Raw genomic sequence first — 115,343 nt, forward strand, 5'->3', positions numbered from 1 at the left:
ATTCCCTGAGTAGCGACGAGCGAACGGGGACTAGCCCTTAAGCTGGAATGGTTCTAGAAAAACAGCCTGGAACGGCTGGCCATAGAAGGTGATAGCCCTGTATTTAAAAGGGCCACTCCAGTGAAGACGAGTAGGGCGGGGCACGTGAAACCCTGTCTGAACATGGGGGGACCATCCTCCAAGGCTAAATACTACTGACCGACCGATAGTGAACCAGTACCGTGAGGGAAAGGCGAAAAGAACCCCGGAGAGGGGAGTGAAATAGATCCTGAAACCGTGTGCGTACAAGCAGTAGGAGCTCAAAAGAGTGACTGCGTACCTTTTGTATAATGGGTCAGCGACTTACTGTTCGTGGCAAGCTTAACCGTATAGGGGAGGCGAAGGGAAACCGAGTCTGATAAGGGCGCATAGTCGCGGGCAGTAGACCCGAAACCGGGTGATCTAGTCATGGCCAGGGTGAAGGTGCCGTAACAGGTACTGGAGGCCCGAACCCACGTCTGTTGCAAAAGACGGGGATGAGCTGTGATTAGGAGTGAAAAGCTAATCGAACCCGGAGATAGCTGGTTCTCCTCGAAAGCTATTTAGGTAGCGCCTCATATGTATCCTCTCGGGGGTAGAGCACTGTTATGGCTAGGGGGTCATCGCGACTTACCAAACCATTGCAAACTCCGAATACCGAGACGGACTGTATGGGAGACACACGGCGGGTGCTAACGTCCGTCGTGAAAAGGGAAACAACCCAGACCCACAGCTAAGGTCCCAAATTCACTGCTAAGTGGAAAACCATGTGGAAAGGCACAGACAGCCAGGAGGTTGGCTTAGAAGCAGCCACCCTTTAAAGAAAGCGTAATAGCTCACTGGTCGAGTCGGTCTGCGGGGAAGATTTAACGGGGCTAAGCAGTGAACCGAAGCTTGGGGTGTGCATATTTATATGTACGCGGTAGAGGAGCGTTCCGTAAGCCGTTGAAGGTGGATTGAGAAGTCTGCTGGAGGTATCGGAAGTGCGAATGCTGACATGAGTAACGATAATGCGGGTGAAAAACCCGCACGCCGAAAGCCCAAGGTTTCCTTGCGCAACGTTAATCGGCGCAGGGTGAGTCGGCCCCTAAGGCGAGGACGAAAGTCGTAGTCGATGGGAAGCAGGTTAATATTCCTGCACCTCGCGTAAGTGCGATGGAGGGACGGAGAAGGTTAGGTGTACCCGGCGTTGGTTGTCCGGGGGAAAGGCGGTAGGTTTGGATCTTTGGCAAATCCGGGATCCTTCAAGACCGAGCACCGAGACGAGTCTTTAAGACAAAGTCACTGATACCACGCTTCCAGGAAAAGCTCCTAAGCTTCAGCTTACGCAGACCGTACCGTAAACCGACACAGGTGGGTAGGATGAGAATTCTCAGGCGCTTGAGAGAACTCGGGTGAAGGAACTAGGCAACATGGCACCGTAACTTCGGGAGAAGGTGCGCCCTTTTTGGTGGCTCATGCGAGCTATAGCTGAAGAGGGCCGCAGAAACCAGGCCGCTGCGACTGTTTATCAAAAACACAGCACTCTGCAAACACGAAAGTGGACGTATAGGGTGTGACGCCTGCCCGGTGCTGGAAGGTTAATTGATGGGGTCAGCCGCAAGGCGAAGCTCTTGATCGAAGCCCCAGTAAACGGCGGCCGTAACTATAACGGTCCTAAGGTAGCGAAATTCCTTGTCGGGTAAGTTCCGACCTGCACGAATGGCGTAACGACAGCGGCGCTGTCTCCACCCGAGACTCAGTGAAATTGAAATCGCTGTGAAGATGCAGCGTTCCCGTGGCAAGACGGAAAGACCCCGTGAACCTTTACTATAGCTTTACACTGAACGTTGAGTTCGTCTGTGTAGGATAGGTGGGAGGCTATGAAACTGTGGCGCTAGCTGCAGTGGAGCCATCCTTGAAATACCACCCTGTCGTGCTTGACGTTCTAACCTGGGCCCATTATCTGGGTCGGGGACCGTGTATGGTGGGTAGTTTGACTGGGGCGGTCTCCTCCTAAAGAGTAACGGAGGAGCTCGAAGGTACGCTCAGCGCGGTCGGACATCGCGCACTGTGTGCAAAGGCATAAGCGTGCTTGACTGCAAGATCGACGGATCAAGCAGGTAGGAAACTAGGACTTAGTGATCCGGTGGTTCTGTATGGAAGGGCCATCGCTCAACGGATAAAAGGTACTCCGGGGATAACAGGCTGATACCGCCCAAGAGTTCATATCGACGGCGGTGTTTGGCACCTCGATGTCGGCTCATCACATCCTGGGGCTGTAGTCGGTCCCAAGGGTATGGCTGTTCGCCATTTAAAGTGGTACGCGAGCTGGGTTCAGAACGTCGTGAGACAGTTCGGTCCCTATCTGCCATGGGCGTTGGAGATTTGAGAGGGGCTGCTCCTAGTACGAGAGGACCGGAGTGGACGAACCTCTGGTGTTCCGGTTGTCACGCCAGTGGCATTGCCGGGTAGCTATGTTCGGAAGCGATAACCGCTGAAAGCATCTAAGCGGGAAGCGCGCCTCAAGATGAGATCTCCCGGGGCACAAGCCCCCTGAAGGAACCATATAGACTATGTGGTTGATAGGTCAGGTGTGTAAGTACAGCAATGTATTGAGCTAACTGATACTAATGATCCGTGTGGCTTGACCATATAACCTCAAGTTGCCTTGGCCGACATGACATGTCGATAGAGCCCAAGTGCACGCTACGTCACAAGAACTATGAGAGGCAGGCGCAGTATGGCCGTGCTTTTCCCCCAAGGGAAAACCACGAACATCGCGACGCTCCAACCGTCTCCCTGGTGAAATTAGCGCTGTGGAACCACCCGATCCCATCCCGAACTCGGAAGTGAAACGCAGCTGCGCCGATGGTAGTGTGGCTCAAGCCATGCGAGAGTAGGTCATCGCCAGGGTTTACACCCGAGAACCCCGCTGCATGCGCAGCGGGGTTTTCCTTTTTTTGCAAGCACATGCTTTTTACATGCACTTGCAGCAACAACTTCAAGAAGAACTTCAAGTTCCCCTCACAAGTTGTTGACAGATTCGAAAAGCCTGACATAATAGGCGGCTCGCAACGACGAAAGGCCCTCGGGTCTTCCGGGCATCACGACCAACGGTCGTGATCTACCACCAGGTAGGTATCGACGGTCAGTCGATACGCAAAACACCTCGAAAAAAGGTGTTGACGAAGCGGAAAAGCCAGCTATAATGGGCGGCTCGCAACGACGGAAACGTCGGGGCACACGGAGAAAGGCGCTGAGGCCGACTCCCAAGTTCTTTGACAGTATGCGCAGGTATCTTGTGAAGGCGCCTGCAGGAAGGATGATTTGTCCATCTTGCAGACGTTTGATCAAGCAACATATCAATTGTTTTAAAGCAAGCGAAACGTTGCCAGCGGTCAAGCATCTGCAGCTTTAAATTTTTAGTCCTCGGACTATGCGTTTTTAAGTGAAGAGTTTGATCCTGGCTCAGAGTGAACGCTGGCGGTAGGCCTAACACATGCAAGTCGAACGGCAGCACAGTAAGAGCTTGCTCTTATGGGTGGCGAGTGGCGGACGGGTGAGGAATACATCGGAATCTACCTTTTCGTGGGGGATAACGTAGGGAAACTTACGCTAATACCGCATACGACCTTCGGGTGAAAGCAGGGGACCTTCGGGCCTTGCGCGGATAGATGAGCCGATGTCGGATTAGCTAGTTGGCGGGGTAAAGGCCCACCAAGGCGACGATCCGTAGCTGGTCTGAGAGGATGATCAGCCACACTGGAACTGAGACACGGTCCAGACTCCTACGGGAGGCAGCAGTGGGGAATATTGGACAATGGGCGCAAGCCTGATCCAGCCATACCGCGTGGGTGAAGAAGGCCTTCGGGTTGTAAAGCCCTTTTGTTGGGAAAGAAAAGCAATCGGCTAATACCCGGTTGTTCTGACGGTACCCAAAGAATAAGCACCGGCTAACTTCGTGCCAGCAGCCGCGGTAATACGAAGGGTGCAAGCGTTACTCGGAATTACTGGGCGTAAAGCGTGCGTAGGTGGTTGTTTAAGTCTGTTGTGAAAGCCCTGGGCTCAACCTGGGAATTGCAGTGGATACTGGGCGACTAGAGTGTGGTAGAGGGTAGTGGAATTCCCGGTGTAGCAGTGAAATGCGTAGAGATCGGGAGGAACATCCATGGCGAAGGCAGCTACCTGGACCAACACTGACACTGAGGCACGAAAGCGTGGGGAGCAAACAGGATTAGATACCCTGGTAGTCCACGCCCTAAACGATGCGAACTGGATGTTGGGTGCAATTTGGCACGCAGTATCGAAGCTAACGCGTTAAGTTCGCCGCCTGGGGAGTACGGTCGCAAGACTGAAACTCAAAGGAATTGACGGGGGCCCGCACAAGCGGTGGAGTATGTGGTTTAATTCGATGCAACGCGAAGAACCTTACCTGGTCTTGACATGTCGAGAACTTTCCAGAGATGGATTGGTGCCTTCGGGAACTCGAACACAGGTGCTGCATGGCTGTCGTCAGCTCGTGTCGTGAGATGTTGGGTTAAGTCCCGCAACGAGCGCAACCCTTGTCCTTAGTTGCCAGCACGTAATGGTGGGAACTCTAAGGAGACCGCCGGTGACAAACCGGAGGAAGGTGGGGATGACGTCAAGTCATCATGGCCCTTACGACCAGGGCTACACACGTACTACAATGGTAGGGACAGAGGGCTGCAAACCCGCGAGGGCAAGCCAATCCCAGAAACCCTATCTCAGTCCGGATTGGAGTCTGCAACTCGACTCCATGAAGTCGGAATCGCTAGTAATCGCAGATCAGCATTGCTGCGGTGAATACGTTCCCGGGCCTTGTACACACCGCCCGTCACACCATGGGAGTTTGTTGCACCAGAAGCAGGTAGCTTAACCTTCGGGAGGGCGCTTGCCACGGTGTGGCCGATGACTGGGGTGAAGTCGTAACAAGGTAGCCGTATCGGAAGGTGCGGCTGGATCACCTCCTTTTGAGCAAAGACAACATCGTCCTGTCGGGCGTCTTCACAAAGTACCTGCATTCAGAGTTTCAAATCGGCCAGGCCGGTTTGAAAAGTCCCGTATATGGGGCCTTAGCTCAGCTGGGAGAGCACCTGCTTTGCAAGCAGGGGGTCGTCGGTTCGATCCCGACAGGCTCCACCACACGTAGCGCCTTTATCAGCGCCAACGGCAATGAGCTAAACGGACATTGGGTCTGTAGCTCAGGTGGTTAGAGCGCACCCCTGATAAGGGTGAGGTCGGTAGTTCGAGTCTACCCAGACCCACCAACTCTGAATGACCAGCGCATACAAAGAATTTATTACGGATCGGCATTGTGGCCGGTACGTGTTCTTTTAAAACTTGTGACGTAGCGAGCGTTTGAGATTCTATCTTGACGTGTCGTGAGGCTAAGGCGGAAGACTTAAATGTCTTCTTATTAATTGAGTCGTTATATTTCGTATCCGGGCTTTGTACCCCCGGGTCATATATATAACCCAAGGCAACTTGCGGTTATATGGTCAAGCGAATAAGCGCACACGGTGGATGCCTTGGCGGTCAGAGGCGATGAAGGACGTGGCAGCCTGCGAAAAGTATCGGGGAGCTGGCAACAAGCTTTGATCCGGTAATGTCCGAATGGGGAAACCCACCCGCTTGCGGGTATCCTGCAGTGAATACATAGCTGCTGGAAGCGAACCTGGTGAACTGAAATATCTAAGTAACCAGAGGAAAAGAAATCAACCGAGATTCCCTGAGTAGCGACGAGCGAACGGGGACTAGCCCTTAAGCTGGAATGGTTCTAGAAAAACAGCCTGGAACGGCTGGCCATAGAAGGTGATAGCCCTGTATTTAAAAGGGCCACTCCAGTGAAGACGAGTAGGGCGGGGCACGTGAAACCCTGTCTGAACATGGGGGGACCATCCTCCAAGGCTAAATACTACTGACCGACCGATAGTGAACCAGTACCGTGAGGGAAAGGCGAAAAGAACCCCGGAGAGGGGAGTGAAATAGATCCTGAAACCGTGTGCGTACAAGCAGTAGGAGCTCGAAAGAGTGACTGCGTACCTTTTGTATAATGGGTCAGCGACTTACTGTTCGTGGCAAGCTTAACCGTATAGGGGAGGCGAAGGGAAACCGAGTCTGATAAGGGCGCATAGTCGCGGGCAGTAGACCCGAAACCGGGTGATCTAGTCATGGCCAGGGTGAAGGTGCCGTAACAGGTACTGGAGGCCCGAACCCACGTCTGTTGCAAAAGACGGGGATGAGCTGTGATTAGGAGTGAAAAGCTAATCGAACCCGGAGATAGCTGGTTCTCCTCGAAAGCTATTTAGGTAGCGCCTCATATGTATCCTCTCGGGGGTAGAGCACTGTTATGGCTAGGGGGTCATCGCGACTTACCAAACCATTGCAAACTCCGAATACCGAGACGGACTGTATGGGAGACACACGGCGGGTGCTAACGTCCGTCGTGAAAAGGGAAACAACCCAGACCCACAGCTAAGGTCCCAAATTCACTGCTAAGTGGAAAACCATGTGGAAAGGCACAGACAGCCAGGAGGTTGGCTTAGAAGCAGCCACCCTTTAAAGAAAGCGTAATAGCTCACTGGTCGAGTCGGTCTGCGGGGAAGATTTAACGGGGCTAAGCAGTGAACCGAAGCTTGGGGTGTGCATATTTATATGTACGCGGTAGAGGAGCGTTCCGTAAGCCGTTGAAGGTGGATTGAGAAGTCTGCTGGAGGTATCGGAAGTGCGAATGCTGACATGAGTAACGATAATGCGGGTGAAAAACCCGCACGCCGAAAGCCCAAGGTTTCCTTGCGCAACGTTAATCGGCGCAGGGTGAGTCGGCCCCTAAGGCGAGGACGAAAGTCGTAGTCGATGGGAAGCAGGTTAATATTCCTGCACCTCGCGTAAGTGCGATGGAGGGACGGAGAAGGTTAGGTGTACCCGGCGTTGGTTGTCCGGGGGAAAGGCGGTAGGTTTGGATCTTTGGCAAATCCGGGATCCTTCAAGACCGAGCACCGAGACGAGTCTTTAAGACAAAGTCACTGATACCACGCTTCCAGGAAAAGCTCCTAAGCTTCAGCTTACGCAGACCGTACCGTAAACCGACACAGGTGGGTAGGATGAGAATTCTCAGGCGCTTGAGAGAACTCGGGTGAAGGAACTAGGCAACATGGCACCGTAACTTCGGGAGAAGGTGCGCCCTTTTTGGTGGCTCATGCGAGCTATAGCTGAAGAGGGCCGCAGAAACCAGGCCGCTGCGACTGTTTATCAAAAACACAGCACTCTGCAAACACGAAAGTGGACGTATAGGGTGTGACGCCTGCCCGGTGCTGGAAGGTTAATTGATGGGGTCAGCCGCAAGGCGAAGCTCTTGATCGAAGCCCCAGTAAACGGCGGCCGTAACTATAACGGTCCTAAGGTAGCGAAATTCCTTGTCGGGTAAGTTCCGACCTGCACGAATGGCGTAACGACAGCGGCGCTGTCTCCACCCGAGACTCAGTGAAATTGAAATCGCTGTGAAGATGCAGCGTTCCCGTGGCAAGACGGAAAGACCCCGTGAACCTTTACTATAGCTTTACACTGAACGTTGAGTTCGTCTGTGTAGGATAGGTGGGAGGCTATGAAACCATGGCGCTAGCTGTGGTGGAGCCATCCTTGAAATACCACCCTGTCGTGCTTGACGTTCTAACCTGGGCCCATTATCTGGGTCGGGGACCGTGTATGGTGGGTAGTTTGACTGGGGCGGTCTCCTCCTAAAGAGTAACGGAGGAGCTCGAAGGTACGCTCAGCGCGGTCGGACATCGCGCACTGTGTGCAAAGGCATAAGCGTGCTTGACTGCAAGATCGACGGATCAAGCAGGTAGGAAACTAGGACTTAGTGATCCGGTGGTTCTGTATGGAAGGGCCATCGCTCAACGGATAAAAGGTACTCCGGGGATAACAGGCTGATACCGCCCAAGAGTTCATATCGACGGCGGTGTTTGGCACCTCGATGTCGGCTCATCACATCCTGGGGCTGTAGTCGGTCCCAAGGGTATGGCTGTTCGCCATTTAAAGTGGTACGCGAGCTGGGTTCAGAACGTCGTGAGACAGTTCGGTCCCTATCTGCCATGGGCGTTGGAGATTTGAGAGGGGCTGCTCCTAGTACGAGAGGACCGGAGTGGACGAACCTCTGGTGTTCCGGTTGTCACGCCAGTGGCATTGCCGGGTAGCTATGTTCGGAAGCGATAACCGCTGAAAGCATCTAAGCGGGAAGCGCGCCTCAAGATGAGATCTCCCGGGGCACAAGCCCCCTGAAGGAACCATATAGACTATGTGGTTGATAGGTCAGGTGTGTAAGTACAGCAATGTATTGAGCTAACTGATACTAATGATCCGTGTGGCTTGACCATATAACCTCAAGTTGCCTTGGCCGACATGACATGTCGATAGATCCAAGTGCACGCTACGTCACAAGAACTATGAGAGGCAGGCGCCTAAATCCGTTGTTTGGATGGCGACGCTCCAACCGTCTCCCTGGTGAAATTAGCGCTGTGGAACCACCCGATCCCATCCCGAACTCGGAAGTGAAACGCAGCTGCGCCGATGGTAGTGTGGCTCAAGCCATGCGAGAGTAGGTCATCGCCAGGGTTTACACCCAAAAACCCCGCTGCAGACGCAGCGGGGTTTTTTCTTTGCGTCAAAGCGTGCCGACCAACAGTGGCACCCGCCCAACGCATGAAAAAGGCGCCCCGCAGGGCGCCTTTCGCGCATCACGACCAACGGTCGTGATCTACCAGGTCGGTATCGACTGTCAGTCGATACGCACAACCCCTCAACGGAACGCTGCAACGGCCTCGGTCAGGCCTGCTGCCTGCTGCTCCAGCTCGCGCGCGGCGGCGCTGGCTTCTTCGACCAGCGCGGCGTTCTGCTGGGTAGCCTCGTCCATCTGCACAACCGTCTGGTTGATCTGGTCGATGCCGGCGGCCTGCTCCTGCGAGGCCGACGCAATGCTCGCCATGATCTCGCTGACCCCAGCCACGCTGCCCACGATTTCCTGCATGGTGTGGCCGGCGTCCTGCGCCAACCGGGCGCCATCGGCGACCTCGCTGACCGATGCATCGATCAACTGCCGGATCTCACGCGCCGCCTCGGCCGAACGTTGTGCCAGGCTGCGTACCTCGCTGGCCACCACCGCGAAGCCACGGCCCTGGTCACCGGCGCGCGCCGCTTCCACCGCCGCATTGAGGGCAAGGATGTTGGTCTGGAAGGCGATCCCATCGATGACGCCGGTGATCTCGCCAATCCGCTTGGATGCGCCGTGGATGCTGTCCATGGTGCTGACCACGCGCCCCACCACCGCGCTGCCACGGTCGGCCACGTCCTGCGCCCCACGCGCGAGCGTGCTGGCCTTGTGTGCATGCTCGGCGTTCTGTCGAACCGTGGCCGTAAGCTCTTCCATCGAACAGGCCGTTTCCTCGAGATGTGCTGCCTGCCGCTCCGTACGGGTGGAGAGGTCATGGTTGCCACTTGCGATTTCCTCAGCGCCCAGCGCGATGGCGCCGGCACTGCGCCGGATGCGTTCGACCATGCTGCCCAGCTGAATCGCCGTCGCATTCGCATCGCGCTGCATGGCGGCGAACGATCCCTCGTAGTCGCCCTCCATGCGCTGGCCCAGATCACCCTCAGCCAAGGCCGACAACACGCGGCGAAGATCGCCGACGGTGCTGCCCACCCGCTCGAGCAGTTGGTTGATGCCGGTGGTGAGGCCATCCATGAAGGCGGCACCGCCGTCCGCCCGCGGCAGGCGCCGGTCCAGATCGCCGCGCGTCGCGGCATCCACGATCTCGGCCACGGCCGTCTCCAGCACCAGCTCCTGGGTACGGTCGTGCCATTCCACGGCGAAGCCGACGCGCGCCCCGGCCGCATCGAACATCGGGCTCACCACCTGGGCAAAGTGCACGGGACCGATCCGCACGCGCCCATGGTGGGTGGCCTGAAGGGTGTCCAGGATGGCGCGGATGCGATCCGGGTTGGCGTGGAAGCGATGGATGCTGGTGCCCACGAGGCTGTCGGCGTCGAAATCCGGAAACGCCTCGCGCAGGGTGGCCTGCTGGTTGCGAAGCAGACGCACCACGGCGGGGTTTACATACCGGATCACGTGGGACGCATCGGCAATCATCACCGCCGTGTGCGAGACCTCCAATGCCAGGCGCAGGGTGGCGTCGGCCGCAGCGCCGGCATGCTGGCGGGTGCAATGCGCCTGCAGCTGCGCATGACCTGCTGATACGCGCGCCAGCTCGGCGCGCAGCGCGTCCCTGCTGCGCCGCACCCGCGGCGCCAGCACCACCAGCGCGCCGGTCGCCATCGCGATGCCAAGCACGGTGACGGACTGTTGTTGCCAGAGGGCGCCGGCAAGGCCGCAAACCAGCCCGGTGGAGAGCAACCCCGCGAGGATGCGCTGCCCGCGCGGGTGCGGGTGCAACGCAGGTGACAGCAGCATGGCGTCGGGTGGACGTGAGGAGGGGTGGGGAATGGCAGACATGACAACTCCAGAAGCAATTCGGTACGGAACGTCATCCGCTGAAACGCGGACAAACGGATGCGAGGCCGGGCGACCCAGCGGCGGAAGACCTTGCACAGACGGGATTGGGGGAGAGCACTCCTTCCGTGGAAGCCGGATGACACGCGGCTTCGCAGACGGCGGAGCAAGCGACGACACAGGCACGCTGCGCGTGCCTGCTGCATCGGTATCGGTTGGCGTCGCTGGAAGTTGAGTGCGACAGGGTGTCGCAGCGGTCAGCCGGCGAGGAAGCGCGTGATCACGTCGGCCACCAGTGCCGGGTGCTCCATGTGCAGGTGATGGGTGCCGGGGAATACATCCAGGCGGCCGTCTCGAAGCAGCTTGATGCGCTCACTGCGCAGTGGCTCGGGGTAGTACGACTGTGCCGGCGTCGCGTAGATCACCTGGGTGGGGCACTCGATGGCCGCAAGCAGGTCGTCGATCTGCGCTTCGCTCAACCGCATCGCGGTGGGCAGCATCAGGCGCTGGTCGCTGCACCAGCTGTAGCCGCCTTCCACCGGCATGACGCCGCGTTCAACCAGCAGCCGCGCGCAGGGCTCGCTGAGCTGGTTGGCCATCATGCGCGCGCGCACCGGCGCGGCCAGATCGGAAAACACGCGCAGCTTCTTCGATGGCAACGCGCGCACGGCGCGCACATGCTCGCGAAGGCGCTGCGCGGTTTCATCTTCCGGCCCACGCAGGCCGCCGAGCGCTTCAATGGCGATCAACCGCTCCACGCGCTCGGGCGCGGCGGCAGCGGTGAGGCTGGCAATGCCGGCGCCCATTGAATGGCCGAGCAGCGTAAAGCGCTCCCAGCCCAATGCATCGGCTACGTCGAGCACATGGCAGATCGCGCCCGGCGTGTTGTACTGCGTGCCCGGCGGCATATGCGAGCTGTGGCCGTGGCCGGGCAGGTCGATGGCCACCAGGTCCAGCCCGGGCAGTGCTGCGGCCAGCGGCACGAAGCTGGCGGCGTTGTCGAGCCAGCCGTGCAGCGCCAGCACGCGCGTGCCTGCCGCCGGCGTCGAACGCAGGCCCGCCACGCGGGTGCCCGCCACCGGCAGTACAAAGGGTTCGAGCGTCATGCCAACGCCGTGATGCTCAGCCGCGACAACGCCAGCGCGTGCGCGGGATCGGCGTTGAGGCAAGGGATGTAACGCATCTGCGCACCGCGCGCGGCGACGGTTTCGGTGAAGCCCATCGCTACTTCTTCCAGCGTTTCCAGGCAGTCGGTGGCGAAGCCCGGGCAGACCACGTCGATCTGTTTGACGCCGCGTTCGGCCATCGCCCACAGCGTGGGTTCGGCATAGGGCTGCAGCCACTTCTCGCGACCGAAGCGCGACTGGTAGGTGAGCTTCCACTCGCCATCCGCCAGGCCCAGTGCCTGCGCGATCGCCTGCGCACTGGCTTCGCAGCGCTGCGGATAGGGGTCGCCGGCATCGGCGAGGCGCTGCGGAATGCCATGGAAGGAAAACACCAGCTGCTCGCCGCGGCCGTGCTGCTCCCACCATTGCCGGATGCTGCCGGCCACTGCCGCTACCCAGTCCGGGTCCACCGCGTAATCGCGTACCAGGGTGACGGTGACGCCCGGATGGCGGGGCTGCCAGTCACGCACCTGGTCTTCGATGGAGGCGGTGGTGGTGGTCGAATACTGCGGGTACAACGGCAGCACCACGATCCGGCGCATGCCTTCGGCAGCCAGCCGGTCCAGCTCGGCGGTGAGCGCGGGCGCGCCGTAACGCATGGCGTGGCGTACGCGCACATTGGGCATCAGCTGCTGCATGGCTTCGGCCAGGCGGCGCGTGTAGACCATCAAGGGAGAGCCGTCGGGCAGCCAGACCTGGGCGTACTTGGCTGCCGAGCGGCCACTGCGCAGCGGCAGGATCAGCCCGAACAGCAGGGGCTTCCACAGCAGCGGCGGAATCGCGACCACGCGCCGATCGCTGAGGAACTCAGCCAGGTAACGCCGCACCGCCGGGGCGGTGGGCGTCTCGGGTGTGCCTAGATTGACCGCCAGCACGGCGGTATCGGGTGCGTCGAGCATGGGACCATTCTCGCAGGTCTGCGCGACGGCCGGGATCGAATCGCGCCATCACCGCTATCGAGCGGCTCGATTGAACCGAACATACTCATTGCGGATTCATCAGAACCCCACTAATTTCGGGGAAAGCGTATCGACGCTGTCCGTATTTCCCCTTTCTGGAGCACCCATGCGCCGCTTGAGCCTTGTACTGCTGATCTCCGCCAGCCTGTTGTCGACCCAGGCGATGGCCGGGCCGGAGGAGGACCAGCGCGCCCGCAACGCGGTGCGCGTGTTGAATGACATCCAGGATATTCCCGAGCAGGGCATTCCGGACAAATTGCTGGACGAAGGCCGTGCGATCGTGGTCATTCCCGACACGATCAAGGCAGGCCTGGTGATCGGCGGCCGCCGTGGCCACGGTCTGATGTCGGTCAAGAACTCCGATGGCAGCTGGTCCAACCCGGTGTTCATGAAGCTCACCGGCGGCAGCATCGGCTTCCAGGCCGGTGTGCAGTCTTCGGACGTGGTGCTGGTGTTCCGCAACGACCGCAGCCTGGACAATCTCGTCAACGGCAAATTCACGCTGGGCGCCGATGCCGGCGTGGCGGCCGGTCCCGTGGGCCGCAATGCCGCTGCGGCCACCGACGGCCAGCTGAAGGCCGAGATCTGGTCGTGGTCGCGCGCGCGCGGCCTGTTTGCCGGCGTGGCGCTGGATGGTGCGGTGCTGCAGATCGACGATAAGGCGAACCTGGACGCGTACGGCAGCAACACCACGCCGCGCATGGTGTTCGAGGGCCGCATGGGCGAAGCGCCGTCGATGGACGTGGTGGCCTTCCGCGACCGTCTGGAAGAGGCGACGTATTCGGCACGTGAAAAGCGCGGCACCGCTGGCAGTGCACCGGCCCCACGTGCGGCGGCCCCGCAGCCCCAGGCAGCGCCGGTCGTAACTGAACAGGCCAATGCCGGTGCCACCACCGCGCCGTTGCAGGCCGTTCCGGCGCAGCCGGCACCGCAGCAGGGCTTCCAGCCGGTGGGCGAAGGCGAAGTGCGTACCGAATCGCTGGACGGCAACTGACTTTCGTCACGCGCGCCGCCCTACCGGCGGTGCGCTATGCTCAGGTCCTTGTAACCGGGTAATGCGAGCAGAACATCATGGGCAGTATGAGCTTGTGGCATTGGGTGGTGGTACTGGTCATCGTTCTGCTGGTGTTCGGCACCAAGAAGCTGACCAGTGGCGCCAAGGACCTTGGCAGTGCCGTGAAGGAATTCAAGAAGGGCATGCGCGACGAGGACAAGCCGACCGCGCACCTGAGCGATGAGTCGCGTCCGCAGGATCCGACGACGACATCGCAGAACGAGCACGACCGCGACCGGCGTTGATCTGGGCGGCATGGCGTGTTCGACATCGGTTTCAGTGAACTGCTGGTCATCGCGGTAGTAGCGTTGGTCGTGCTGGGTCCCGAGCGTCTGCCCAAGGCAGCCCGCTTCGCGGGGCTGTGGGTGCGGCGCGCGCGCAACCAGTGGGATTCGGTGAAGCAGGAGCTGGAACGCGAGCTGCACGCAGACGAGATCAAGCGCCAGTTCCGCGATGCGCAGGATTCGGTGCGCGATACCGAGGCGCAGCTGCGTGCGAGTGGTGAGGCGGTACGCCGCGAAGCCGAGCAGGTGCGCAACCAGGTGCAGCGCGATGGCGATACGCCAGCCAGCACCGACGAGCCGGTCATGACCGGGCCCGCGCCGGGTTCGCCGGCGAGCGTGGCCCAGCACGTGGTGGCACCCGAGCCTGAGGCCGTGCCTGAAGAGCCGCGTGATGCGATGGCACCGCCGGGCATCGACGGGCAGGCGCCGCGCGATCCGCCGCCTGCGACGACGGAGGCCCCGCGATGAGCGGTAACGAGTCGCCGGAAAGCGGGTTGATCGAACACCTGATCGAACTGCGCGCGCGCCTGATGCGGGCGCTGATCGGGCTGGGCGTGGTGCTGCTGGGGCTGATGCCGTTCTCGCGGCAGATCTACACGTGGTTGGCGCAGCCGTTGATCTCTCAGCTGCCCAACGGGCAGTCGATGATCGCGACCAACCCGGCCGGTGCATTCTTCGCGCCGCTCAAGCTGACCTTCTTCGTGGCCGTGTTCATCGCGGTGCCGTGGTTGCTGTACCAGCTGTGGGCGTTCGTGGCGCCGGGCCTGTATGCGCGCGAAAAGCGCCTGGCGGTGCCGTTGCTGGCAACCTCGGTGTTGCTGTTCTACATCGGCTGCGCGTTCGCATACTTCCTGGTGCTGCCGGCGGTCTTCCACTTCCTGACCACGTTCCGCCCGGAAGTGATTGCGATCACCCCGGATGCGAATGCATACCTGGATTTCGTGCTGGCGATCTTCTTCGCGTTCGGCAGCAGTTTCGAACTGCCGGTGGCGATGGTGATCCTGACTCTGCTGGGGTGGATTACGCCGCAGCAGTTCAAGGACGGCCGTGGGTACGCGATCGTGGGCATCTTCGTGTTGGCTGCGGTGCTGACGCCGCCGGATGTGGTTTCCCAGTTGATGCTGGCGATTCCCATGTGCCTGCTTTATGAGCTTGGGATACATGCTTCGCGGTGGTTGGTGCCCGCGAAGAGCGATGAGCCTCAGGCTTCTTAAGCTTCAACAGCAGCGTTTCGGTTGCTACGTGCTGGGGAGGCCGACGGGCAGCCCCTTACGGGACACGCCGTAAACCCATCCATGGGGGCTTGGCAAAAACATCCATGTTTTTGACAGTCCCTACAGGGGCTGCCCGCCGGCCTCCCCTCTCGTGCATTGCGGGTGCGGATACGAAAGCAGAGCAAAAACAAAGCAAAGCAGCGACGCAGGGCGTCGCTCTACGTCTTTGATTCTTTCAATGCATTACCGGATACGCACGCGCACGGTAGAGCGACGCCATGCGACGCTGCTCTTCCCTCCGCACAGCGCGATGCATGACGGGGCCGGGCGGCGGGTAGCCCCCGGAGGGACTGTCAAAAACATGGATGTTTTTGACAAGCCTCCAGGGATGGATTCACGGCGTGTCCCGGAGGGGGCTGCCCGTCGCCCGGCCCCAGCCCGCAGCAACTGAAACGCTGCTGTTGCTGTCGCTGTTGCTCTCAATCAAGCAGCGAAAATATTCCCAGGCCCGTTCGACGGCGGTACCGGCGGTGGGGCGGCGCGGCCGCGGTGGGCGAACATCTGGTTCCAGGCGGCGTATACCGCACCTACGTACAGCGGCATGATCACCGCGGTGTTGGTCAGCTGCATCACGAACGCGGCTGCACCGGCGCCGCCGGCCATCAGCGCCAGCTGCATCACGATGATCATCACGAAGTAGATGCACATCGCCGCGATCAGGCCCAGCAGCATGAACACCGCCATCGCGCCGAAATTGCGGATGCAGCCCTGCAGGCTCATGCGCAGCGCGTGCATGCCGCTCTGGTGGTCGAACACCACCAGCGCCGGCTGGGTGAACATCGCCATGCTCAGCGCCACGAACGTGCCGAATGCAATCAGCAGCCACAGCAGGATGCGCACCACCGGTACGCCGGCCATCAGCGCCATGGTCTGCTCATTGCTCGGCGTGGCGCCGGACTGCTGCAGCTCCTGCATTTTGCGGAACATCTCGGCCGTGGCAGTCAGGCCGTCGGGGCCCATCATCACGTACAACAGCGTACCCAGCGCAATCACCGCGATCAGCTGGATCGCCAGCGGCACCAGCAGGTGGCTCACGCGGCGGTCGCGGATCGGCTGCAGCAGGTGGGTCGGCATGGCGCGGTGGCCCTGGGCCACTTCGCTCACCGCCACCAGCATGCCGCCGAACACCAGCGGGCCTACCGCCACCGACACCAGCTGCAGCAACACGCCGAGCCAGCTCGGCAATGCCTGCGCCAGCACCAGGATCAGCGAACTGACCAGCATGCCGATCACGCCAAGGACCGCCAGCTGCAGCGGTGCGCGGCGATACAGGGTGAACGCGTCCAGCAGCCATTGGGCGCCCGCCGAGGCGGGCAGCTTGCGAATTTCGCTCATACCATTCCGGAACAGGGGGAAGGGCGCGTACGCCCCGAATACCAACGATTATCCCTGTTTTCCGTGCCCATCACCTGAAGGAAAGGTCGCTCCCGGCGGTCTTTCAGTTGTTGCGCGCCTGGCGGACGAACCGGCGCAGCAGCTGGCGGGCCAGCGGGGCCGCACTGACCCCGCGCGCCACGCTGCGCGCGCAGCCGCCGTGGCGACCGATGCACTCGGCACGCGCCCGCACGTAGCCGCGCATGTGGTGGGTGGCGAACTCCGGGTGGAACTGCACGCCCCAGGCCTGCTGGCCCCAGCGGAAGGCGTGGCAGTTGTCCTGCGCCGAGCGCGCCAGGATGGCCGCGCCCTCCGGCGCGCGCAGCACCGTCTGCAGGTGGGTGGCATGGGCCGGGAAGCGCGCCGGCAGGCCCGCGAATAGCGGGTCGTCCACCGCCGAGGGCTCCAGCGCCAGCTCGATCGTGCCCGACTCGCGCCCCGCCGGGTTGTAGGCCACCTCACCGCCCAGCGCATGTGCAAGCAGCTGGTGGCCGTAGCAGATGCCGAACACCGGGCGGTTGTCATGCGCGGCGGTGCGCAGCCACTGCGCGCTGCGCTCGCTCCAGTCGGCGCGGTCGGTCACGTAGGCGGCCGAGCCGCTGATGATCACCCCGGCGAAATCGCGGTGGTCGGGCAGCTCGCCGCCGTGCTCCACGTCCACCACCACCGTCTCGTCCGCATCCAGCCCCGCCGCGACCCGGATCCAGTGCGGAAAACGGCCGTACCGGCGCAGCGAAGCGACCGGTTGGCCGGTTTCAAGAATCAGGAAAGGCGAGCGGTTCATCGGGGGGAGGCAGCACGCTGAGGACTTCCTCGATTGTAGTCAGCCCTGCCGCCACCTTTTCAAGCCCCGCGCGGCGAAGGGTTCGTACTCCTTCAGCACGTGCGGCCCGGTTGAAACCGGCCAGATCCATGTCCGCCCGGATCAGCCCGCGCAGCCGCGAACTCAATGGCAGCAACTCATACAGGCCTACCCGGCCCATGTAGCCGGTGCGCCGGCAGTCGAGGCAACCGGCCGGCGCATATGGCGTGGGTGACTCTGGTAATGCCTCATCGGCATCAGCCAGCACCGCCCATTGGGCCGCGCTGAGCGGCTTGGGCACCTTGCAGTGCGGGCACAACGTGCGGACCAGGCGCTGGGCCAGGACCCCGTTGATGGTGCTGGCCAACAGGTAATGCGGCACGCCCAGGTCGAGCAGCCGGGTGATCGCCGAAGGCGCATCGTTGGTGTGCAGCGTGGACAGCACCAGATGGCCGGTCAGCGACGCCTGCACGGCCATCTGGGCCGTTTCCAGGTCGCGGATTTCGCCGATCATGATGATGTCCGGATCCTGCCGCAGCAGGGTGCGTACGCCGGCGGCGAAGTCCAGGTCGATGTTGGTCTGCACCTGCATCTGGTTGAATTCCGGCGCGATCATCTCGATCGGATCCTCCACCGTGCACACGTTCACGTCCGGGGTTGCCAGCCGCTTCAGGGTGGAATACAGGGTGGTGGTCTTGCCCGAACCGGTCGGGCCGGTGACCAGCACGATGCCGTGCGGGCGCTCCACCAGCGCGGTCCAGCCAGCCGCTTCCTGTGGGCTGAAACCGAGCTGGTCGATGCTCTTGAAGGCCGCATCCGGGTCGAAGATGCGCATCACGCACTTCTCGCCAAAGGCGGTGGGCATGGTCGACAGGCGCATTTCCACCTCGCGCCCACCCGGCGAGCGGGTCTTGATGCGGCCATCCTGCGGCCGTCGACGCTCGGCCAGGTCCATGCGGCCCAGCACTTTGATCCGGCTGACCATGGCGGTCATCACCGCCGGCGGCACCTCGAACACCTTGTGCAGCACGCCGTCGATGCGGAAACGCATGCGCCCCATGTCACGGCGCGGTTCCAGGTGGATGTCCGAGGCGCGCTGCTCGAAGGCGTACTGCAGCAGCCAGTCCACGATGTGCACCACGTGCTGGTCATCGGCGTTCACATCGCCGGAGCGGCCCAGCTCCACCAGCTGCTCGAAGCTGGGCAGGATGCCGCTGGCCTCGCCGCGCACATCGCCGCGCGCCCCGCGCACCGACCGGGTCACCCCGTAGAACTCCATCGTGTAGCGGTGCAGGTCCAGCGGGTTGACCATGGCCAGCTCGATCCGGCGCCGGGCCAGGTGCTGCAGGTCGAGCAGCCACTCCTGGGCCAGCGGCTCGCTGGTGGCCACCAGCAGCCGCTCGCTGTCCACCGCCAGCGGCAGGAACCGATGGCGGCGGGCATAGGCATGGGAGACCAGCGCGGTCACCGCCGCCACGTCCACCCGGGTGGGATCGATGCGCAGGTAGCGGGTGCCGGTTCGGGTGGCCAGCCAATCGGTCAGCCGTTCCAGGCCCAGCTCTCCGCCGGAGGCGGCCGCCAGCTTCAGGTTGGCCAGCAGCACCAGCGGGTGCACCTCGCTGGCATTGCGGGCGCCTTGACCGGAAAAGCGGATGCGCTCCACATCACTGGCCGCGACCAGCCCGTCGGCCACCATGGCGGCCGCCACCTGATCGAAATCCAGCCGGCCCGGCGGCAGGGGCCCCGGAGCAGGAACGGGGGCGAGCGTTGCCGGTGAGCGGTGTTCCATGGCGCCAGAATCCTCGGAGCGGGGCCTGCACGGCGTGATGGCAGCTTGCCTGGAATGCCGGCGGGCGGTCCGTCGCTATACTAGCGCACCCCCTGAGCAGGCAAGACTCCGCCGCATGTCCGCGACCCAGAACGTTCCGATCACTTTCCAGGGCCTGATCCAGACCCTCAACCAGTATTGGGCGCAGCAGGGCTGCGTGCTGATCCAGCCGCTGGACCTGGAGGTCGGTGCCGGCACCTTCCACCCGGCCACCTTCCTGCGCTCGATCGGCCCGGAAAGCTGGAATGCCGCGTACGTGCAGCCCTCGCGCCGCCCGACCGATGGCCGCTACGGCGAAAACCCCAACCGCCTGCAGCGCTACTACCAGTACCAGGTGGCGATGAAGCCCAGCCCGGACAACATCCAGCAGCTGTACCTGGATTCGCTGAAGGCACTGGGCATCGACCCGCTGGTGCACGACCTGCGTTTCGTCGAGGACAACTGGGAATCGCCGACCCTGGGCGCCTGGGGCCTGGGCTGGGAAGTCTGGCTCAACGGCATGGAGGTGACCCAGTTCACCTACTTCCAGCAGGCCGGTGGCCTGGAGTGCAAGCCGGTGCTGGGCGAGATCACCTACGGTCTTGAACGCCTGTGCATGTACCTGCAGAACTGCGACAACGTGTATGACCTGGTCTGGACCTACGGGCCCGACGGCACGCCGGTGACCTACGGCGATGTGTACCTGCAGAACGAAGTGGAGCAGAGCACCTACAACTTCGAGTACGCCGACGTGGAAGAACTGTTCCACCGCTTCGACGCGTGCGAGAAGGAAGCGCAGAAGCTGGTGGAGGTGGGCCTGCCGCTGCCGGCCTACGAGCAGGTGTGCAAGGCCAGCCATTCGTTCAACCTGCTGGATGCGCGCCGCGCGATCAGCGTGACCGAGCGCCAGCGCTACATCCTGCGCGTGCGCGCGCTGGCCCAGGCGGTGGCGAAACTGTATGAAGCCAAGCGCCTCGAAGCGGTGGCGGCCAAGGAGGTGCGGGCATGAGCACGATGCTGCCGCTGCTGATTGAACTGGGTACCGAAGAACTGCCCGTGAAGGCGCTGCCGGGCCTGGCCCAGGCATTCTTCGATGGCGTGGTGGACGGCCTGGCCAAGCGTGGCGTGGAAGTGGAACGCGGCGACGCCAAGCCGCTGTCCACCCCGCGCCGGCTGGCGGTGCTGCTGCCCGGCGTGGCCGTGGAGCAGCCGGAACAGCGCGGTGAAGTGCTGGGCCCGTACCTGAACATCGCGCTGGACGCCGATGGCCAGCCGACCAAGGCGCTGCAGGGTTTCGCGGCCAAGGCCGGGATCGACTGGACCGCGCTGGAGCGCACCAGCGATGCCAAGGGCGAGCGTTTCGTGCACCGTTCGGTGACCCCAGGTGCGCGCACCGCGGCGCTGCTGCCGGAGATCCTGGCCGAAGCGATTGCCGCCATGCCCATTCCCAAGCCGATGCGCTGGGGCAGGCACGCCTACGGCTTCGCTCGCCCGGTGCATTGGCTGGTGCTGCTGCACGGCAAGGACGTGATCGAGGCCGAAGTGCTGGGCCTGAAGTCCGACCGCATGAGCCGCGGCCATCGTTTCATGCACGACAAGACCGTGTGGCTGTCCTCGCCGGACGACTACGTCAGTTCGCTGCAGGCCGCTTATGTGCTGGTGGACGCCGACGCGCGCCGCAGCCGCATCGTGGAGGCGGTAAATGCCCAAGCCACCGCCGCCGGTGGCCAGGCGCGCATCACCGATGACAACCTGGAACAGGTGGTCAACCTGGTTGAATGGCCGGCGCCGGTGCTGTGCAGTTTCGAACGCGATTTCCTGGCGGTCCCGCAGGAAGCGCTGATCGAGACGATGGAAATCAACCAGAAGTTCTTCCCGGTACTGGACAACAGCGGCAAGCTGACCGAGAAGTTCATCGGCATCGCCAACATCGAATCGAAGAACGTGGCCGAAGTGGCCAAGGGCTACGAGCGGGTGATCCGCCCGCGCTTTGCCGATGCCAAGTTCTTCTTCGACGAAGACCTCAAGCAGGGCCTGGAATCCATGGGCGAGGGTCTCAAGACCGTCACCTACCAGGCCAAGCTCGGCTCGGTGGCCGACAAGGTGCAGCGCGTGGTGGCACTGGCCGGGCTTATTGCACCGCAGGTGGGCGCGGATCCGGTACTGGCCAGGCGCGCCGCCGTGCTCGCCAAGAACGACCTGCAGTCGCGCATGGTCAACGAGTTCCCCGAGCTGCAGGGCATTGCCGGGCGCCATTACGCAGTGACCGGTGGCGAATCGCCCGACGTCGCGCTGGCGATCGATGAGGCCTACCAGCCGCGCTTCGGTGGCGATGACATCGCGCTGTCGGACCTGGGCAAGGTGCTGGCCATCGCCGAGCGTGCCGACACCCTGGCCGGTGGTTTTGCCGCAGGCCTGAAGCCGACCGGCAACAAGGACCCGTTCGCGCTGCGCCGCAACGCGCTGGGCCTGGCGCGCACGATCATTGAATCCGGCTTCGAGCTGGACCTGCGCGCGCTGCTGGAAACGGCCTTTGCCGGCCTGCCGGCGGCGGTGCAGCCCAGTGCCGAGCGCAACACCGACGCACTGCCGCACGAGCTGTACGACTTCATCATCGACCGCCTGCGCGGCTACTACGCCGACAAGGGTGTGCCGGCCACGCACTTCAACGCCGTGGCCGAACTGAAGCCCGCCTCGCTGTATGACTTCGACCGCCGCATCGACGCCATCGGCATCTTCGCCGCGCTGCCGGAAGCCGAAGCGCTGGCCGCCGCCAACAAGCGCATCCGCAACATCCTGCGCAAGGCCGAGGGGGCGATTCCCGGCATGGTCGATCCGGCCCTGCTGGCCGAACCGGCCGAGAGCGAACTGGCTGAAGCCGTCGAAGCGGCCATCGACGACAGCAATGCCAGCCTGCACCAGAAGGACTACGTCAGCGTGCTGGCGCGCCTGGCCCGCCTGCGCCCGCAGGTGGATGCGTTCTTCGATGCGGTGATGGTCAACGCGGAAGATCCCGCGCTGCGCGGCAACCGTCTGGCGCTGCTCAAGCGCTTGGGCGACCGCCTGGGCAGCGTGGCGGCGATCGAGCATCTGTCCAGCTGACGGCAACAGCCTTATCGCGTCTCACCCTTGAAAGCGCCCGACTGGTTCGGGCGCTTTCTTTTTATGCGCATTTGCTCGAATGCGACGAAAACTGCAATCAATCTGAATATTGATTGAGCGTTTCTTAGGAAAAATCAGAAAACGATAAATTCGTGCAATCGGTATTTCCCAGCGCCGCGTGATCATCCGGCGCCGCACTTCCACGCGGCACCGACACGTCGCGTGCGTCCTGCGCGGCTCGCCCCCGCTTTGCACGGAAGTACCGCCGCATGCCCAAGCTGCCCCACGTCGTTCCCGCCGTTTCTACCCTCAACCGCTTCGCCGCGCTGGCCGATACCGATGCGGAGAAGGACGTGCACAACACACATACACCCACCAGGGTCGGCAATGCGACGGCGCCGAAGAGACCGGCGGTTTCCTCGCGGGCGGTACCGCTGAGTCCGCGCGAAGCCGCGGTGAGGGATGCAATCCTCGCCACCGGCGCGCCTGAAAGCCGCGCGCTGGTACGCATGCTGGAAACGCACCTCGCTGCTGCCAACACCGTGGAAGCGCGCGACGTGGTGACCGAGCGTATGGAGCAGGCACTTGCCGCGCGTGGCCATGACGTGGCCGTCCTGCGCGACCTCGGCATCAACCTGCTGGATGGCGTGCTGGGTCGCGCGGCCTGGGGCACCCTGTTGGCCGAACTGCCCAGCTGGGCCGGCAATGCGTTGACGGCGGGACAGCTCGCCCGCGCCGCCATCAACGGCAGCTGGAGCAGCCTCGCGGCGGTTCTGCCATCGTTGGCAGCGGCATTGCCGTCGCTGCGCACACATGACCAGTTCGACGCACTGGTGCAGTCGCTGCCGGAGGCGATCCGGACCGGGTTGTGGAACCTGCATGAGCAGATTGGCCAAGCCGACGCGCAGCTGCGCCCCAACCTCGGCGGCGGACACCTGGTGTCGGCGCTGGCGGTGGCCGCGCTGCTCTGGCAGGTGCAACGCTCGCTGCCAAAGCCGGCGGGGAAGCTGCAGGGGATCGGTCGCTTCATCGCCGAACTGCCGTTGCATTGGCAACGCATCGCCGTGCTCAACGGCGTGGGCGGGGCGCTGCTTGCACCGGGCGCGGTGGCCGCCAATGGGGAAACAGACGCGCCGGTCGAACGCGACCAACGCGCACTGCGTCCAGGCCCGGAGGAAAAGGCACAACGGATCGAGTTCCAGCGCTGGGCGGACCGGGGCATGCGGTCGGGCCCGCCACGAATCCGCCCGACCATCGACAGCCTTGAGCCGGTGACGTTTGAAGCGTCACGCGCGCCCGGCACCCTGCAGGCAGGGGGGCCGACCCGCGAACCTGCCGCCGCGCTTGCCGCACCGCAGCCGGCCGATGCGGCGACGTCACCGGGCAGCCGCCCGCAGAGCGGTTGGCTTGCGTGGCTGGGCGCCGGCATTGCCACCTTGGGCCATGCGGCACGGGGTGGCTTCCAGTCGGTGCCACAGGCCGCACCCTCAGTGGAAATGACCTTGATGGGTGGCTCGGCACTGCGCGAGGTGGTCACCGAGCCGCTGATGTCGCCCGAAACAGTTGAAGTGGCGACGGGAGCGGCTACCACCGCGCGCATGTTCCCCAATCTGCGACGGACGCCGCTGGCGCTGGCAGCGGCAGCGACGGTAACCGGTGCGGGTGCGGCAGTGATTGGCTTGAAGCGCTATTTCTGGCCCGACACCTCCGCCGCCACGCCGATCGCGCTCGCCGAACAGCTGGCCGGCGAGGTGGTTGGGTTGCGGGACGGCCACTGGGGTACCGGGCTGGACCTGTTGCTGGGCGAACTGGAGCCCACTCAGCGTAGCGGTCGCGCGCGGCGCGCGGCACCCGCCGCCACCGCCTACAGCGCAGGCGAACAGGAAACCGACCTGCAGCGGCACGGTGTGTCGACCGCGCAGCTGGATGCACTGCGCGCCGATCCCGCCCTGATGCAGCAGCTGCAGTCGATGCGTCTGTGGTCGGTAGCGGTAGCGCGCGACATCGCCACGCAGCCCGGCTGGGAATGGGTGGCGCGATTGTCGGCCTCGGAACAGGAACTGCTGGTCGGCCACTGGCATGCGCTTCGCAGGATCGCCCCCACCCTGGACGCGGTGGACAACGCGGCTGATGCGGTGATGGAAGAACTGCTGCAGAAAGCGGGGTGGCAGGGAAACTGGATGGACATCGAAGTGCGTCTGCCGCACAAGGACGTGGCCGGGATGCAGGTGGACGACCGCCTGCCGCTGCTCGCGTACTGCCTGTCGCGGCCGCGCGCCGGTGAGGCGTCGTTCCTGCGCGATGACCTGCCGGTCACCCCGCGTGAGTGGGCCCAGCTCAGGCAGGCGCTGGCCAGTGCCGACGCCAGCCGCCTGCGCGTGGACATCGCCGCCCGAGTCGAACAGGCGCGGCCGGCGCTCAGTGCAGCCGTGCAGGCGCAGCTGGTGCTGGACGCGCTCAAGGCCAAGGCGCTGGGCCGGCTGGGCAGCGGCGACGCGCATCGGCGCGGTGCGGAGGTGGTGCTGGGCTTCCTGCAGGGCACCGGCGCGGTCGAACGCGCCACGTTGACCTATGTGGACCGGCTGCCCGACGGCAGCGCGATTACGGTGCCGGTGCCGAACTACCTGGTGCTGCGCAGCGCCGCCAAGGACGAGGGGGCTGCGCGGCCAGGTGGTGCTGTACCGCTCGGACCTGTCGCGTTTCCAGGCATTCGGCGACGAAGACGCGTTCCGCGAGTTCCTGGATACCCAGCGCGCCCGCAGCGGTGCCTTCGCCGCCGAAGGCGGGGTGCAACGCAGCCTGGGCGACGACATCGTGCAGGCCGCGCCGCCGGAGCACCGTCGCGAACTGCTGAAACTGGTCGATGACTGGGAAAAGCGCCTCGCGCTTTACCAGAGCGGCCAGCGCGGGCCGCAGGCATGGAACCCGGCCGCAAGCTTCACCCTTGCCTTCACTCCGGTCGACCACGCCGACGGGGCGCGCCAGCAGTGGGCCGACACGCTGGTCAATCACGGGCAGGCGCTGGCGCAGCAACAGCTGGGCCGCAACCTGCTGCGCTGGAGCCCGCTGGGCATTGCCAACGTAGCGGCGGACGCCGCCTACGAGCAGCGCCGCGACAGCGCCCTGCAGACCCTGGACACGCACGCGCAGCCCAGCGTTACCGACGCCATGGTGGGCGCGCTGCGGATGGCCGGTTTCGAAGGCTCGCTGGCGGGCTTCGATCCGAGCCGGGTCCGCCTGCAGCTGGGCGAGCAGCACATGGACCTGACCCGTTGGGCGACCCGCGGCTGGCAGCAGCACGGGCTGCCCCGGCCGCCGGTACCGCTGAATGCCCCGGACTGGGCGCCCGACGCGGCCGGCATGCCCAATGCCCGGCTGCCGCAAGCCACCTGGCTGGACGATGCGACGCTGGACGCGATGCAGCTAGTGGCGTGGCGCGGTGACGCGCAGGGCGGGGTGGACACCGAGCTCACCGCGCGGCTGGCCGACCCGGCGCTGCGCCGGGCGATCTGTGGCGAGCTGGAGAGCTTCGCCACCAGCAACCGGCTGGCCACGGCCTACATTGAGCACCTGCGCGCGCTGCCGCGCACCGGGGAGGGCAGGGCCTTCGCCGCTGCGCTGGGCAACCAGATCCGCGCGCGTACCGCGTGGATGATCGAGGTGGCCCGACAGGACGGCCTGCTGGACGCCGCCACCCACGCCGCGCTGCAAACGGCGCACGCGCAGCTCGACCCGGTCGGCACGAGGACCTCGACCCTGCAGATAGTGACGCTCAATGGTCACCCGCTGGTGGGGCTGTGGGCGATCCTGACGCCTGTCGGACTCCAAGTGTTCCTGCCCGATACCCCCCATGGCGACCAGGTGCTGGACTGGCATGCTTTCGCCGCCTGGCTGCGCCGACCCGAGGCCGAAGCCTACGTACGCGCCCGCGCGCAGTATCGCTACCACCCGGACCTGGCCGGGGCGTTCGAGCATACCGCCAGCTCGCGCGGCATCCCGTTCGGCTTCGCGGCCACGCGTGGGCCGCAGGCGGCGGCGGCCACGCTGATCGCCGCGCGTATCGACGATGTGGACGAGCTTACGGTGAGCCCGCACGAGCAGCTGGTCGAGACGCTCAGGATGATCGGCACGATCGGCGTGGGCGCGTTGTGTTCTCTCGCCAGTGGCGGCACCGGCACGCTGCTGTGCCTGGCCGGCACGCTGGGGGTGGTGGTCGATAGTTTCCACCGGGGCCTGGTTTACCTGGAGCGCGGCCTGGTCGATGACGGCATCCTCGAGATCGGCGGGGGGGTGGTCGACCTGCTCGACCCGGCCCAGATCACCGCGATCCCAGGCCTGCTGTACCAGCTCGGCAAGCGCAGCCTGGGCAGCATCGCCGAGGCGACCGCTGCAGTGCGCCAGCTGCGCCTGCAGCGGCGGGGGTTCAGCGCCGACGGACTGGTCAACCAGGGCTTCGCGGTGTCGGACAACGCATTGGCGACCGCAGCGCTGCCCATGCTGGAACAACCGCTCGCCGGTGGCGGCCTGCTGTACCGGCAGCGGGACCGTACATATATCCGGCAGGAAGGTCTTTTCGTCGAAGCGGTGACCGATGGCCGCGATGTGCGCCTGCGCATGCCTGATGCATCCGAGGCGCCAGGTCCGCCGGTGGAATTCAGGAACAACGCCTGGTACCGGCAGGAGCGCCCGCCGACGCACCGCGGCACCACCACGCTGTCGCCGGTGGGCGGGCGCGGGTGGGTGAGCCGCCTGCCGGAGGCGGAAAACCTGCCGCCGGAGAAGCTGGACGAGCTGGAGGCGGTGTTCGGCGTGCGTTCGCGTGATTCCTCACCCAGTGCCGACCTGCGCCACGTGGTGCAGGAGCTCACCATCGACCAGCGTGTGCAGCGCATTCTCGGCGACCCTGAATCGCTGGGCATGCCCGGCGACGAGGCGATCATCATGCGCGCCTGGGCCGACAGCCCTGTACTGGGCAACGGCAAGGGTGTGGAAACCTATGTCGACACCATCGGCGAGTGGACCCGAGGCGCACGTTTCGGCCGCGGTCCCGTCGGGCTGATGGTGGAAGTGGCCGACACGCGCACCTTGCCCGGCATCGAGGCCCTGGTCGACGCTGCCGACGCAACCGCCCTGGCCACGCGGCTGAAACTACCGGCGGACACCGGCCGCGACGCGCTGCTGCAGGCGGTGCGCAGCGAGCTGGGCAGGGTGATCAAGGCCGACCCGGCGCAGAGCCGCCTCACCTGGCAACGCTGGATCGCCGCCCAGCACCGCCTGCCAACGGCAGCGGACAACCTGGTCAAACACTTCCCCGATCTCACCAAGGCCGAGGCGGAAGAGATCATCACCCGCTCCAACGGCCTGCAGAAGCGCGAGGTGGAATCGTGGATATTCTCCACGGACATCCGCGCGATCGTGGCCGACACGCTCACCAGCCGGACGCAGCGGCAGCAACGCCAGGCGGTGGTGAACGACGCCTTCGGAACACTTGCCGATGTGCAGCAACTGGGCACCCACCTGCAGTCGGCACTGCCGGGCCGCACCATCAAGGTGCGTGACGATGGCCCGGGCGGTTCTGTGCTGCTGGTCGGCTCGGCAACGCCCGGGGTTGCCGAAGCACGGCTGGTCTTCAGCCCTGGCACGGGCGGCGCACTGATCGTGTCGGATGCGCAGCACAAGGCACATACGCACTGGCAGGACGCGTTGTTCGAACAGCTTGCCGCACCCGAAAAACGACGGTTGGGCGACGCAACCACGCTGCGGCGCGAAGTGGTCGAGCAGATGAAGCAGATGCCGATCGCGCAGCGCTGCAGCCTGAGGGGACCGCTCAAGCCGGTGCCCGACAGCAGCCCCAACAGTGAGGCACGGCCCCACGAACGCACCCGCCGTTCGGCGGACTGCGATCCCCCGGACAGCATCTCGCTGGGTCCGGACATGATTGCACTGCGTGACGACATGCAGCGCAGCCTGGGCGCGATGCGGCACGAACTGGACCGGACCTACACCGGCCTGCGCGCGGAAGAACGCGAACTGAAGGCGCTGACCAGCCGCATGATGCAGCTCAAGCTGGAGAAGCAATCCCTGCCAGCGGTCGACGCCGCACGCATGAAGGAGCTGCAGAAGAAGAACTTCCGCACCTTGAACGGCTACGACCTGATGAACGCGGCCTACTACCGTCTGGACGACATCGCGTACGACGGGGTGCCGCTGGGTCCATCACCGGACTTCCCGGACAGTGGTTTCGCCTTGAGTACCGTGCCGCGGGCATGGATGCACCCGGAAAACTTCGTCAAGCCGGTGCCGGTGCGCCGCGTGTTCCTGCCCGCTGCACAGGCCGAGGGCAAGCCGATGCAGAGTGACCTGTTCCGTGCGGACTATCCGCTGGGTGCAGACCTGATGCCGTCGGTAGGCAAGCTGGCCGAACCGGGGCAGGCGTCGAAGAAGATTACCCTGACCGAGCGCGACCTGCAGGTGACGGTGCCGGGCGGGAAGCAGGCCCGGTCGTTCGCCGAGCTGACCGACGCGGAGTTCGACGCACTGGATGGCAAGTCGCTCTCGGAGGCAATGCGGCAGTACGTTGGCGAGGGAAGTCTGCTGGCAAGCAATGCAAAATCCCTGACTCCCGGCGACTACTACCTGTATCAGATCCGCTCATGCAGCGAGAGCAAGATCCTGAAGGGCTGGTTTGACGCATTGAAGAAGGCGGTGCCTGCGATCGCGGACCTTCTCGATGGAAGGGGCCCGATACCGAAGGTCAAGGGAAAGGTCGGCATCCTGTCCGACAGCAACCCCTGTTCCTACAGCTGTGATCGCCGCCTGGCCGAGTTGGAGGAGATGCTGCCCGGTGTCAAACTTACCCTGTTCTATCACTTCGACACGCCGACCGAGGCTCTGGAGTGGCGGTCGGAGCAGGCCATGCTGCGGGTGATGGAGAAGCACCGCGTCGCATGGGAGGGTGCAGGCCATTCCGAAAACGACATTCGGCAGATGGCCGCCGCCGAGTTGAAGAAGCCCGATGTCCGCCAATGGGCGGAGGAGCAGCTGCTGGCATCGCCGCCGCCGCGGCCGGTGCCGCGGCTCTGGACGCGGACGGAGTATGAAGCCGAGGGATTCTGAGGCGCGCCGCATGCGGATGCGGCACCATGTCAAGGTGCGACGGCCGGGGTGCGAGCCCCGGCCGCCGCTGGACCACCGATTCCGGGAGCACTTGCAATGATCATCAACGGCGCCGGCCGTCCTGCCGCACTTTCCAGCACACCGGGCCTCACCGCAGCGGACGCCTCCGTTCTCGGGGCCGACCGCGAGCAGGCCCTGGGCACGCGCGAGCACGATTTCCTGCTGTTCGGCAGCCAGGCCACCGCGTTCGCCCGCGACCTGTTCCGCAGCGGGATCGCCGACGACCTGCGCGCCTATCTCGAACAGGGGTTCCTGCACGACGCTGATGCCAGCGGGCCGGTGCAACGGAACCTGGCGCCCGGGGACCGCGATCACGGGCTCGATGCCTGCGGCGGGAATCTGACCCTGCGCGACGGGGTGCTGATCTTCGGCCGCTACAACAACCACGGTAACGGCGACTGCTATTACGCCTGCGTGCCGGGCAGGGGGGCGCCTGCGTTCTTCAGCATCTGCATCGAGTCCGGCGTGGACAGCGGTGAGGCCTACGAAATCTCCGTGTCCCCCTCGATGGACTGGCCACAATTTCTGGCTCACCTTCCGCCTGCGTGAATATGGCGTGATGCTCGAGGCCGCATGCACCGCAGCGACGGGCTTCGTTTTTGGCACGATCCCGCTATCCTGTGCCCATGCCGCCTTTGAAATATTTCCTGCCGCTGTTGTTCCTGTCGCTGGCCATCGCCTCGACCGCGCATGCGCGCGGCACCATCGAGAAGGTGGACATCACCGGCCTGGACAGGGACGACGATGCCGAGATGATCGAGAACATCGAAGTCTCGCTGTCGCTGTACGACACCATTGGCAAGGAACAGGGCGAGTCGCGGCTGGAATACCTGCTGTCGCAGGCCGAGCGCCAGACCCGGCGCGCGCTGGAACCATTCGGCTACTACAACCCGGTGATCACGGTGGAAAGCCCGCGCGAAGGCGAGAACGTGCGCGTGGTGATCCACGTCGATCGTGGTCCGCCCACCCTGGTGCGCGCGCGAGAACATCGATATCACCGGCCCGGCACAGCTGGACCAGTACCTGCAGGAAGACCTGGAGAACTTCCGGCCGCGCAAGGGCCAGCGCTTCGAGCACACGCTGTACGACGCCAGCCGCGTGACCATCACCCGGCGCCTGGCCGAACGTGGCTACTTCGATGCCGATTTCACCCAGCGCCGGGTAGAGATCACCCGCGCCGAGAATGCCGCCGACATCGATCTCACCTGGGACAGCGGCCGCCGCTACAACATGGGCGATATCCGCTTCCACCAGGATTACTTCGTGGAGCGCCTGTTCGACCCGCTGGTGTACTGGGAAAAGGGCAGTTACTTCCACGAAGGCAAGCTGGACCGCCTGCGCGAATCGCTGACCAAGCTGGATTACTTCAGCGTCATCGACATCCAGCCGCAGCCGGACCAGGCCGACGAGAACGGCAACGTGCCGGTGGATGTCACCCTGACCCGGGCCAAGCGCAGCATCTATACGGCCGGTATCAGCTACGGCAGCGAAAGCGGCGCCGGTGTGCGCGGCGGCCTGGAGCGGCGCTTCCTCAACAGCCGCGGCCACAAGATGAACACCCAGCTGGACTACGCGCAGAAGCGCAAGAGTCTTGTCACCACCTACCGGATCCCGGCGTTCAAGTGGCTGGACGGGTGGTACGGGCTCACTGCCAGCGCGTATGACGAGCAGACCGACTACATCGACCTTCGCAACTTCAAGCTGATCGGCAGCCGCAGCGGCGAGATCAACGAGAACTGGACGGCCATCGCCTCGATCAACGCCCTGCGCGAGCGCTGGCGCTATGCCTCGGGCACCGAATTCACCAACGCGATCTACAACACCTCCACGCTGGTGTATCCGCAGCTGGTGGCCGACTACGTGAATGTCGACGACCGCCTGGCCCCGCGCAAGGGCATCAGTGGCAGCGCGACCATGCGTGGCGGCATCGAAGGCGCAGGTTCGGATACCAGCTTCGTGCAGGCCAGTGTGATGCTGCGCTGGTTCATCCCGGTCGGCGATGCCGACCGCCTGATCCTGCGCGGCGAAGGTGGTACCACCTGGACCAGCGACCTGGTGGCGATGCCGCCCAGCCTGCGCTTCTTCGCCGGTGGCGACCGCAGCATCCGAGGTTACGCGTTCCGTGAAGTAGGCCCGCGCACGCCTCCGCCGGATAAATTCGCACTGGGTGCCAAGAACCTGGTGACCGCCTCGGCCGAGTACGAGCACTACTTCAAGGGCGGGCCGTGGGGCGGCGCGGTGTTCGTCGATACCGGCAGCGCGTTCGACAACACCATCGACCTGCATACCGGCGTGGGCTTCGGCGTGCGCTGGAAATCACCGGTTGGCCCGGTGCGCGTGGACATCGCGCACGGTCTGAACAATCCGGATTCGAAGTTCCAGCTGTACCTGAGCGTGGGAGCGGACCTGTGAGCACGCCGACCCCGACCACGCCAACCCCGCCGCCGCCGCGCGTGCGCTTCTACCGCAAGCGCCGGTTCTGGGCGTGGTCCGGCTTCACCGTGCTGGGGCTGGTGCTGCTGGCGCTGCTGCTGGTGTACTGGCTGCTGCAGACCGTGGCCGGGCGCGATGTGCTGCTGGCCCAGGTGGTGGCGCGGCTGCCGGTGGGCGCCACGCTGACCTGGAGCAAGGTGGATGGCCCGGTGGCCGGGCCGCTGGTGCTGCACAACCTGGATTTCCGCTACGACGACATCCACTTCACCGCCGAGCGCGCGTATCTGGATCCGGATATCCGCCCGCTGCTGGGCCGCAAGCTGCAGCTGGATGCGCTGCAGATCAAGAACGCCACGTTGAACCTGGCCAAGAGCGATGAACCGTTCGAAATGCCCTCGTGGCCCGGTTCGCTGCCGCAGATCGAAATGCCGCTGGCGATCCAGGCCGACACCATCATCATCGATGGCTTCCGCATCACCCAGGCGCAGGAGCCGTTGATCGACATCACCAGGCTGCGCGGTGGGCTGGAAATCGCCAACGGCGAATTCCGCGCGCGCCAGCTCAAGGTGGACAGCGACCTGGGCGACTTCCGTGTGGACGGCCGCTATGTGCCGCGCAACGACTACTCCACCGACATCACCATTGGCGCGGTGCTGCCGGCACCACGTGGTCGCACCCCGGCGCGGCTCGGGCTGGTGGCCCGTGGCAACCTGGACCGCATGGAAATCGCGCTGGCCGGGCATGCCCCCGCGCCGCTGCAGGCCAGCCTGGTCTTCGACGGCCGCGACGAACCGGTGTGGAAGGCCAGTGCGCGCAGCAAGGAACTGGACCTGGCACTGCTGGTGCCGGGCATGGATGCCAGTACCAGCACGCCGCTGTCGCTGGATTTCCAGGCCACCGGCAAGGGCGGGCAGGCCAACCTGCAGGGCCGCATCCAGCAGGGCGACCTGGCGGTGGAGCTGGCGCCATCCAATGTCGGCCTGGCCGACCAGGTACTGACCGTCTCACCGCTGGTGGTGAAGGGCTTCGGTGGCCAGGCCCGGCTGCAGGGCACCGCCGATTTCCGTGACCGCGAAAATGCCAGCCTGCGCTTTGCGATCGTCGCCAACGACCTGACCTTCGTGCCCGAGGCCGATCCCACCACGCCGGGCGCCGCCAAGCCGGTGCCGGTGACGCTCAACGAAGCGCGCATGGGCCTGGCCGGCACGCTCAAGAACTGGGCGGCGATCGGCACGGCCTCGGTGGAGCGCGAACAGCAATCGGCCGACCTGACGTTCGATGTGCGCGGCAGCGACACCGCCGCCCGGATCAAGCAGCTGCAGGCCAAGACCCCCGGCGGCGCGCTCGACGTGACCGGCCAGGTGGCGTGGGCGCCGCAGCTGGATTGGGACGTGGCCGCCAAGCTGGCTGCATTCGATCCCGGCTACTTCGTGCCCGGGTGGGATGGCCGCCTGTCCGGCAACGTGGCCTCCAAGGGCCGCCAGCTGCCGCCGCCGGCGGGCAGCCCGGCCGGTACCGCCGGGATCTACGAAGCCACCGTGGACGTGCCCGGCATCAACGGCATGCTGCGCAACCGCCGCGTGGATGCGCAGGGCCGCTTCGCGCTGCGCGGGCAGCAGGGCGAAGGCAACGTGCGCCTGGCGGTGGGCAACAGCCGCCTGACCGCGCGCGGCAGCGTCGGCGACCGCCTCGATGTGCAGGCGCAGCTGGAACCGGTGCAACTGGATGACCTGATGCCCGGCAGCACCGGCACGCTGCGTGGCCAGGTGCAGGTGCGCGGACCGCGCACCGCGCCGGACATCACCGCCGACCTGGTCGGCAGCGGGCTGCGCTATGCCGATTACAGCGCTGAAGCGCTGAGCATCCGTGGCCGCCTGCCTTGGCAGGGCAGCAACGGAACCCTGGCGCTGCAGGGCACCAAGGTGCAGGCCGGCATGCTGCTGGACACGATCAACGTGGACGCGCGCGGCAGTGTGTCCAACCTGCGGCTGGATGCGCAGGCGAAGAACGAACTGGGTGCGGTGGCGCTGGAGGGCGGGGTACGCCAGCAGGGCAATTCATGGCGGGGCGATATCGCCGCGCTGCGGATCGCACCGATCAAGGGCGATGCATGGGCGTTGCGCGCACCGGCCACCTTCGGTATCCAGGGCAGCACCTTCACCCTGACCGACACCTGCCTGGGCGCGGCCACCGGCGGCGCGCTGTGCGCCAGCGCCAACTGGCCGCGTGATGGGTTGAAGGTGCGCGGCGATGCGCTGCCGCTAGCCCTGGTGCAGCCGTGGCTGCCGCCGCAATCCGGGCGCCGCCTGCACCTGCGCGGCGAAATCACCCTGGATGGGCAGATCCGCCCGCGCGGCAACGCGTGGGAAGGCAGCGCCAGGATCGCCTCGCTGGAAGGCGGCATCCGCCTGGGCGACAACGCGCGCGGCGAGCTGGTGCGCTACGACCAGTTCTCGGCCACGCTGGAAATGACCCCGGCGCAGATCAACGCCAAGCTCGGTGTCGGCTTCCAGGGCAACGGCTTCGTCGATGCCAAGGTGCAGACCGGCTGGGATGCCAACGCGCCACTCAACGGCGAGCTGTACCTCAACATGTCGCGGCTCTACTGGATCGAGCTGTTTTCGCCGGACATCGTGCGCCCCACCGGCCTGATCGAAGGCCACGTCAGCCTGCGCGGTACGCGCGGCACGCCGTCGCTGGGCGGCGACGCCAAGCTGAGCAACTTCAAGGCTGAATTCCCGGCGCTGGGGCTGACCTTCGACCAGGGCAGCGGCAGCTTCACCGCGCAGCCGGATGGTTCGGCGAAGATCACCGCACAGGCGAACTCGGGCAAGGGCACGCTGTACGTCGACGGCGGGCTGTCGTGGTTCGGCGATGCACAGCCGCTGCAGCTGCATATCCACGGCGAAAACGTGCTGCTGTCCAACACGCCGGAACTGCGCATCGTGGCCAACCCCAACCTCGACTTCACCCTGGCCAAGGCGGCCATGCAGCTGCGCGGCACCGTGCACGTGCCCGAAGCCGACCTGGACCTGGAGCGGCTGGATCGCGGCACCTCGGTGTCCGAAGACGTGGTGGTGCTGGACCCGGCCGATCCGGAAGAAGGCCCGAGCCTGCCGCTGGACATGGACCTGACCGTGAGCCTGGGCGACAAGGTCCGCATGGCCGGCTTCGGCCTCAAGGGCGGGCTGGGCGGCAAGATGCAGGTGTGGGCGCGGCCCGGTCGCGAGATGACCGCCAACGGTGCGCTGGAAGTGAGTGGCCGCTACAAGGCCTATGGCCAGGACCTGACCATCACCCGCGGCAACCTCAACTGGAACTTCAACGCGGTGTCCGACCCGCGCATCAACATCCGTGCAGAGCGCCGGGTGGGTGATGTCACCGCCGGCATCGACGTGACCGGCCGCGCGCAGTCGCCCCGGGTGGAGGTGTGGTCGGACCCGTCGATGTCGCAGTCCGAAGCACTGGCGTTCCTGGTGCTGGGGCGCAGCCTTACCGGCGCCAGCAGCGACCAGACCCAGCAGGTGAACGCGGCCTCGGCGGCGCTGTCGGCCGGCAGCGGCCTGCTGGCCTCGCAGCTGGGCGCCAAGCTCGGCCTGGACGACGCCGGCGTGAGCCAGTCGCGCGCGCTGGGCGGCTCGGTGATCGGCGTGGGCAAGTACATCTCGCCCAAGCTGTACGTCGGCTACGGCGTCTCGCTGGTGGGCAGCGGCTCGGTACTCACGCTGAAGTACCTGCTGCGCCGCGGCTTCGACATCGAAATCGAATCCAGCACGGTAGAAAACCGCGGCTCGCTCAACTGGCGAAAGGAAAAGTAGAGTCAGGCCCTGCCTGGCTGCTGACAAGGATCGGCGCCACTGCCCCACCGGACGTGCGCTGATCTGGCATCGGTAGGGTCGCATCCCAATCGACCGCCGACGCGGCATCCGCGACCGTTGATGGCATTGCAATGATCGGCATCACGCCTTCGTCAGCCATGTAATTGCGGGTCCGACACCGGTAGGGTCGCATCCCAATCGACCGCCGACGCGGCATCCGCGACCGTCGATGGCATTGCAATGATCGGCATCACGCCTCCGTCAGCCATGCAATTGCACAGGTCCATGCGTCAAAGCGATCGCCCACATTGTCGGCAGTCGTTTGGGAACCGACCCTACCGCGCGGTGCATGCCGAATGCGGCATGGAAAATCCTGGCGTTTCATGCTGCGCAGAGCGCACAGAAAGAAACTTCGCCTACCGCATCACACTTCGCAATGTGCTTGCACCGCAATGGATGCAGGGCACTCGCAGTTCATTCCCGACACGGTGTTAGGCACCGCCTACCGGTTCGGTAAAATCAACAGATACAACCGAATTCCGTTATGGTCGTCGCGTCCGCATGGTGGGTTGAGGAGTCTGATAGCTCCGGAAAGTGGATGTAATGCGTCGGGAGGGTGACCGAATACAACACCCTCGTGGAAATACGTCGCACCGTTCAGTTCTACACGGCTATCAGCCTCCCGACTCCCTCGCCATCCCGGCGAGGGAGACATCCAGGAGAGGCCTACCATGCACGACAACAAAGATGATTCCCGCGCCGACGCCCGATCCCGCGTCACCTACCACTGGCGCATGCCCCGCACCGTCCTCATCGGCGCAGACCGTCAAGACGACGACGAACCCAGGCCCGGCGAAGTGCTGATCCCCTCACTGCACCTGCGCGGCATGTGGATGACCACCGCCGGCATGGAAACCGGCTCGCGCGTGAGCCTGCACATCGCACCCGGCTGCCTGCTGCTGCGCATGGTCAACCCGGTAGTACGCGTCGCCTGCCGCCCGGGCTGGTACCAAGCCGCGCAGGATTCCACCCGCGCGCGCTGGTAGGGTCGCATCCCAATCGACCGCCGGTTCGGGGTCACAACTTGAACGTAACACGCCGAATTTAGGAGTAGTACGAGTGAGCAAGCGACGGGCTGCCCGAACACTTCTCCCGTGGCAATTCGTCCACGAAGATGGAGAAGGCAATGAAATACAGTGTCGCCAGCGGATTTCCTGTCAGGTCGCAGTGTCGGGCGGAAATGCATGGGTAGTGGATGCGGCGGGCGGCTGGGTTCAGGGACCTTCGCGACGCCCGATTCCTACTTACCCGCCTGGGACCTGTGAAGCGTACGGTTGTCCGTGGAGGTGAGATGGAAAACTTGATTCCGAGCCGCATGGAGCGGGACGTTGCGATGCCCCGCGCGATACGCGCCACGCTACTCCTCGTCCTGAGCCAGTGTGCTGGCTGCTCGCACGAGGAGGCTGCCAATCCAAACGCCGTGGATCTGGAGCCCAAGTCGAGTGCAGGGTACGCCAATCAACTGGAGAACGACGCTCGTGCTGGGGACGAGCGGCCCGACATCAACACGGAGACGCGTGCCGCCGGCCAGCAGTCCTTGGAACCTCCCAACTCCATCTACCTGGCGACAGAGACCAGGTTCATCGAGCATGGTGGTCTATCCCGCGTCCGCGCCGACGAGGTTCTTGAATCACGCGAACGATTCTCCCGTGCACTGGATGAAATGAGTTCCGACGCCGCCAGGAGCATGGAGGCGCAGGATCAGGCAGCTCACTATCGCAGTGCGTTGACGCAGGCAGTCGGCGCCGATGGCGCGGTGGCCAGCTTTTCCTGTGGATTAAGTATGTGCATGGGGACGGTGCAGACTCGAAAGGAGGTAGACAACGAGCAATGGATCCTACGGTTCCTGGAGGCCGATTCGACGCGCGTTTTTGGTCACATGAGTGCAATGGAACAAGTCGGCAACCTCCATGAGAGTCGTTTCATCTTCTCAACGGATCCGAACTTGCCGGGAATCGTTGTACCCATCAACGATTGAGCCGGTGATGGCACTGCGATCGTCGGAAGCGCACCTCCGCTGAATGGGCGCTGCCGCCCACCCCTGACCATCGGGCGTTGCCCCGCGCGCGCCCAGTGGCTAAGGTGCCCGCTCGTTCCGCCGTACTGGATGCACCCATGCCCGCACGCAAGCCCCTCAGCGCCGCCCTGGCCCTTGGCCTCACCCTCGCCGCCGGCGCCCACGCCGACGAAGGCATGTGGATGCCGACCCAGCTGCCGGACCTGGCCAAGCCGCTGAAGGCCGCCGGGTTCAAGGGCAACCCGGCCGACCTGGCCAACGTGACCGCCGCGCCGCTGAGCGCGGTGGTGCGTGCGGGGGGCGGCACCGGCTCGTTCGTCTCCGAAGACGGCCTGCTGCTGACCAACCACCATGTGGCCATGGGCGTGATCCAGTACAACAGCACCGCCGAGCACAACCTGATCGACGGCGGCTTCATCGCCCAGGGCCGCGGCGATGAGCGCCCGTCCAACCCGGATTTCCGCGTGCTGGTCACCACCGGCTTCGACAAGGTCACCGATGAGGTGCTGCGCGATGCGCGCGGCAAGACCGGGCGCGCCTACTTCGACGCGGTGGACCGCGCCAGCAAGCGGCTGGTGGCCGAGTGCGAGCAGGAAGGCAACGTGCGCTGCAGCGTGGCCGACATGTACTACGGCACCGATTTCTACCGCATCCGCCAGCTGGAACTGAGCGATGTGCGGTTGGTGTACGCGCCGCCGCGCGCGATCGGCAACTACGGCGATGAGATCGACAACTTCATGTGGCCGCGCCATACCGGCGATTTCACCCTGCTGCGCGCCTACGTGGGCAAGGACGGCAAGCCGGCCGCCTACAGCCCGGACAACGTGCCTTATCACCCGCCGGCGCACCTGAAGATGTCGGTCGACGGGCCGAAGACCGGTGATTTCGCCATGCTGGCCGGATACCCGGGCATCACCTACCGCCACCGCACGGCGGCCGAGTTCGCCGGCCAGATCGACACGGTGCTGCCGCGCCGGGTGGCGGTGTTCCAGCAGATGATCGACACCATCGAAGCGACCACGGCCAAGGATGCACAGGCGCGCACCCGCTACGCCGCGCAACTGCAGTCGCTGAAGAACAACCGCAAGCGTGCCGCCGGTGAGCTCGAAGGCCTGCTGCGCAGCGATGCCAAGACCCAGCGCGCGACCGACGAGGCGGCGATGCTGAAGGCCACCGATGCGACCTGGCAGCCGGACATCCAGGCGCTGCTGGGCTCGCTGTCGCAGGGCGCGTCGATGGGCGAGCGCGATTTCGTGCTGGAACAGGCCGCCGCGCAGAGCCAGCTGCTGCGTTCGGCGTTGCTGCTGGAGCGCCTGCGCATCGAATCGGCCAAGCCCGATGCCGAGCGCGAAAGCGGCTACCAGCAGCGCGATCAGGCGCTGATCGAAGGCACCCTCAAGCAGGTCCAGCGCCGCTACGCGCCGGAGGTCGAGAAGGCGCTGCTGACGAATCTGTTGACCCGCTACCAGCAGTTGCCCGATGCGCAGCGCGTGCCCGAGTTCGACGCCGCGTTCGGCCGTACCCCGGCCGCGCTGGCCAAGGCGTTGGACGCGCTGTACAGCGGCACCCGGCTGGGTGACGAAACCGAACGCCTGAGCCGCTTCGCCGCTGCGAAGGAAGGCAAGGCATTGGCGCACGACCCGCTGATCGACCTGGCTGGCCCGCTGGTGGCCGCGCAGTTGCGCATGGAGGGTGAGCGCAAGGAACGCGAAGGCGAACAGCTGCGCCTGCGCCCGGCCTACATGCAGGCGCTGTTTGCGTGGCGGGCAAAGCAGGGCCGGGCAGTTTACCCGGACGCCAACCGCACCCTGCGCATCAGCTACGGCAAGGTGGAAGCGCTGTCCCCGCGCGATGCGGTGCATTTCGACCCGGTCACCACCGTGGCCGGCATCGTCGAGAAGAACACCAATGCATTCCCGTTCGATGCGCCCAAGCCGTTGCTGGCGGCCATCGCCAAGGGCGATTTCGGCAGCACCGCCGACCCGGTGCTGAAGACCCAGACGGTCAACTTCCTGACCAACCTGGATACCACCGGCGGCAACTCCGGCTCACCGGTGCTCAATGCACGCGGCGAGCTGATCGGGCTGAACTTCGACAGCAACTGGGAATCTGTCAGCGCCAGCTGGTGGTTCGACCCGCGCTTCAAGCGCGCCGTGCACGTGGACATGCGCTACCTGCGCTGGCTGCTGGCCAAGGTCTACCCGGCGCCGGCACTGCTGACCGAAATGGGCGTGCCGGCCGAGTAGGCCGGCGCCCTTCAACGGGCCAGCGGCGTCAGCCCGGTCCAGTCCATCTGCAAGGGCGCGAGCAGCAGATCCAGTTCGTTGCCCAGCGGGTTGCCGGGGTCCCAGACGTTGGGGTTGGCTGCAGCGTGCGAGCGCTCTGGCGGCGCGGCGCCGTTCCACGCCACCAGGGTCAGCTTCATGCCGCCGCGGTGAACGCCTGCCACCGCGTCCAACTGCTGCGCACCCAGTGCCCGTACTTCTGTGGGCTGAAAGCCCAGCCGCTCGGCCTTGGCCAGCAGCTTGACGGCAATATCGCTGACTGCCAGCTCGCGCCAGGTCAACGTTACCGGCACCGGCAGCAACGAGAACTCGCGGCGCAGTTCATGCAGCAGGTGGGCATGGATCTGGCTCTGCGGCCGCTGTATGGCGGGGTCGGTTCCGGGATCAAGCGGCAGTGCCGCTTCCACTTCGTGCAGGTAGTGCACCAGCTGCAGCGTGCGATGTTCATCCGCACTGAGTGGGCCGAACGGGGAACCGGCTACCGGAACCGCCAGCCGCTGGTAGATCTGCGCCATCGGCCAACGACTGGTACGGTCAGCCGGCGGAGGGGTTTCAGTGACGGCTCGGGCGTTCCAGACCGAATACAGCAGGTTGCTGAGCGCGTTGCAGGTGACCTCGCGTTGGTCCGCGGGCAGCGAGGTTTCCAGGCGGTGGCGCAAGAGCGGGGTGAGTATGGCGGGCGGCGAGGTGGCTACGGGCATGCTGGAACTCCGTGGGAACGAGGGGCGGTCAACGCTGCCTGCCCCGATCCACACGAACAAGCGGCAACCACGACGCCCCACTGTCGCTTGCACCCACACGCCACCGCACTGCGGCTTTTGTAGCATTTGGCGGGTTCCCGGGCGGCGGCTAGACTGCAGGCTGGATCCGGAGGAAGCGACGCACCACGTGACTGCAGTACGGGAACTTGAAGGGCTGAAGGTCTGGGTGGTTGAAGACGACCCGGAGCTGCTTGCACTGCTGCTGGACGACCTGGCCTGGCGCGGCGCGACCGTGCGTGGCCTCGACAGCGCCGAAGCCCTGTACCGCGCGCTGTTGAGCGACCGCTGCGACATCGTGGTGCTGGACGTGGGCCTGCCTGGCGAAGACGGCTACACGGTGGCGAGCCACCTTCGCGCCTCGGCCTCGATCGGCATCGTGATGCTGACCGGCCGTGGCGACCCCCGCGACGTGGCGCTGGGCCTGACCCAGGGCGCCGACCTGTATCTGGTCAAGCCACCGGACCTGGACGTGCTGGCAGCTGGCCTGCACAGCCTGCGCCGCCGCCTGTCACCTCCTTCCGCCGCGCCGGCCCCCGCCACGGCGCAGCCACGCTGGCGATTGGCCGATGACGGCTGGACCCTGCACGCACCGACCGCAGCCACCCTGGCGCTGACGATGATGGAGCGCGGCGTGCTGCAGTTGCTGTTCGCGGCCAACGGGGGCGCCGTCACCCGCGAGCAACTGATCGCCAACATCACCGACACCCCGTGGGATTTCGATCCGCACCGGCTGGACGTGCTGGTCCATCGCCTGCGCACGCGCGTGCGCAGCGCCACCGATGTCGAGCTGCCGATCCGCGCGCTGCGCGGCCAGGGCTACCTGCTTACCGCCTGACCCGCTCCCGGTCGGCGTGAGCCAGTGTGAGCGTGCGTGAGCCGCCGGCACTGACTTGCCTTCACGGCAACATCACAATCCGCCCCGCCCGGCACCGTCGGCGACGTCTGTCGCCTGCAGGCTTGGGATTCATCTGACAGGGGACGTCTGGACCGGTTGCGTTGGGTACGCATCGTGCGGCGTTCCCTGTGAACGCTGCAACGACCGGAACAGGGGAAAACGCATGTCCATCCAGAGCGATCGCGCAGGCATCTGCGCGGCGGCAACGCCGTTTGAGCGCACGCAGGCGCAGTCCTGGCGGTTGTCGCTGCGCCGCGCCGTGCTGGGCTTGCTGATGGCGCTGCCACTGCCCGCACTGGCCATCGACCTGCAGATCACCGACTTCTCCGATACCGGTTACGACCCGGTGCCGGCCGGCACCACGGTGATCTACAACGTCAAGGTCGAAAACGGCGCCAACGACACCGCCAGCGGCAGCGTGACCCTGTTCGATCTGCCCGCCGGCACCGCGCTGGGCAGCACCGCCCCGGCGGGCTGCAGCGCCTCGGCCGGCGCTGCCGGCACTACCCGCGTGGTGTGCACGAACCCGGCATTGAATGCCTCCACGGCGCCTTACGAATTCAAGCTGCCGGTCACCACCATTGCCTCGCAGCCGGCCACCATTACCGTGCGTGCCGCGATCGGTTTCGCCAACGCGCTGCCGCCGGCGACCACGCCGATCAACTCGCTGCAGAACACCGACCCGTTCTTCGGCAGCGATACCAACGTAGCCAACAACCGCACCAGCCAGAACACCACCATCCAGGCGGCGGCCGACCTGGAACTCAGCAAGAGCGCCACGCCCGATCCGGTGATTGGCGGCGGTGAAGTCACCTACACCCTGACCGTGCGCAACGCCGGCCCCAGCGTCACCACTGGTTTCCGGGTGGTCGACACGCTGCCGCCCAACGTTACCTTGGTCAGCACTCCGACGGGTGCGGACTGGGCCTTCACCCAGCAGAACGGCACCTACAACGGCACCCTGGCGGTAGGCGCAAGCACCAGCTATTCGTTCCGCGGCAAGGTCAATGTCGGCACCGGCAACATCGTCAATTCGGCGGTGGTCAACGCCGGCAACGTGCCCGACCCGGTGCCGGACAACAACGCTGCCCAGGTAACCACGCAGGTGACCGCCGGTGCGGACCTGCTGGTGTCCAAGTCGGTATCGCCCGCGCCGGCAGCCGCCGGTTCGGTGGTCACCTATACGCTGACCGCGCGCAACGATGGTCCCAGCGCGGCCACCACCGTGGTCCTGCGCGATGCGTTGCCGGAAGGCTTCCAGGTCAACGGGGTATCCGGACCCGGCGGCTGGTCGTGCAGCAACAACGCCGAGCGCACCGTGGTCACCTGCAACGCCGCGAACTTCGCGCCGGGCGCGCAGGCGCAGATCGCGATCCAGGCGCAGGTGCCGTCCACCGGCACCAACAGCAGCGGCACGGTGACCAACACCGCCCAGATCAGCGCCGCAACGCCGGACCCGGTGCTGACCAACAACGAAGGCAGCGTCGGCCTGACCGTCATCCCCGACGGCGCCGATCTGCGCATGACCAAGACCAAGACCCCGGCGCTGGTACCGGTGTGGAACAACACCGGGCTGCGCACCGACAGCGTGATGACCAGCACCCTGCGCGCGCAGAACCTGGGCCCGCGCACGGTCACCGGCAACCTGCAGCTGGTCGATACGCTTGCCGCGGGCGAAGAATGGGTCGATGCCAGTGGGCAGCCCTACGCGGCGGGCGTGCCCGTGACCGTGGGCGGTTTCAGCTGCAGCGTGGACCGCGCCTGGAGCGGGGCCCCGGCGCAGGTCGTCACCTGCACCCAGACTGGTGGCTACCCCGTCGCGGTCAACGGCAACTCCGCCGCGCTGACCCTGTACACGCTTGCGCGCCTGCAGGGCACGCTGGCCAATACCGCCTGTACCGGCGGCAGCGGCGGTTCGGCCGAACCGACCACCGCCGGTGGCATCAACCTGGATCCGAACACCGGCAATGACTGCACCGGGGGCCAGAGCCGCGCCACCGACGCCCGCGCCGACCTGTCCATCACCAAGCGCACCAATGGCGCTGGCGACGCCGACAACGTGATCCGGGAAGCGGATGGCGGGGTCAGCTACACGCTGCAGGTCACCAACAACGGCGCAACCACCACCGGCGTGGTGGTCAACGACCCGATCCCGGGCTTCGTCACCGGCAGCACCACCGTCACCAAGAACACCGTGCCGGCCGGCTGGACCTGCGATGTGGTCGGCAGCGGCTACATCTGCCGCTCCGCCGGCACCGCGCTGGCGGCCGGCGCCACCGCCACCATCGTGTTCACCGTCAACCGCGGCCTGTTCGACAGCCAGAGCCAGGGCGCTGGTACCTGCGGTGGCGTGGCGATGCCAGCCGGCCGCTTCTGCAACACCGCAGGCGTCAGCATCGATCCGACCGTGAGCGGGTCGATCGGCGAAGCCAACCCGGGCAACAACAGCGCCTCGGACTGGGTGCAGATCGACCCGGTGGCCAACGTGGCCACCACCGCCAAGGACATCACCTCCGGCAGCCCGGGCCGCGCCGGCGTCAACACCACCTACCGCATCACCTACCAGAACCGGGGTCCGTCCACGGCCCGTGGTGTGGTGTTCAGCGATACCTTCACCCTGCCGGCCAATGACGCCGGTTTCGTATTGATCTCCGCGGTGCGCACTGGCAGCGGCAGCACCGCGTGCAGCGTGACCTCCAACGATGCGGCGATCAGCTCGGCGCCCGCGCCGGGCGGCACGTCGTGGTTCAACACCGGCGGCGCGCCCGCCACGCTGCGGCTGACCTGTGCGCCGCAGGACATGGCCAACAACTCCACCCAGACCATGACGGTGGTGATCCGCCCGAACGTCAACAGCGGTAATACGGGCCGCCGTTTCACCAACGATGGCTCGTTCCATTTCGATCCGGACAACACCGGCAGCCCGGTACCGGCCAGCGGCGTCGACGGCAGCGGGCGCAGCTACAACTACAACAGCCGCACCGACGATGACCTGCGTGCCGCCGCGCTGGATTTCACCGCCGGTGAAGTCGACCTGATCGTCAACAAGATCGACCAGAACTTCGCCGGCGCGGTGGATCCGCTGGGCTTTGACTCGCGCGTGGGCCAGGAAGCCAACAACTACATCCTGTACCAGGTCAGCGTGCGCAACGACGGCCCGTCGCTGGCCACCCGCACGGTAATCGAAGACACCATCACCCCGGCCAGTGGCGCCAACGTGGCCTTTGTCGGCAGCCGCACCGGTAACGCCACCACGCCGCAGGGTGCGCTGGAAGCACCGGGCGTGCGCTGTACCGTTGCCCCGGGCAGCAGCAATCCCACCACGGCGCCGCAGACCCTGTCGTGCAGCATGCCCAGCGTAGGCGTGTCCACCACCGAACAGGGGGCGATCGCCGCCAACCAGACCAGCTACCTGTACCTGGTGTACCAGTACCTCAGCGCGCCGCCGGCCACCGGCGCGACGCTGCTGAACGCGGTCACCGCACGCTCGGCCGAAACCGAGCGCGATACCAGCAACAACAGCGCGGTGCAGGAGACCAGCATCCGCACGCGCTCGGACCTGGCAATGACCAAGACCAGCGTGGTGCTGGCGCCCAATGCCAACCCGACACAGCCGCTGCCCGCCGCTGCCACCACGATCAGCCTGCGCCAGCCGTTCTGGTACGTGCTGGACGTGGTCAACAACGGCCCGGGCCACAGCCTGTCGCGCGACCGCAGCGGCGACAACCCGCTGCGCGGCGATGGCGTGGTGGTCACCGATACGCTGCCGGCAGGCCTGGAGGTGATCGGCGGCGGCGAAGGCACCAGCTGGCAGAAGGCCGGCAACACCGCCGACGCCGGCGTGGTCAGCAACGGCACCGGCAGCTGCGTGGTGAACGGTCGCAACCTTACCTGCCGCATGGGCGACCTGGCACTGGACGGCCGCGTCCGCGTGCTGGTGCCCGCGCGCTGGACCACCCTGCCGGCCAACGGCGCCGGCCTCAACACCGCGCGCGCCACCAGCGACCAGCTCGATCCGACCCCCGGCAATGACGAAGGCACCAGCACCCATACCGTGGTGCGGTCCTCGCTGACCGGCGTGGTGTTCCAGGACCGCGAGCGCAGCGGCACGGATGGCGGCACGCCGCAGGCCGGCGAACCGACCATTTCCGGCGTGGAAGTGCGCCTCACCGGCACCGATGCCTACGGCAACGCGGTGACGCTCACCACCACCACCGACGGCAACGGTGCCTACCGCTTCGACAACCTCGCACCGGCCGGGACCGACGGCTACACGCTGACCCAGGTGCAGCCGGCCGCCTACGTCAATGGCCCGGTGGCACCGCCCGCCTCGGGCGGCCTGGCGCCGTCGGCCGGCGGTGCCTATGCCGTGGTCGATCCGGCGATCAGCGCCAATTCGCTCTATACCGCCGTCGCGCTGGGCGCGGGCGTGGACGCCGTGCGCTACAACTTCCCGGAAGTGCGCCGCCCGGCGTTGTCCGGCTTCGTCTACGTCGACAGCAACTACAGCAACACCCGCAACACCGGCGACGCCCCGATTGCCAACGCCACCGTCGAACTGCTCGATGCGGCCGGCACCGTGGTGGCCAGTGCCACCACCGCCGCCGACGGCAGCTACAGCTTCCCCGGCCTGAACCCGCTGCAGGTGTACACGCTGCGCGAAGTGCTGCCCACCGGCAGCTACCGCAACCGCCCGAGCGCGATCAATCCAGGCCTGGTGGGTACTGCGGCGTGCGCCGGCTGCACCGTGGCCACCGGCGCGGCCGGCGATGCGGCAACCACCGACCGGATCGGCAACATCGACCTCTCGCGCGGCGAAGACGCCACTGCGTTCAACTTCGGCGAAGACGCGGTCACCGCCATCTCCGGGCATGTGTACCTGGACCGCAACGGCAACGGCGACTTCGATACCGGCGATGCCGGTACGCGCAATTCTCAGGCCAATGGCGGCCTGCAGGGCGTCACCGTCACCCTCATCGGCGCGGGCCCCGACGGCGCGTTCGGTACGGGCGATGACCTGCCACCGGTGGTGGTCCAGACCGACGCGCAGGGCCGCTACGATTTCGATGGCCTGGTGGTCGGGCAGAACTACCGCGTCACTGAGACGCAGCCGCAGGGGTATGCGAACGCCGCCGAAAACGCGACCAACAGCATCACCCTCAACGCGCTGCCGTTGACCGGTTCCAGTGGCAACGATTTCGGCGAGGCGCTCGGTTCGCTCAGCGGCGAGGTCTACGAAGACTTCTCCAACGTGGCGGCCAACAACAACAACGGCCGCCGCGACGCCGGTGAAAACGCCATCGCCAACGTCACCGTGACCCTGTCGGGCACGGACGTGCTTGGCAATCCGGTCGTGCTGACCACCACCACCGATGCCAACGGCGGCTACCGCTTCAGCGACCTGTTGCCGCCGCAGGCCGGCACCGGCTACACCCTGACCGAAACGCAGCCGGCCGGTTACCTGGACGGCAAGCATGCGGCCGGCAATGCGGCCACCCCCGGCAGCACGGCCGTGGCCAACGTCATTTCCGCGATCGCCATCAACGCCGGGCAGGACGCCAGCGGCTACCTGTTCGGTGAACTGGCCAATGCGCCGATCAGCGGCACGGTGTACCTGGACCGCAACGACGACGGCGACAACACCGCCGGCGACATCGGCGTACCCGGCGTGCAGGTGACCATCGTCGGCAATGGCGCCGACGGCGTGTTCGGCACGCCCGACGACACCACCGTCACCCTGGTCACCAATGCCGATGGCCAGTACAGCTACCCTGGCGCGATCGCCGGCCAGGCCTACCGCATCACCGAAACCCAGCCGACCGGGCTGGGCGAAGGCCGCGAGCAGCCGGGCAATGTCATCCTGATCGCCAACCTGCCCGCCGCCGGCGCCAGCGGCAACGACTTCGGCGAGCTGGCCGCGTCGCTGTCCGGCACCGTGTTCCTGGACCGCAACAACAACGGCGTGCAGGACGCCGGCGAGCCGGGCCTGGCGGGCGTGCAGCTGCAGTTGCCGGCCGGCACGGTCGACGCGCTGGGCAACGCCGTGGTCACCGTGGCGACCGACGCCGACGGACGCTACCGCTTCGACCACCTGCTGGCCGGCACCTACAGCGTGACCGAGCAGGCCACGCAACCGTCGTTCAATGGCGGCCCGACCCTCAACGGCCTCACCCGTGCGGGCAGCATCGACGGCGCTACCGTGGGCGTGTCCACGGCCGTGGCCAGCGTGCCGAGCGCGATCAGCGCGATCACGCTGCCGGCCGGCAAGGCAGGGACCGCCTATGACTTCGGCGAGATCCTGCCGGTGTCCATCGCCGGCGCGGTGTTCTTCGATGTCGACAACGATGGCGTGCGCAACGGTGCCGCTGAAACCGGCATCGAAGCGGTGACTGTGCAGGTCAACGGCACCGACGACACCGGCGCCAGCGTCTCGGTCAGCGTACAGACCGGTGCCGATGGCCGCTTCGTGTTCGAGGGCCTGCGCCCGGGCACCTACACGCTTGTTGAACCGCAGCAGCCGGCCGGCACCAGCAACGGCGTCACCACCGCCGGCACCGTGGGCGGCACGCCGCGTGGCACTGCCACCCCGATCACCACCGTGCCCAGTGCGATCAGCACCATCGACCTGACCACCCCGGGCAGCGCCTCGGTGGACAACCTGTTCGGCGAAATTCCGCTCAACAGCGGCATCAGCGGCAAGGTCTGGACCGACCGCAACAATGACGGCGTGGTCGACCCGGGCGAAACCGGCCTGGCCAATGTGCGGGTCACCCTGACCGGCACCGATCTGGCCGGCAATCCGATCAGCCGCGATACCGTGACCGACGCCGACGGCAGCTACAGCTTCGCCGAACTGCCGCCGGGCACCTACGTGGTGACCGAACCGGAGCAGCCCACCGGCACCCGCGATGGCCGCACCGTGGCCGGCAGCACCGGTGGCGGCGTGACCACGCCGGGCACGGCGCCTTCGCAGATCACTGCGCTGGTGCTGGGCGTGAACCAGCAGTCGGTGAACAACAACTTCGGGGAGATTCCGACCGCCAGCATTGCCGGCCGCGTCTACAACGACAGTAACGACAACGGCAGCGTCGACAGCGGCGAAGGTGGCATCGCCGGGGTCAGCGTGGTGCTGACCGGCACCGATGACCTCGGCCAGCCGGTATCGCTCACGTTGAATACCGATGCCGAAGGCCGCTACCGCTTCGAGGGCCTGCGCCCGGGCACCTATACCGTGACCGAGCCGACCCAGCCGCCGCAGACGCTCAACGGCATCACCAGCGCCGGCACCGTCAACGCCGCCCTGGTCGGTGTGGCCAGCGACCGCGCCAGCGTGCCGTCGGCGATCAGCCAGATCGTGCTTCCGCTGGGCGTGGACGCGGTGGACTACAACTTCGGTGAGATCGGCGATTCGCCCGACCTGATGGTCAGCAAGGCGTCCACCAGCACGCGCTTCACGGTCAACAACCTGGCCGGTTACACCATCCAGGTGCGCAACGCCGGCCAGCAGCCGAGCCGTGGCGAGTACACGGTGCACGACCGCCTGCCGGTGGGCCTGAGCCTGGACAGCCTGCCGGTGGGGACCGGCTGGAGCTGTACCGGTGAACCCGGCGCGGTGCGTTTCAGCTGCACCAGCCAGCGCGTGCTGGCCGCCGGTGCGGTATCGCCGGACAGCATCGCCGTGGTGGTGCGCGTGGCCGCCGCAGCGGCCGAGGCCGGCACAGTCAACAATGCCGTGCTGGTGGAAGGCGGCGGCGAGAACCCGTTCCGCGCCCCGACCCCAACCGAACGCGCTGCGTTCGAGGGCGAGGTGGGCGACCTGCCGGCGTGCGTGGACACCATCATCCACAACGCCTGCCGCGTGCCCAACAGCGTGCAGCTGGCCGCGTCGGTCGGAGGCACCGTGTGGTTCGACGTGGGCAGCGATGACCAGCTGCTGGACGGCGGCGACAGCCGCCTGTCGGCCTGGATCGTCGAACTGGTGGACCCGGCCAGCGGCCAGCTGGTGAAGAGCACCGTGACCGCCGCCGACGGCAGCTACCGCTTCGGCGATGTGGTGCCAGGCGTGAAGTGGAACATCCGCTTCCGCGACCCGCGCTCCACCGTGCTGTGGCCGTTCCCGGTCACCCGCGAAACTGCCGGCGGCGTGCAGGAAGCCTGCGACGCCGACGCGGCGATCGCGCGCGGCGGGGTCAGTGCCTGCCGCACCACCGACAACGGCACCAGCCAGCTGGAAGTGGTGCTGCGCGCCGGCGACCACCTCGCGCAGCAGAGCCTGCCGGTGGACCCGTCGGGCGTGGTGTACGACGCCACCACCCGCGACCCGGTACCCGGTTCGGTGGTGACCCTGGCGCCGGTTGGCCTGTGCAGCGGGTATGACCCGCGAACCAGCGTGCTCAATGCAGCCGGTGGTGGCTATCGCATTGACGGCAACACGATTGCGATGACCGTCGGCAGCGAAGGCTTCTACCAGTTCGCCTTCGCGCCGGCCGCGCCGGCCCGCTGCGAGTTCCAGCTGACCGTCACGCCGCCGGGGGGTTACACCTTCGTGTCGACGATGATTCCGCCGCAGGCGGGCGCGTTGTCGCCGGCCGGCGGTGCCGGTGCCAACCATGTCGTGCAGACCAACACCCAGGCGCCGACCGGCGCAGTGGGTACGGCGACCGAGTACTACCTGACCCTGTTCGCGGGTTCGGCCACCGCAGCGATCGTGCACAACCACCTGCCGCTGGATACGGCGGTGGCCACCGGCCTGGCGATCACCAAGACAGGCGACCGCCAGACCGCCGAAATCGGCGACACCGTGCAGTACACCATCACCGTGCGCCAGACCGCCGGCAGTGCGCTGGCCGCGTTGAACGTGATCGACCGCCTGCCGCGTGGCTTCACCTACATCGACGGCACCGCGCGTGCCGACGGCCGTGCGGTGGCCGACCCGGCCGGCAAGCCCGGCCCGCTGCTGGGCTTCGCGCTGGGGCCGATCACTGTCGGTGGCCAGATCGTGCTGACTTATCGGGTCCGCGTGGGCGTGGGCGCGCAGCAGGGCGACGGCATCAACCGTGCGCAGGCCCATGGCTGTTCGATCAGCGGCGGCTGCATCGACCCGGTTGCGGTCACCCCGCTGCCCGGTTCGCTGGCCTCCAACCGTGCCGAATACCGCGTGCGCGTCACCGGTGGCGTGTTCACCGAACAGGCCTGTGTGCTCGGCAAGGTGTTCATGGACTGCAACAACAACCACCTGCAGGACCGCGAGGAGCTGGGCATTCCGGGGGTGCGCCTGTACTTCTCCGACGGCACCTGGGTGATCAGCGATTCGGAAGGCAAGTACAGCTTCTGCGGCCTGCCGCCGCAGAGCCACACGCTCAAGGTCGACGGCAGCACGCTGCCGGTCGGCGCGCGCCTGACCACCAGCAGCAACCGCAACCTGGGCGACGCCGACAGCCTGTTGCTCGACCTGAAGAACGGCGAGCTGCACCGCGCCGACTTCATCGAAGGCAGCTGCGCCAACCCGGTGCTGGAGCAGGTCAAGGCACGCCGCACCCAGGGTGAGGTGCAGGCGCCGGAAACCGAACCGGGCCAGGCGCCGCTGCGCTTCGAGAGCAAACCCGCACGGGCGCCGCAGCAGGCGACCGATACGGCCAACCAGAGACCGATCGTGCATCCCAGAGCCACACCGCCCGCCGCCGCCACGGAGGGCCAGCCATGAGCCGTGCTTCCGTAGTGCGCCAGCTGCCGCGCCTGAGCCTGCTGGCCTGCGCACTGGCCACCCTGCCGGCGATGGCCCAGAACGTGGGTACGCCGGGCCGGTTCACCCCGGTAATCGGCGATGCCAGCACGCTGTACCCGCGCAGCCCCGCCAGCCTGGACGCCGCGCCGGTTGCGGTGCGCGCCGCAGCGGGCACGCTGGACCGCATCGTGGTCGAACTGGACCGCGACGGCGTGCCGGCCGATGGCCAGAGCCCGGTGCACGTGCGCGTGCAGCTGCTGGACCCCAGCGGCCTGCCGCTGTCCGGCACCACCTACGCCACCATTGAAAACAGCGGTGGCCGGATCCGCCTTCCCGGCTCGCGCACCGATGAGCTCGGCCCGGGTGCACTGGATGCCGACAAGGTCACCCCGGGCGTGCAGCTGCAGGTGGTCGACGGCGTGGCCGAGTTCGACCTGGTCGCGCCGCACGAGCCGCAGGATGTGCTGCTGCGGATCACCGCAGGGGCCGAAACCGCGCAGGGCAGCATCGGCTTCGTGCCGGAGATGCGCGAGATGATCGCCACCGGCCTCATCGAAGGCGTGGTCAACTTCCGTCGCCACGGCAATGGCAGCCTGGTTTCGCCGGTGGAGCACAACGACGCGTTCGACCGCGACATCCGTCGCTGGGAGCGCCAGTTCAACAACGGCAAGGCCAACGCCGCCGCGCGCACTGCGTTCTTCGTCAAGGGCCGGATCAAGGGCGATGCGCTGCTCACTGCCGCCTACGATTCGGACAAGGACACCCGCGGCCGCCTCCTGCGTGACATCCAGCCCGAGGAGTTCTACCCGGTCTACGGCGACGCGTCGCTGCGCGGCTTCGACGCGCGCTCGGCCGAGCGCCTGTACGTGCGCATCGACAACAAGCGCAGCTACCTGCTGTACGGTGATTTCCAGACCGGCGACGGGCTGGCCACGGCCACCGGCATCGGCGGCAGCGGTCCGATTCCGCAGCGCAGCCTTGGGACCTACAACCGCACCGCCACCGGGCTGGGCTGGCATTTCGAAAGCGAGCGCGTGCGCAGCAATGTGTTCGCCATCGAAGATTCCCTGCGCCAGGTGATCGAAGAGTTCCGCAGCCAAGGCAGCGGGCCCTACGCGCTGCGCAACAACGCGGTGCTGGAAGGCAGCGAGCGCGTGGAAGTCATCGTGCGCGACCGCAACCAGCCCACCCGGATCGTCTCGGTGCGGCCACTGGCGCGCCTGGTCGACTACAGCTTCGAGCCGTTCTCCGGCCGCATCCTGCTCAACCAGTTCCTGCCGGCGTTCGACAGCGACCTCAACCCGGTCTCGCTGCGTATCACCTATGAACTGGACCAGGACACGGAGAAGTTCTGGGTGGTGGGAGCCGACGCGCAGGTGAAGCTCACCAACCGGCTGGAAGTCGGCGCGGCGGCGGTGGATGACCGCAACCCGTACGCGGAATTCCGCATGGGCAGCGCCAATGCCAGCTACCGCTTCGGCGACAACACGCTGCTGGTGGCCGAGTTCGCGCGCACCCGCAGCGAGGTCAACACCAACAGCATCAACCAGATCACCTCGCAGGGCCTGAAGGACGTCACCGGCGAGGTGGAAGGCGATGCATGGCGGGTGGAGTTCGCGCACGAGGGCGACAAGTTCGACGCGCGCCTGTTCGCGGCCCGCACCGACCCGGCGTTCAACAACCCGGCCGCGCCGCTGTACGGCGGCCGCGGTGAGTACAACGCGCGCGTGGCCTACCAGCTTGGGCCGCGCCTGGAGCTGTACGTGGAAGGGTTGCGCAGCGAAGACCGCAACCCGGATGGCGGCAAGCGCGATGCCGGCGGCGCCGGCGTGCGTATTGGCGCTACTGAACGACTGACCCTGGACCTGGGCGTGCGCAGCATCCGCGAAACCATCGGCCTGACCTCGCCGTGGTCGTCGGGGGTGCCGTTCGGCAATGCCGGTGGCCTGACCGGCGGCTTTGCCACCGGCGCCGGTGGCGGCGCGCTCGGCTACGGCCAGCAGGCGCTGGACCCGGCCACCGGGTTGATGGTGATCAACGGCAGCAGTACCGGCAGCCCGATCACCAGCGACCTGCCGGTGGGCACCGAGCTGGAATCGGACAGCGCCCGCTTCGGCCTGGGCTACCGCCTGAGCGACAAGCTCAGCAGTGGTGCCGAGATCGAGCACAGCGTGAGCGGCGAAGAACGTCGGCGCCTGGCCGCCGGGTTGGATTACCAGGTGTTCGAACGCAGCCGCCTTTACGGCCGCTACGAAAAGCAGACCGGTCTGACCAGCGCCTACGGCATCACCACCACCGACCGCGAGGCCGACGCGCTGGTGTTCGGTATCGACAGCAGCTACCTGCGCGATACCCAGACCTTCAGCGAGTACCGCCTGCGCGACGCGATCAGTGGCCGCGACGTACAGGCCGCCTCGGGTATCCGCAACAACTGGGACATCGCCGAAGGACTGCGCCTGTCCAGTTCGGCCGAGCACGTGAAGGTGATCGACGGCAGCACCGGTGACAGCACCGGCCTGGCGCTGGCCTTGGACTACGGCGCCAACCCGTTGTGGCGCGGTGCGATACGGGCCGAACATCGCATCTCCGAAGACGTGCCGGACACCGACACCAATGAGGCGTTCAACACCACGCTGCTGCAGTTCATGCTGGCCCGCAAGCTCAGCCGCGACTGGACCCTGCTGGCCCGCAACTACCTGCTGAGCACGCGGTATGACGCACGCGGCGACGTGCTGCAGGACCGCTTCCAGCTGGGCGTGGCCTACCGCGATACCGACCGCAACCGGATCAACGCGCTGGCCCGTTACGAGTACAAGCTCGAGCGCGACGAGAGCGGGCTGACCCTGGTCGACGGCAGCACCGTGGATGGCAGCAGCCAGGACGTGCGCACCCGCGCGCACATTGTCTCTGCCCATGCCGATTGGCATCCTTCGCGGCCGTGGTGGTTCACCGGGCGCGTGGCCGGCAAGTGGCAGCAGGATCAGTTCGCCTATGCCGACGGGGGTCGGGTCAACAGTGACTTCCGCGCCACGCTGCTGTCCGGGCGGGTGGTCTATGACATCACCGAGAACTGGGACATCGGCGTGCTCGGCTCCACGTTCCGCGGCCAGAGCGGCGCCAACCAGTACGCCTACGGCATGGAAGTCGGCCGCCTGCTGCGCCAGAACCTGTGGCTGTCGGCCGGCTACAACTGGACCGGCTTTGCCGGCGACCGCGACCTGAACGGCTATGAGTACACCCAGCAGGGCGTGTTCGTGCGCCTGCGCTTCAAGTTCGATGAAGACCTTTTCCGGCCGGACCCCGTCCGCTACCGCGACCCGGCACGCTGAGGATGCCCTGATGAACAACGCCAACCCGATCTTCCGTTCTGCGCGCCCGCTGCTGGGCGCGGCGCTCCTTGCCGCGCTTGCCGGTGCCGCACACGCCCAGACGGCGCAACTGCTGCCGCAGCAGCAGCGCATCACCGACGAGGCGATCCACGCCGACCATGCCACGTATGAGGCGACCCAGGGCCGCATCCAGGCGCTCAATGATGGCGGCCGCCCGATCCGCGACTACCACCTGTCCAAGGCACAGTGCTGGCTGGACGTGTCCTTCCACGAATACAGCCGCAACGACCGCAGCGATTTCCCGCAGGCCGCGCTGGGTGAATCCGAGCGGCTGATCATCGGCATGGAACAGGGCGCCAGCCCGCTGCCCACCGACACGCCGCTGGTCAACAACGCGAAGTACCTGCGCGACGACCTGTGGCAGCGCCTGCGCGTGCTGCATGGCACGCCGGGCTTTGCCTGCGCGGCGCAGCAGGTGGCCTGCGGCGAGGTCGAGCTGGTGCACGCCGGCAACGAATTCAACCAGCAGCAGTGGCGGCATTCCAAGCCGTACATCCAGATTGCCGAGGAGCTGGTCAACGACGCGGAGGCGCTGGCCCGCCAGTGCGACGTGGCCCCGGCGGCCATCGCCGCACCGGGCCCGCTGGTGGCCAACGTGCTGTTCGAGTTCGACCGCGACGGCTACCGCGACATCCGCACCTACTCGCTGGAGAGCATCGACCGCGCGCTGGCCAGCATCGCTGCGGAGAAGCTGAAGCTGCAGGGCGTCACGCTGGTCGGGCATGCTGACCGCCTGCAGGGGCGCGGGTTCGACGCCAACCAGGCGCTGTCCGAGCGGCGCGCACGCACCGTGCGTGAGCTGCTGATCGGGCGGGGGCTGGACCCGGCGACGATCCGTTACGAGTACCGGGGTGACACGCAGCAGGTGCAGCAGTGCGACGGCGTGCGCCCGCGCGCGGCGTTGCTGGAATGCCTGCTGCCCAACCGGCGGGTGGAAGTGCGGTTCGACGTCATCCGCTGACGTCGGATCCATCACACATCCCAGCGAATGGGCCGGCTGCCGCTGAGACGCACCCACCCGGCCGCCGCGGCCTCTTCCGGATTTCCCAGCACCGCATACAGATGCGGTGCCTGGGTCCCGTCTTCGCCCCATATCGCTGCCCATGCATTGCGCCCGCCCTGGCGGGCGCCCTGCAGTGCACGATCGGCAGCGCGCAGGCTGTCATCCCGCTCCGCCGGTGCATCGTCGAACAACGGCAGGGGTGCCATGCCCACGCTGGCGGTCAGGGTCAGGTGCTGACCGGGGGCAAGATCCACCACCAGCCGCTCGATGGCCAGCCGCAGGTGCCCGGCCAGGGCCTGTGCCGCTTCCGCGCCGGTGTCGTGGCGCGCCACCAGGAAGGCCGCGCCGCCCCAGCGTGCCAGCAGGTCGTGCCGGTCGCAGGCCGCACGCAGGCATTCGCCCACGGCACGCAGCACGCTGTCGCCGGCTGCTTGTCCATGGCGCTCGTTCAGCGCTTTGAAGTCGTCCAGTTCGATCAGCAGGAGCGCGCTGCGCGCTGCGCCGTCGTGGCCTGCGGCGCGTTCGTCGAGCCTGCGCTCGGCCTCGCGGCGGTTGGGCAGCCCGGTGACGCTGTCGGTCCGGCTGAGCGCGGTGAGCTGGCCACGCTGCTGGCGCAGCCGCAGCACGAGCACCGTGGCAATCACCGCTACGGTGAGGAAAGCGATCACCGCGCTGTTGCGCAGCACGCGCACCCGGCCCAGGTCCTGTTCGGCATTGACCTGGGCGGGATGGATGCTGCGTTCGGCCGAGGCCTGCAGCCTGGCCAGCTGGGTGAGGGTCTCGCCCTTGCTGCGCGCCTGGTCCATCGCGCGGCCCTGGCGCACGTACTGCAGCGCCTGCTCGCGGTGACCCAGCAGGGTGTGGATGTCACCGAGCAGGTCCAGGCCGTTGCGGACTTCTTCCACGAACCGCCCGTGCTCTGCCAGGCCCTGTGCCTGGGTGGCCAGCGGCAGCGCCACTGCGGCGTTGCCCCGGTCCATCGCCAGCCGTGCCAGGCGCTGCAGGGTCACCACCTGGCCCTGCGGATCCTGCTTTCCCTGCCAGGCCAGCACGCCGCGCAGCGCGGCCTCGGCGGCCTCCCGCTGCCCCGACACGCGCAGGATTTCGGCGCGATGGCTGGCGATGCGATGCAGGAACACGTCCTGGCCGCTCAGCCGCGTTCCGATCGCTTCAGCGCGCTTGAAGGCTGCGGAGGCTTCCTCGTACCGCTGCAGCATCAGCAGCGCATACCCATAGTTGTAGTACAGGATCAGGTCGCCCGGGTTCGGCGGCCGGTGCAGGTGGTCGCTGAGCTGCGTGGCCTTGTGCAGGTAGGTGAGGGCGCCTTCGGCATCGCCCATCGCGTCGCCACGGATCATCGCGATCTGCATCAACGCGCCGATCTGGCCCTGCACGTCGCGTTGCCGCACCGCATCGTCCAGCAGGGTGCCGGTCAAGCCGAGCGCGCGCGCGTGGTCGCCGCGCCACAGCAGCAGGTGCGCGGCCATGGTCCGGGCGCGCTGGATATCGTCGGGGCTGGCGTCGGCGCGCGCCGCGGCCGCCAGCAGGCGGTCGGGCAGGTCGGTGGTCTGGTCCAGCTGCCCCAGCGCCCGCAGCGCCACCCCCAGGCAGCCGACCGCGCCGATTTCCATCGAGGTGGACAGCGAGGGCGCGGCCAACAGGCTGCGGGCGAGCTGCAGCGAGGCCTGCGGTTCGCTGGTGAGCAGGGCATGGCACTGTTCCACCTGCGCGATCTGCGCCGCCGCGTCGAGCGGGCGCTGCGCCTGTGCGGGCAGCGCGGCCAGGGACAGCACAACGGCAAGCGCAGGCAGTCCGCGCCGGACTAGCGACAACATAGGCATGGCGACAACGACTTCCCCGGTCGAGTGCAGACGATCTACAGCGCACTGCTAATATACCGATGTTGCCGCCGCGCGCCGGCGCCGCCTGCCATTCCCTGCCGCATGCCCGAGTCGTCGCCTTCCACCCGCGCCGCCGCTGCTGAACGCCCTGCCGGGCTGGGTCGGCGTACCGATGCCATGCTGGGCAGCCTGCTGCTGCTGGTGGGGCTGTACCACCCGTTGCTGGCGGCGTGGACGGCGTTTCGGCTCGGGGCGGGCCTGGACATGATGGTCCCGGCCATGGCCGCCGCCCACCTGCTGTTGTGCCTGCTGTGCCTGATCGAGCACCGGGCCGGCCGCAGCCTGCATGCCGCCGTGGTGTTCCTGGCCGGTGAACTGCTGCTGCTGGTGCTGGCCTACGGGTACTGGGGACTGGCCGCCCAGCTGCGGGTGCAGCTGGTGCAGCTGGTGCCGGTGCTGCTGGTGGCGGCGGTGCTTGGCCGCCGTCCGCTGGCCTGGACCGCGGCATGGCTGTGCGGGCTGATGGCCTTGGGCGGCTGGGTCGACGCGGCGTCGGGGCTGTTCCGGACCGACCGGGTGCTGCACTCGACCAGTGACCTGGCAGTGTCGGCATTCGGCACCGTCATGACTGCCTGGCTGCTCCACCACAGCGTGACCGGCCTGCGTGAAAGCCTGCAGGAAGCCCACCAGCGCAGCCAGGAACTTGCCCGCAAGCGCGACGAGCTGCAGGTGGAGATGCAGGCCCGCGAGCGTTCGCGCGACCAGCTCGTGCATGCCATGAAGATGGACAACGTAGGTCGTCTGGCCAGCGGCATCGCGCACGATTTCAACCACCTGCTGGCGCTCATCGAGGGCTACGTGGCCAAGGCGCGGCGCAGCGAGGGCGAGACCCTGCAGGCGGCCCTGCAGGGCGCGGATTCGGCGACCCGGCGGGCCAGCGCGGTGAGCCGGCGCCTGCTGGATTTCAGCCGGCTCGAGCCGGGCCGACCGCAGCTGCTGGACGCGGCCGCCACGCTGGCGGCGATCGCGCCCACGCTGCAGCAGGTGTTCGATGACCGCGTGCACTGCGAAGTGGAAACCGGCGACGTGCAGCGGCTGATCCACTTCGACCCGGCCCAGCTCGAATCGATCCTGCTCAGCCTGGCGGTCAATGCCAGCCAGGCCATGCCCGACGGTGGCCGGTTCACGCTGCGCCTGCAGCCGCCCGATACCGACGGACGCGTGGTCCTGCAGTTGCAGGACACCGGCCAAGGCATGAGCGAAACGGTGCGCGCGCGCTGCCTGGAACCGTTCTTCACCACCAAGCCGGTGGGACAGGGTACCGGCCTGGGCCTGGCGGTGACTGCCAGCCTGGTGGAGGCGGCCGGCGGTGCGGTGCAGGTGCACAGCCGCCCGGGCGAGGGCACCCGGATCGACCTGCAGCTGCCGTCGCGTCCGCTGGCGGCGTGAGCAGGGGCGTGCAGCGGCTACACTGCGGCCTGCGCTTGCGGAAACATGCCCGTGGTTTCTAGCTGGATCCTGCTGCTGGTGTCGGTGGCCTATGCCGCCCTGTTGTTCGGCGTGGCCTGGTGGGGCGACCGCCGTCCCATGTACCCCGACCGTCCGTGGCTGCGCCCGGTGGTCTACAGCCTGGCGCTGGCGGTGTACTGCTCGTCGTGGACCTTCTACGGGGCGGTGGGCACGGCGGTGCGCAACGGCATCGGCTACCTGCCGATTTACCTGGGCCCGCTGCTGCTGCTGCTGTTTGGCTGGCGCATCATCGAGCGGCTGGCGCTGATCGCGCGCAGCCAGAACGTGGTGTCCATCGCCGATTTCATCTCCTCGCGGTTCGGCCGCTCGCGCCGGCTGGCCGCACTGGTGGCGGTGATCGCGCTGATCGGCATCGTTCCCTACCTCGCCCTGCAGTACAAAGCCGTGGCGATGAGCCTGCAGGTGCTGACCGGCAGCGTCGGGCCCACCGGCTGGTTCAGCGACCCGGCGCTGTACGTGGCGCTGTTGATGGCGCTGTTCGCCACGCTGTTCGGCACGCGCCAGGTCGACGCCACTGAACACCACCACGGCATGATGCTCGCCATCGCGCTGGAATCGATGATCAAGCTGATCGCGATGGTGGCGCTGGGCCTGTTCGCCTACCTGTGGCTGGCCGACCGCGGCGAAACCGTGGTGCGCAGCGCGCATACGCTGTTCACCGGGCTGCCGCCGGTCGGCTTCATCTCGCAGACGCTGCTCAGTTTCCTGGCCATCGTGTGCCTGCCGCGCCAGTTCCACGTGGCGGTGGTGGAATGCGGCGACGTGCGCGATGTGCGCCGCGCGCGGTGGATGTTCGGCGGCTACCTGATCATCATTTCGGCGATGGTGATTCCGATCGCCACGGCCGGTGTGACCCTGTTCGGCACCGGCGGCAGCATCGCCGACGACAGCATGGTGCTGGCCCTGCCGTTGGCCGAAGGCCGTAAATTCCTGGCGCTGGTGGCCTACGTGGGCGGCTTCTCGGCTGCCACCGGCATGGTCATCGTGTCGTCCATCGCGCTGGCCACCATGGTCAGCAACGACCTGGTGATGCCGGTGCTGCTGCGCCGCAGTGGCGACCACCAGGAAGCGGCGGACGTCGCTTCGCGGGTGTTGTGGATCCGCCGCATGGCGATCCTGCTGTTGGCCCTGGCCGCGTACAGCTACTACCGCGGCAGCAGCAACGACAGCACGCTGGCCTCGTACGGGCTGATGGCATTCGCCGCGGTGGCCCAGTTTGCGCCGGGCCTGATCGGCGGCCTGTACTGGCGCGGTGCCAGCCGCCGGGGCGTGGAGACCGGCATCCTGCTCGGCTTCGGCACCTGGATCTACACCCTGCTGCTGCCGGCGCTGACCCACGCCGGCTGGATGGATGCGGCCTGGCTGAGCGACGGACCGTTCGGCATTGCCTGGCTGCGGCCGCAGGGGCTGTTCGGCATGACCAGCTGGGACCCGCTCACCCATGGCACGTTCTGGTCGCTGCTGATCAACGCCGCCGCGATGCTGCTGGTGTCGGTGCGCTGGCGCCCGGGCGTGGACGAGCGCCTACGCGCCGCGCCGTTCCTGGACCCGTATGCCGAGCGTCCCTCCGTGGCCGGTGCCTGGCCGGGCCATGTGCATGTGGGCGACCTGCTGGCGCTGGCCTCGCGCGTGGTCGGCGACCGCCATGCGCGCCGGTCGTTCTTCGAGCAGGCGCAGTCGTTGGGCCGCGAGCTGCAGGCCTCGGCCCCGGCGGACCGGGCCTGGGTGCAGTTCACCGAACGCCTGCTGGCCGCCTCGATCGGCGCGGCCTCCGCGCGCCTGCTGCTGACCAGCCTGCTGCGCGGCTCGGGCATGGACCTGGGCGAAGTGGTGGCGGTACTCGATGAGGCCGGGCAGGAACTGCGCTTCAACCGCGAGATCCTGTCCACCACGCTGGAAAACATCAGTGCCGGGGTCAGCGTGGTTGATCCGGACATGCGCCTGACCGCGTGGAACCGCCGCTACCAGCAGATGTTCGGCTACCCCGATGGCATGTTGTACGTGGGCCGCCCGGTGGCCGACCTGATCCGCTACAACGCCGAGCGTGGCGAGCTGGGCGAGGGCGATATCGACGTGCAGATCAACCGCCGCATCGGCTACATGCGCGCCGGTTCGCCGCACATCTTCGAGCGCACCCGCAGCGATGGCCGGGTGATCGAGATGCGCGGCCAGGCGCTGCCCGGCGGCGGCTATGTCACCAGCTACAACGACATCACCGACTACAAGCACGCCGAGACCGCACTGCTGGAAGCCAATGAGACGCTGGAACAGCGCGTGGCCGAACGTTCGCATGAAGCCGAAGTGGCGCAGCAGTCCAAGACCCGTTTCCTGGCCGCAATCAGCCATGACGTGCTGCAGCCGCTGAACGCAGCGCGCCTGTTCGCCTCGGCATTGCGCGACAGCCACCACAACAACGATGAACAGCGGCACCTGGCAGAGCGCGTGGACGCCTCCCTGCGTGCCGCCGAAGAACTGCTGGACGGGCTGCTGGACGTGTCGCGGCTGGATGCCGGCGGGCTCCACCCGGTGATCGGCGATTTCGACGTGAGCCTGCTGATGCGCGAACTGGCCGCGCAGTACTCGCCGGTGGCGGCCGGGCGCGGCCTGCGCCTGGACCTGTTCGCGCGCCCGGCCTGGGTGCGCAGTGACCGCCGCCTGCTGCGCCGGGTGCTGCAGAACTTCCTGGCCAATGCGCTGCGCTACACCCGCCAGGGCCGCATCGTGCTGGCCGTGCGTCACCGCCGCGACGAGATCGAACTGCAGGTGTGGGATACCGGGCCGGGCATCCCCGAGCACCACATGCAGCAGATCTTCAACGAGTTCCACCGCTACCAGCAGCCGTTCGACTGGGGCGAGCAGGGGCTGGGGCTGGGCCTGTCTATCTGCCAGCGCATCTCGCGCCTGCTCGACCACCGCCTCAATGCGCGCAGCCAGGTGGGCAGCGGCAGCATGTTCTCGATCCTGCTGCCCCGTGCGCAGGTGCCGGATCTACCGGCCAGCGACGCGCAGGCCAGCGTGCCCGAGCACAGCACCCGCACCGATTCGCTGGCCGGCATGCGCGTGCTGTGCGTGGACAACGACCAGGAAATCCTTGACGGCATGCGCGCGTTGCTGGGCCGCTGGCAGGTGCAGGTGATCACTGCCAGCACCGTGGACCAGGCGCTGGAGGAAGTGCAGGCGCAGCCGGACGTGATGCTGGTCGATTACCACCTGCACGACCGCCTGGATGGACTGGACACGCTGGTGGCGCTACGCGAGCGCGCCGGGCGCGACATTCCCGGCGCGCTGCTCACTGCCGATGGGCGCGACGAACTCAAGCGCATGGCGCGCGAGCGGGGTTACCGCCTGCTGACCAAGCCGATCAAGCCGGCCTCGCTGCGTGCGTACCTGGCGGCGCACTCGACCCTCCAAGGTTGAAGGCGACAGCCGCAGCACGCTGGTGCCGTCGCGCTGTCTATGCTGCGCCGCCCACCACCTGCTGCGGAGTTTCCGTGCCCGTTCCCTCGCTGCGTTCCCTTCTTGCCACCCCGCTGCATTCCGGCGCGGCGATTCCACTCGCAGGCACGTTGGGTGTCGTGGTGGGCGCAGGATTCGAGCTGGTCTTCCGCGGTTGCACCAATGCCGCCGGTCCCGCATGGAGCGTTGCCGAGATCGTGAAGCCCGCGTTGATCTCCGGCTGGATGGGGATCGGCTGCACCAACGCGATGCGATGGCTGGATCCCGACAAGCCTGCGCGGCAACTGCAGCCGCATGAGAAGGCGCTGGTCGACTACCCGGCCGTGCGCGAGCTGCTGCATGAGGCCGGCACCAGTGTTGATGACCTGGACGCGTTGAAGTCTCTCGCCGCGCAGCTGGAACGGGATTTCAGCCGGGTCGCCCGTGAATTCAATGCATACTGCCAGACCCGCAGGGTGCCACCGAATCCGCTCATTGCAGGCGTCATCCGTCACTTCTACCTGACCCATTGCCGCGATCGTGCGGTGATGCTGCTCGCCAAGCGCAACGCCAACGCGTGTTACCTGGTGGCCGCGCGCGAAGGGCAGGGCACGGCCATCGCGACCGCGCTGAACCAGGCAGGCACGCGCGCCGGCACCGTGCTGCGCCAGCTGCACTGCCCGTACCTGCGCGTGGACCTTGCCAATACCGCGCTGCGTGATGCGCATGCGTTCACCACCGACGAATGCCAGGGCGAGATGCGCGTGCATTCGTTGCATGACCGAGCCCGGGAAACAGTGGAAACGCTGGCGACCAGTCCACTGGTGGATGTAACCCATCGCCGACTGCCGCGGCGCCGGCACGTGAGCCACGACAGCGCCGCGCCCGTGGCGCACATCGCCGCGCCAGCAGACGCTGACCACGAACGGGTCATCCGCGGGCCGTTGCTGCGCGCAAAGCTGGCCGGACTGCCCGCGGACAGTCGTACCTGCCGGGAACTGAGACGGATCGAGCAGGATCTCGCAGCGAACCGTCCGTGCGGCCATCCGGTGCGTTACCACGGCAGGAACTACCTCGCCATCGACATCCACTTTGCGGGCCGGCAGAGTCCCGGCCGCAACGTGTGGCGGCTTCTGCACCGCAAAGGCCCAGCCGGGCATGAACTGGTCGACATCGTCGACTACCACGATCCACGCAGCTGAGGCCCGGCCGCCCGGCGCTGCTCAGCCGGCGGCGCCGCTGAGGTGCTCATACAGGATGGCACTGCCAACCAGGATCAGGATCACGCCGCCGACGATCTCCGCGCGCCTGCCGATCATGTCGCCCAGCACCCGCCCCAGCATGATGCCGGTGGTGACCATCACCAGCGTGCACAGGCCGATCACCGCCGCCATCACGCCAATGTGCACGTCCAGGAAGGCCAGGCCCACGCCGACGGCCAGGGCATCGATGCTGGTGGCAAAGCCGGTGACGGCCAGGTGCCAGAAACCGTGGTGCTTGTCGGGATCGTCGCTGTCATCGTCCGGGTCGTGCCGCACGCCGTTGATGATCATGTGCACGCCCAGTGCACCGAGCAGCACGAAGGCGATCCAGTGGTCGAAGGCCTGCACGTAGGACGACGCGGCGCGACCGAGCAACCAGCCGATCACCGGCGTAAGGCCTTCGATCACACCGAAGATGAGGCCGGCGCGCAGGGCATCGGGAAAACGCGGCTTGCGCATGGCAGCGCCTTTGCCGATCGCCGCGGCGAAGGCATCGGTGGACATGGCAAAACCGATCAACAGCATCGAAATGGGGGACATCACACGACAGTGCAGGTTGGGCGATGACGGACAACGGCCCACGTTCGCGCCCAACCTGTCGTTGCGCACGCGGACCGCTGGTCTCGCCAACCATCACTGGCTGCCCGCACCACGGCGCACTGGCCGAGCATGTTGACGCGGGCGTTTCCTTCAGCAGGAAACAGGCTACTCCCCAAGGGGACGCGAAGCTTAGCACCGCGAACGCGGTTTACCGCCCAAATCGCCGAATTGCGCAGGGCGTGCTGGGATGTATAGCTTAGGCTATAAGCCGAAGCAGGTAGAGCGGACTGTCAGTCCGCTGCATGTCTCCGCAGCCGAAGGTAGAGCGGACTGTTAGTCCGCTGCATGTCTCCGCAGCCGAAGGTAGAGCGGACTGTTAGTCCGCTGCATGTCTCCGCAGCCGACTAACAGTCGGCTCTACCGTAACGACGCAACGACGCAGCCACGCGGCCACGCAATCCGCGATCAATCCTCCTCCGGCGGCAACACCAACGGCTCGTCATCCAGCGTCAGCTTGCCGGCCATCAGCACCGCCTGGGTACGGTTGGTCACACCCAGCTTGCGCAGGATCGCGGTCACATGCGCTTTGATGGTCGCCTCGGACACATTGAGGTCATACGCAATCTGCTTGTTGAGTCGCCCAGCGCCGAGCATCTGCAGCACCCGGAACTGCTGCGGGGTGAGCTCGCGCAGGCGCTGGCCGACTTCGCGTTCCTCGCGCCCGGTCGGCGGCACGTTGTGCGCCTCCGGCGGGGCCCAGGTTTCGCCGTCCAGGATCGTGCCCAGCGCATGGCCGATGGTGTCCGAGTCGGCCGACTTGGGAATGAACCCGAACGCGCCGTGGTCCAGCGCCCGCCGCATTACGGTGGGCTCTTCGCGCGCGGACACCACTACCACCGGCAACTGCGGGTGCAGCGCCCGCATGTGCACCAGCGCGTTGAAGCCCTGCGCACCGGGCATGTTGAGGTCCATCAGGACCAGGTCGGCATCGGCATGCTGGTCGGCCAGCTGGTACAGCGCTTCCACGCTGTCGGCCTCGTACAGCAGCACGCCCGGCATCACCCGCTGCACCGCGCCGCGCAGGGCTTCACGGAACAGGGGGTGGTCATCGGCGATCAGCAGGGTTGTCATGGGGGAGGTGGGAACCAATTACTTGACCTTACGCTCTTCCACCAGCGATGCCACCACCGACGGGTCGGCCAGGGTCGAGGTGTCACCCAGCTGGTCGGGTGCGTTCTCGGCGATCTTGCGCAGGATGCGGCGCATGATCTTGCCCGAGCGGGTCTTCGGCAGCCCCGGTGCCCACTGCAGGTGGTCGGGCGAGGCGATCGGGCCGATCTCCTTGCGCACCCACGCCACCAGCTCCTTGTGCAGTTCCTCGCTCGGCGTTTCGTCGGCCACCAGGGTCACGTAGGCATAGATGCCCTGGCCCTTGATGTCGTGCGGGAAGCCGACCACGGCCGCTTCGGCCACCTTCGGGTGGGAGACCAGTGCGCTTTCCACCTCGGCGGTACCGATGCGGTGGCCGGACACGTTGATGACATCGTCGACGCGGCCGGTGATCCAGTAGTAGCCGTCCTCGTCGCGACGGCAGCCGTCACCGGTGAAGTAGCTACCCGGGTAGGTGCGGAAGTAGGTGTCGATGAAGCGCTGGTGGTCGCCGTAGACGGTGCGCATCTGGCCCGGCCACGAATCGCGGATGATCAGGTTGCCTTCGGTGGCACCGTCCTTGATCTCGCCATCGGCGTTGACCAGCGCCGGCTGCACGCCGAAGAAGGGCAGGGTGGCCGACCCGGGCTTGAGATCGATCGCGCCGGGCAGCGGCGAAATCAGGATGCCGCCGGTTTCGGTCTGCCACCAGGTATCCACGATCGGGCAGCGGCCATCGCCGACCACGTCGTAGTACCAGCGCCAGGCTTCCGGGTTGATCGGCTCGCCGACGCTGCCCAGCAGGCGCAGCGAGGCGCGCGAGGTGCGCTTGACCGGTGCATCGCCTTCGCGCATCAACGCACGGATGGCGGTAGGTGCGGTATAGAAGATGCTGACCTGGTGCTTGTCGATCACCTGCCAGAAGCGCGAGGTGTCGGGGTAGTTCGGCACGCCTTCGAACATCAGCGAGGTAGCGCCGTTGGCCAGCGGGCCGTACACGATGTAGCTGTGCCCGGTGACCCAGCCTACGTCGGCGGTGCACCAGTAGATGTCCTCTTCGCGCAGGTCGAACACCGCTTCATGGGTGTAGGCCGCGTACAGCAGGTAGCCGCCGGTGGTGTGCAGCACGCCCTTGGGCTTGCCGGTGGAACCGGAGGTGTAGAGGATGAACAGCGGATCTTCGGCGTTCATCCGCTCCGGTTCGCACTGTGCCGGCTGCGGGTCCACCACGTCGTGGAACCAGCGGTCGCGCGGGGCCTGCATGTCCACCGCGCCGCCGGTATGGCGCACCACCAGCACGGTTTCCACCGTGGTGGTGCCGGGCAGCTTCAGCGCGGCATCCACGTTGGCCTTCAGCGGGATCTTCCGCCCGCCACGCAGGCCTTCGTCGGCGGTGATGATCAGCTTGCTGCCGCAGTCGATCACGCGGTCGGCGATCGAATTGGGCGCGAAGCCGCCGAACACCACCGAGTGGATCGCACCGATGCGCGCGCAGGCCAGCATGGCCACGGCCGCGTCGACGATCATCGGCAGGTAGATGGTGACCCGGTCGCCCTTCTTGACGCCCAGGTTGCGCAGCGCGTTGCCGAGGCGGCAGGTGCGCTCATACAGCTCGCGGTAGGTGACGCCCTGCGACGGCGCATCCGGGCTGTCCGGTTCGAACAGCAGCGCGACCTTGTCGCCGCGCTTGTCCAGCTGGCGGTCCAGGCAGTTCACGCTGGCGTTGAGTTCGCCATCTTCGAACCACTTGATGCGGAAATCGTCGAGCTGATAGCTGACGTTGCGGATCGTGGACGGCTTCCTGTACCAGTCCAGCCGCTCGGCGGCCTTGCCCCAGAACGCGTCGGGGTTGTCCACCGATTCGCGGTAGAGCTGCTGGTAAGTGTTCTTGTCAATGCGCGCCTTGGCGGCAACGTCCGCCTTGACGGGGTAAAGATCGGCCATGGCACCCTCACTTGCACTAGGACTGGGTTGTGCGATCGCAGCATAACCCGCGATTCATCCCGCTCAGTTTGCCGCATCCACCGCGCCACGAGGTAAGGGAATGGTTAGACCTTGGTCGTAACGAGCGATTGCCGGCAGGTCACGGCCGTTGGTCGTGACAGCGGGTTCGACCAATTGCCAATAGCCGGGGTGCGTCAACCGGCCGCACGCTCGGCTCGACCGTGACCCCACACGCGGCGATCACTTTGCCACCCGGGAGAGAGGGCAACATGAGTACCCGTATGTTGAAGACCATGCGCAAGCCGTTGGCGACCTGCTTGTTGGTCGCGTTGGTAGCGCCTGGCATGGCGTTTGCCGAAACCGCCAAAGAGAAGCAGCTGGAAGCGCGCGTTGCCGAGCTGGAGCGCCAGGTGCAGCTGCTGCTGTCCACCACCCAGCAGCAACAGACCCAGATCAGCCAGGCCCAGACCGACGTGACCGCGGTGAAGACCGTGCAGGCGCAACAGCCTGCCGGCGCCACCGTGCCCGCCGGCAAGCAGCCGATCCAGGTCACCACCATCACCCCGGGCGCCGCGCCGGGCACCACGGTCAAGATCGGCGGCTTCATCAAGGCCGACTTCCTGGCCACCCAGACCGGCGATGGCCAGCTGGCCGACGACGCTACCGGTCGCGCGCTGTACCTGCCGGGCCAGACCCCGGTAGCCGGTGCCGGCGGCAGCGGCGAGCGCTCCGACGTGGACTTCAATGCCCACGCCAAGTTCTCGCGCTTCAACCTGGGCATCGACAACGTCTCGGACAAGGGCAACAAGTCCGGCGCGTTCTTCGAGATGGACTTCTTCGGCAACTCGCTGGGCAACCAGACCGCCACCAATACCTACGGCGTGACCCTGCGCCACGCGTATATGTATTGGAACAACTGGATGGCCGGCCAGACCTGGTCGAACTTCATGGACGCCGCCTCGCTGCCGGAAGCGGCCGATTTCGTCGGTCCCACCGACGGCGTGCTGTTCGTGCGCCAGGCGCAGATCCGCTACACCCAGGGCGGCTTCAGCGTCGCGCTGGAAAACCCGGAAACCACCGTGCTCACCGGCACCCGCAATCCCGTCACCGGGGCGTGGACCAACGTGGCCAGCAACAGCGACCGCGGCTCCCTGCCGGACCTGACCCTGCGTTATGGCTGGAAGGGCGACTGGGGCACCTTCGGGGTCGGCGGTATCGTGCGCCAGCTCAAGGTCGACAACCAGGCCACCGGTGCCGACGCCGACAAGATCGGCGGCGGCCTGACCCTGGGCGGCAAGTGGGTGATGGGCGGCAGCGACCAGCTGCACTACCAGATCAGCGGTGGCGAAGGCATCGCCCGTTACGTTGGCCTGGGCGTCACCGCCGATACGGCTTACGACGTGGCCCAGGACGAACTCAACCCCACTGGCGTGCTGGCCGGCTATGTCGGCTGGCGCCACGCCTTCACCCCGAAGCTGCGCACCAACCTCATCTACGCCCGCAGCGACTACGACAACGACAGCGTGCTGGGCCCGCTGGTCACCAAGAGCGTGCAGAGCATCCGCGGCAACATCTTCTACACGCCGATGCCCAAGGTCGATATCGGCGCGGAGTACATGTACGGCGTGCGCGAGATCGAAGATGGCCGCAAGGGCGACATCAACCGCGTGCAGTTCACCACGAAGTACAGTTTTTAAGCATGGGTGCCGACGCATTGTCGGCACCTGCCACCAATGATTGCTTCGGAGGGGAAGCGTCTTATGTCCACCACACCCGTACCTGCAAAAGCAGAACTTACCAAGGGCCACAAGAAGGTCATCTTCGCGTCCAGCCTTGGCACCGTGTTCGAATGGTATGACTTCTTCCTGTATGGCTCGCTGGCGGCGATCATCGCCAAGCAGTTCTTCAGCGGGGTCAATGAAACCACGGGCATGATCTTCGCGCTGCTGGCCTTCGCGGCCGGCTTCTTCGTGCGTCCGTTCGGCGCGGCCTTCTTCGGCAGCCTCGGCGACCGCATCGGCCGCAAGTACACCTTCCTGGTCACGATCCTGATCATGGGCATCTCGACCTTCCTGGTCGGCGTGCTGCCCAACTACGCGTCGATCGGGTTCGCGGCGCCGGTAATCCTGATCGTCCTGCGCCTGGCCCAGGGCCTGGCGATGGGTGGCGAATACGGTGGCGCGGCGACCTACGTGGCCGAGCATGCACCGGCCGACAAGCGTGGCCTGTACACCAGCTTCATCCAGTGCACGGCCACGCTTGGCCTGTTCATGTCGCTGCTGATCATCCTGGCCTGCCGCTACTTCCTGGGCAACGAGGCATTTGAAGCCTGGGGCTGGCGCATTCCGTTCCTGGTCTCGATCATCCTGCTCGGCATCTCGGTGTGGATCCGCCTGCAGCTGAGCGAGTCGCCGCTGTTCCAGCAGATGAAGGCCGAAGGCAAGGGCTCCAAGACCCCGTTCCGTGACAGCCTCAAGGACGGCAACCTCAAGCTGATGCTGCTGGTCCTGCTCGGCGCCGCAGCCGGCCAGGCCGTGGTGTGGTATGGCGGCCAGTTCTACGCGCTGTTCTTCCTGAGCAGCATGCTCAAGGTCGATGCCACCACCTCCTACCTGCTGATCGCCGGCGCGCTGGCCCTGGGTACGCCGTTCTTCATCTTCTTCGGCTGGCTGTCCGATCGCATCGGCCGCAAGAAGATCATCCTGGCCGGCTGCCTGTTGGCCGCGGTGACCTACATCCCGGTGTTCAAGGGCCTGACCCACTTCGCCAACCCGGCCATCGAAGAAGCCCGCAGCAATTCGCCGGCGCTGGTCATCGCCGATCCGAACACCTGCTCGTTCCAGTTCGATCCGGTCGGCCTGCGCAAGTTCACCAGCTCCTGCGACGTGGCTACCGCCGCGCTGACCAAGGCCGGTGTGCCGTACGACGTGCAGCCTGCCGCCGCCGGTTCGCTGGCGCTGGTGAGCGTGGGTAACAGCCAGGTGACGTCGTTCGAGGCCGCTGGCCTGACCAAGGATGAGCTCAAGGCCAAGGGCGATGCCTTCGGTGGCGAACTCAAGGCGGCGCTGACCGCAGCCGGTTACCCGGCCAAGGCCGACAACGCGCGCATCAACATCGCCGGCACCGTGCTCATGCTGTGGATCCTGGTGCTGTACGTGACCATGGTCTACGGCCCGATCGCAGCCTACCTGGTCGAGCTGTTCCCGACCCGCATCCGCTACACCTCGATGTCGCTGCCGTACCACATCGGCAACGGCTGGTTCGGTGGCTTCCTGCCGGCGATCTCGTTCGCGCTGGTGGCCGGCACCGGCAACCTGTACTACGGCCTGTGGTACCCGATCATCATCGCGCTGATGACGGTCGTGGTCGGCGGTCTGTTCCTGCATGAAACCAAGGGTGTGGACATCACCAAGTAACCCGTGATGGCGTGAACCAGAAGGGCCGTGGCATTGCCACGGCCCTTTTCATTTGCGTTTCAGTTCCAGACGATGATGCCGCCGTCAGGCGAATTCAACTGCATCGCCTCCGGTCCTGCGCATCCGTCGTCGCTGAGGTCCACGTGCAGTGCCGAGCCGTCGTCAAACGTCAGCGTCAGTCCACCCCCGTCGAGAGCGCTGGCGGTCACTTCAAGACGAAGGGAGAAGGGAGACGCATCCGCCGAATGAAGTCCGGAGAACACCACCCTGTTGTAGATGTGCAGCGACCAGCCGTCATCGGTGCTGATCGAGACCTGTCCCTCCAGACGGGAGACCGTCACGGCCTTGCCGATGAACATTCCAAGAGACTCCAAGCCACGCTCGCTCATGCCAGAACTCCGGGAAGAGGCTGGTAGGGTCGCATCCCGATCGACTGCCGATAACCCCACCACGTGCGATGGTGGCATGACCCGGGAACGGAGAACGCGCGTTCTTGGCAGTCGGTCTTACATGGTGTGACGCTATAGTCGCGGCATGAGCGATGTCCACACCGATCCCGCGGATCTTCCTGTCGTCCTGCAAACCCTGCGAACCGCCTGGCAGGCCAACCGCCCGTCGCTGGACCAGCGCCGCAGCGACCTGCAGCGCCTGCGCACCGCGCTCAAGGCGCGCCTGCCGCAGATGGCCGAGGCCATCGCCGCCGATTTCGGCCACCGCTCCACCCATGAGTCGCTGATCGCTGACGGCATGACCGTGCTCAATGAGATCGACCACCTGCTGCGGCACCTGCGTGGCTGGATGCGCCCGCGCAGGGTCGGGGTCGGCTGGCGGTTCTGGCCGGCGCGGGCCCAGACCCGACCGACACCGCTCGGCGTGGTCGGGGTGATCTCGCCGTGGAACTACCCGGTGAACCTGGCGCTGATTCCGCTGGCCACCGCGATTGCCGCTGGCAACCACGTGCTCCTCAAGCCGTCCGAGCACACCCCGCGCACCAGCGCCTTCCTGCACGACCTGCTGGGCGACGTGTTCCCGGCCGAGCGCGTAGCGGTAGTACAGGGCGACGCCGCGCTGGCCTCGGCGCTGGCCGGCTCGCCGCTGGACCACCTGGTGTTCACCGGTTCCACCGCAGTCGGCCGCAAGGTCATGGCCGCCGCCGCGCAGCACCTGACCCCGCTCACCCTGGAACTGGGCGGCAAGTCACCGGCCATCGTGTGCAGCGACTACCCGCTGGGCAAGGCCGCCGCGCGGCTGGCCACCGGCAAGTGGTTCAACGCAGGCCAGACCTGCATCGCGCCGGATTATGTGCTGGTCGACAGCCGCCGCCAGCGCGAGCTGGTGCAGCAGCTGCAGTCCCAGGTGCGCGCGCGCTACGGCGATTTCAGCAACACCGACGATTACACCCGCATCATCAATGAAGGCCAGTACCAGCGCCTGCTCGGCTACCTGGCCCAGGCGCGCGAACGCGGCGTGCCGGTGATCGAACTGGCCAGCATCGATCCCGAACGCGCGCGTCGTGAGCGGCTGATCGTGCCCACCATCGTGCTCGACCCGCCGGCCGACCTGGACCTGATGCAGGAGGAAATCTTCGGCCCGATCCTGCCGGTCTGCGCCTACCCCGACCTGGACGCCGCCCTGGAATCAGTGCAGGGCCGCGACCGGCCGCTGGCGCTGTACGTTTTCAGCGAACAGCGGCCGGTGGTGGAGCGCGTGCTCGGCCAGATCGTGGCCGGCGGCGTCACCGTCAACGACACCCTGCTGCATTTCGCCATCAACGGCCTGCCGTTCGGCGGCGTCGGCCCCAGCGGGATGGGCGCCTACCACGGCCGCGCCGGGTTCGATGCGATGAGCAAGCAGCTGCCGGTGCTGTGGCAGTCGCGCTGGGCGGCGAGCGATATGCTCAAACCGCCGTATTCACGCATTGCAGGCCTGCTCAGGGTGATTCTGCGCTGAGGGGGGTACGCGCGTTCGACCGGTAGGTACCGACCGTTGGTCGGTACGGAACCGTCGACCCGCTACAATGCGCCCATGAAAATCGCCTCCTGGAACGTCAATTCGCTCAACGTGCGCCTGCCGCACCTGGAACAGTGGCTCACCGCGTTCGCGCCGGACGTGGTCGGCATCCAGGAAACCAAGATGGAGGACCACAAGTTCCCCGACGCGGTGCTGGCCGGGCTGGGCTACCGCAGCGTGTTCGCCGGGCAGAAGACCTACAACGGCGTGGCGCTGCTGTCGCGCGAGCCGGCGCAGGACGTGCAGATCGGCATTCCAGGCTTCGAGGACGAGCAGAAGCGGGTGATCGCCGGCACCGTCAACGGGGTGCGCATCATCAACCTGTACGTGGTCAACGGCCAGGACGTGGACACCGACAAGTACGCCTACAAGCTGCGCTGGCTGGAAGCGGTGCACGCCTGGGTGGCCTCGGAACTGCAGAAATACCCGGAGCTGGTGGTGATGGGCGACTTCAACATCGCCCCCGACGCGCGCGACGTGCACGACCCGCTGGTCTGGAACGAGAACCACATCCTGACCTCCACCGCCGAACGCGGCGCGCTCAACAAGCTGCTGCAGCTGGGGCTGCACGATGCCTTCCGGCTGCACAGCGAAGAGGAAGGCGTGTTCAGCTGGTGGGATTACCGCGCCGCCGGGTTCCGCCGCAACCTGGGCCTGCGCATCGACCTGACCCTGGTGTCGGATGCCCTCAAGGCGCGTGCGCTGGCCTCGGGCATCGACCGCGAGCCGCGCACCTGGGACCGGCCGAGCGACCACGCCCCGGCGTGGGTGCAGCTGGGCTGAAACGCACAAGGCCCGGCGGGTGCCGGGCCTTGCTGGAAAGGCGTAACGACCAACGGTCGTTACCTGCCCTGTGGGGTTATCGAACGCTGCGGCGGGTGAAGAGGTTCACGATCGCCAGCAGGATCACGGCCCCGATCAGCGAGAACAGGAACGTGCGGATCGTGATCGCTTCATTGATGCCACCGCCGAACAGGAAGCCGGCGATCAGCGCGCCGACGATGCCGACCACGATGTTGAGGATGATGCCCTGCTGCGCGTCGCGGCGCATGATGATGCTGGCAAGCCAGCCCACGATGCCACCGACGATCAACCAGATGATGATGCCCATGTTGTCCACTCCAGAGTTTGTGTGCCGATGAGACGGAGCCAGTTGACGGCAGCCCCCGTGAAGTCGTCGTGCAGCCGCGTTGGCGGGGTGTTCGCATGAGCCTGCCAGCCACCCTGGACGGCCCCTGGCGGTTTGGCCCGGTCACCGTCTGGCGCCTGACGCACGTGCCCGGTACCCGTGGCGAGCCGCAGGCGCGGGTGTTGCTGGCGGACCAGTTGGGGGGAAGCCCCGAGGGTCTGCCGCTGCAGCGCGATCCGCGCGGCCGCCCGGAGCTGCATGGCCCGCTGGCGCATATCGGCACCGGCTGGAGTCACAGCCATGGCCTGCTGCTGGTGGGGCTGGGCGAGGGCGTGCGGCTGGGCGTGGACCTGGAGCCGCTGCGCCCACGGCCGCGCATGGCCGAAATCATCGAGCGCTTCTTCCACCCGACCGAAGTGGCATGGCTGCTCGGGCTGGACGAAGACGCCCGCACCCATTGGTTCTTCCGGGTCTGGTGCGCCAAGGAGGCCATCCTCAAGGCGCAGGGGCAGGGCATCTCGTTCGGCCTGCACCGCCTGCAGCTGGCGCCCGCCGCCGACGGCGCCCTGCACCTGGCCTGGTGCGACCCGGAACTCGGCCCGGCCCAGCGCTGGCACCTGCACGAATGGCAGGCCGCGGACGATTTCCGCGCCGCACTGGCCTGGCACGCGCTCTGAGCGCACCGAATCCGCGCAGTCAGCAGGTCCCCAGCCTGCGATAATGGGCGCATGACCGAACACACACTCCCGGCCGGCGTGGCCGATGCGCTTGAGCGCGGCCTGGCTGCCATGGGCCTGGATGCCACCCTGGCGCCGCCCCTGTTGACCTACCTCGCCCTGCTGGACCGCTGGAACCGCACCTACAACCTCACCGCCATCCGCGACCCGATGGAGATGGTCACCCGCCACCTGCTCGATTCGCTGGCGATGCAGCCGTACCTGGAGCAGGGCACCCTGGCCGACCTGGGCACCGGCCCCGGGCTGCCCGGCATTCCGCTGGCCATCGCCCGCCCGCAGCTTCAGGTGACCCTGGTGGAAAGCAACGGCAAGAAGGCCCGCTTCATGCGCGAAGCGGTGCGCCAGCTGGGCCTGACCAATGCCCGCGTGGCCGAATCCCGCGCCGAAGCGCTGGCAGAGCCGGGCGCCTATGACAACCTCACCGCCCGCGCCATGGACACCCTGGCCGGCATCATCGCCGTCGGCGGCCACCTGCTGCGCCCCGGCGGACGCCTGCTGGCCATGAAGGGCGTCCACCCGCATGACGAGATCGCCCAGCTGCCGGCTGGCTGGCGGGTTGAGCAGGTCCTGCCACTGCACGTTCCGGGCCTGACCGGCGAGCGCCATCTGGTGGTGGTGGCCGGTCCGTGAGACACGACACGCCCCATGCCCGCATAATGCCCAGTCCCACCCCCTGCCGATGAGGCTCACCCGCATGGCCCGCATCATCGCCATCGCCAACCAGAAAGGTGGCGTCGGCAAGACCACGACTGCCGTCAATCTGGCCGCCGCCCTGGCTGCTGCGCCCAAGCGCGTGCTGCTGGTCGACCTCGATTCCCAGGGCAATGCGACCATGGGCAGCGGCGTGGACAAGCGCGAAGTTGCCGCCTCCACCTGCGACCTGCTGCTGGGCGAAAGCACCGCGGCCGAAGTCCGGGTGACCACCCCGGAGGGCTTCGACCTGCTGCCGGGCAACATCGACCTGACCGCCGCCGAGATCCAGCTGATGGACCAGGGCGAGCGCGAACAGCGGCTCAAGCGCGCGCTGGCCCCGATCCAGGACGAGTACGACTTCATCCTGATCGACTGCCCGCCGGCGCTGTCGCTGCTGACCCTCAACGCGTTGGCCGCCGCCGATTCGGTGATCGTGCCGATGCAGTGCGAGTATTACGCGCTGGAAGGCCTGAGCGCGCTGGTGGAAACCATCGATGCGCTGCGCGCCAACCTCAATCCCAGCCTGGAGATCGAGGGCGTGCTGCGCACCATGTTCGATGTGCGCAACAACCTCGCCAATGCCGTGTCGGCCGAATTGACCGACCACTTCGGCGACCGCGTGTTCCGCACCATCGTGCCGCGCAACGTGCGCCTGGCCGAGGCGCCCAGCCACGGCCAGAGCATCGTCGGTTACGACCGCGCCTCGCGCGGCGGCGTCGCCTACCTCGGCCTGGCCGGCGAGATCATCCGCCGCCACCACCAACGCAACACGGCCGGCAAGGCCATGGAGACCGCCTGATGAGCACCAAGCCCGCCCCCGGCAAGAAACGCGGCCTCGGCCGTGGCCTCGATGCGCTGCTGGGGCCCAAGGGCGCGGTGACACAGGTGCAGGCCGCGGCCGTGATCGAGCCGCTGCCGGGTGAAGTGCTGCGCAAGCTGCCGGTCAAGCACCTGCAGCCGGGCAAGTACCAGCCGCGCCGCGACATGGACGAAACCAAGCTCGCCGAGCTGGCCGATTCCATCAAGGCGCAGGGCGTGATCCAGCCGATCCTGGTCCGCCAGCTGGGCCCGGACAGCTTCGAGATCGTGGCCGGCGAACGCCGCTGGCGCGCGTCGCAGCTGGCCGGCCTGGACGAAGTGCCGGTGGTGGTGCGCGAGCTGGAAGACCGCACCGTCATTGCGATGGCGCTGATCGAGAACATCCAGCGCGAAGACCTCAACCCGCTCGAAGAAGCCGAAGCGCTGCAGCGGCTCATCAGCGAATTCGCGCTGACCCATGCCGAAGCCGCCCAAGCCGTCGGCCGCTCGCGCGCGGCGGTGTCCAACCTGCTGCGCCTGCTGGAGCTGCCGGTGGCGATCCGCCTGCTGCTGGAAACCCGCCGGCTGGAGATGGGCCATGCCCGCGCGCTGCTGACCCTGGCGCCGGAACTGGCCAGCAAGCTGGCGCAGGAAGCAGCCGACCAGGGCTGGTCGGTGCGTGAGGTCGAACACCGTGCGCAGCAGTTCGCTGCCGGCAAGGTGCCTGCCTCGCTGCGCCGCAAGCCGAGCGCGGCCGCCCCGCAGGCCGACATCGCGTCGCTGGAAACCGAGCTGTCCGAATCGCTGGGTGCCCGCGTGGCGATCAACCACGGTCGCGGCGGCAAGGGCAAGTTGATCATCCATTACACCGACCTGGACACGCTGGACGGCGTGCTCGAGAAGCTCCGCGTACGCAAGGGCTGAGTCCCCCGCCACGCAAGAGGAACCCACTTACCTGATGAACCCCACCAAGGTCGATCGCAACCATCTGTTGCGCCTGACCGACCTGCCAAATGTCGGGCCGGCCTGTGAGAAGGATCTTCGTCTGATCGGGATCCGTGTCCCCGCGCACGTGCGCGGCCGCGATGCCTACGACATGTACGCGCAGCTGTGCATGCGCACCGGGGTGCTGCACGACCCGTGCGTGATCGATGTGTTCCTGTCCATCGTGCGCTTCATGCAGGGCGAAGCCCCGCGTCCCTGGTGGGATTTCAGCAAGGAACGCAAGGCCACGCTGGCGCGCGAAGCGCCGCTGAGCCTGTAGTGACGTATCGGTAACGGCGCTATTCTGTCGCCTGGATTTTCCGGGACGACTGCCATGACCCTTATTGTGACCGGCGCTGCAGGCTTCATCGGCGCCAATACCGTGCGTGCCCTGCTCGATGCCGGGCACACGGTGGTCGGCCTGGACAACTACAACGACTACTACGACCCGCAGATCAAGCGCGATCGGGTGGCGGCACTGTGCCCGGACGCCGATATCCGCGCGCTGGACCTGACCCACCGCGATGGCCTGGCCGCGCTGTTCGACGAGGTGCAGCCGACCCGGGTGATCCACCTGGCCGCGCAGGCCGGTGTGCGCTACTCGCTGGAAAACCCGTACGCCTACGTGGACAGCAACCTGACCGGGTTCGTCAACATCCTGGAACTGTGCCGCCATCGCGGCGTGGCCCACCTGGTGTATGCCTCCAGCAGCTCGGTCTACGGTGATTCGGCCACCCCGCCGTTCTCCGAAGACCAGCGCATCGACAAGCCACGCTCGCTATACGCGGCGACCAAGGCGGCCAACGAGTTGATGGCCTACACCTACGCGCAGTTGTATGGCCTGCACGCCACCGGCCTGCGCTTCTTCACCGTGTACGGCCCGTGGGGCCGCCCCGACATGGCGCCGCTGCTGTTCTCGCGCGCGGTGCTGGCCGGGCGCCCCATCGACGTGTTCAACGACGGCAGGATGCAGCGCGACTTCACACATGTTTCCGACATCGTGGCCGGTATCCTCGGCGCGCTGGCGCATCCGTCCAGCGAGGACGTACCGCACCGTGTCTTCAACCTGGGCAACCACACCCCGATCGAGCTGGAACATTTCATCGGGGTCATCGAGGCCGCCGCTGGACGCCCGGCACAGAAGGTCTACAAGCCGATGCAGCCAGGCGACATGGTCCGCACCATGGCCGACACCCGTCGTGCCCATGACGCTTTCGGCTATGAACCGGTCACCCCGATCGAGCGCGGCCTGCCGCCGGTGGTGGCTTGGTGCCGCGACTATTTCGGTGATCGCGCCTGACTCACATCGCCGGGTTCATCTTCGGATAACCTTGATCTCGGAAAATGCGCGGTCTTTTTCATTCCTGGCCTTTCGCAGAGCCCGATCATGAGCCAACCCCAGTTGTCGGTCGTCGTCCCGGTATTCAATGAACGCGACAACGTACAGCCCCTGATCGAAGAGATCACCGCGGCGCTGCGCGGCCAGGTGGACTTCGAGATCGTCTACGTCGACGATCACTCGCGCGACGACACCCTGGCCGTGCTGGAGTCGTTGAAGTCGGCCAACCCCGAATTGCGGGTCCTGCACCATGTCAGCCAGAGCGGGCAGAGCACCGCGGTGAAGAACGGGGTCAAGCACGCCCGCGCACCGTGGATCGCCACGCTGGATGGCGACGGCCAGAACGACCCGGCGGACATTCCGAAGCTGCTGGCCGCGCGGGCGTCCGCCGAGCCGCAGGTGAAGCTGTTCGCTGGCTGGCGCGTCAACCGCCAGGACAGCGGCAGCAAGCGCTGGGCCAGCAAGTGGGCCAACGCGATCCGCGCCCGCATGCTGCGTGACGACACCCCCGATACCGGCTGCGGCATCAAGCTGTTCGAGCGTGCCGCGTTCCTGGAGCTGCCGTACTTCGACCACATGCACCGCTACCTGCCCGCGCTGATGCAGCGGGCGGGCTGGAAGACGGTGAGCGTGCCGGTCAACCACCGCCACCGCACCGCCGGGGTGTCCAAGTACAACAACCTCGGCCGCGCGCTGGTCGGGATCCGCGACCTGCGCGGGGTGGCCTGGCTGATCACGCGCAGCAAGCGCACGGCCGTGGAAGAACGCTGATGGAACTGCACTGGCTCGACCAACCGCTGAGCTGGCTGTTCTGGACCGGGCTGCACGTGACCGGCTGGAAGCTGATCGGCTATACCGGCGCGCTGATGTTCGGCGGCCGCTGGCTGGTGCAGTTCGTCGCCTCGCGCCGGGCCGGCAAGCCGGTGATCCCGCGCCTGTTCTGGTACATGAGCGTGGTGGGCAGCCTGATGACGCTGAGCTACTTCCTGTTTTCGGCCAAGCAGGATTCGGTGGGGGTACTGCAGAACCTGTTTCCGGCGTTTACCGCGCTTTACAGCTTGAAGCTGGATATCCAGCACCGTGGGTGGAAGCGGGATAAGGCGGAACATTGAGGGCTGCGAACCTCGCTGGTATCGGCGCGTACCCGGCGTACACCCGGTACGGTCCGTACCCGGCGGATACCCGGCGCCTACCCGGTACGCCCCGTACCCGGCGGATACCCGGCGCCTACCCGATACCCGGTGCCCGCCCGGTAGCGCCGACTGTTAGTCGGCTGCTCTTCGCGGGAATCAGGAACAACATCAAGATCAAGAGCATCCGACTAACAGTCGGCGCTACCCGCGCCTTCGGCTCTCGGGTCTCGGCCTGCGGCCGATCCCCGGTCCTGCCCGCTTTGCGGGCAGGACCTTTGATCCATGCGCGCGCTGGATCGGGGTGCCATGATCGGGGTTTGCCGTCCCCCGGGAACCCCTGCTCGTGAAATCACCGCTCGTTGCTGCGTTGCTGCTCGCCCTGGCCCTTCCTGCCCATGCGGCACTGGCCGCACCCCCTGCGGCACCGGCGGTCGCGCCGGCCAGCCTGGCCACCGAATCGCCGGCCGACGCGGCGTTCCGCGCCATCTACGAGAAGGAATGGGCCTGGCGCCAGGCCGGTGGCGGCGAAGCCAGTGAAGACGGTGATGGCCCGGCCACGGCCACCCGCATGCCGGACGTGGGCGCAGCCGCGCAGCAGGCACGTCTTGCGGTGTGGGACGACGTGCTGGCCCAGCTCGGCAAGGTCGATACCAAGGCGCTCTCGCCCACCAACCAGGTCAACTACGCGATCTACCGCGACCAGGTGTTCAACCTGGCCGAAGAAGTGCGCCTGCGCGGCTACGAGATGCCGTTCAACTCGGACTCTTCGTTCTGGTCCAACCTTTCGTTCATGGCGCGTCGCGAGCTGAAGACCGCCGCGGACTACCGCAACTACATCGCCCGGCTCAACGACGTACCCCGCTACTTCGACCAGCAGACCGACAACATGCGCGCCGGCCTGAAGCGCGGCTTCAGCGTGCCGCGCGCGGTGCTCGATGGCCGTGAAGTCTCGATCGCCACCGTGGCCGAGCTGAAGGACCCGACCCAGTCGCCGCTGTACGCGCCGTTCAAGAAACTGCCGGCCAGCATTCCCGCCGCCGAACAGACCCAGCTGCAGGCGCAGGCCCGCCAGGCCATCAGCGCCAGCGTGGTGCCGGCCTTCGTCAAGCTGCGCACCTTCTTCGTCGGTGAGTACGTGCCGCAGGCGCGCACCACCCTGGCCGCCGAAGCGCTGCCCGATGGCAAGGCGTACTACCAGCAGCAGATCCACGAATACACCACGCTGGACCTCACCCCGCAGCAGATCCACGAGATCGGCCTGAAGGAAGTGGCGCGCATCCAGAAGGAAATGAACGACGTCATCAAGGAGGTCAAGTTCAAGGGGAGCTTTGCCGACTTCCTGGCCTTCCTGCGCACCGACCCGCAGTTCTACGCCAAGACCCCAGACGAACTGCTGCACCGCGCCGCCTGGATCTCCAAGCGCGTGGACGGCGTGATCGGCAAGTACATGACCCTGCCGCGCGCACGCTTCACCATCGTGCCGGTACCGCCGGATATCGCCCCGTTCTGGACCGCGGGCCGTGGCGGCATGGGTACTTACTGGGTCAACACCTACAACCTGCCGGCGCGCCCGCTGTACAACCTGCCGGCGCTGACCTTGCATGAGTCCGACCCGGGCCACGCCCTGCAGGGTGCGCTGGCGGCAGAGCAGGGCGAACAGCCCGAGTTCCGCCGCAACGCCTACATCTCCGCCTATGGCGAAGGCTGGGGCCTGTACAGCGAGAAGCTTGGCGTGGAAATGGGCATCTACGAAACCCCGTACGAGGATTTCGGCCGCCTGACCTATGAAATGTGGCGTGCCGCGCGCCTGGTGATCGATACCGGCGTGCACCACAAGGGCTGGACCCGCGAGCAGGCGCTGGCCTACCTGCGCGACCACACCGCGCTGAGCGAGCACGAAGTGACCACCGAAGTGGACCGCTACATTTCGTGGCCGGGCCAGGCACTCAGCTACAAGCTGGGTGAGATCGCGATCGTGCGCCTGCGCGGCGAGGCCGAAAAGGCGCTGGGCGACCGCTTCGACGTCAAGTCGTTCCATGACGCGGTACTCAGCCAGGGCTCGGTGCCGCTGCCGGTGCTGGATGCGCAGATCCGCGCGTACATCGACGCGCGCCGCGCGCCCTGATGTCGCAACTGGTCGGTGCCGATGTGCGCTCGCGCACGCATCGGCACACGGCCTGCGCCGCGATGACGAAACTGCATAGCGCATCGCAGCGCTGCGGCAGCAGATGACTAGGCTGGTCAGGGCGCGCCCCCGGGCGCGCGTTTCCCCCCAAGGAGCCTGACCATGCTGGATGCCCTGTCCGCACTGCACCACCGCCTTTTCTGCCACACCACCGCGAACAAGGCGACCCATCGCCACGCGGAACCGACCCTGCTGAGCCTGCGCAACCTGCCTGACGGCCCGCGTCCACCGCCCACCCGCGCCTCTACGTCCGCGGGTGCAGCCGGCCCCGATCCCCTGCAGCGTTTCACGCTCGCCCCTGAGCACGGCCAGGCTCTGGCCGCGCTGCTGCAGCGACACCGCAGGCTGCTCGACCCCGACTACACCATGCCGTTTGCAGCCCCCGAGCGCGCGGCGCTCGACAGCTTCTTCGCCAAACGCGCGCAGCTGGTGGAGGTCGCCCTCGGCAGCCCGCCACCGGCGTGTACCGGTCGGCATGACCCGCCCGATCTCGCCCCGGCACGCACGCGGGCGGACCTGCTGCGGCAGCTGCTCGGCAACGCGAGAGGACTGGTGCTGGGCGAGGTTCCCTCCAGCCCGTCCAGCAGGCGCCTGCTGATCGATCACATGGCGTTGCTGCGCCATCTAGGGGTCGACACCCTGTACCTGGAGCACCTCCAGGGCGACCTCCACCAGGCAGACCTCGACCACCTGCACCGCAGTGGCACGCTTTCCCCCGACCTGGCGCGCTTCCTGGCAGGGCAGGAGAGCGGCCACCTGACCCACGCGCCCTGCGGCGCGACCTTCCGCGATCTGGTCGACGCCGCCTTCAAGGTCGGCATGCGCGTCGTCGCGCTGGACCTGATGGCCAGCTACCACCTGCGGGGTGTCCACGACCACGCCGGAATCAGCGCGGCCGCCCTTCCGGACATCCGGGTCAAGCTCTTGAACCACGTCGCGGCTGCGCGGATCGCGCACGACCAGCGCAGGCAGGCCGGCAAGCCGGGACCGCAGCGCTGGGTGGCGCTGGTAGGCAACGCCCACGCCGGTACCTTCAACGACATTGTCGGCATCGCCGAGCGTCTGGGCGTGCCCAGCCTTCGCGTGGAAGAGACCAGCCCCGGTTGGAGCCAGCGGCTGCAGGCAGGCTGCGATCCTGGCCGGACCGTGCCGCCCGCCGTGCGCAGCAGCGGCGGCGAACTGCAGTGCGACTACCTGCTCAAGGTGCCAGCGGCTGACGGTCGCGCGCGGCCGGACACGCCCGCACCCTGCAGTGCGGCCGATGCGCTGCGGCTGCGCGCACTGCGCCAGGCGCACCACGCGCCACCGCCGGCCCGTACGGCATTAACGCGCGCCGCCGCTGCGATTGTGTAACGGGGGCGGCCGTCGCTACCCTGCGGCCATGATGTCCCGCCTGCGCCACCGCCTGTCGCTGCCTGTCCGCCTGCTGATGCTGGCGGTGGTGCTGTTCGGCACGGCCGGTGGCGCGCTCGCGTCGGCACTGGGCGACCTGCATGCGCTGTCGCACGCCGGGGTCGCCGGTCTGTCGCATGCGGTGTCGCATGCCGAACCGGTCGACGTGGCCGCGGCCACTTCAGAGGCTGACCATGCGGACGAGGATGACGGCGCGCGCCTGCTGCACGCGCTGGTCCATTGCGGACACTGCCATGGTCATGGCGGCGTGCTGCCGCTGGCGGCATCGGCCTGGTCGCTACCGGCCGCACCGGCGCACGCCGTGCCGGTCGGCCTGACCGCGCAGCTGCTTGCCCAGCCACCCGAGAGCCTGCTGCGCCCCCCGATAGCGGTGTGATGCCACGCGGCGCCTTGCCGCGGCTTCACCTCTGAACCGCTTTCTGGAGATTCCCATGTGGATGCGTCTGGCAGCCGTTGCTGCCATTGCGCTCGTGCCGTGCGCGTATGCGCAGGGCACCGCGCCTGTTACCCGTTCCGCCCAAGCAGCATTGCCCGTTGCAGCGGCGGCGGCCCTCCCGTTGACCCTGGACGAGGCCATCGCCCGCGTCGCCCGCTACCACCCCGCCCTTCGCCTGGCCGATGCCCAGCGCCCGGTCTGGGAAGCGCGCCGTGAGGCGGCCGCGTTCGGGCCGCCACTGACCGTCGGCGTTGAGCTGGAAAATGCGCTGGGCACCGGTGGCAGCCGTGGCTACGACGCCGCCGAACTGACCGTCACATTGGCCGGCGTGCTGGAGCGCGGCGGCAAGCTGGATGCCCGCCGGGTACTGGCCCAGGCCAATCTCGACTCGTTGGCACCGCAGCGCGAAACCGCGCGGCTGGACCTGATGGCCGCCGTGGCCCAACGTTATCTCGCCATTGCAGAAGCCCGCGCGCAGCTCGCCATTGCCGACACCGATATCGACCAGCGTCGCCGCGCGGTCGCCGCCGCCCGGATGCGCCTGCAGGCCGGCGCGTCGCCCGAATCGGTGCTGATGACCGCGCAGGCGATGTTGGCGCAGGCCGAAGTGGACCGTGATCGCGCCATGCAGGCCGACCGCGCCGCGCGTCTCGCGCTGTCGGCGCTGTGGCGTGAGCGCGAGCCCGGCTTCGACGTGGTCAGCGGCGACCCGCTGCAGCTGCCCGCCCTGCAACCCTTCGATATCCTTGCCGACGAACTGCAGCGCACCCCGGAACTGGCCGTGCTGGCCGGCGAACGCCGCGTGCGCGAAGCCCAGCTGCAGCTGGCACGCACCCAGGCACGGTCGGATATCAGCTGGCAGGTCGGCGTGCGCAACAGCCGCGACAGCGGCGATACCGCGCTGGTCGGCGGCTTCAGCGTGCCACTGGGGAGCATGCGCCGTGCCGGTCCGGAGATCCGCGCAGCCGAAGCCGAGCTCGCCCTCAACGGGGTGGAACGCGATGCGCTTGCGCTGCAGCTGTACACCACCCTGGCCGAAGCCCACGGACGCTATGAAACGTCGCGGCTGGAAGTCACCCGCATGGCGAGCGATGTACTGCCGCACCTGCGGCGCGCCGAGAACGCCGCCGAAAAGGCTTGGCGTGCCGGTGCCATCAGCTACATGGAGTGGGCGCAGCTGCAGGCCATGCGCATCGAGGCGCGGCAGCGCCAGCTCGATGCCGCCATCGCCGCGCAGACCGCACTCATCGAACTGCAACGGCTGACCGGCCAAGGCCTGCTTGCCCACGCCAGCACCGCTCCCGCTACCGCGACCGTGTCCACGGAGGACCGCCGATGAACCTTTCGATCCCCCGTGCGGCGCGCATCGCCGCCCTCCTGCTGTGCCTGCTCGCACTGGCCGGCTGTGCCAAGGAAGCGCCCACGGCACCGGCCAGCCCGGACGCCGGCCACGGCGAACCCGGCCACACCGAAGCGGGCGAGGACCACGACGACGCATCGGACAGCACCACCATCCCTGCGGCGATGGCCGACCAGTCCGGTATCAAGGTCACCCCGGTCGCCGCCGGCACCATCGCCGACGAACACGACGTGCAGGGCCTGCTGACCCCGGTCGACGGCCGCGTGGCCCAGGTGATGGCCCGCTTCCCCGGCCCGATCCGCTCGTTGCGCGCCAACGTGGGCGACACCATCAAGGCCGGCCAGGTACTGGCCAGCATCGAAAGCAACCTCAGCCTGACCACCTACACGGTCAGCGCTCCCATCAGCGGCGTGGTGCTGGCCCGCCAGGCGCAGGTCGGCGGGGTGGCGGGCGAGGGCACGCCGCTGTTCGAGATCGGCGACCTGTCCACGCTGTGGGTGGACCTGCATATCTTCGGCAACGACACCCAGCACATCACCGCCGGCGTGCCGGTCACGGTGTCGCGGATGACCGACGGGGTCACCCAGGCCACCACGCTGGAACGCGTGCTGCCCGGCACCGCCACCGCCAGCCAGAGCACCGTGGCCCGCGCCACGCTGCGCAACGACGACGGCCTGTGGCGGCCGGGCGCGGCGGTGAAGGCGCGCATCGTGGTCGCGACACGGCCCGCCGCGCAGGTGGTGCCGCTCAGCGCGCTGCAGACGATGGAAGGCAAGGACGTGGTGTTCGTACGCACCGGCGAGACCTACACCGCCCGTCCAGTGCGCCTCGGCGCGCGCGACGCCAACCAGGTGGAAGTGCTGGAGGGCCTCACCCTCGGCGATGAAGTCGTCACCGGGCAGAGCTACGTGGTGAAGGCCGACATCGGCAAGGCGGGAGCGTCGCATGAGCATTGAGCACGCAACCATCCCCGGGCGTGGAGGGCATCGCCATGCTTGAGCGCATCATTGCCGCCTCCATCGCCCATCGCTGGCTGATGATGAGCCTGACCCTGGCGTTGATCGCCGTGGGCGCGTGGAGCTTCACCAAGCTGCCCATCGATGCCACCCCGGACATCACCAACGTCCAGGTGCAGATCAACACCGCCGCCCCGGGCTATTCACCGCTTGAAGCCGAGCAGCGCATCACGTACCCGGTGGAAACGGTGATGGCCGGGTTGCCACGGATGGAACAGGCACGCTCGCTGTCGCGCTATGGGCTGTCGCAGGTCACCATCGTGTTCGAAGACGGCACCGACATCTACTTCGCGCGGCAACAGGTGGCCGAACGCCTTCAACAGGTGAAGTCGCAGATCCCGGCCGGGCTGGACCCGCAGCTGGGGCCGATCTCCACCGGTCTGGGCGAGATCTTCATGTACACCATCGACGCCGATCCGGCGGCGCGTAAACCCGATGGCAGCGCCTACACCGCCACCGACCTGCGCACGCTGCAGGACTGGGTGATCCGCCCACAGCTGCGCAACGTGCCGGGCGTGACCGAGGTCAATACCATCGGTGGCTTCCAGCGCCAGGTGCACATCACGCCCGATCCGGCCCGACTGCGTGCGCTGGGTTTCACCCTGGAAGACGTGGTCCAGGCCGTGGAAAGCAACAACCAGAACGTCGGCGCCGGCTACATCGAACGCAACGGGCAGCAGTTCCTGGTGCGCATTCCCGGCCAGGTGGAAAACCTGGAGGAAATCGGCAACATCGTGCTGGCACGTCGCGAAGGCGTGCCGATCCACGTGCACGACGTCGCCGAGGTCGCCGACGGCCCCGAGCTGCGCAGCGGCGCCGCCACCCAGAACGGCCATGAAGTGGTGATGGGCACGGTGGTGATGCTGATCGGTGCCAACAGCCGGGATGTGGCGCAGGCGGCCGCCGCGCGGCTGGAGCAGGCGCAACGCAGCCTGCCGCCCGGCGTCACCGTCACCGCCAGCTACGACCGCACCACCCTGGTGGACCGCACCATCCAGACCGTGGCCAAGAACCTGGTGGAGGGCGCACTGCTGGTGATCGTGGTGCTGTTCCTGCTGCTCGGAAATTTCCGCGCCGCATTGATCACGGCCGCGGTGATTCCGCTGGCGATGCTGTTCACCCTCACCGGGATGGCGCGCGGGGGCGTATCAGCGAACCTGATGAGCCTGGGCGCGCTGGACTTCGGCCTGATCGTCGATGGCGCGGTGATCATCATCGAGAACTGCCTGCGCCGCTTCGGCGAGCGCCAGCATGCCCTCGGCCGCGAAATGACCCGCGAAGAGCGCTTCGCCGAAACCGCCAGCGCCACCGCCGAAGTGATCCGCCCCAGCCTGTTCGGGCTCGGAATCATCACTGCCGTATACCTGCCGATCTTCGCGCTGTCGGGCGTGGAAGGAAAAATGTTCCACCCCATGGCCATTACCGTGGTGCTCGCGTTGAGCGGCGCCATGGTGCTGGCGCTGACCTTCGTCCCGGCCGCCATCGCCTTGTTCCTGGGCGGCCGTGTGCAGGAGAAGGAAAACCGGGTGATGACCTGGGTGCGCCGACGTTACCAGCCCCTGCTGGCGTTCTCGCTGCGGCGCGGGCGCTGGATGGTCGGTGGCGCGCTGGTGCTGGTGGTGGGCTGCGGCCTGCTCGCGACACGGTTGGGCAGCGAGTTCGTGCCCAACCTGGACGAAGGCGACGTGGCCATGCACGCCATGCGCATTCCCGGCACCAGCCTGACCCAGTCGGTCGAGATGCAGAAGCTGATCGAAAACCGGCTGGTGCGGTTCCCGGAGGTGAGCAAGGTGTTTTCCAAGATCGGCACCCCGGAAGTGGCCTCCGATCCGATGCCGCCCTCGGTGGCCGACACCTTCATCATGATGAAACCGCGCAAGGACTGGCCGGACCCGCGCAAACCGCGCGCCACGCTGCTGGCGGAACTGGAAGCGGCGGTGGAGCAGCTGCCCGGCAACAACTACGAGTTCACCCAGCCGATCCAGATGCGCACCAACGAGCTCATCTCCGGCGTGCGTGCCGACGTGGCGGTAATGCTGTTCGGCGACGATCTGGAGACGCTGCTGAAGGTGGGCAGGCGCATCGCCAGCGTGGCCGGCAGCGTGCCCGGCGCGGCGGATGTGCGCGTGGAGGAAACCAGCGGCCTGCCGCTGCTCACCGTCACTCCCAACCGCAGCGCGCTGGCCGGCTACGGGCTCAACCCGGGCCAGGTGCAGTCCACCGTGGCCACCGCCGTGGGTGGACAGGTGGCCGGGCAGCTGTTCGAAGGCGACCGCCGATTCGACATCGTGGTGCGCCTGCCCGAGGCCCTGCGCCAGGACCCGGCCGCACTGGCCGACCTGCCGGTATCGCTGGCCCCGGCACTGGAAGGCGATGCCGACGAATCCAGCCAGGCCGGCAGTTGGACCAGCGGCACCGCACGCACCGTGCCGCTGCGCGAGCTGGCCACGCTGGCCAACAGCGAGGGGCCGAACCAGATCAACCGCGAGAACGGCAAGCGCCGCATCGTGGTCACCGCCAACGTGCGCGATCGCGACCTGGGCAGCTTCGTCAGTGACCTGCAGCAGGCGGTCAACCGTGATGTGCAGGTTCCCAGCGGTTACTGGATCGAATACGGCGGCAGCTTCGAGCAGCTGATCTCGGCCAGCCAGCGGTTGGCGGTCGTGGTGCCGGTGACCCTGATCCTGATCTTCGCGCTGTTGTTCTGGGCGTTCGGCTCGGTCAAGGACGCGGCCATCGTGTTCAGCGGTGTACCGCTGGCGCTCACCGGTGGCGTGCTTGCATTGGCCGCACGAGGCGTTCCGCTTTCCATCTCCGCGGGCGTCGGCTTCATCGCGCTTTCGGGTGTCGCGGTACTCAACGGCCTGGTGATGATCAGCTTCGTGCGCAGCCTGCGCGAGGGCGGTATGCCCCTGGCCGATGCGGTACGGGAAGGCGCGCTGGGCCGGCTGCGTCCGGTGCTGATGACCGCGCTGGTGGCCTCGCTCGGCTTCGTGCCGATGGCCTTCAACGTCGGCGCCGGCGCGGAAGTGCAGCGCCCGTTGGCCACGGTGGTGATCGGCGGCATCGTCTCCTCCACGCTGCTCACCCTGCTGGTGCTGCCGGTGCTGTACCGCTGGCTGCACCGCAGGCAGTAGCGCTACGCGGGTAGCGCCCGACCGTTGGTCGGGCGTTGCCCCTGCTCGATAAGCCGAACGGCCGTCGCCACACCATCCTCCGTCGCCATGGCCCGTCCCAATGCAGCTGCACGTGCCCGCGTGTCCACATGCTCGGCAACGGCAATAGCACGCCCCAACGTCCCGGTGTCCAGGCGTTTCGGCGACAGCGGTTCGGCAGCTACGCCGATCTCCCGCAATCGCGCCGCCCAGAAAAACTGATCTGCCGCAAACGGCATCACCAATGAAGGCACCCCCGCACGGCAGGCCGAATGCGTGGTGCCGCTGCCGCCGTGGTGGATCACCAGCGAACAGCGGGGGAACAGCGCTTCGTGCGGTGCAGGGCCGATGACGAACACATTCGTTGGCAGCGGACCGTCTGGAAGGCCTGCCCAGCCGGGGAACAGCAGCACGCGCCGCGGCGCGAGCGCCTGCAGCAGTGCCGGCAACACCGTGTTGCGATCAAATCCCGTCATGCTCCCAAAGCCGACGTATACGGGCGGCGGGCCTTCATCGAGAAAGGCCTGCAGTTCCGGCGTCGGCTGCCAAGGCGCATCGGGTGCACGCCATTGCCCGCACACATGGTGATTGGCCGGCCAGTCGGCAGGCGGCGGCATCAGGCTCGGCGAAATCCCGTACAGCATTGGAACGTCACGCCACAGGGTGCGCCGAGCCGGCATGCCCATCGCCCGCCGCGCTTCGTTGATGGGCCGACGGAAGGTGCGCCACACGGCATCGTTGACCAGCCCGTAGCTGAGTTTGTTGAGCACACCGGGGAGGCGCAGCCGTGGCAGGAAGGGCGAGGCGAATGCGCGCGTGGGCGTGAGTGGAATCATGCCGGTTCCGATCACCGGTATGCCGTGGCGCTCGGCCACCGTCATGCCCACGAATGCGGCAAGCCCGCCCGTCAACACCGCGTCGCAACCGGCCGCGGCCGCGTCGGCCTGTCGCATCCATGCCGGCACGTGCCGCTGCGCCATCCGCGCCAGGCCCCGCGATGCCGCCGCCATGTTGTTACCCCGCGACACCAGCGCCACCACCTCGTCGTGGATGTCGCCTTCGAGCGCCGCATGCGGCACGCCCAGCGCCTGCGCGCTGCCCAGCGTGCCACCCTCGGCCAGCACCATTACCTCATGTCCAGCTGCCTGCAGCCCATGGCACAACATCACCAGCGGCCGGGTGTCGCCTTCCGTTCCATAGGTCACCGCCAACAGCCGCATCGCCATCCTCCCGGGTAGAGGGGCCAGTATCGCCAGCCGCTGCGACCGTAGCGTGCAGGGTCAGGCCGTTCAGCCATGGCTGGCCGGGCCCGTTGTGGACAACTTGCACCCAAAGGGCGGCTCCGGCATAATGCGCGGCTCGCTGTGTCCGGATTTGTCCGGATTGGTGGCCGGGAACACGTCATCCGGTCTGCCCTTCGTCAGCGTAACCCTTTGATTCTCATGACGTGTGGCGGGAAACCGCCGAGGCCGCCGTCGCCCGGGCTATGGGCTGACACATACTTTCATCGAGGTGCGCAATGTCCCGCGTATGCCAAGTTTCCGGCAAGCGAGTGCAGACGGGTAACAACGTCTCGCACGCCAACAACAAGACCCGTCGTCGTTTCCTGCCCAACCTGCACGAGCGCCGCTTCTGGGTCGCCAGCGAAAACCGCTGGGTCAAGCTTCGTGTTTCCGCGCATGCACTGCGCACCATCGACAAGAACGGCATCGATTCCGTTCTGGCTGAGCTGCGTGCGCGCGGCGAAAAGGTCTGAGGAGTAGACGATCATGGCAGGCAAGCGCGATAAGGTCCGTATGATTTCGACCGCCGGTACCGGTCACTTCTACACGACCGACAAGAACAAGAAGAACACCCCCGGGAAGATGGAATTCTCGAAGTACGATCCGGTCGTGCGCAAGCACGTCCCGTACAAGGAAGGCAAGATCAAGTAATCCCTCACGGGGTTGCTCGATGGCCAACGAAGAACCCGCCTCACGGCGGGTTTTTTCGTTTCCGGGGGCGTGCACGCCGGCCATGGCAGAATGCCGGCACACCCCCAAACGGGCGAACCGATGCTGTTCGAATGGCTGCTGGGTTCATGGTTGTTGATGCTGGACTGGCTGATCCGGCTGGCCGCGCTGTTCTGGATTCCCAGCCGCACCACGCCCGGCGCCGCGCGCAGCTGGCTGCTGCTGGTCGGCTTCGTGCCCCTGCTGGGCCTGCCGCTGTACCTGCTGTTCGGCCACCCCTGGCTGTCGCGCCAGCGCGTGCAGCGCCAGGCCGAGGCCTCCCAGGTGATCCGCGAGGAGCAGGCGCTGCAGCCGCCGCTGCGCTGGAACCCGGTGCCCGATACCGCCACCGCCGAAATGGTGCCGCTGATCGAGCGCCAGGGTGACTTCATGCCCGTGCACGGCAACGCGGTGGAGCTGCTGACCGACTACGACGCCTCGCTGCAGGCGTTGATCGACGATATCGACCAGGCCCGCGACCGCGTGCACCTGCTGTACTACCTGATGTTCGACGACGCGGTGGGCGAAGCGGTGGTGCAGGCGCTGCAGCGCGCCGCCGCGCGCGGCGTGCACTGCCGCCTGCTGCTGGATGCGGTGGGCGCCAAGCGTGGCCTGCGCCGCTACCGCCACCGCCTGCAGGCGCTGGGCGTGGACGTGCGCGCCATGCTGCCCGGCGGGCTGCGCTGGCGCCGCAGCGGGCGGATGGACCTGCGCAACCACCGCAAGATCGCGGTGATCGACAACCGGGTCGGCTACATCGGTTCGCAGAACCTGGCCCAGCCCGGCTTCGTGCCCGGCTACCCCAACCGCGAACTGGTGGCGCGGGTGCGCGGCCCCGCAGTCGCCCACCTGGAGGCGGTGTTCGCCAGCGACTGGTACATGGAGACCGGCCAGCGGCTGGAGGTGATGATGGTCGAGCCGGTCTGCGCCGATGACGTGCCCACCCAGCTGCTGCCCAGCGGCCCCGCCTACCCCTTCAGCAACGCGCGCGATGCGGTGAATGCGCTGATCCATCTGGCACGCCGCCGCATCGTGCTGGTCACCCCGTACTTCGTCCCCGACGAGGCCACGCTGAGTGCGCTGCGCATCGCCGCGCTGTCGGGGGTGCAGGTGCAGCTGATCCTGTCGGCCAGCAACAACCAGCACCTCACCGCCTGGGCGCAGGAGGCGTACTACGACGAACTGCTGCGCGCCGGCGTGCGCGTTGCGCTGTACGAACCGCACTTCCTGCATGCCAAGCACCTCACCGTGGACGAGGACATCGCGCTGGTCGGCTCGATCAACCTGGACATCCGCTCGTTCGCGCTCAATGCCGAGATCGGCATGCTCTGCTACGACCGGGGACTGGTACGACAGCTGATCGAGATCGAAGACGACTACCTGCGGCATTCGCGCCAGCTCGACCTGAAGGCGTGGCGGCTGCGGCCTGCGTGGCGACGCAGCCGCGAAGGCATCGCGCGGCTGGCCGATGCGCTGATGTAGCGCACGGGGCGTTGCGGGCGCATGTCCTACAATGCGGCCATGACCGACTCCGAACCCATGCTCCAGGCCGACCTGGCCATCATCGGCGGCGGTGCGGCCGGTGTGCTGGTCGCGCTCAACGCGCTGCGCAGCGCCACCGCGCCCGTGCAGGTGGTCCTGTTCGAGCCCGCGTCCACGCTGGCCCAAGGCATCGCCTACGGCACGCCGTGGCCGGAGCACCTGCTCAACGTGCCGGCCGGCAAGATGAGCGGCCTGCCCGAACAGCCGGGTGATTTCGTCGACCACCTGCTGCAGGCCGATGCACTGCCAGGCCTCCCGCGCGACGTACTGACCGAGACGTTCGTTCCGCGCCGCCATTACGCGACGTACCTGCAGCATCGCCTTGCAGAAGCGCAGGCGCAGAGCCCGGCGACGCTGCACGTGGTGCACGTGCCGGTCATCGCGCTGCAGCCGGGCACGCCACGGAACGCGTTGCGGCTGGCCGATGGCCAGCAATGGCAGTCACGCCAGGTGGTGCTGGCCTGCGGCAACAGCATGCGCCCGTTGCCCGCGCCCGGTGCCGAGGCCCTGCCGCCCGGCCGCGTGGTGGATGCGTGGGATTACGACGGCGTGCGCCTGCTGGCCGGCGATGGCGACGTGGCCATCATCGGCTCGGGCCTGAGCATGGCCGACAGCGTGGTGGCATTAGCCACGGCGGGTCATCGCGGCCGCATCCACGTGCTGTCGCGGCACGCACTGCTGCCGCTGCCACATGCGCACGGCGGCATCGCCAAGTTCGATCCCCAGCCGCTGCTGGCGATGCCATTGCGCGCCCGCGTGCGCGCGCTGCGCGGCCATGTGCGCGACGCGGCGGCGAAGGGTATTCCGTGGCAGGGCGTGATGGACCGCATCCGTCCACTGGGCCAGGCGCTGTGGCAGGGTCTGGATGCGGCCGACCAGCGCCGCTTCCTGCGCCACGTGGTGCGCTATTGGGACGTGCACCGCCACCGCATCGCCGAAACGGTGCATGCGCAGCTGGCGGAACTGGAGGAATCGGGCCAACTGCAGCGCCACCGCGCGCGGCTGGATGCGCTGCTGGTGCTGGAGAGCACCCTGCAGCTGCATGCACACGGCGCCGCGGGTGGCCTGCCGCCGTTGAATGTGGGCGCCGTAATCAACGCCACCGGCGTGGAAACCCGCGCGCTGGCCATGCGCAACCCGCTGCTGCAGCAGCTGCTGGCCGATGGCCATGCGCGCCCCGGCCCGCATGGGCTGGGGTTGGACAGTGACAGTGCGGGTTTCCTGCTGGACGGGCAGGGCAGGCCGCAGCCGGGCGTGCAGGTCGTCGGCAGCCTGCGTATCGGCACCTTGTGGGAAAGCCTGGCCATTCCGGAGCTTCGGACCCAGGCGCAACAGGCCGCCACGGCTGCGTTGAGGCGTCACGACCAACGGTCGTGACCTACCGTGAACGGGTTGCGCGCGCCGCCCCCGTGCGGCGGCGCGCGGGGTAAAATGAGGGCATGGATGTCTCCCACCTGCTCGACGGGCTCAACCCCGCTCAGCGCGAAGCTGTGTCCGCCCCGCCCGGCCACCATCTGGTGCTTGCCGGTGCCGGTTCCGGCAAGACCCGCGTTCTGATCCACCGCATCGCCTGGCTCAACGAAGTCTGCGGCGTGCCCATGCACGGCATTTTCGCGGTGACCTTCACCAACAAGGCCGCCGGTGAAATGCGCCACCGCATCGACGTGCAGCTGCCGCAGGGCAGCCGTGGCGCGTGGATCGGCACGTTCCACGGCCTGGCCCATCGCCTGCTGCGCCTGCACTACCAGGAAGCCAAGCTGCCCGACAGTTTCCAGGTGCTGGATTCGGACGACCAGCTGCGGCTGGTCAAGCGCGTGGTGCAGCAGCTGGAAATCGACGACAGCAAGCATCCGCCCAAGCAGATCGCGTGGTGGATCAACGAGCAGAAGGACGAAGGCCGCCGCCCGCAGCACATCCAGCCCGAGCCTAACGATGCCTGGCTGGAAACCATGCGCCAGGCCTACGCGGCCTACCAGGAGCGCTGCGACCGCGCCGGCCTGGTCGACTTTGCCGAGCTGCTGCTGCGCGCGCACGAACTGCTGCGCGACAACCCGGCGCTGCTGGCCCACTACCGCTCGCGTTTCCGCGAGATCCTGGTGGACGAGTTCCAGGACACCAACGCCATCCAGTATGCCTTCGTGCGCGTGTTGGCCGGCGACAGCGGCCACGTGTTCGTGGTCGGCGACGATGACCAGGCCATCTACGGCTGGCGCGGCGCCAAGGTCGAGAACGTACAGCGCTTCCTGAAGGATTTCCCGGGCGCGCAGACCGTGCGCCTGGAGCAGAACTACCGCTCCAGCGCCAACATCCTGGGCGCGGCCAATGCGGTGATCGCGCACAACCCGGACCGGATCGGCAAGGAGCTGTGGACCGACAGCGGCGATGGCGACCCCATCGACCTGTACGCGGCCTACAACGAAATGGACGAGGCGCGTTACGTGGTCGAGCGCGCACGGCAGTGGGTGCGCGACGGCGGCAGTTACGGCGACGCCGCCGTGCTCTACCGCAGCAACGCGCAGTCGCGGGCCTTTGAAGAAGCGCTGCTCTCCGAGCAGGTGCCGTACCGTGTGTACGGCGGCATGCGCTTCTTCGAGCGTGCGGAAATCAAGGATGCGCTGGCGTACCTGCGGCTGATGACCAACCGCAACGACGACGCCGCCTTCGAGCGCGCGGTCAACACGCCCACGCGTGGCATCGGCGACCGCACCCTGGATGAAGTGCGCCGGTTGGCGCGCCACCAGGCGATCTCGCTGTGGGAAGCGACCATGCTCACCACCCAGGGCAACGAGCTGGCCGCCCGCGCGCGCAACGCGCTGGCTGGTTTCCTCAGCCTGGTGAACCAGCTGCACCATGAAGCCGGTGAGATGACGCTGGCCGAACGCATCGACCATGTGCTGATCCGTTCCGGCCTGCGCGAACACTGGTCGAAGGAAAGCCGCAACGCGCTGGATTCGGAATCGCGCGCGGACAACCTGGACGAACTGGTCTCGGTGGCCTCGCGCTTCACCCGTCGCGAGGACGACGTCGAGGAAGGCGCGGAAAACATGAGCGAGCTGGGTCGCCTTCCTGTCCTACGCCTCGCTGGAAGCCGGCGAAGGCCAGGCCCAGGCGGGCGAAGAGGGGGTGCAGCTGATGACCCTGCATTCGGCCAAGGGCCTGGAATTCCCGCTGGTGTTCCTGGCCGGCATGGAAGACGGCCTGTTCCCGAGCGCGCGTTCGCTGGAAGAAAGCGGCCGGTTGGAAGAGGAGCGCCGCCTGGCCTACGTGGGCATTACCCGCGCGCGCCAGAAGCTGGTGCTCAGCTACGCCGAATCGCGCCGCATCCACGGCCAGGAAAACTACAACGTGCCCTCGCGCTTCCTGCGCGAAATTCCGCGTGAGCTGCTCAACGAAGTGCGCCCCAAGGTGCAGGTCTCGCGGGGCGCCTCGCTCGGCGCCAGCCGCCCGGCCGGCCACGCCGCGATGGAAGCGCCGCCGCTCAAGCTGGGCGCGATGGTCACCCATGCCCGCTTCGGCGAGGGCATGGTCACCGACTACGAAGGCAGCGGCGCGCACGCGCGCGTGCAGGTAGAGTTCGCCGAGGCCGGCAGCAAGTGGCTGGTGATGGCGTACGCCAACCTCACCGTGATCTAAGCGGGCGTGTCACGGATGACCCGCCATGTGCTCTTCCTCTGCAGCCAGAATCGCCTGCGCAGCCCCACGGCCGAGCAGGTGTTCGCCGACTGGCCGGGCGTGGAAACCGCCTCGGCCGGCGTGCTCGCCGATGCGGATGTGCCGGTCAGCCCGGAGCTGCTGCAATGGGCGGATGTCATCTTCGTGATGGAGCGGGCGCACCGCACGCGGCTGGCCAGCCGGCACCGGCAATGGTTGAACGGGAAGCGGGTGATCTGCCTGGATATTCCGGACGACTACGACTTCATGCAGTCGGAGCTGGTAGAGCTGCTGAAAAAGAAGGTAGTTCCGCACCTGTAGGGCCACGCAGGGCGTGGCGCTACACTTTCCCACCAGATTCCAGGTATCCCCATGTCCACCACCCCCGTCGCCATCAACGTCAAACTCAATGCCCGGCTCCAGCCCGAGCACCGCCTGCAGCTGTTCGAAGACCCGCTCGAGGCGATGCTTGAAGCAGCCGGCATCGGCGAAATCATGGGGGGTGGCACCGCGCTGAGCGAAGAGGGCGAGGTGGAATACGGCGACCTGGAAATCCAGCTGCATGACGCGGCCGCATTGCCGACCGTCATCGAACTGCTCGAACAGCTCGGCGCCCCCAAGGGTTCGCTGATCCAGCGCGAAGGCGAGCCCGACGTTTCGTTCGGCATCACCGAAGGCCTGGGCCTGTACCTCAACGGCACCGACCTGCCCGACGAGGTCTACGAGCAGTGCGATTCGAACTATGTGTTCGACCAGATCGTCGAGCGCATCGACGGCCACGGCGAAGTCTGCAGCTGGTGGCAGGGCCCGAGCGAAACCGCGCTGTACCTGTATGGCGCTTCGTTCGACACCATGGCCGAGCGCATCGCCGACCTGCTGGCCACCTACCCGCTGTGCCAAGGCGCACGGGTAATCAAGATCGCCTGATCCCGGTAGCGCCGACCGTTGGTCGGCAACGCAGCAACCGGGCAATGGGACAACCACCCCATTGGCCGCGCATTCGACGGGAGAGCAGCCGACTGACAGTCGGCTCTACCGCCGCTCGAACGCGACTCATCCCCGATTTCCCCCGCTTCGTCGCGTGCCGCTTGTCGGTCTCCGGTCGTGCGCCCAGAGTCTGGCGCTGTCTGCTGGGAGCACACACATGAACAAGGGAATCCCGTACCTGATGGCTGCACTGGTCGCGCTGACGCTGTCGGCGGGCTGGGCGGCACCGGTGCTGGCCCTGTTCGAACATGCTGCCGCCTGCCTGGACAGCGGCGGCAGCCTGGACCTGCTGCGGATGCGCTGCACCCCGCCCAGTGCCGCGCGTGATCTGCTGCTGCAGGGGTGGGGCTTCTGGGTGACTGCGGCGGCGGTCGCGGCGGTAGCGCTGGTGGGGACCCGCACACGTCCGCGGCGCCGGCGTTCGCCCCTTCCGCAGTGAGCTTTGCAACCAGTCCGAGCGGCGGGCGGGCCGAACACTGATAGTGTCCGTGCCCACTCCAGCCGTGGCACGGGCCTTGATCACCAGCGCGATCCAGCGGACCTCTTCGCTTCCTTCCCTTGCCGGCATTCCAGACCCGGCCCGCGCGCCGCGCCGGTCGCTGCCGGCGTTGGTGGTGTCACATCTGCACAACGCACCGGCCCGGGTGCCGCAGATGCTTGATCTGGCCGACTGTCCAGCGCGGCCCTGGCGGGGAGCGGGCAGCCAGCCGGCCATGATCGTCACCCGGGGCGACGAGTGCTGGCGGGTGAAGGCGACGGCCGACGCCACCTGCAGCGCCATGGAAGTCACGCTGGGCAAACTGTTCCAGCTCACCGGGCTGGTCGCTCCCGACACCGGGCTGGTGGCGGCTGTCGAGGGCCTGCCGACCGGGTCCCGGCATGTCGGCTCACGCTTCGAGGCGGACTTCCAGGACCTGGGCGATTTCCTGGTCAGTGACGCGGCTGCGCCGCTGGTCGCGGCGGCCGATCCTTCAGCGCGCAGCACCTACGAGGGGCTACGGGCCGGCCATGCGCAGGCCGTATCCGACAACGCCACGCTGCTGAGCGACGCCGGGGTCGAGTGGTGGGCACTGCGCGGCGAGGACGCCCAACAACATGCCGCCAACGACCAGCGCCGGTTCAACGCGCTGGACGCGATGAACCGCCTGCTGCCGCGACCCCTGCGCTGCGAACAGCTGCGTCATTTCATCGCCTCACGCTGGTTGTGCAACTGGGACCACCTCAACTACCGGCTGGAGAACTTCGGCTACACCCTCCGGAACGGGGTGCGGGTGGGCATGTCGCTGGATTTCGGCGCCTGCGGGCCGCTCGGGTTCCGCGACCTCCAGACGGGCGCGATGCTGCCCAAAGCGGCAAGCCAGGCGGTGGCCATCGCGCAACGACCACCATCTCTGTTCCCCATTCCCTTGGCATATGTAGGCAACGTCGGTCATTTCGATGCGATGTGCGCCGATTCCGGACCGCTGCACGACCTCACTGCTTGGCCCTATGGGTTCCAGTCCGACAGTATCGCTGCCTTGTTCCGGCCCCCTGTCGCGCTTGATCCCGACGTGTCCGACACGCTGCTGGAAATGGGCTACCGCTTGGAACGGCTACCGGTGCCTGCGCTCACTGCCGTCATCGAGCGCCACTGGCCGGATGGCCCTGGCGGGGCGGTGCCGGCGTGGCCCACGGCAGCCGAGCTGGCCGCACATCTGCTCCGCCGCCGCGACGCCCTGCTGGCACGGTTCGATCCGGCGCAGATCGCCGACTGGGTGCAGGCCGATCCCGACCGCGCGGAGAGGGTCCGGCAGGAACTCACCGACGCCGCGCAGGCCATGCTCCGCGCCCCGGCCGACCGCCCGGATTGATCCGCCTCAAGGCACGCTCTCCACGCCGGGTGTGCAATGGTGTCCCCACTGCCTTTGCCAAGGAGCGTGCCATGTACAAGCGGATCCTGATTGCCACCGATGGCTCCGAGCTGTCCGAAAAGGGCCTGCTCAAGGGGCTGGAACTGGCCCGCGACCTCAACGCCGAAATCGATATCGTCACTGTCTCCGAGCCTTGGGCCGTCGGCATGTATGACGCCATGGGCTGGAGCGTGGGCTACATGAACAGCCCCGAGTACAAGGCCGACCGCGAAGAGACCGCAGAGAAAGTGCTGGCGCCGGCCAAGGCCGCCTGCGAGGCGCAGGGCCTGCGCGCCACCACCGTGCACGTGCTGGACCGCTATGCCGCCGACGGCATCATCGACACGGCCATGGAACGCAACAGCGACCTGATCGTGATGACCTCGCACGGCCGCCGCGGCGTGACCCGGGTCCTGCTCGGCAGCCAGACCGCCGAAGTGCTCGCACGCAGCACCGTGCCGGTGCTGGTCATCCGATGATCTAGGGGCGCAGCTTCAACGCCATGGACTCGTCCAGGCTGCCGTCGGGCTGCACCACCACGTAGCGTTCCCCGGCCCGGTCAAACAGCACCGGGATCGGGTCGCGGAACAGCGGCCGGCGCACGAAGCGCAGCGACCAGCCGAAATGCTCCAGGGTGTCCACGGCCTGGCGCTGCTCGTCATTCAGCCCCGCACGCAGGGCGGCGGGGTCGATGGGCTTGCGTCGTTCAGGAGTCGTCATCGGGTACGGCGGGGCGTGCTCACCAGCTGTAGAGCTTCCAGTACACCGGCGAGGTGCCATCCTTGCTCCGGTCCACGCCGCCGTGCTGGCTGCCTTCGTACATGTAGTACGGCGCGCCACGCGACGGGGTGACCTTGACCATGCGCAGCTGGCCACTGACCCGGTACTCCTCGATCACATCGCCGTTGTCCATCACGCGCTTGGCGATATCGGCGCCCCGCACATCGACCGGGGGCACGCCAGCGCCGCCGCCGCTGGTGGCACAACCCGCCAGCACAAGCAGTCCAGCCAGCAGCAGAGTTTTCATGGGCCACGGTTCCTGGGTCGGGGGAGTCTGGATTATGCCCGATGCCCCGTGATGCCGGTGCCGGGAATGGCCCCAGCGGGGCGCGTAGAATCGTCGCATGAGCCGATTAGTCCTGATTGACGGGTCCAGTTACCTGTATCGCGCGTTCCACGCGCTTCCGCCGCTGACCAACGCTGCCGGTGAACCCACCGGCGCGCTGTTCGGTGTGGTCAACATGCTGCGCGCCACCCTGAAGGAGCGCCCCGAGTACGTGGCCTTCGTGGTCGACGCACCGGGCAAGACCTTCCGTGACGACCTGTACGCCGACTACAAGGCCAACCGGCCGCCGATGCCCGACGACCTGCGCCCGCAGATCGAGCCGATGTGCCAGATCGTCGAGGCGCTGGGCCTGACCATCCTGCGCATTCCCGGCGTGGAAGCCGATGATGTGATCGGTACGCTGGCACTGCAGGGCCACCGCGACGGGATGACCGTCACCATCTCCACTGGGGACAAGGACTTCGCCCAGCTGGTCCGCCCGGGCATCGAGCTGGTCAACACCATGACCGGCAGCCGCATGGATTCGGACGCTACCGTGATCGACAAGTTCGGCGTGCGCGCCGACCAGATCGTCGACCTGCTGGCGCTGATGGGCGACGCGGTGGACAACGTCCCCGGCGTTGAGAAGTGCGGCCCCAAGACCGCCGCCAAATGGCTGGCCGAGTACCAGACCCTGGACGGGGTGATGGCCGCCGCGCCTGGCATGAAGGGCAAGATCGGCGAAAACCTGCGCGCGGCGCTGGAGCGCCTGCCGCTCAATCGCGAGCTGGTCACCATCCGCACCGACGTGCCGCTGGAGGCCTCCCCGCAGACCCTGGCGCTGCGCGACCCGGATGTGCCGGCACTCGGCGAGCTCTACCTGCGCTACGGCTTCACCCAGGCGCTGAAGGAGCTGGGTGGTCCGGTCCCGGCCCCAGCGGCTGCCAGCGATGCGCCGGTGAGCCTGCGCGGCACCGCCGCCGGCTACGCGCGCGGCGCGGCCAGCGAGCCGGCCCCGGCCCTGGATGCGGCCCTGTCGGCCCCGGGCGAATACGAAACCGTGCTCACCACCGAACAGCTGCAGGCCTGGGTGGCCCGCGCCGAGGCGGCCGAGCTGATTGCCTTCGACACCGAGACCGACGCGCTCGATGCCATGCGCGCCAACCTGGTCGGCATCAGCCTGGCGGTCGAGCCGGGCCGTGCGGCCTATATTCCGGTCGGCCATGACTACCCCGGCGCTCCTGCCCAGCTGCCGCGCCAGCAGGTGCTGGACGCGCTGCGCCCGGTGCTGGAGAACCCGGACAAGAGGAAGCTTGGCCAGCACGGCAAGTACGACCTGCACGTGCTGCGCCGGCACGGCGTGGACGTGAAGGGGTACCACGACGACACCATGCTAGAGAGCTTCGTGCTCAATTCCACCGCCACCCGCCACGACATGGATTCGCTGGCGATGCGTTACCTCGGCTACACCACGATCAAGTTCGAGGACGTCGCCGGCAAGGGGGCCAAGCAGATTCCGTTCTCGCAGGTGGGGCTGGACGAAGCCAGCCGCTACGCCGCCGAAGATGCCGACATCACCCTGCGCCTGCACCGCGTGCTGCACCCGCAGCTGCTGGAATCGGCCGCGCTGGACAACGTGTACCGCAGCATCGAGATGCCGCTGGTGCCGGTGCTGGCCCGGATCGAAGCCAACGGCGTTTACATCGACAGCGCCGAGCTGCGCCGGCAGAGCCAGGACCTGGGCGCGCGCATGCTGGCAGCCCAGCAGAAGGCCACCGAACTGGCCGGGCGCACCTTCAGCCTGGACTCGCCCAAGCAGCTGCAGGCGGTGCTGTTCGACGAGCTGAAGCTGCCCGCGCTGGTGAAGACCCCCAAAGGCCAGCCCAGCACCAACGAAGAGGCGCTGGAGGCGATCGCCGAACAGCACGAGCTGCCGCGGGTGATCCTGGAGTACCGCGGGCTGGCCAAGCTGCGCAGCACCTACACCGACAAGCTGCCGGAGATGGTCAACCCCGACACCGGCCGGGTCCACACCAGCTACCACCAGTCCGGCGCGGCCACCGGCCGGCTGTCCTCGTCGGACCCGAACCTGCAGAACATCCCGATCCGCACCGAGGACGGCCGCCGCATCCGCCGCGCCTTCGTGGCCCCGCCGGGGCACAAGCTGCTGGCCTGCGATTACTCGCAGATCGAGCTGCGGATCATGGCCCACCTGTCCGAGGACCCGGGCCTGGTGCGCGCGTTCGAACAGGGCGTGGATGTGCACCGTGCCACGGCGGCGGAGGTATTCAGCCGCGCGCTGGACGAGGTCACCCCGAACGAGCGCCGCGCCGCCAAGGCCATCAACTTCGGCCTGATGTACGGCATGAGCGCGTTCGGGCTGGCCCGTAACTTGGGCATCGACCGGGGCCAGGCCCAGGATTACGTGGCGCTGTATTTCAGCCGCTACCCGGGCGTGCGCGACTTCATGGAGCGCATGCGCCAGCAGGCCCGCGACCAGGGGTATGTGGAAACCATTGAAGGCCGCCGGCTGTATCTGAACGATATTCACGCGCGCAACCAGGGCCTGCGCGCAGGCGCCGAGCGCGCGGCGATCAATGCGCCCATGCAGGGCACCGCCGCGGACATCATCAAACGGGCCATGGTGAAGGTGGACGACTGGCTGCAGGGCCAGGGCGGCCGCGCCCGGATGATTCTGCAGGTGCACGATGAACTGGTATTCGAAACCGAAAGCGAGTTTCTGGAAACCTTGCGCGCGCAGGTGGTCGAGCTGATGTCGTCTTCAGCTCAATTACGCGTGCCGCTGGTGGTGGATGCCGGGGTCGGGGATAACTGGGATGAGGCGCATTGAGACGTGAATCACGTTGAATAAGCTGAATTGGTTCATTGCGGGCCGATAAACTGACTCTTCGATGAATGTTTTAGGTTTCACCGCAGTATTAATTGGCGCCCTTCACGAACTATCAATGTTCGAGGTGCTTTTATAGACCTCGACAGGCGCAATGCCTGTTGTGGATCTCTCCCATCCCCTGGAGCAGATCTCGGAACGGGGGCTCCTCCCCAAGCGCCCGTTCCCCGGCCCCGCTGACCTCCCCCTGGTCGGCGGGGCTTTTTATTTTCAGGAGTCCGGCCGACGGCCGGCGCTACCCGTATGCTTCAGGCACTCTCTCTTCTGCGGGGCTCGCATGAGCGACCTGTTCGATCTGGCCATGCCCTGGTGGGAATTCATCCTGCGCGCCGTCGTGGTCTATGTGGTCGTGCTCGGCATGGTCCGCCTGTCGGGCAAGCGCGCCCTGGGCCAGATCACCCCGTTCGACGTGCTGCTGATCGTGCTGCTGGGCAACGCGGTGCAGAACGCGCTGCTCGGCAAGGACACCTCGCTGGGCGGCGGGCTGCTGCTGGCCGCCACCCTGATCTCCCTGAACTACGCCGTGGGCTGGCTGAGCCAGCGCAGCCGCCGCGTAGAAGCGCTGGTGGAAGGCGAACCGGTGCTGATCGCCCGCGACGGCAAGCTGCTGGACTCTGTGCTGCGGCGCGAACTGGTCACCCGTGCCGACGTGGAGGCGGCGATGCGCCAGCAGGGCTGCGCACACATCAGCGAAGTCTCCATGGCGCTGCTGGAAATCAACGGCCACATCACCATCGTGACCCAGAAGCGGTAGCGCCGGCCGTTGGCCGGCCCAGGCTGGTCATCCTCGCCCGGGTACCGTCGGCCGCCAACGATCGAAACCTGGAAGCGCAGCCGGAAGCCTGCTGCTGGAATCGCCGGTATCAGCGGCCGCCGTCCGGTCGGCCCGCGCAATGGAGATGCCTGCGATGCCCCTTGATGCCGTTACCACTACGCTCTCATCGAGCTCCACGACCCGGCGGTGGGTCTCTGTCTATCTGGAACGCCCGGGTGCAGTTCTGCACGGGAACGATACGCCGCATACGGACGATACGCCTCCGACGTATGACCAGGTCATCGGGCCAGACGGGGGACTGCCCACTTACGCCCAGGCGGCGAGGCAGGACGCCTCAAGACGACTGCCGGACTCGCGCGCCATTCCACAGAACGTCGCCAACGAGCCGGGCGCATCGTCCTCGCCGTCGTACGCGTACGCGTATGCGTCCACCGCCCCCGAACACCCGCAGGTCCAGGCCCGCGAACTGAACAAGCTGCTGAAACGCATCGCGCGCAATGAAATCAAGCTGGTCAAGGCCCACGACATCATGCTCGAGGATGCTGTGGACCGCTTCGTTCGCCACCAGGTGCTGGGCAACTTCTGCGGTGGCGGATTGTTCGATGACAGCGCCAGCGAAGACAGATCCATGGCCGAACGCAATTACCTGCACTACGCGAAAAAGCTGCCGAAATTGCAGGCCGAGTACGCGGCCATGCTCCAACGCCCGTAGCGCCACGCCCTGCGTGGCTGCGCCCCTCGTAACCCGCCCGCGCTACGCCCCCGCCACCCAGTCGCGCGGCACCAGGTAATCGCCCAGACGCGCTTCGGCGCTGCCGGGCTCGGGCTGGAACCCATACTCCCAGCGCACGCGGGGCGGCAGGCTCATCAGAATGCTTTCGCTGCGCCCGCCGCTCTGCAGCCCGAACAGCGTGCCGCGGTCGTAGACCAGGTTGAACTCCACGTACCGGCCCCGCCGGTACAGCTGGAACTCGCGCTCGCGTTCGCCGTACGGGGTGTGCTTGCGGCGTTCCACGATCGGCAGGTATGCCTGCAGGAAGCCATCGCCCACCGCGCGGAGGTAGGCGAAGTCGCGTTCGAAGTCGCCGTGCAGGTCGTCGAAGAACAACCCGCCCACGCCGCGCGTTTCGTTGCGGTGGCGCAGGAAGAAATACTCGTCGCACCAGCGCTTGTGCGCCGCATAGCGTTCTTCGCCGAACGGGGCGCACAGGTCGTGGGCGGCCTGGTGCCACTGCTGCACGTCCTCGTCGAACGGGTAGAACGGGGTCAGGTCGAAGCCGCCGCCGAACCAGGAGGCCACCTGCTGCCCATCACGCTCGGCGCTGAAGTAGCGCACGTTGGCGTGGGTGGTGGGCAGGTAAGGATTGAGCGGGTGGAACACCAGCGACACGCCGGTGGCGCGCCACGACGCGCCAGCCAGCTCCGGCCGGTTTGCCGAGGCCGACGGCGGCAGACGCGTGCCGGAGACGTCGGAGAAGCCGATACCGGCCTGCTCGAACACCGCGCCATCGCGCAGGAGGCGGGTACGGCCACCGCCGCCCTCAGCGCGCTGCCAGAGATCTTCGGTGAAGCGGGCCTGGCCGTCGGCGGTCTCGACCGCGCCGCAGATGCGGTCCTGCAGGTCGGTCAGGTAGCGGCGTACGCGCTCGAATTCGTTCATGGCGGTACTTTACCGCAGGGCAGCGAGGCAGCGCCTCGATCTACGGGGCCTTTGCGGCGAACCATCGCCGCACGTCCGGGCGCAGCACGCGTGCCACCAGCCAGGCGTGCAGTGCGGCGAACGCCAGCGCGGTGAGCACGGTCAGGCCGGTGTAGATCACGCGCTGCATCTGCAGGTCGCGGCGCAGCTGGCCGGCATCGGCGTCTGCGTGCGGCGGCAGGTGCACGATCAGCTGGCGGAATACCTCGTCGATCACCCACGCACCGACGAAGTTCAGCAGCGCGGTGACCACCAGCAGCACGATGAAGGTCCACAGCGCCCAACGGTTGCGCCGCAGCAGGCCCCAGCATGCCGCAGCCCCCACCAGGGAAAGGACCAGCATGCCCACGTTCACCGCGACCGCATGCCGGCCGAACCAGCGCAGCGACGACGGCATCCAGGACAGGTCGGCGCCGTCCAGCAGGTCCTTCAACCAGGCCGACTGGGCGAGCAGCGCGGCGAGCACCGCGCCACCGGCCCAGCACACGGCCGACACGATGCACACCACCAACACCGACTTGGCCAGCGGGGCAAGGAAGGTCGGGGTGCCATCCCCCTTCGGGCGCGGATGGGCAACGGGCAGCAGCGGGGGCGTAATCGAAGACATCCGGTGTCCTGGCAGTGTGCGGTGGGGTCAGCCCGGCGCGATCACGCGCGCGGCCGCCGGCAGGATATGGTCTTCGCTCAACGGTGCCAAGCGGCGCCCGTGCGGTGGCCGCAACGGCACCCAGGCCAGTTCGGCGATCTCCGCCCGCGCCTGTGGGGTGCCCAGCACCTGTACCCACCAGGCCTCGGCGTGCACCCGGCAGCCGGTTTCATGCACCGCCCAGTCGCTGTAGGCGCCCAGCGGCACCGCCGTGGCGGGGTCCAGCTGCACGCCCAGTTCCTCGTCCAGCTCGCGCGCCAGCGCGGCCAGCGGTGCCTCGCCCGGCTCGGGCTTGCCGCCCGGCTGGATGAACACCGCCGAGCCGTGCTTGCGCACCACCAGCACGCGCCGGGCGGCATCGGTGATGACCGCGGCGACGATCCGTATCGTCGCCGCGTCGTGGCTCACTTCAGGTTCTCTTCGAACAGTTTGAGGATACGCTTGTACTGGTCCAGCCAGGAATCGGCACGCACGTAGCCGTGGCGTTCCAGCGGGTAGGGCGCGATGCTCCAGTTGTCCTTGTGCAGCTCGATCAGCTTCTGGGTGAGGTTGACCGAGTCCTGGAAGAACACGTTGTCGTCCATCATCCCGTGCGCGATCAGCAGGTGGTCCTGCAGGCCCTCGGCATATTCGATCGGCGAGGAGACGCGGTAGGCCTCCGGGTCGATGTCCGGGGTGTTGAGGATGTTGGCGGTGTAGCCGTGGTTGTACTGGTGCCAGTCCACCACCGGGCGCAGCGCGGCGCCGGCCTTGAAGGTGCCCGGCGAACGGAACAGCGCCATGAAGGTCATGAAGCCGCCGTAGGAGCCGCCGTAGATGCCGGCATGGTCGCGGTCACCCTGCTGGGTGGCCACCAGCCAGTCCAGGCCGTCCTTGTAGTCTTCCAGCTCCGGGTGGCCCATGTTGCGGTAGATCGCCGTGCGCCAGTCGCGGCCGTAGCCCTCGCTGCCGCGGTAATCCATGTCCAGCACCACGTAGCCCTGCTGCACCAGCAGGTTGTGGAACATCTGCTCGCGGAAGTAGGCCGGGTAGCGCTGGTGCACGTTCTGCAGGTAACCGGCGCCGTGCACGAACATGGCGATCGGGTACTTCCTGCCCGGCTCCAGGTTCTCCGGGCCGTAGTACTTGGCCCAGACCACGCCCGCGCCGTGCTTCGAAGGCACCTGCACCAGCTTGGGCTGGATCCACTGGCGGGCCTTGAAGGCGGCAGTGCGGGTGTCGGTCAGCACCTTGGCCTGGCCTCCCGCGGTGGGCACCACCGCCAGCTGCGCCGGCAGGTAGGCGCCGGAGTAGCGCACCAGCAGCTGCTGGCCGTCCGGGGACAGCGAGAAGTCTTCCACGCCGTTGAGCGAGGTCAGCTCACGCACCTGGCGCGAAGCGGTATCCACCGCGCACACCTCGTAGTCGCCCGGGGCCTGCTGGTTGCACAGCACGTAGAAGCCACGGCCGTCGGCGCTGGGCACCGGCATCGAGGTTTCCCACTTGCCACCGGTCAGCGCCTGCGGCTTGGCCGTGCCCTGCTGGGTGTACAGGTGCGAGTAGCCGGACTCTTCGGACAGCAGCCACAGCGTGCGGTTGTCGTTGGACCAGCCGAAGTCGTTGAAGCTCCAGTTGATCCAGGCCGCGTCGGTGAGGCGGTGGCGGGTCTGCAGCCTGGCCTCGGCCGGGCTGACGCTGGCGATCCAGCGGTCCTTGTTGTCGTTGGCGCGCAGCAGGATCGCGGCCTGCTGGCCGTCATTGCTCCAGCGGATGCCCGGCGCGCCGGGGCCACCCAGCACCTGCACCGGGCGGCTGCCCTTCAGCGCGTCCTTGCCGGCGGCCTTTCGCAGCGCAGCCAGCGGGTCGGTGCCGATGCCCGGCAGGCTGTCCAGCGACAGCGGCTTGACCGTGCCGGTGACGGCGTCGACCAGCCACAGCGCGTTCGGTTCCGGGTCGTTGCGGCCCACGCGGGTACGGGTGTCCTCGAACTCCTCGTAGCCCGATTCGGTCACGTACTTGGGCATCTTGCCGCCGCGGCCTTCGTCGAAGCTCTTCGGCTTGGTCACCACGATCAGGCTGCGGGTGTCGGGCGACAGCGCGCTGTCGACGATCTCCACATCGGCGCCCAGGTACACCGGGCCCGGCGCGCGGGTGCTGTCGGCGCGGCGCCAGCTGGCTTCCTGCTCCTTCAGTGCGTCGCGCTGGGCGCGGTCGTTGCGCAGCGTGGCCAGGGTGCGCAGCTGCTGGTCGCGCAGCACGTCGGCCTTGGGCGCATCGTCCGGGTTCTTTTCAGCCTTCAGGCTGGCCACCTGCTGCACGCCGCCGGCGGCGGTCCAGTGGAACCAGTTCTGGCCGGTGCGCCAGATCACCCCGCCGTCGCGGGCGAAGTTGACCGCGCTGGCCTTCTCGGTGCTGCGGGTGAGCTGGGTCAGCGCGCCGCTGCGCAGGTCGCGCAGGAACACGTCGCCGTTGCGCACGAACACGCTGCGCTGGCGGGCGCTGTCGTACACCGGGGCGTCCACGTCCAGGCTGCCGCGCTGGTCATCGGCGACCTGGGTGGCGGTACCGCCGTTGACCGGCTGGCGGAAGGTATCGCGGACCGGGCTGCCGGTGCGCTTGAGCTGGTACTCCACCTGCTGGCTGTTCCACGACCACCAGGCGCTCTCGACCGGCGGACCGATCCAATCCGGGTCGGCCATGGCCTGTTCGATGGTGATCGGCGTCGGTGCCGCGTGGGCCGCGCCGCCAAGGGTGGCAAGCAGCAGCAGGGACAAGGGCAGCGTTCTGGGCATTGCGGGCAGCACCGTAAAGGAAAACCCGCCAAGCGTAGCAGCCGTAACGCGCGCCGGAAGGGGCCACAGGTCATGGGCGGCGCTCGCCGAACGGCCCCACCGGTAGCGCACGACCGTTGGTCGTGCGGCGGCGCACCGCGCCGGGCTCCTGGCGCCGGCCCCACCGTATCGACCAACGGTCGATACCTACCGTGGCTGCGACAAAGTGAAGCAGCGCGTCACCGGGTCGCATGCCCTCTTCACGGAAATCGGCCCAGACTGGTGCGGATTCCAGAGAATGCTGCGGAGGCGTCGCTTGGACGCGTTGTTGTTGTCGCGGATCCAGTTCGGGTTCGTCATCAGTTTCCATGTGCTGTTTCCGGCCTTCACCATCGGCACGGCCAGCTGGCTGGCCTTCGTGGAGGGCCAGTGGCTGCGCACGAAGAAGCCCATCTGGCGCGAGCTGTACTTCTTCTGGCAGAAGGTCTTCGCGGTGTCCTTCGGCATGGGCGTGGTCAGCGGCATCGTCATGGCCTTCCAGTTCGGCACCAACTGGCCGCGGCTGAGCCAGGTGGCCGGCAGCGTGATCGGGCCGCTGCTCACCTATGAAGTGCTCACCGCGTTCTTCCTGGAGGCCAGCTTCCTGGGCGTGATGATGTTCGGCTGGGGCAAGGTCTCGCCGCGCCTGCATTTCCTGTCCACCTGCATGGTGGCGCTGGGCACGCTGGTGTCTACCTTCTGGATCCTCTCGTCCAACAGCTGGCTGCAGACCCCGGCCGGGCACGCCATCATCGATGGCATCGTGGTGCCGCAGGACTGGTGGCAGGTGGTGTTCAACCCCTCCTTCCCGTACCGGCTGGCGCACATGGCGCTGGGCTCGTTCATCACCACCTGCTTCGTGATCGGCGGGGTGGGCGCGTGGTACCTGCGCAAGGGCACCCACGTGGAGGCCGGGCGCACCATGCTGCTGGCCGCGGTGGCGTTCGCCGCGCTCACGGTACCGGTGCAGATTTTCGTGGGTGACATGCACGGCCTGAACACCCTCAAGCACCAGCCGATGAAGATCGCGGCGGTGGAAGCGCACTGGCATGCCGAAGGCGAGGGCGAAGGCGTGCCGCTGGTGGTGTTCGCGGTGCCCAACGAGAAGGCCGAGCGCAACGACTTCGAGATCGCCATCCCGCGCCTGGGCAGCCTGATCCTGACCCATTCACTGGACGGGACCTTCGATCCGCTAACTTCCGTGCCGGCCAGCGAGCGGCCGCCGGTGGTGCCGGTGTTCTTCGCCTTCCGGATCATGGTCGGGCTGGGCACGCTGATGCTGCTGCTGGCCTGGGCTTCGGCCTTCCAGTGGTGGCGGGGCCGCCTGCTGGAATCGCGCTGGCTGGTGCGCGGCTGGAACTGGATGCTCCCCAGCGGCTTCATCGCGCTGGTGTCGGGCTGGTTCGTCACTGAAATGGGCCGCCAGCCGTGGGTGGTCTACGGCGTGCTGCGCACCGCCGATGCGGTGGGCCCGCAGAGCGCGTGGATGACCGCGCTGTCGCTGGGCGTGTACATCGTCGGCTATGCGTTCGTGTTCGGCTGGGGCATCTGGTACCTGGTCAAGATCATCCGTACCGGGCCCAAGCCGCACGACCAGCAACCGCCGATCGAAGACGGCAGCCACACCCCGGCGCGGCCGCTGTCCGGTGCCGACGAACCGCTGGAGGAGCGCTGACATGGAGATGACGACCTGGCTGCCGGTGGCATGGTTCGCGGTGATCGGCTTTGGCGTGCTGATGTACGTGGTGCTGGATGGCTTCGTGCTGGGCATCGGCATCCTCGCGCCGATGGCCGAGGATGAAGAACAACTCGACGTGATGATGAACACCGCCGCGCCGATCTGGGACGGCAACGAAACCTGGCTGGTGCTGGGCGGTGCAGGGCTGATGGCCGCCTTCCCCAAGGCCTATGCCGCGCTGCTGTCGGCGCTGTACCTGCCGGTGCTGCTGCTGGTGGTGGCGCTGGTGTTCCGCGGGGTGGCGTTTGAATTCCGCTTCAAGGCGCACCGTTCTCGGCGGCTGTGGAGCGTGGCCTTCGGACTGGGCTCGGTGCTGGCCGCGTTTGCACAGGGCGTGATCCTGGGTGCGCTGGTGCAGGGCCTTCAGGTGGTGGACGGGCAGTACGTGGGCGGGCCGTTCGGCTGGTTCAGCCCATTCTCGATGCTGACCGGCGCGGCGGTGGTGTTCGGCTATGCGTTGCTGGGCAGTACCTGGCTGATCCTGAAGACCGAAGGCCGCGAACAGGCCTTCGCGCGCACCCTGACCCGGCCGCTGGTGGTGGCGGTGATCGTGTTCATGGGGCTGGTCAGTGCGTGGCTGCCGTTCCTGGATTCGCGCCTGATGGCGCGCTGGTTCAGCGACGGCAACTTCTGGTGGCTGTCGCCGGTGCCGCTGCTCACCCTGGGCGTGGCGGTGGCGCTGTGGCGCAGCGCCATGCACCCGCGCCGCGACCTGCCGCCGTTCCTGCTGACGCTGGCGCTGTTCGTGCTCGGCTTCATCGGACTGGTGCTGGGCATGTGGCCCTACCTGCTGCCGCCCAGCATGACCCTGTGGCAGGCCGCGGCGCCGGCTTCGTCGATGGGCTTCAGCCTGGTCGGCCTGGTAGTGCTGCTGCCGGTGATCCTGGGCTACACGGCGTGGTCGTACCGCGTATTCCGCGGCAAGGTCCGCGCGGACGCCGGATACCACTGACCGGGTCCGGGTGACGACCAACGGTCGTCACCTACCGGCATGCGGTACATCCCGGAACGGACGATTCGGGGCACATCCCCGGCCCGGCCGAAACGCGGCACATCCCTGGCCAGGCGATACGCGGTAGGTGACGACCGTTGGTCGTCACGCGCGTCACCCGTGCAGGCCTTCGATCTCGACCAGCAATTCGGCGCGGCACACCTCGGCGTGCAGCACCACGAAGGCAGGGCTGCCCGGCAGGTCGGCCATCCGCGCTGCAATCGCCGGCATGTCCTCGGCCCGGCGCACATACACCTTCAACACGGATTCCGCGCCCAGCGCAGCCGGCAACCCCGGCCTTTGCAGGCGCGCGGCGTCCACCAGGCTCTGCAGGTTGGTCAGGGTCTCTTCCAGCTGCTCGGCCACCGACCCGGTGTGCTGCGAGACATGGCCAACGATGGCGGCGGTGCCCGACTGCAACAGCGGCAGGCCGGTCGCCAGCGGCGGCAGCAGGGCGCGCGAGAAGCTGGGCGACTGCGGGCCGTACTGGCGCGGGTAGCGGAACGCGCTGATCTGGCGGGGGTTCTCCAGCGGCAGGCCGGCCTCGCGGGCCGCCAGCCAGTACACCTGCAGCCGCCGTACGCCATCGAAACGGCCAATGCAGGTGGCCGCCGGCAGGGCGGCCTCGTCCAGCTCGCGCAGCCCACGCACCCGGCCCACGCAGAAGCGCCGGTAGCGTTCCTGGTCGCCGTCGCCTTCGGTCACCGCGTCCAGGTAGTTCCAGGTGCGCAGCAGGTGCGGGAAACCGCAGTTGGCCAGAAAGCCACTCATCCGAGCGTAGGCGTCTGCCGCGGCCGACTCGATATCACCGGCGACCTCGTCAATTTCGATCGCGCCGAACAGCAACGTGTCGTTGGCCGACCAGCGCACGCCCTCGCGCACGCCGTGCTGCACCGGGCCGGCGCCCTGCCAGATCTCGACCTGCGCCGGGCCCTCTTCGGCCAACGGCACCTGCAGCCAGCGCGGGTCCTCGCAGGGCGCGGCAGCGGCTGAAAAGCCGAACACGGCCAGCGTGCGTGGGTCGGCCAGGGCGGCGTCGCGTTCAGCAGCAGGGGCATAAAACGCACGGAACAGCGCGGGGTCTGCCGAGGGGGAAAGGACCTGCGCGGCCGCTACGCTGTGGATCGTGCTACTCATTTCAGATTGTGAAAACTGCCAGTGCCGAGGGTGTCATGATAGCGTGCGCTCCTTTCGCGGCGTGCCGAACACGCCGGACGATGTCGAAGACAGGCGTGGGCCGGCTGGAATGGGGGAGCCGATCCGCGTTGCCACCACGGCTCGTGCTGTCCAGGTGCCCATAACCATGTTGGCGTGAATGATCGAGTTCTCTGTTGTTGATTGGTCGGCCTGGGCACCGGGACTGACCACGAAATCGGATTGGCAGGCGTGGGCCCACGCACCGGCGTTGCCCGAAGGCGACGACACGCCCGGATTGCCGGAAGTGCCGGCCATGCAACGCCGCCGCATCGAGCGCCTGGGCCGCATGGCCATCCAGGCCGCGTGCTGGTGTGAACAGCCGGACGATGCCGGCCAGGTGCCGCTGGTGTTCGCGTCCCGGCATGGCGACGTGGCGCGTTCGATGGAACTGCTCGATACCCTGCGCCAGGATGCCCCGATGTCGCCCACCGGCTTTGGCCTGTCGGTGCACAACGCGGTGGCCGCGCTGTATTCGATCGCGCGCGGCCAGCGCGGCAACTACCTGGCCCTGGCCGGCGGCCGGGGCACGGTGGAGGCCGCCTGCGTGGAGGCCTTCGGGCTGCTCGCCGATGGCGCCCCGGAAGTGCGCGTGATCGCCTACGAATCGCCGCTGCCGGCGGTGTACGCCGGGTTCGCCGATGAGCCTGACCCCTTCTTCGCCTGGTGCTGGCGGCTGGCCCGCGCCGATGCGCCGGGCACCCGGCTTTCGCTGGGCTGGGGCCGGGGCGGGCAGGACAGCCCGCCCGGCGCGCTGCCTCACAGCCTGGACGCGCTGCGCTTCCTGCTGTCGGGCGAGCCGGCGCTGCGGTTCCAGGCCGATGGCCAGCAGTGGTCCTGGCAGCGCCATGGCTGAGCGCTGGCGCGCCCGCCTCGACCACGCCTGGCGCGTGGTCGGCACCGGCTTCAGTTTCGCCGCCTTCGGGATCGGCGGGCTGCTGCTGGGTGGGCTGCTGTTCCCGCTGCTGCTGCTGGTCCGCCACACCGCCCGGCGGCGCACCCTGGCGCGCCGGCTGGTCCAATTCAGTTTCGCCAGCCATGTCGCGCTGATGCGCTGGCTGGGGGTGATGACGTACGAGATCCGGGGCGCCGAACGCCTGCAGCGCAACGGTCTGCTGATCCTGGCCAACCATCCCACCCTGATCGACGTGGTGCTGCTGATCGCCCAGCTGCCCAACGCCGACTGCGTCGTGAAGCAGGCTGTCGCCTGCAACCCCTTCATGCGCGGCCCGGTCCGCGCGGCCGGCTATGTGGCCAATAGCGACGGAGCGGGGCTGATCGATGACTGCATCGCCGCCGTGAAGGCCGGGGGCAACCTGGTGATCTTCCCGGAGGGCACCCGCACTGTCCCGGGACAGCCGCTGCGGCTGCAGCGCGGCGCCGCCAACATTGCCGTCCGGGGCCGGTTGGACATTACCCCGGTCAGGATCACCTGCACCCCGCCTACCCTGACCAAGGGCCAGAAATGGTATCGTGTGCCATCACGGCGTTTTCACGTTCAGCTGGAAGTCGGGGAAGATCTCCCGATCGCCCCGTTCCTGACCGGGGCCGACGATACGCCCAGGGGGGATGCCTTGGCGGCCCGGCGCGTGACCGATCACCTTGCCCACTACTTTGACTTCGCTGGAGAACCAAGCCGTGCAGGCACTTGAGCACGAGATCAAGGAATTGATCATTTCATCGCTTTCATTGGAAGACATCACTCCGGACGACATCGACGCCGCCGCACCCCTGTTCGTGGAGGGGCTGGGCCTGGATTCGATCGACGCGCTTGAACTTGGTTTGGCCCTGCAGAAAAAGTACGGTGTCAGCCTGTCCGCCGACTCGGAAGAGACCCGTCGCCATTTTTCCAGCGTGCGTGCCCTTGGCGAGTTTGTCGCCGCACGCCAGCAGTCTTAACGGCGTCTCAGGATTTGCCATGACCAAGAACGAACTTTTCGATCGCATCGTCAAGATCCTCAAGGACAGCTTTGAGATCGAACCGGTGCGCATCACGCCCCAGGCCCGCCTGTACGACGACCTGGACATCGACAGCATCGATGCCGTGGACCTGATCGTGCAGCTCAAGCCGCTGCTCGGCCGCAA

General features: G+C 67.0%; 77 protein-coding genes, 2 tRNA genes, 5 rRNA genes, 2 pseudogenes and 1 riboswitch (2 of these 87 running past the window's edge). Of the genes and pseudogenes, 64 read left to right on the forward strand and 22 right to left on the reverse strand.

Translation table 11 applies throughout. The annotated features are described in order from the left end of the window. The 7 genes from QE395_RS00020 to rrf (QE395_RS00050) all read left to right on the forward strand — a co-directional run. Positions 1-2,652 (forward strand): 23S ribosomal RNA (locus tag QE395_RS00020); it begins 227 nt to the left of the window's first position. Positions 2,653-2,798: 146 nt separating this feature from the next. Beyond that, positions 2,799-2,913: ribosomal RNA gene (gene rrf / locus QE395_RS00025) — 5S ribosomal RNA — on the forward strand. 532 nt (positions 2,914-3,445) lie between these two features. Further along, positions 3,446-4,992, forward strand: a 16S ribosomal RNA gene (locus QE395_RS00030). A 95-nt stretch (positions 4,993-5,087) separates the two neighbouring features. Further along, a tRNA-Ala gene (locus QE395_RS00035) sits at positions 5,088-5,163 on the forward strand. 48 nt (positions 5,164-5,211) lie between these two features. Continuing rightward, positions 5,212-5,288: transfer RNA gene (locus QE395_RS00040), tRNA-Ile, on the forward strand. Positions 5,289-5,517: 229 nt separating this feature from the next. Further along, positions 5,518-8,396: ribosomal RNA gene (locus tag QE395_RS00045) — 23S ribosomal RNA — on the forward strand. 123 nt (positions 8,397-8,519) lie between these two features. Next, positions 8,520-8,634 (forward strand): 5S ribosomal RNA (rrf, locus tag QE395_RS00050). Together the 16S, 23S and 5S rRNA genes with 2 tRNA genes alongside form the textbook arrangement of a ribosomal RNA operon. 184 nt (positions 8,635-8,818) lie before the next feature. On the opposite strand, the gene QE395_RS00055 is transcribed toward rrf (QE395_RS00050), so the two are convergent. The 3 genes from QE395_RS00055 to hemH all read right to left on the reverse strand — a co-directional run bounded on the left by QE395_RS00055 (position 8,819) and on the right by hemH (position 12,590). Next, entirely contained in the window at positions 8,819-10,528 is a 1,710-nt protein-coding gene (locus QE395_RS00055; RefSeq protein ID WP_306987220.1) for a methyl-accepting chemotaxis protein, read from the reverse strand. Between the two features lie 254 nt (positions 10,529-10,782). Beyond that, positions 10,783-11,631 carry an alpha/beta hydrolase gene (locus QE395_RS00060; RefSeq protein ID WP_093532592.1) on the reverse strand — a complete coding sequence of 283 codons (849 nt, stop codon included), beginning with the start codon at positions 11,629-11,631 and terminating at the stop codon, positions 10,783-10,785. After that, on the reverse strand, positions 11,628-12,590 hold the full coding sequence (gene hemH, locus QE395_RS00065; RefSeq protein ID WP_217538945.1) for a ferrochelatase: 963 nt from the start codon (positions 12,588-12,590) through the stop codon (positions 11,628-11,630). The genes QE395_RS00060 and hemH overlap by 4 nt, the downstream gene beginning before the upstream one ends. A 166-nt stretch (positions 12,591-12,756) precedes the next feature. On the opposite strand from hemH, the gene QE395_RS00070 reads away from it, so the two are divergent. From QE395_RS00070 to tatC, 4 genes are all read left to right on the forward strand, one after another. Then, positions 12,757-13,644: a YSC84-related protein gene (locus tag QE395_RS00070; RefSeq protein ID WP_306987221.1), complete on the forward strand. Its 888-nt coding sequence runs from the start codon at positions 12,757-12,759 to the stop codon at positions 13,642-13,644. A gap of 77 nt (positions 13,645-13,721) precedes the next feature. Beyond that, the gene (gene tatA / locus QE395_RS00075) at positions 13,722-13,949 is read left to right on the forward strand and encodes a Sec-independent protein translocase subunit TatA (RefSeq protein ID WP_068847929.1); all 228 of its coding nucleotides are present in this window, start codon (positions 13,722-13,724) and stop codon (positions 13,947-13,949) included. Between the two features lie 15 nt (positions 13,950-13,964). Then, complete coding sequence (gene tatB / locus QE395_RS00080; RefSeq protein WP_068847927.1) at positions 13,965-14,456, forward strand: Sec-independent protein translocase protein TatB; 492 nt, start codon at positions 13,965-13,967, stop codon at positions 14,454-14,456. Continuing rightward, positions 14,453-15,202: a twin-arginine translocase subunit TatC gene (gene tatC / locus QE395_RS00085; protein WP_249833366.1), complete on the forward strand. Its 750-nt coding sequence runs from the start codon at positions 14,453-14,455 to the stop codon at positions 15,200-15,202. Before tatB ends, tatC begins: the two co-directional genes overlap by 4 nt. A 483-nt stretch (positions 15,203-15,685) precedes the next feature. Here tatC and QE395_RS00090 read toward each other — a convergent pair whose 3' ends face one another. From QE395_RS00090 to QE395_RS00100, 3 genes are all read right to left on the reverse strand, one after another. Beyond that, a complete protein-coding gene (locus QE395_RS00090) occupies positions 15,686-16,597 on the reverse strand; it encodes a BPSS1780 family membrane protein (protein ID WP_184126062.1) in 912 nt (303 codons plus the stop codon). 103 nt (positions 16,598-16,700) lie between these two features. Next, a complete protein-coding gene (locus QE395_RS00095; protein ID WP_068847921.1) occupies positions 16,701-17,420 on the reverse strand; it encodes a glutamine amidotransferase in 720 nt (239 codons plus the stop codon). Then, a complete protein-coding gene (locus QE395_RS00100; protein WP_306987224.1) occupies positions 17,392-19,227 on the reverse strand; it encodes a GspE/PulE family protein in 1,836 nt (611 codons plus the stop codon). The genes QE395_RS00095 and QE395_RS00100 overlap by 29 nt, the downstream gene beginning before the upstream one ends. Positions 19,228-19,342: 115 nt before the next feature. On the opposite strand from QE395_RS00100, the gene glyQ reads away from it, so the two are divergent. From glyQ to QE395_RS00120, 4 genes are all read left to right on the forward strand, one after another. Continuing rightward, on the forward strand, positions 19,343-20,254 hold the full coding sequence (gene glyQ, locus QE395_RS00105) for a glycine--tRNA ligase subunit alpha (RefSeq protein ID WP_306987225.1): 912 nt from the start codon (positions 19,343-19,345) through the stop codon (positions 20,252-20,254). Next, complete coding sequence (glyS, locus tag QE395_RS00110; RefSeq protein ID WP_306987226.1) at positions 20,251-22,347, forward strand: glycine--tRNA ligase subunit beta; 2,097 nt, start codon at positions 20,251-20,253, stop codon at positions 22,345-22,347. The genes glyQ and glyS overlap by 4 nt, the downstream gene beginning before the upstream one ends. Positions 22,348-25,020: 2,673 nt before the next feature. Then, positions 25,021-29,463, forward strand: coding sequence for a hypothetical protein (locus QE395_RS00115; protein ID WP_306987227.1), 4,443 nt, complete (start codon positions 25,021-25,023; stop codon positions 29,461-29,463). A gap of 96 nt (positions 29,464-29,559) precedes the next feature. Continuing rightward, positions 29,560-30,072 carry a hypothetical protein gene (locus QE395_RS00120; protein ID WP_249833362.1) on the forward strand — a complete coding sequence of 171 codons (513 nt, stop codon included), beginning with the start codon at positions 29,560-29,562 and terminating at the stop codon, positions 30,070-30,072. 64 nt (positions 30,073-30,136) lie between these two features. Here the strand turns inward: QE395_RS00120 and QE395_RS00125 are convergent, their stop codons facing one another. Continuing rightward, a complete protein-coding gene (locus QE395_RS00125) occupies positions 30,137-30,289 on the reverse strand; it encodes a hypothetical protein (RefSeq protein ID WP_306990565.1) in 153 nt (50 codons plus the stop codon). Here QE395_RS00125 and QE395_RS00130 point away from each other — a divergent pair. From QE395_RS00130 to QE395_RS00150, 5 genes and pseudogenes are all read left to right on the forward strand, one after another. Next, positions 30,237-31,935, forward strand: a pseudogene (locus QE395_RS00130) (autotransporter assembly complex family protein). The gene QE395_RS00125 and the pseudogene QE395_RS00130 sit on opposite strands and share 53 nt — an antisense overlap. Continuing rightward, a complete protein-coding gene (locus QE395_RS00135) occupies positions 31,932-35,774 on the forward strand; it encodes a translocation/assembly module TamB domain-containing protein (RefSeq protein WP_306987228.1) in 3,843 nt (1,280 codons plus the stop codon). Before QE395_RS00130 ends, QE395_RS00135 begins: the two are co-directional and overlap by 4 nt. A gap of 731 nt (positions 35,775-36,505) precedes the next feature. After that, on the forward strand, positions 36,506-36,820 hold the full coding sequence (locus tag QE395_RS00140; protein ID WP_249833359.1) for a SymE family type I addiction module toxin: 315 nt from the start codon (positions 36,506-36,508) through the stop codon (positions 36,818-36,820). A 305-nt stretch (positions 36,821-37,125) separates the two neighbouring features. Next, entirely contained in the window at positions 37,126-37,812 is a 687-nt protein-coding gene (locus QE395_RS00145) for a hypothetical protein (protein ID WP_306987229.1), read from the forward strand. Between the two features lie 137 nt (positions 37,813-37,949). Then, positions 37,950-40,097, forward strand: a complete 2,148-nt coding sequence (locus QE395_RS00150; RefSeq protein ID WP_306987230.1) for a S46 family peptidase — start codon at positions 37,950-37,952, stop codon at positions 40,095-40,097. Between the two features lie 11 nt (positions 40,098-40,108). Here the strand turns inward: QE395_RS00150 and QE395_RS00155 are convergent, their stop codons facing one another. After that, the gene (locus tag QE395_RS00155; RefSeq protein WP_141236221.1) at positions 40,109-40,837 is read right to left on the reverse strand and encodes a hypothetical protein; all 729 of its coding nucleotides are present in this window, start codon (positions 40,835-40,837) and stop codon (positions 40,109-40,111) included. Positions 40,838-41,024: 187 nt separating this feature from the next. On the opposite strand from QE395_RS00155, the gene QE395_RS00160 reads away from it, so the two are divergent. The 4 genes from QE395_RS00160 to QE395_RS00175 all read left to right on the forward strand — a co-directional run bounded on the left by QE395_RS00160 (position 41,025) and on the right by QE395_RS00175 (position 55,866). Next, complete coding sequence (locus tag QE395_RS00160; RefSeq protein ID WP_249833355.1) at positions 41,025-41,732, forward strand: response regulator transcription factor; 708 nt, start codon at positions 41,025-41,027, stop codon at positions 41,730-41,732. A 223-nt stretch (positions 41,733-41,955) separates the two neighbouring features. Then, entirely contained in the window at positions 41,956-51,495 is a 9,540-nt protein-coding gene (locus tag QE395_RS00165; RefSeq protein WP_306987231.1) for an SdrD B-like domain-containing protein, read from the forward strand. After that, on the forward strand, positions 51,492-54,845 hold the full coding sequence (locus QE395_RS00170; protein WP_306987232.1) for a hypothetical protein: 3,354 nt from the start codon (positions 51,492-51,494) through the stop codon (positions 54,843-54,845). The genes QE395_RS00165 and QE395_RS00170 overlap by 4 nt, the downstream gene beginning before the upstream one ends. Before the next feature lie 10 nt (positions 54,846-54,855). Next, complete coding sequence (locus QE395_RS00175) at positions 54,856-55,866, forward strand: OmpA family protein (RefSeq protein ID WP_306987233.1); 1,011 nt, start codon at positions 54,856-54,858, stop codon at positions 55,864-55,866. Between the two features lie 11 nt (positions 55,867-55,877). On the opposite strand, the gene QE395_RS00180 is transcribed toward QE395_RS00175, so the two are convergent. Next, a complete protein-coding gene (locus tag QE395_RS00180) occupies positions 55,878-57,749 on the reverse strand; it encodes a tetratricopeptide repeat-containing diguanylate cyclase (RefSeq protein ID WP_306987234.1) in 1,872 nt (623 codons plus the stop codon). Between the two features lie 102 nt (positions 57,750-57,851). Between QE395_RS00180 and QE395_RS00185 the strand changes: the two genes are divergently transcribed. Genes QE395_RS00185 through QE395_RS00195 form a run of 3 tightly spaced genes read left to right on the forward strand, consistent with a single transcriptional unit; the run spans position 57,852 to position 63,916 of the window. Continuing rightward, positions 57,852-59,198, forward strand: a complete 1,347-nt coding sequence (locus QE395_RS00185; protein ID WP_306987235.1) for an ATP-binding protein — start codon at positions 57,852-57,854, stop codon at positions 59,196-59,198. Between the two features lie 51 nt (positions 59,199-59,249). Then, entirely contained in the window at positions 59,250-62,696 is a 3,447-nt protein-coding gene (locus QE395_RS00190; protein WP_068847889.1) for a PAS domain-containing hybrid sensor histidine kinase/response regulator, read from the forward strand. After that, positions 62,693-63,916, forward strand: a complete 1,224-nt coding sequence (locus QE395_RS00195) for a hypothetical protein (RefSeq protein ID WP_306987236.1) — start codon at positions 62,693-62,695, stop codon at positions 63,914-63,916. The genes QE395_RS00190 and QE395_RS00195 overlap by 4 nt, the downstream gene beginning before the upstream one ends. 21 nt (positions 63,917-63,937) lie before the next feature. Here QE395_RS00195 and mntP read toward each other — a convergent pair whose 3' ends face one another. The 3 genes from mntP to acs form a co-directional block, all read right to left on the reverse strand. Further along, complete coding sequence (gene mntP / locus QE395_RS00200; RefSeq protein WP_306987237.1) at positions 63,938-64,516, reverse strand: manganese efflux pump MntP; 579 nt, start codon at positions 64,514-64,516, stop codon at positions 63,938-63,940. Between the two features lie 9 nt (positions 64,517-64,525). Continuing rightward, positions 64,526-64,696, reverse strand: a riboswitch (yybP-ykoY riboswitch). Positions 64,697-64,981: 285 nt separating this feature from the next. Next, positions 64,982-65,647 (reverse strand): response regulator transcription factor, encoded by a 666-nt coding sequence (locus QE395_RS00205; RefSeq protein WP_068847883.1) that lies wholly within the window; start codon positions 65,645-65,647, stop codon positions 64,982-64,984. Between the two features lie 18 nt (positions 65,648-65,665). Next, the gene (acs, locus tag QE395_RS00210; RefSeq protein WP_095363282.1) at positions 65,666-67,609 is read right to left on the reverse strand and encodes an acetate--CoA ligase; all 1,944 of its coding nucleotides are present in this window, start codon (positions 67,607-67,609) and stop codon (positions 65,666-65,668) included. A 269-nt stretch (positions 67,610-67,878) separates the two neighbouring features. Here acs and QE395_RS00215 point away from each other — a divergent pair, with 269 nt between their 5' ends. Both QE395_RS00215 and QE395_RS00220 read left to right on the forward strand, forming a co-directional pair. Then, a complete protein-coding gene (locus QE395_RS00215) occupies positions 67,879-69,306 on the forward strand; it encodes a DcaP family trimeric outer membrane transporter (RefSeq protein WP_068847879.1) in 1,428 nt (475 codons plus the stop codon). Positions 69,307-69,369: 63 nt separating this feature from the next. Beyond that, positions 69,370-71,025, forward strand: coding sequence for an MFS transporter (locus tag QE395_RS00220; RefSeq protein ID WP_210131373.1), 1,656 nt, complete (start codon positions 69,370-69,372; stop codon positions 71,023-71,025). 59 nt (positions 71,026-71,084) lie between these two features. On the opposite strand, the gene QE395_RS00225 is transcribed toward QE395_RS00220, so the two are convergent. Next, positions 71,085-71,414, reverse strand: coding sequence for a hypothetical protein (locus QE395_RS00225; protein ID WP_095363281.1), 330 nt, complete (start codon positions 71,412-71,414; stop codon positions 71,085-71,087). A 145-nt stretch (positions 71,415-71,559) separates the two neighbouring features. On the opposite strand from QE395_RS00225, the gene QE395_RS00230 reads away from it, so the two are divergent. Next, positions 71,560-72,975, forward strand: a complete 1,416-nt coding sequence (locus tag QE395_RS00230) for a coniferyl aldehyde dehydrogenase (RefSeq protein WP_306987238.1) — start codon at positions 71,560-71,562, stop codon at positions 72,973-72,975. 75 nt (positions 72,976-73,050) lie between these two features. After that, positions 73,051-73,818: an exodeoxyribonuclease III gene (xth, locus tag QE395_RS00235; protein ID WP_068847873.1), complete on the forward strand. Its 768-nt coding sequence runs from the start codon at positions 73,051-73,053 to the stop codon at positions 73,816-73,818. 76 nt (positions 73,819-73,894) lie between these two features. Here xth and QE395_RS00240 read toward each other — a convergent pair whose 3' ends face one another. Further along, positions 73,895-74,146, reverse strand: a complete 252-nt coding sequence (locus tag QE395_RS00240; protein ID WP_068854466.1) for a GlsB/YeaQ/YmgE family stress response membrane protein — start codon at positions 74,144-74,146, stop codon at positions 73,895-73,897. Positions 74,147-74,241: 95 nt separating this feature from the next. Here QE395_RS00240 and QE395_RS00245 point away from each other — a divergent pair, with 95 nt between their 5' ends. The 14 genes from QE395_RS00245 to QE395_RS00310 all read left to right on the forward strand — a co-directional run bounded on the left by QE395_RS00245 (position 74,242) and on the right by QE395_RS00310 (position 89,395). Continuing rightward, positions 74,242-74,841 carry a 4'-phosphopantetheinyl transferase superfamily protein gene (locus QE395_RS00245; protein WP_306987239.1) on the forward strand — a complete coding sequence of 200 codons (600 nt, stop codon included), beginning with the start codon at positions 74,242-74,244 and terminating at the stop codon, positions 74,839-74,841. Positions 74,842-74,892: 51 nt separating this feature from the next. Continuing rightward, positions 74,893-75,531, forward strand: coding sequence for a 16S rRNA (guanine(527)-N(7))-methyltransferase RsmG (gene rsmG, locus QE395_RS00250; RefSeq protein ID WP_068847869.1), 639 nt, complete (start codon positions 74,893-74,895; stop codon positions 75,529-75,531). A 64-nt stretch (positions 75,532-75,595) separates the two neighbouring features. After that, complete coding sequence (locus QE395_RS00255) at positions 75,596-76,393, forward strand: ParA family protein (RefSeq protein ID WP_068847867.1); 798 nt, start codon at positions 75,596-75,598, stop codon at positions 76,391-76,393. Beyond that, complete coding sequence (locus QE395_RS00260; protein WP_068847864.1) at positions 76,393-77,316, forward strand: ParB/RepB/Spo0J family partition protein; 924 nt, start codon at positions 76,393-76,395, stop codon at positions 77,314-77,316. Before QE395_RS00255 ends, QE395_RS00260 begins: the two co-directional genes overlap by 1 nt. A gap of 34 nt (positions 77,317-77,350) precedes the next feature. Further along, the gene (locus tag QE395_RS00265; protein WP_068847862.1) at positions 77,351-77,656 is read left to right on the forward strand and encodes a helix-hairpin-helix domain-containing protein; all 306 of its coding nucleotides are present in this window, start codon (positions 77,351-77,353) and stop codon (positions 77,654-77,656) included. 54 nt (positions 77,657-77,710) lie between these two features. Next, entirely contained in the window at positions 77,711-78,676 is a 966-nt protein-coding gene (locus tag QE395_RS00270) for an NAD-dependent epimerase/dehydratase family protein (protein ID WP_306987242.1), read from the forward strand. Between the two features lie 87 nt (positions 78,677-78,763). Next, positions 78,764-79,486, forward strand: a complete 723-nt coding sequence (locus tag QE395_RS00275) for a glycosyltransferase family 2 protein (protein ID WP_306987244.1) — start codon at positions 78,764-78,766, stop codon at positions 79,484-79,486. After that, positions 79,486-79,827: a lipid-A-disaccharide synthase N-terminal domain-containing protein gene (locus QE395_RS00280; RefSeq protein ID WP_068847856.1), complete on the forward strand. Its 342-nt coding sequence runs from the start codon at positions 79,486-79,488 to the stop codon at positions 79,825-79,827. Before QE395_RS00275 ends, QE395_RS00280 begins: the two co-directional genes overlap by 1 nt. 364 nt (positions 79,828-80,191) lie before the next feature. Then, the gene (locus QE395_RS00285; RefSeq protein WP_306987246.1) at positions 80,192-81,973 is read left to right on the forward strand and encodes a DUF885 family protein; all 1,782 of its coding nucleotides are present in this window, start codon (positions 80,192-80,194) and stop codon (positions 81,971-81,973) included. A 162-nt stretch (positions 81,974-82,135) separates the two neighbouring features. After that, the gene (locus QE395_RS00290; RefSeq protein WP_306987247.1) at positions 82,136-83,386 is read left to right on the forward strand and encodes a membrane-targeted effector domain-containing toxin; all 1,251 of its coding nucleotides are present in this window, start codon (positions 82,136-82,138) and stop codon (positions 83,384-83,386) included. A gap of 31 nt (positions 83,387-83,417) precedes the next feature. Then, complete coding sequence (locus QE395_RS00295; RefSeq protein WP_306987248.1) at positions 83,418-83,822, forward strand: DUF2946 family protein; 405 nt, start codon at positions 83,418-83,420, stop codon at positions 83,820-83,822. Between the two features lie 55 nt (positions 83,823-83,877). Next, positions 83,878-85,221, forward strand: coding sequence for a TolC family protein (locus QE395_RS00300; RefSeq protein WP_306987250.1), 1,344 nt, complete (start codon positions 83,878-83,880; stop codon positions 85,219-85,221). Next, the gene (locus QE395_RS00305) at positions 85,218-86,198 is read left to right on the forward strand and encodes an efflux RND transporter periplasmic adaptor subunit (protein WP_306987251.1); all 981 of its coding nucleotides are present in this window, start codon (positions 85,218-85,220) and stop codon (positions 86,196-86,198) included. The genes QE395_RS00300 and QE395_RS00305 overlap by 4 nt, the downstream gene beginning before the upstream one ends. Before the next feature lie 35 nt (positions 86,199-86,233). Next, positions 86,234-89,395, forward strand: coding sequence for a CusA/CzcA family heavy metal efflux RND transporter (locus QE395_RS00310; RefSeq protein WP_306987253.1), 3,162 nt, complete (start codon positions 86,234-86,236; stop codon positions 89,393-89,395). Positions 89,396-89,397: 2 nt separating this feature from the next. On the opposite strand, the gene QE395_RS00315 is transcribed toward QE395_RS00310, so the two are convergent. After that, the gene (locus QE395_RS00315) at positions 89,398-90,633 is read right to left on the reverse strand and encodes a glycosyltransferase (RefSeq protein WP_095363271.1); all 1,236 of its coding nucleotides are present in this window, start codon (positions 90,631-90,633) and stop codon (positions 89,398-89,400) included. A gap of 299 nt (positions 90,634-90,932) precedes the next feature. On the opposite strand from QE395_RS00315, the gene rpmB reads away from it, so the two are divergent. The 10 genes and pseudogenes from rpmB (at position 90,933) to QE395_RS00365 (ending at position 99,952) form a co-directional block, all read left to right on the forward strand. After that, complete coding sequence (gene rpmB, locus QE395_RS00320; RefSeq protein WP_005411638.1) at positions 90,933-91,169, forward strand: 50S ribosomal protein L28; 237 nt, start codon at positions 90,933-90,935, stop codon at positions 91,167-91,169. 10 nt (positions 91,170-91,179) lie between these two features. Further along, the gene (gene rpmG / locus QE395_RS00325; protein ID WP_170272460.1) at positions 91,180-91,347 is read left to right on the forward strand and encodes a 50S ribosomal protein L33; all 168 of its coding nucleotides are present in this window, start codon (positions 91,180-91,182) and stop codon (positions 91,345-91,347) included. Positions 91,348-91,467: 120 nt separating this feature from the next. After that, the gene (gene cls / locus QE395_RS00330) at positions 91,468-92,886 is read left to right on the forward strand and encodes a cardiolipin synthase (RefSeq protein ID WP_095363270.1); all 1,419 of its coding nucleotides are present in this window, start codon (positions 91,468-91,470) and stop codon (positions 92,884-92,886) included. Between the two features lie 21 nt (positions 92,887-92,907). Beyond that, a complete protein-coding gene (locus tag QE395_RS00335) occupies positions 92,908-94,323 on the forward strand; it encodes an FAD/NAD(P)-binding protein (RefSeq protein WP_306987254.1) in 1,416 nt (471 codons plus the stop codon). A 62-nt stretch (positions 94,324-94,385) separates the two neighbouring features. Then, positions 94,386-96,579, forward strand: a pseudogene (uvrD, locus tag QE395_RS00340) (DNA helicase II). A 15-nt stretch (positions 96,580-96,594) separates the two neighbouring features. After that, positions 96,595-96,918, forward strand: a complete 324-nt coding sequence (locus QE395_RS00345) for a low molecular weight protein tyrosine phosphatase family protein (RefSeq protein WP_095363267.1) — start codon at positions 96,595-96,597, stop codon at positions 96,916-96,918. Between the two features lie 51 nt (positions 96,919-96,969). Continuing rightward, entirely contained in the window at positions 96,970-97,524 is a 555-nt protein-coding gene (locus QE395_RS00350) for a hypothetical protein (RefSeq protein ID WP_095363266.1), read from the forward strand. Positions 97,525-97,741: 217 nt separating this feature from the next. After that, positions 97,742-98,023: a hypothetical protein gene (locus tag QE395_RS00355; protein ID WP_095363265.1), complete on the forward strand. Its 282-nt coding sequence runs from the start codon at positions 97,742-97,744 to the stop codon at positions 98,021-98,023. Positions 98,024-98,099: 76 nt separating this feature from the next. Next, positions 98,100-99,434, forward strand: a complete 1,335-nt coding sequence (locus tag QE395_RS00360) for a hypothetical protein (RefSeq protein ID WP_141236216.1) — start codon at positions 98,100-98,102, stop codon at positions 99,432-99,434. Between the two features lie 71 nt (positions 99,435-99,505). Beyond that, positions 99,506-99,952 carry a universal stress protein gene (locus QE395_RS00365; RefSeq protein ID WP_068847830.1) on the forward strand — a complete coding sequence of 149 codons (447 nt, stop codon included), beginning with the start codon at positions 99,506-99,508 and terminating at the stop codon, positions 99,950-99,952. 1 nt (position 99,953) lies between these two features. On the opposite strand, the gene QE395_RS00370 is transcribed toward QE395_RS00365, so the two are convergent. Beyond that, positions 99,954-100,193, reverse strand: coding sequence for a hypothetical protein (locus QE395_RS00370; RefSeq protein WP_068854463.1), 240 nt, complete (start codon positions 100,191-100,193; stop codon positions 99,954-99,956). A 19-nt stretch (positions 100,194-100,212) separates the two neighbouring features. Continuing rightward, positions 100,213-100,500, reverse strand: coding sequence for a DUF2782 domain-containing protein (locus tag QE395_RS00375; RefSeq protein ID WP_095363263.1), 288 nt, complete (start codon positions 100,498-100,500; stop codon positions 100,213-100,215). A gap of 97 nt (positions 100,501-100,597) precedes the next feature. On the opposite strand from QE395_RS00375, the gene polA reads away from it, so the two are divergent. From polA to QE395_RS00390, 3 genes are all read left to right on the forward strand, one after another. Further along, entirely contained in the window at positions 100,598-103,369 is a 2,772-nt protein-coding gene (gene polA, locus QE395_RS00380) for a DNA polymerase I (RefSeq protein WP_306987257.1), read from the forward strand. Between the two features lie 334 nt (positions 103,370-103,703). After that, positions 103,704-104,180, forward strand: a complete 477-nt coding sequence (locus tag QE395_RS00385) for a YetF domain-containing protein (protein ID WP_068847823.1) — start codon at positions 103,704-103,706, stop codon at positions 104,178-104,180. 154 nt (positions 104,181-104,334) lie between these two features. Continuing rightward, positions 104,335-104,913 carry a hypothetical protein gene (locus QE395_RS00390; protein WP_306987259.1) on the forward strand — a complete coding sequence of 193 codons (579 nt, stop codon included), beginning with the start codon at positions 104,335-104,337 and terminating at the stop codon, positions 104,911-104,913. A 42-nt stretch (positions 104,914-104,955) separates the two neighbouring features. Here the strand turns inward: QE395_RS00390 and hemF are convergent, their stop codons facing one another. From hemF to QE395_RS00410, 4 genes are read right to left on the reverse strand one after another with little or no spacing between them, the layout of a single operon-like run. Further along, the gene (gene hemF / locus QE395_RS00395; protein WP_095363260.1) at positions 104,956-105,861 is read right to left on the reverse strand and encodes an oxygen-dependent coproporphyrinogen oxidase; all 906 of its coding nucleotides are present in this window, start codon (positions 105,859-105,861) and stop codon (positions 104,956-104,958) included. Positions 105,862-105,901: 40 nt separating this feature from the next. Further along, positions 105,902-106,507, reverse strand: coding sequence for a tetraspanin family protein (locus QE395_RS00400; RefSeq protein ID WP_068847817.1), 606 nt, complete (start codon positions 106,505-106,507; stop codon positions 105,902-105,904). Positions 106,508-106,534: 27 nt separating this feature from the next. Beyond that, on the reverse strand, positions 106,535-106,954 hold the full coding sequence (locus QE395_RS00405; protein WP_306987261.1) for an NUDIX domain-containing protein: 420 nt from the start codon (positions 106,952-106,954) through the stop codon (positions 106,535-106,537). Then, positions 106,951-109,317, reverse strand: a complete 2,367-nt coding sequence (locus QE395_RS00410) for a S9 family peptidase (protein ID WP_306987263.1) — start codon at positions 109,315-109,317, stop codon at positions 106,951-106,953. The genes QE395_RS00405 and QE395_RS00410 overlap by 4 nt, the downstream gene beginning before the upstream one ends. A 295-nt stretch (positions 109,318-109,612) precedes the next feature. Between QE395_RS00410 and QE395_RS00415 the strand changes: the two genes are divergently transcribed. Continuing rightward, a complete protein-coding gene (locus tag QE395_RS00415; protein WP_306990381.1) occupies positions 109,613-111,010 on the forward strand; it encodes a cytochrome ubiquinol oxidase subunit I in 1,398 nt (465 codons plus the stop codon). 1 nt (position 111,011) lies between these two features. Beyond that, on the forward strand, positions 111,012-112,025 hold the full coding sequence (gene cydB, locus QE395_RS00420; RefSeq protein WP_095363255.1) for a cytochrome d ubiquinol oxidase subunit II: 1,014 nt from the start codon (positions 111,012-111,014) through the stop codon (positions 112,023-112,025). Between the two features lie 153 nt (positions 112,026-112,178). Here cydB and QE395_RS00425 read toward each other — a convergent pair whose 3' ends face one another. After that, positions 112,179-113,201 carry a pteridine-dependent deoxygenase gene (locus QE395_RS00425; protein WP_306987265.1) on the reverse strand — a complete coding sequence of 341 codons (1,023 nt, stop codon included), beginning with the start codon at positions 113,199-113,201 and terminating at the stop codon, positions 112,179-112,181. Between the two features lie 178 nt (positions 113,202-113,379). On the opposite strand from QE395_RS00425, the gene QE395_RS00430 reads away from it, so the two are divergent. The 4 genes in view from QE395_RS00430 to QE395_RS00445 are tightly spaced (at most 19 nt apart) and all read left to right on the forward strand, a layout consistent with a single transcriptional unit that may run on beyond the window. Continuing rightward, entirely contained in the window at positions 113,380-114,114 is a 735-nt protein-coding gene (locus QE395_RS00430) for a beta-ketoacyl synthase chain length factor (protein WP_249833328.1), read from the forward strand. After that, a complete protein-coding gene (locus QE395_RS00435; protein WP_095363253.1) occupies positions 114,107-114,910 on the forward strand; it encodes a lysophospholipid acyltransferase family protein in 804 nt (267 codons plus the stop codon). Before QE395_RS00430 ends, QE395_RS00435 begins: the two co-directional genes overlap by 8 nt. Further along, a complete protein-coding gene (locus QE395_RS00440; protein ID WP_068854459.1) occupies positions 114,897-115,157 on the forward strand; it encodes a phosphopantetheine-binding protein in 261 nt (86 codons plus the stop codon). Before QE395_RS00435 ends, QE395_RS00440 begins: the two co-directional genes overlap by 14 nt. 19 nt (positions 115,158-115,176) lie before the next feature. Then, a protein-coding gene (locus tag QE395_RS00445) for an acyl carrier protein (protein ID WP_068854458.1) crosses the window boundary here: on the forward strand, positions 115,177-115,343 show its 5' portion. It continues 91 nt past the right edge of the window; only the first 167 of its 258 coding nucleotides appear in the window; it begins with the start codon at positions 115,177-115,179; its stop codon lies beyond the right edge, outside the window.

Source organism: Stenotrophomonas sp. SORGH_AS_0282, assembly GCF_030818125.1.
Taxonomy (GTDB): Bacteria; Pseudomonadota; Gammaproteobacteria; order Xanthomonadales; family Xanthomonadaceae; genus Stenotrophomonas; species Stenotrophomonas rhizophila_A.

What these genes read in the sequence shown, in the direction of transcription:
- QE395_RS00055 (WP_306987220.1), bottom strand. Translation starts at nt 10,528, where the DNA reads ATGTCTGCCATTCCCCACCCCTCCTCACGTCCACCCGACGCCATGCTG.
- QE395_RS00060 (WP_093532592.1), bottom strand. Translation starts at nt 11,631, where the DNA reads ATGACGCTCGAACCCTTTGTACTGCCGGTGGCGGGCACCCGCGTGGCG.
- hemH (WP_217538945.1), bottom strand. Translation starts at nt 12,590, where the DNA reads ATGCTCGACGCACCCGATACCGCCGTGCTGGCGGTCAATCTAGGCACA.
- QE395_RS00070 (WP_306987221.1), top strand. Translation starts at nt 12,757, where the DNA reads ATGCGCCGCTTGAGCCTTGTACTGCTGATCTCCGCCAGCCTGTTGTCG.
- tatA (WP_068847929.1), top strand. Translation starts at nt 13,722, where the DNA reads ATGGGCAGTATGAGCTTGTGGCATTGGGTGGTGGTACTGGTCATCGTT.
- tatC (WP_249833366.1), top strand. Translation starts at nt 14,453, where the DNA reads ATGAGCGGTAACGAGTCGCCGGAAAGCGGGTTGATCGAACACCTGATC.
- QE395_RS00090 (WP_184126062.1), bottom strand. Translation starts at nt 16,597, where the DNA reads ATGAGCGAAATTCGCAAGCTGCCCGCCTCGGCGGGCGCCCAATGGCTG.
- QE395_RS00095 (WP_068847921.1), bottom strand. Translation starts at nt 17,420, where the DNA reads ATGAACCGCTCGCCTTTCCTGATTCTTGAAACCGGCCAACCGGTCGCT.
- QE395_RS00100 (WP_306987224.1), bottom strand. Translation starts at nt 19,227, where the DNA reads ATGGAACACCGCTCACCGGCAACGCTCGCCCCCGTTCCTGCTCCGGGG.
- glyQ (WP_306987225.1), top strand. Translation starts at nt 19,343, where the DNA reads ATGTCCGCGACCCAGAACGTTCCGATCACTTTCCAGGGCCTGATCCAG.
- glyS (WP_306987226.1), top strand. Translation starts at nt 20,251, where the DNA reads ATGAGCACGATGCTGCCGCTGCTGATTGAACTGGGTACCGAAGAACTG.
- QE395_RS00120 (WP_249833362.1), top strand. Translation starts at nt 29,560, where the DNA reads ATGATCATCAACGGCGCCGGCCGTCCTGCCGCACTTTCCAGCACACCG.
- QE395_RS00125 (WP_306990565.1), bottom strand. Translation starts at nt 30,289, where the DNA reads ATGTTCTCGATCATCTCGGCATCGTCGTCCCTGTCCAGGCCGGTGATG.
- QE395_RS00140 (WP_249833359.1), top strand. Translation starts at nt 36,506, where the DNA reads ATGCACGACAACAAAGATGATTCCCGCGCCGACGCCCGATCCCGCGTC.
- QE395_RS00145 (WP_306987229.1), top strand. Translation starts at nt 37,126, where the DNA reads ATGGAAAACTTGATTCCGAGCCGCATGGAGCGGGACGTTGCGATGCCC.
- QE395_RS00150 (WP_306987230.1), top strand. Translation starts at nt 37,950, where the DNA reads ATGCCCGCACGCAAGCCCCTCAGCGCCGCCCTGGCCCTTGGCCTCACC.
- QE395_RS00155 (WP_141236221.1), bottom strand. Translation starts at nt 40,837, where the DNA reads ATGCCCGTAGCCACCTCGCCGCCCGCCATACTCACCCCGCTCTTGCGC.
- QE395_RS00165 (WP_306987231.1), top strand. Translation starts at nt 41,956, where the DNA reads ATGTCCATCCAGAGCGATCGCGCAGGCATCTGCGCGGCGGCAACGCCG.
- QE395_RS00170 (WP_306987232.1), top strand. Translation starts at nt 51,492, where the DNA reads ATGAGCCGTGCTTCCGTAGTGCGCCAGCTGCCGCGCCTGAGCCTGCTG.
- QE395_RS00175 (WP_306987233.1), top strand. Translation starts at nt 54,856, where the DNA reads ATGAACAACGCCAACCCGATCTTCCGTTCTGCGCGCCCGCTGCTGGGC.
- QE395_RS00180 (WP_306987234.1), bottom strand. Translation starts at nt 57,749, where the DNA reads ATGCCTATGTTGTCGCTAGTCCGGCGCGGACTGCCTGCGCTTGCCGTT.
- QE395_RS00185 (WP_306987235.1), top strand. Translation starts at nt 57,852, where the DNA reads ATGCCCGAGTCGTCGCCTTCCACCCGCGCCGCCGCTGCTGAACGCCCT.
- mntP (WP_306987237.1), bottom strand. Translation starts at nt 64,516, where the DNA reads ATGTCCCCCATTTCGATGCTGTTGATCGGTTTTGCCATGTCCACCGAT.
- QE395_RS00205 (WP_068847883.1), bottom strand. Translation starts at nt 65,647, where the DNA reads ATGACAACCCTGCTGATCGCCGATGACCACCCCCTGTTCCGTGAAGCC.
- acs (WP_095363282.1), bottom strand. Translation starts at nt 67,609, where the DNA reads ATGGCCGATCTTTACCCCGTCAAGGCGGACGTTGCCGCCAAGGCGCGC.
- QE395_RS00215 (WP_068847879.1), top strand. Translation starts at nt 67,879, where the DNA reads ATGAGTACCCGTATGTTGAAGACCATGCGCAAGCCGTTGGCGACCTGC.
- QE395_RS00220 (WP_210131373.1), top strand. Translation starts at nt 69,370, where the DNA reads ATGTCCACCACACCCGTACCTGCAAAAGCAGAACTTACCAAGGGCCAC.
- QE395_RS00225 (WP_095363281.1), bottom strand. Translation starts at nt 71,414, where the DNA reads ATGAGCGAGCGTGGCTTGGAGTCTCTTGGAATGTTCATCGGCAAGGCC.
- QE395_RS00230 (WP_306987238.1), top strand. Translation starts at nt 71,560, where the DNA reads ATGAGCGATGTCCACACCGATCCCGCGGATCTTCCTGTCGTCCTGCAA.
- xth (WP_068847873.1), top strand. Translation starts at nt 73,051, where the DNA reads ATGAAAATCGCCTCCTGGAACGTCAATTCGCTCAACGTGCGCCTGCCG.
- QE395_RS00240 (WP_068854466.1), bottom strand. Translation starts at nt 74,146, where the DNA reads ATGGGCATCATCATCTGGTTGATCGTCGGTGGCATCGTGGGCTGGCTT.
- QE395_RS00245 (WP_306987239.1), top strand. Translation starts at nt 74,242, where the DNA reads ATGAGCCTGCCAGCCACCCTGGACGGCCCCTGGCGGTTTGGCCCGGTC.
- rsmG (WP_068847869.1), top strand. Translation starts at nt 74,893, where the DNA reads ATGACCGAACACACACTCCCGGCCGGCGTGGCCGATGCGCTTGAGCGC.
- QE395_RS00255 (WP_068847867.1), top strand. Translation starts at nt 75,596, where the DNA reads ATGGCCCGCATCATCGCCATCGCCAACCAGAAAGGTGGCGTCGGCAAG.
- QE395_RS00260 (WP_068847864.1), top strand. Translation starts at nt 76,393, where the DNA reads ATGAGCACCAAGCCCGCCCCCGGCAAGAAACGCGGCCTCGGCCGTGGC.
- QE395_RS00265 (WP_068847862.1), top strand. Translation starts at nt 77,351, where the DNA reads ATGAACCCCACCAAGGTCGATCGCAACCATCTGTTGCGCCTGACCGAC.
- QE395_RS00270 (WP_306987242.1), top strand. Translation starts at nt 77,711, where the DNA reads ATGACCCTTATTGTGACCGGCGCTGCAGGCTTCATCGGCGCCAATACC.
- QE395_RS00275 (WP_306987244.1), top strand. Translation starts at nt 78,764, where the DNA reads ATGAGCCAACCCCAGTTGTCGGTCGTCGTCCCGGTATTCAATGAACGC.
- QE395_RS00280 (WP_068847856.1), top strand. Translation starts at nt 79,486, where the DNA reads ATGGAACTGCACTGGCTCGACCAACCGCTGAGCTGGCTGTTCTGGACC.
- QE395_RS00290 (WP_306987247.1), top strand. Translation starts at nt 82,136, where the DNA reads ATGCTGGATGCCCTGTCCGCACTGCACCACCGCCTTTTCTGCCACACC.
- QE395_RS00295 (WP_306987248.1), top strand. Translation starts at nt 83,418, where the DNA reads ATGTCCCGCCTGCGCCACCGCCTGTCGCTGCCTGTCCGCCTGCTGATG.
- QE395_RS00300 (WP_306987250.1), top strand. Translation starts at nt 83,878, where the DNA reads ATGTGGATGCGTCTGGCAGCCGTTGCTGCCATTGCGCTCGTGCCGTGC.
- QE395_RS00305 (WP_306987251.1), top strand. Translation starts at nt 85,218, where the DNA reads ATGAACCTTTCGATCCCCCGTGCGGCGCGCATCGCCGCCCTCCTGCTG.
- QE395_RS00310 (WP_306987253.1), top strand. Translation starts at nt 86,234, where the DNA reads ATGCTTGAGCGCATCATTGCCGCCTCCATCGCCCATCGCTGGCTGATG.
- QE395_RS00315 (WP_095363271.1), bottom strand. Translation starts at nt 90,633, where the DNA reads ATGCGGCTGTTGGCGGTGACCTATGGAACGGAAGGCGACACCCGGCCG.
- rpmB (WP_005411638.1), top strand. Translation starts at nt 90,933, where the DNA reads ATGTCCCGCGTATGCCAAGTTTCCGGCAAGCGAGTGCAGACGGGTAAC.
- cls (WP_095363270.1), top strand. Translation starts at nt 91,468, where the DNA reads ATGCTGTTCGAATGGCTGCTGGGTTCATGGTTGTTGATGCTGGACTGG.
- QE395_RS00335 (WP_306987254.1), top strand. Translation starts at nt 92,908, where the DNA reads ATGTCCTACAATGCGGCCATGACCGACTCCGAACCCATGCTCCAGGCC.
- QE395_RS00345 (WP_095363267.1), top strand. Translation starts at nt 96,595, where the DNA reads ATGACCCGCCATGTGCTCTTCCTCTGCAGCCAGAATCGCCTGCGCAGC.
- QE395_RS00350 (WP_095363266.1), top strand. Translation starts at nt 96,970, where the DNA reads ATGTCCACCACCCCCGTCGCCATCAACGTCAAACTCAATGCCCGGCTC.
- QE395_RS00355 (WP_095363265.1), top strand. Translation starts at nt 97,742, where the DNA reads ATGAACAAGGGAATCCCGTACCTGATGGCTGCACTGGTCGCGCTGACG.
- QE395_RS00365 (WP_068847830.1), top strand. Translation starts at nt 99,506, where the DNA reads ATGTACAAGCGGATCCTGATTGCCACCGATGGCTCCGAGCTGTCCGAA.
- QE395_RS00370 (WP_068854463.1), bottom strand. Translation starts at nt 100,193, where the DNA reads ATGACGACTCCTGAACGACGCAAGCCCATCGACCCCGCCGCCCTGCGT.
- QE395_RS00375 (WP_095363263.1), bottom strand. Translation starts at nt 100,500, where the DNA reads ATGAAAACTCTGCTGCTGGCTGGACTGCTTGTGCTGGCGGGTTGTGCC.
- polA (WP_306987257.1), top strand. Translation starts at nt 100,598, where the DNA reads ATGAGCCGATTAGTCCTGATTGACGGGTCCAGTTACCTGTATCGCGCG.
- QE395_RS00385 (WP_068847823.1), top strand. Translation starts at nt 103,704, where the DNA reads ATGAGCGACCTGTTCGATCTGGCCATGCCCTGGTGGGAATTCATCCTG.
- QE395_RS00390 (WP_306987259.1), top strand. Translation starts at nt 104,335, where the DNA reads ATGCCCCTTGATGCCGTTACCACTACGCTCTCATCGAGCTCCACGACC.
- hemF (WP_095363260.1), bottom strand. Translation starts at nt 105,861, where the DNA reads ATGAACGAATTCGAGCGCGTACGCCGCTACCTGACCGACCTGCAGGAC.
- QE395_RS00400 (WP_068847817.1), bottom strand. Translation starts at nt 106,507, where the DNA reads ATGTCTTCGATTACGCCCCCGCTGCTGCCCGTTGCCCATCCGCGCCCG.
- QE395_RS00410 (WP_306987263.1), bottom strand. Translation starts at nt 109,317, where the DNA reads ATGCCCAGAACGCTGCCCTTGTCCCTGCTGCTGCTTGCCACCCTTGGC.
- cydB (WP_095363255.1), top strand. Translation starts at nt 111,012, where the DNA reads ATGGAGATGACGACCTGGCTGCCGGTGGCATGGTTCGCGGTGATCGGC.
- QE395_RS00425 (WP_306987265.1), bottom strand. Translation starts at nt 113,201, where the DNA reads ATGAGTAGCACGATCCACAGCGTAGCGGCCGCGCAGGTCCTTTCCCCC.
- QE395_RS00430 (WP_249833328.1), top strand. Translation starts at nt 113,380, where the DNA reads ATGATCGAGTTCTCTGTTGTTGATTGGTCGGCCTGGGCACCGGGACTG.
- QE395_RS00435 (WP_095363253.1), top strand. Translation starts at nt 114,107, where the DNA reads ATGGCTGAGCGCTGGCGCGCCCGCCTCGACCACGCCTGGCGCGTGGTC.